This is a genomic window from Paenibacillus sp. YPG26 (assembly GCF_023704175.1).
Classification (GTDB): domain Bacteria; phylum Bacillota; class Bacilli; order Paenibacillales; family Paenibacillaceae; genus Fontibacillus.
Map to the genome: position 1 here is coordinate 1078529 of NZ_CP084530.1, position 115343 is coordinate 1193871.

The 115343-nt window shown below is 48.3% G+C and carries 107 protein-coding genes, 4 tRNA genes, 9 pseudogenes and 2 other annotated features (1 of these 122 cut by a window edge); of the genes and pseudogenes, 95 read left to right on the forward strand and 25 right to left on the reverse strand.

What is annotated here, in order from left to right:
* The first annotated feature begins 663 nt into the window (after nucleotides 1-663).
* From LDO05_RS04955 to LDO05_RS04975, 5 genes are all read left to right on the forward strand, one after another.
* Nucleotides 664-1902 carry a glycosyltransferase family 2 protein gene (locus tag LDO05_RS04955; protein ID WP_251377799.1) on the forward strand — a complete coding sequence of 413 codons (1239 nt, stop codon included), beginning with the start codon at nucleotides 664-666 and terminating at the stop codon, nucleotides 1900-1902.
* Nucleotides 1903-2202: 300 nt separating this feature from the next.
* Nucleotides 2203-2697, forward strand: a complete 495-nt coding sequence (gene infC / locus LDO05_RS04960) for a translation initiation factor IF-3 (protein WP_251378615.1) — start codon at nucleotides 2203-2205, stop codon at nucleotides 2695-2697.
* Between the two features lie 34 nt (nucleotides 2698-2731).
* Nucleotides 2732-2932: a 50S ribosomal protein L35 gene (gene rpmI, locus LDO05_RS04965; RefSeq protein WP_127200583.1), complete on the forward strand. Its 201-nt coding sequence runs from the start codon at nucleotides 2732-2734 to the stop codon at nucleotides 2930-2932.
* A gap of 30 nt (nucleotides 2933-2962) precedes the next feature.
* Nucleotides 2963-3322 (forward strand): 50S ribosomal protein L20, encoded by a 360-nt coding sequence (rplT, locus tag LDO05_RS04970; protein WP_127200584.1) that lies wholly within the window; start codon nucleotides 2963-2965, stop codon nucleotides 3320-3322.
* A 129-nt stretch (nucleotides 3323-3451) separates the two neighbouring features.
* Entirely contained in the window at nucleotides 3452-3784 is a 333-nt protein-coding gene (locus tag LDO05_RS04975; protein ID WP_251377800.1) for a hypothetical protein, read from the forward strand.
* 1 nt (nucleotide 3785) lies between these two features.
* On the opposite strand, the gene LDO05_RS04980 is transcribed toward LDO05_RS04975, so the two are convergent.
* Nucleotides 3786-4250, reverse strand: a complete 465-nt coding sequence (locus LDO05_RS04980; RefSeq protein ID WP_251377801.1) for a GNAT family N-acetyltransferase — start codon at nucleotides 4248-4250, stop codon at nucleotides 3786-3788.
* 555 nt (nucleotides 4251-4805) lie between these two features.
* Here LDO05_RS04980 and ilvB point away from each other — a divergent pair.
* From ilvB to LDO05_RS05055, 15 genes are all read left to right on the forward strand, one after another.
* Nucleotides 4806-6551, forward strand: a complete 1746-nt coding sequence (gene ilvB / locus LDO05_RS04985; RefSeq protein ID WP_251377802.1) for a biosynthetic-type acetolactate synthase large subunit — start codon at nucleotides 4806-4808, stop codon at nucleotides 6549-6551.
* Nucleotides 6551-7036, forward strand: a complete 486-nt coding sequence (gene ilvN / locus LDO05_RS04990; RefSeq protein WP_251378616.1) for an acetolactate synthase small subunit — start codon at nucleotides 6551-6553, stop codon at nucleotides 7034-7036. Before ilvB ends, ilvN begins: the two co-directional genes overlap by 1 nt.
* A 190-nt stretch (nucleotides 7037-7226) precedes the next feature.
* Nucleotides 7227-8219, forward strand: coding sequence for a ketol-acid reductoisomerase (ilvC, locus tag LDO05_RS04995; RefSeq protein WP_251377803.1), 993 nt, complete (start codon nucleotides 7227-7229; stop codon nucleotides 8217-8219).
* Between the two features lie 238 nt (nucleotides 8220-8457).
* Complete coding sequence (leuB, locus tag LDO05_RS05000; protein WP_251377804.1) at nucleotides 8458-9537, forward strand: 3-isopropylmalate dehydrogenase; 1080 nt, start codon at nucleotides 8458-8460, stop codon at nucleotides 9535-9537.
* Between the two features lie 183 nt (nucleotides 9538-9720).
* A complete protein-coding gene (locus LDO05_RS05005; RefSeq protein WP_251377805.1) occupies nucleotides 9721-10266 on the forward strand; it encodes a peroxiredoxin in 546 nt (181 codons plus the stop codon).
* Between the two features lie 209 nt (nucleotides 10267-10475).
* Nucleotides 10476-10901, forward strand: coding sequence for a hypothetical protein (locus LDO05_RS05010; protein WP_251377806.1), 426 nt, complete (start codon nucleotides 10476-10478; stop codon nucleotides 10899-10901).
* Between the two features lie 276 nt (nucleotides 10902-11177).
* The gene (locus tag LDO05_RS05015) at nucleotides 11178-12290 is read left to right on the forward strand and encodes an ATP-binding protein (RefSeq protein ID WP_251377807.1); all 1113 of its coding nucleotides are present in this window, start codon (nucleotides 11178-11180) and stop codon (nucleotides 12288-12290) included.
* A 201-nt stretch (nucleotides 12291-12491) separates the two neighbouring features.
* Complete coding sequence (locus tag LDO05_RS05020) at nucleotides 12492-13454, forward strand: aldolase catalytic domain-containing protein (protein ID WP_251377808.1); 963 nt, start codon at nucleotides 12492-12494, stop codon at nucleotides 13452-13454.
* A 119-nt stretch (nucleotides 13455-13573) separates the two neighbouring features.
* Complete coding sequence (locus tag LDO05_RS05025) at nucleotides 13574-15694, forward strand: putative bifunctional diguanylate cyclase/phosphodiesterase (RefSeq protein WP_251377809.1); 2121 nt, start codon at nucleotides 13574-13576, stop codon at nucleotides 15692-15694.
* A 77-nt stretch (nucleotides 15695-15771) separates the two neighbouring features.
* Nucleotides 15772-15848 (forward strand) — tRNA-Pro (locus tag LDO05_RS05030).
* Nucleotides 15849-15858: 10 nt separating this feature from the next.
* Nucleotides 15859-15932 (forward strand) — tRNA-Gly (locus LDO05_RS05035).
* 287 nt (nucleotides 15933-16219) lie between these two features.
* Nucleotides 16220-17248, forward strand: coding sequence for a BMP family ABC transporter substrate-binding protein (locus LDO05_RS05040; RefSeq protein WP_251377810.1), 1029 nt, complete (start codon nucleotides 16220-16222; stop codon nucleotides 17246-17248).
* Nucleotides 17249-17408: 160 nt separating this feature from the next.
* Nucleotides 17409-18944 (forward strand): ABC transporter ATP-binding protein, encoded by a 1536-nt coding sequence (locus LDO05_RS05045; protein ID WP_251377811.1) that lies wholly within the window; start codon nucleotides 17409-17411, stop codon nucleotides 18942-18944.
* Nucleotides 18937-20013, forward strand: a complete 1077-nt coding sequence (locus tag LDO05_RS05050; protein WP_251377812.1) for an ABC transporter permease — start codon at nucleotides 18937-18939, stop codon at nucleotides 20011-20013. The genes LDO05_RS05045 and LDO05_RS05050 overlap by 8 nt, the downstream gene beginning before the upstream one ends.
* Nucleotides 20014-20973 (forward strand): ABC transporter permease, encoded by a 960-nt coding sequence (locus LDO05_RS05055; protein WP_251377813.1) that lies wholly within the window; start codon nucleotides 20014-20016, stop codon nucleotides 20971-20973. It begins immediately after the preceding gene.
* Nucleotides 20974-21104: 131 nt separating this feature from the next.
* Here the strand turns inward: LDO05_RS05055 and LDO05_RS05060 are convergent, their stop codons facing one another.
* Complete coding sequence (locus LDO05_RS05060) at nucleotides 21105-21299, reverse strand: YwbE family protein (RefSeq protein ID WP_251377814.1); 195 nt, start codon at nucleotides 21297-21299, stop codon at nucleotides 21105-21107.
* Between the two features lie 517 nt (nucleotides 21300-21816).
* Between LDO05_RS05060 and pheS the strand changes: the two genes are divergently transcribed.
* The 3 genes from pheS (at nucleotide 21817) to LDO05_RS05075 (ending at nucleotide 26980) form a co-directional block, all read left to right on the forward strand.
* Entirely contained in the window at nucleotides 21817-22851 is a 1035-nt protein-coding gene (pheS, locus tag LDO05_RS05065; RefSeq protein ID WP_251377815.1) for a phenylalanine--tRNA ligase subunit alpha, read from the forward strand.
* Nucleotides 22852-22875: 24 nt separating this feature from the next.
* Entirely contained in the window at nucleotides 22876-25323 is a 2448-nt protein-coding gene (gene pheT, locus LDO05_RS05070) for a phenylalanine--tRNA ligase subunit beta (protein ID WP_251377816.1), read from the forward strand.
* A gap of 109 nt (nucleotides 25324-25432) precedes the next feature.
* On the forward strand, nucleotides 25433-26980 hold the full coding sequence (locus tag LDO05_RS05075; RefSeq protein ID WP_251377817.1) for a cell division protein ZapA: 1548 nt from the start codon (nucleotides 25433-25435) through the stop codon (nucleotides 26978-26980).
* A 50-nt stretch (nucleotides 26981-27030) separates the two neighbouring features.
* Here the strand turns inward: LDO05_RS05075 and LDO05_RS05080 are convergent, their stop codons facing one another.
* Nucleotides 27031-27405 (reverse strand): cupredoxin domain-containing protein, encoded by a 375-nt coding sequence (locus LDO05_RS05080; protein ID WP_251377818.1) that lies wholly within the window; start codon nucleotides 27403-27405, stop codon nucleotides 27031-27033.
* 628 nt (nucleotides 27406-28033) lie between these two features.
* On the opposite strand from LDO05_RS05080, the gene LDO05_RS05085 reads away from it, so the two are divergent.
* Nucleotides 28034-28738, forward strand: a complete 705-nt coding sequence (locus tag LDO05_RS05085; RefSeq protein WP_251377819.1) for a GGDEF domain-containing protein — start codon at nucleotides 28034-28036, stop codon at nucleotides 28736-28738.
* A gap of 81 nt (nucleotides 28739-28819) precedes the next feature.
* On the opposite strand, the gene LDO05_RS05090 is transcribed toward LDO05_RS05085, so the two are convergent.
* A complete protein-coding gene (locus LDO05_RS05090; protein WP_251377820.1) occupies nucleotides 28820-29167 on the reverse strand; it encodes a phage holin family protein in 348 nt (115 codons plus the stop codon).
* A 179-nt stretch (nucleotides 29168-29346) separates the two neighbouring features.
* On the opposite strand from LDO05_RS05090, the gene LDO05_RS05095 reads away from it, so the two are divergent.
* The 13 genes from LDO05_RS05095 (at nucleotide 29347) to LDO05_RS05155 (ending at nucleotide 39957) form a co-directional block, all read left to right on the forward strand.
* Nucleotides 29347-31713, forward strand: a complete 2367-nt coding sequence (locus LDO05_RS05095) for an endonuclease MutS2 (protein ID WP_251377821.1) — start codon at nucleotides 29347-29349, stop codon at nucleotides 31711-31713.
* Between the two features lie 19 nt (nucleotides 31714-31732).
* Nucleotides 31733-32152, forward strand: coding sequence for a DUF350 domain-containing protein (locus LDO05_RS05100; RefSeq protein ID WP_251377822.1), 420 nt, complete (start codon nucleotides 31733-31735; stop codon nucleotides 32150-32152).
* Nucleotides 32153-32309: 157 nt separating this feature from the next.
* Nucleotides 32310-32840 (forward strand): hypothetical protein, encoded by a 531-nt coding sequence (locus tag LDO05_RS05105; protein ID WP_251377823.1) that lies wholly within the window; start codon nucleotides 32310-32312, stop codon nucleotides 32838-32840.
* Between the two features lie 122 nt (nucleotides 32841-32962).
* Nucleotides 32963-33196 (forward strand): hypothetical protein, encoded by a 234-nt coding sequence (locus LDO05_RS05110; protein WP_251377824.1) that lies wholly within the window; start codon nucleotides 32963-32965, stop codon nucleotides 33194-33196.
* A 17-nt stretch (nucleotides 33197-33213) separates the two neighbouring features.
* Nucleotides 33214-33561, forward strand: coding sequence for a spore coat protein (locus LDO05_RS05115; protein ID WP_251377825.1), 348 nt, complete (start codon nucleotides 33214-33216; stop codon nucleotides 33559-33561).
* A 185-nt stretch (nucleotides 33562-33746) separates the two neighbouring features.
* Nucleotides 33747-34247, forward strand: a complete 501-nt coding sequence (locus LDO05_RS05120; protein ID WP_251377826.1) for an Lrp/AsnC family transcriptional regulator — start codon at nucleotides 33747-33749, stop codon at nucleotides 34245-34247.
* A gap of 13 nt (nucleotides 34248-34260) precedes the next feature.
* On the forward strand, nucleotides 34261-35475 hold the full coding sequence (locus LDO05_RS05125; RefSeq protein ID WP_276575554.1) for an aminotransferase class I/II-fold pyridoxal phosphate-dependent enzyme: 1215 nt from the start codon (nucleotides 34261-34263) through the stop codon (nucleotides 35473-35475).
* A gap of 249 nt (nucleotides 35476-35724) precedes the next feature.
* Nucleotides 35725-35883, forward strand: a complete 159-nt coding sequence (locus LDO05_RS18950) for an aspartyl-phosphate phosphatase Spo0E family protein (protein ID WP_481857045.1) — start codon at nucleotides 35725-35727, stop codon at nucleotides 35881-35883.
* An 85-nt stretch (nucleotides 35884-35968) separates the two neighbouring features.
* Nucleotides 35969-36535, forward strand: coding sequence for a cob(I)yrinic acid a,c-diamide adenosyltransferase (locus tag LDO05_RS05135; protein WP_251377828.1), 567 nt, complete (start codon nucleotides 35969-35971; stop codon nucleotides 36533-36535).
* The gene (locus tag LDO05_RS05140) at nucleotides 36532-37494 is read left to right on the forward strand and encodes an RluA family pseudouridine synthase (protein WP_251377829.1); all 963 of its coding nucleotides are present in this window, start codon (nucleotides 36532-36534) and stop codon (nucleotides 37492-37494) included. Before LDO05_RS05135 ends, LDO05_RS05140 begins: the two co-directional genes overlap by 4 nt.
* Before the next feature lie 13 nt (nucleotides 37495-37507).
* Nucleotides 37508-37873: an arsenate reductase family protein gene (locus LDO05_RS05145; protein ID WP_251377830.1), complete on the forward strand. Its 366-nt coding sequence runs from the start codon at nucleotides 37508-37510 to the stop codon at nucleotides 37871-37873.
* Nucleotides 37874-37941: 68 nt separating this feature from the next.
* Complete coding sequence (locus tag LDO05_RS05150; RefSeq protein WP_481857020.1) at nucleotides 37942-38850, forward strand: 5'-3' exonuclease; 909 nt, start codon at nucleotides 37942-37944, stop codon at nucleotides 38848-38850.
* Nucleotides 38851-39957 (forward strand): phosphodiester glycosidase family protein, encoded by a 1107-nt coding sequence (locus tag LDO05_RS05155; RefSeq protein WP_251377832.1) that lies wholly within the window; start codon nucleotides 38851-38853, stop codon nucleotides 39955-39957.
* A gap of 51 nt (nucleotides 39958-40008) precedes the next feature.
* On the opposite strand, the gene LDO05_RS05160 is transcribed toward LDO05_RS05155, so the two are convergent.
* On the reverse strand, nucleotides 40009-40563 hold the full coding sequence (locus LDO05_RS05160) for a phosphatidylglycerophosphatase A family protein (RefSeq protein WP_251377833.1): 555 nt from the start codon (nucleotides 40561-40563) through the stop codon (nucleotides 40009-40011).
* Between the two features lie 149 nt (nucleotides 40564-40712).
* On the opposite strand from LDO05_RS05160, the gene LDO05_RS05165 reads away from it, so the two are divergent.
* Both LDO05_RS05165 and rph (LDO05_RS05170) read left to right on the forward strand, forming a co-directional pair.
* On the forward strand, nucleotides 40713-41789 hold the full coding sequence (locus LDO05_RS05165; protein ID WP_251377834.1) for a GerMN domain-containing protein: 1077 nt from the start codon (nucleotides 40713-40715) through the stop codon (nucleotides 41787-41789).
* Between the two features lie 133 nt (nucleotides 41790-41922).
* Nucleotides 41923-42642, forward strand: a pseudogene (gene rph / locus LDO05_RS05170) (ribonuclease PH); the annotation flags it as partial.
* On the opposite strand, the pseudogene rph (LDO05_RS05175) reads toward rph (LDO05_RS05170), so the two are convergent.
* From rph (LDO05_RS05175) to LDO05_RS18885, 3 genes and pseudogenes are all read right to left on the reverse strand, one after another.
* A pseudogene (gene rph / locus LDO05_RS05175) lies at nucleotides 42640-43337 on the reverse strand (ribonuclease PH); the annotation flags it as partial. The pseudogenes rph (LDO05_RS05170) and rph (LDO05_RS05175) sit on opposite strands and share 3 nt — an antisense overlap.
* 268 nt (nucleotides 43338-43605) lie before the next feature.
* A complete protein-coding gene (locus LDO05_RS18880) occupies nucleotides 43606-44121 on the reverse strand; it encodes a GerMN domain-containing protein (protein ID WP_346657620.1) in 516 nt (171 codons plus the stop codon).
* Complete coding sequence (locus tag LDO05_RS18885; RefSeq protein ID WP_346657621.1) at nucleotides 44096-44410, reverse strand: hypothetical protein; 315 nt, start codon at nucleotides 44408-44410, stop codon at nucleotides 44096-44098. Before LDO05_RS18885 ends, LDO05_RS18880 begins: the two co-directional genes overlap by 26 nt.
* A gap of 284 nt (nucleotides 44411-44694) precedes the next feature.
* Here LDO05_RS18885 and LDO05_RS05185 point away from each other — a divergent pair.
* Nucleotides 44695-45248, forward strand: a pseudogene (locus LDO05_RS05185) (phosphatidylglycerophosphatase A family protein).
* 85 nt (nucleotides 45249-45333) lie between these two features.
* Here the strand turns inward: LDO05_RS05185 and LDO05_RS05190 are convergent.
* The 11 genes and pseudogenes from LDO05_RS05190 to LDO05_RS05240 all read right to left on the reverse strand — a co-directional run bounded on the left by LDO05_RS05190 (nucleotide 45334) and on the right by LDO05_RS05240 (nucleotide 52303).
* Nucleotides 45334-45801, reverse strand: a complete 468-nt coding sequence (locus tag LDO05_RS05190; protein WP_251377835.1) for a phosphodiester glycosidase family protein — start codon at nucleotides 45799-45801, stop codon at nucleotides 45334-45336.
* On the reverse strand, nucleotides 45773-46408 hold the full coding sequence (locus tag LDO05_RS05195; protein ID WP_251377836.1) for a hypothetical protein: 636 nt from the start codon (nucleotides 46406-46408) through the stop codon (nucleotides 45773-45775). The genes LDO05_RS05190 and LDO05_RS05195 overlap by 29 nt, the downstream gene beginning before the upstream one ends.
* Nucleotides 46409-47317 carry a 5'-3' exonuclease gene (locus LDO05_RS05200; protein WP_481857020.1) on the reverse strand — a complete coding sequence of 303 codons (909 nt, stop codon included), beginning with the start codon at nucleotides 47315-47317 and terminating at the stop codon, nucleotides 46409-46411.
* 68 nt (nucleotides 47318-47385) lie between these two features.
* Nucleotides 47386-47752: pseudogene (locus LDO05_RS05205) on the reverse strand (arsenate reductase family protein).
* A 13-nt stretch (nucleotides 47753-47765) separates the two neighbouring features.
* Nucleotides 47766-48729 (reverse strand): annotated as a pseudogene (locus LDO05_RS05210) (RluA family pseudouridine synthase).
* Nucleotides 48726-49291, reverse strand: a pseudogene (locus LDO05_RS05215) (cob(I)yrinic acid a,c-diamide adenosyltransferase). Before LDO05_RS05215 ends, LDO05_RS05210 begins: the two co-directional pseudogenes overlap by 4 nt.
* 85 nt (nucleotides 49292-49376) lie before the next feature.
* Complete coding sequence (locus LDO05_RS18955) at nucleotides 49377-49535, reverse strand: aspartyl-phosphate phosphatase Spo0E family protein (RefSeq protein WP_481857045.1); 159 nt, start codon at nucleotides 49533-49535, stop codon at nucleotides 49377-49379.
* Between the two features lie 247 nt (nucleotides 49536-49782).
* Nucleotides 49783-50948, reverse strand: a pseudogene (locus LDO05_RS05225) (aminotransferase class I/II-fold pyridoxal phosphate-dependent enzyme).
* A gap of 60 nt (nucleotides 50949-51008) precedes the next feature.
* Nucleotides 51009-51503: pseudogene (locus LDO05_RS05230) on the reverse strand (Lrp/AsnC family transcriptional regulator).
* Between the two features lie 197 nt (nucleotides 51504-51700).
* Nucleotides 51701-52033, reverse strand: a complete 333-nt coding sequence (locus LDO05_RS05235) for a hypothetical protein (RefSeq protein ID WP_251377837.1) — start codon at nucleotides 52031-52033, stop codon at nucleotides 51701-51703.
* Between the two features lie 15 nt (nucleotides 52034-52048).
* Nucleotides 52049-52303, reverse strand: a complete 255-nt coding sequence (locus LDO05_RS05240; RefSeq protein WP_346657622.1) for a hypothetical protein — start codon at nucleotides 52301-52303, stop codon at nucleotides 52049-52051.
* A 271-nt stretch (nucleotides 52304-52574) separates the two neighbouring features.
* Here LDO05_RS05240 and LDO05_RS05245 point away from each other — a divergent pair, with 271 nt between their 5' ends.
* Nucleotides 52575-53204 carry an XTP/dITP diphosphatase gene (locus tag LDO05_RS05245; protein WP_251377838.1) on the forward strand — a complete coding sequence of 210 codons (630 nt, stop codon included), beginning with the start codon at nucleotides 52575-52577 and terminating at the stop codon, nucleotides 53202-53204.
* Between the two features lie 157 nt (nucleotides 53205-53361).
* Here the strand turns inward: LDO05_RS05245 and LDO05_RS05250 are convergent, their stop codons facing one another.
* Nucleotides 53362-54129, reverse strand: coding sequence for a class I SAM-dependent methyltransferase (locus LDO05_RS05250; protein WP_251377839.1), 768 nt, complete (start codon nucleotides 54127-54129; stop codon nucleotides 53362-53364).
* Between the two features lie 131 nt (nucleotides 54130-54260).
* A complete protein-coding gene (gene asnB / locus LDO05_RS05255; protein ID WP_251378618.1) occupies nucleotides 54261-56105 on the reverse strand; it encodes an asparagine synthase (glutamine-hydrolyzing) in 1845 nt (614 codons plus the stop codon).
* A 137-nt stretch (nucleotides 56106-56242) separates the two neighbouring features.
* Here asnB and LDO05_RS05260 point away from each other — a divergent pair, with 137 nt between their 5' ends.
* Both LDO05_RS05260 and LDO05_RS05265 read left to right on the forward strand, forming a co-directional pair.
* Nucleotides 56243-56551, forward strand: coding sequence for a hypothetical protein (locus tag LDO05_RS05260; protein ID WP_251377840.1), 309 nt, complete (start codon nucleotides 56243-56245; stop codon nucleotides 56549-56551).
* A 28-nt stretch (nucleotides 56552-56579) separates the two neighbouring features.
* The gene (locus tag LDO05_RS05265) at nucleotides 56580-56936 is read left to right on the forward strand and encodes a hypothetical protein (RefSeq protein ID WP_251377841.1); all 357 of its coding nucleotides are present in this window, start codon (nucleotides 56580-56582) and stop codon (nucleotides 56934-56936) included.
* Between the two features lie 57 nt (nucleotides 56937-56993).
* Here the strand turns inward: LDO05_RS05265 and LDO05_RS05270 are convergent, their stop codons facing one another.
* Nucleotides 56994-57302, reverse strand: a complete 309-nt coding sequence (locus LDO05_RS05270; RefSeq protein ID WP_251377842.1) for a magnetosome magnetite crystal formation protein family — start codon at nucleotides 57300-57302, stop codon at nucleotides 56994-56996.
* 137 nt (nucleotides 57303-57439) lie between these two features.
* On the opposite strand from LDO05_RS05270, the gene LDO05_RS05275 reads away from it, so the two are divergent.
* The 3 genes from LDO05_RS05275 (at nucleotide 57440) to LDO05_RS05285 (ending at nucleotide 59215) form a co-directional block, all read left to right on the forward strand.
* Nucleotides 57440-57513: transfer RNA gene (locus LDO05_RS05275), tRNA-Arg, on the forward strand.
* Between the two features lie 925 nt (nucleotides 57514-58438).
* Nucleotides 58439-58879 (forward strand): DUF1648 domain-containing protein, encoded by a 441-nt coding sequence (locus LDO05_RS05280; RefSeq protein ID WP_251377844.1) that lies wholly within the window; start codon nucleotides 58439-58441, stop codon nucleotides 58877-58879.
* A gap of 6 nt (nucleotides 58880-58885) precedes the next feature.
* Complete coding sequence (locus LDO05_RS05285; RefSeq protein WP_251377845.1) at nucleotides 58886-59215, forward strand: DUF5808 domain-containing protein; 330 nt, start codon at nucleotides 58886-58888, stop codon at nucleotides 59213-59215.
* 371 nt (nucleotides 59216-59586) lie between these two features.
* Here LDO05_RS05285 and LDO05_RS05290 read toward each other — a convergent pair whose 3' ends face one another.
* A complete protein-coding gene (locus tag LDO05_RS05290) occupies nucleotides 59587-59928 on the reverse strand; it encodes a PilZ domain-containing protein (RefSeq protein ID WP_251377846.1) in 342 nt (113 codons plus the stop codon).
* A gap of 289 nt (nucleotides 59929-60217) precedes the next feature.
* Here LDO05_RS05290 and LDO05_RS05295 point away from each other — a divergent pair, with 289 nt between their 5' ends.
* From LDO05_RS05295 to pstA, 4 genes are all read left to right on the forward strand, one after another.
* Entirely contained in the window at nucleotides 60218-61666 is a 1449-nt protein-coding gene (locus LDO05_RS05295; RefSeq protein ID WP_251377847.1) for a stalk domain-containing protein, read from the forward strand.
* A gap of 26 nt (nucleotides 61667-61692) precedes the next feature.
* Nucleotides 61693-62556 carry a phosphate ABC transporter substrate-binding protein gene (locus tag LDO05_RS05300; RefSeq protein WP_251377848.1) on the forward strand — a complete coding sequence of 288 codons (864 nt, stop codon included), beginning with the start codon at nucleotides 61693-61695 and terminating at the stop codon, nucleotides 62554-62556.
* Nucleotides 62557-62653: 97 nt separating this feature from the next.
* Nucleotides 62654-63613, forward strand: a complete 960-nt coding sequence (gene pstC, locus LDO05_RS05305) for a phosphate ABC transporter permease subunit PstC (protein WP_251377849.1) — start codon at nucleotides 62654-62656, stop codon at nucleotides 63611-63613.
* A 50-nt stretch (nucleotides 63614-63663) separates the two neighbouring features.
* Nucleotides 63664-64533 (forward strand): phosphate ABC transporter permease PstA, encoded by an 870-nt coding sequence (pstA, locus tag LDO05_RS05310; RefSeq protein ID WP_481857046.1) that lies wholly within the window; start codon nucleotides 63664-63666, stop codon nucleotides 64531-64533.
* A gap of 76 nt (nucleotides 64534-64609) precedes the next feature.
* Here pstA and LDO05_RS05315 read toward each other — a convergent pair whose 3' ends face one another.
* Nucleotides 64610-65086, reverse strand: a complete 477-nt coding sequence (locus LDO05_RS05315; RefSeq protein ID WP_251377851.1) for a glutathione peroxidase — start codon at nucleotides 65084-65086, stop codon at nucleotides 64610-64612.
* A gap of 244 nt (nucleotides 65087-65330) precedes the next feature.
* On the opposite strand from LDO05_RS05315, the gene LDO05_RS05320 reads away from it, so the two are divergent.
* From LDO05_RS05320 to LDO05_RS05340, 5 genes and pseudogenes are all read left to right on the forward strand, one after another.
* On the forward strand, nucleotides 65331-66152 hold the full coding sequence (locus tag LDO05_RS05320; RefSeq protein WP_251377852.1) for an amino acid ABC transporter substrate-binding protein: 822 nt from the start codon (nucleotides 65331-65333) through the stop codon (nucleotides 66150-66152).
* A gap of 31 nt (nucleotides 66153-66183) precedes the next feature.
* Entirely contained in the window at nucleotides 66184-66852 is a 669-nt protein-coding gene (locus LDO05_RS05325; protein WP_251377853.1) for an amino acid ABC transporter permease, read from the forward strand.
* Nucleotides 66853-66864: 12 nt separating this feature from the next.
* Nucleotides 66865-67617, forward strand: a complete 753-nt coding sequence (locus LDO05_RS05330) for an amino acid ABC transporter ATP-binding protein (protein WP_251377854.1) — start codon at nucleotides 66865-66867, stop codon at nucleotides 67615-67617.
* 122 nt (nucleotides 67618-67739) lie between these two features.
* On the forward strand, nucleotides 67740-69185 hold the full coding sequence (locus tag LDO05_RS05335) for an IS1182 family transposase (RefSeq protein WP_251378619.1): 1446 nt from the start codon (nucleotides 67740-67742) through the stop codon (nucleotides 69183-69185).
* A gap of 112 nt (nucleotides 69186-69297) precedes the next feature.
* Nucleotides 69298-70635 (forward strand): annotated as a pseudogene (locus LDO05_RS05340) (IS1182 family transposase); the annotation flags it as partial.
* A gap of 446 nt (nucleotides 70636-71081) precedes the next feature.
* Here LDO05_RS05340 and LDO05_RS05345 read toward each other — a convergent pair.
* Nucleotides 71082-71155 (reverse strand) — tRNA-Arg (locus LDO05_RS05345).
* A 158-nt stretch (nucleotides 71156-71313) separates the two neighbouring features.
* On the opposite strand from LDO05_RS05345, the gene LDO05_RS05350 reads away from it, so the two are divergent.
* The 40 genes from LDO05_RS05350 to LDO05_RS05545 all read left to right on the forward strand — a co-directional run.
* The gene (locus LDO05_RS05350) at nucleotides 71314-72219 is read left to right on the forward strand and encodes a hypothetical protein (protein ID WP_251377855.1); all 906 of its coding nucleotides are present in this window, start codon (nucleotides 71314-71316) and stop codon (nucleotides 72217-72219) included.
* Nucleotides 72220-72399: 180 nt separating this feature from the next.
* Entirely contained in the window at nucleotides 72400-73746 is a 1347-nt protein-coding gene (tig, locus tag LDO05_RS05355; protein ID WP_251377856.1) for a trigger factor, read from the forward strand.
* Between the two features lie 275 nt (nucleotides 73747-74021).
* Nucleotides 74022-74612 carry an ATP-dependent Clp endopeptidase proteolytic subunit ClpP gene (gene clpP, locus LDO05_RS05360; RefSeq protein WP_251377857.1) on the forward strand — a complete coding sequence of 197 codons (591 nt, stop codon included), beginning with the start codon at nucleotides 74022-74024 and terminating at the stop codon, nucleotides 74610-74612.
* A 16-nt stretch (nucleotides 74613-74628) separates the two neighbouring features.
* On the forward strand, nucleotides 74629-75885 hold the full coding sequence (clpX, locus tag LDO05_RS05365) for an ATP-dependent protease ATP-binding subunit ClpX (RefSeq protein ID WP_251377858.1): 1257 nt from the start codon (nucleotides 74629-74631) through the stop codon (nucleotides 75883-75885).
* A 113-nt stretch (nucleotides 75886-75998) separates the two neighbouring features.
* A complete protein-coding gene (gene ispG / locus LDO05_RS05370; RefSeq protein ID WP_251377859.1) occupies nucleotides 75999-77111 on the forward strand; it encodes a flavodoxin-dependent (E)-4-hydroxy-3-methylbut-2-enyl-diphosphate synthase in 1113 nt (370 codons plus the stop codon).
* A 159-nt stretch (nucleotides 77112-77270) separates the two neighbouring features.
* Complete coding sequence (gene lonB / locus LDO05_RS05375; protein WP_251377860.1) at nucleotides 77271-78980, forward strand: ATP-dependent protease LonB; 1710 nt, start codon at nucleotides 77271-77273, stop codon at nucleotides 78978-78980.
* A 158-nt stretch (nucleotides 78981-79138) separates the two neighbouring features.
* Nucleotides 79139-81478: an endopeptidase La gene (gene lon, locus LDO05_RS05380; RefSeq protein ID WP_251377861.1), complete on the forward strand. Its 2340-nt coding sequence runs from the start codon at nucleotides 79139-79141 to the stop codon at nucleotides 81476-81478.
* A 15-nt stretch (nucleotides 81479-81493) separates the two neighbouring features.
* Nucleotides 81494-82120 carry a ribosome biogenesis GTP-binding protein YihA/YsxC gene (gene yihA / locus LDO05_RS05385; RefSeq protein ID WP_251377862.1) on the forward strand — a complete coding sequence of 209 codons (627 nt, stop codon included), beginning with the start codon at nucleotides 81494-81496 and terminating at the stop codon, nucleotides 82118-82120.
* Nucleotides 82121-82359: 239 nt separating this feature from the next.
* Complete coding sequence (locus LDO05_RS05390) at nucleotides 82360-82947, forward strand: non-ribosomal peptide synthetase module (RefSeq protein ID WP_251377863.1); 588 nt, start codon at nucleotides 82360-82362, stop codon at nucleotides 82945-82947.
* Nucleotides 82948-83176: 229 nt separating this feature from the next.
* The gene (speD, locus tag LDO05_RS05395) at nucleotides 83177-83578 is read left to right on the forward strand and encodes an adenosylmethionine decarboxylase (protein ID WP_251377864.1); all 402 of its coding nucleotides are present in this window, start codon (nucleotides 83177-83179) and stop codon (nucleotides 83576-83578) included.
* Nucleotides 83579-83831: 253 nt separating this feature from the next.
* Nucleotides 83832-85220 carry a glutamyl-tRNA reductase gene (gene hemA, locus LDO05_RS05400; protein ID WP_251377865.1) on the forward strand — a complete coding sequence of 463 codons (1389 nt, stop codon included), beginning with the start codon at nucleotides 83832-83834 and terminating at the stop codon, nucleotides 85218-85220.
* A gap of 119 nt (nucleotides 85221-85339) precedes the next feature.
* A complete protein-coding gene (gene ccsA, locus LDO05_RS05405) occupies nucleotides 85340-86062 on the forward strand; it encodes a cytochrome c biogenesis protein CcsA (RefSeq protein ID WP_251377866.1) in 723 nt (240 codons plus the stop codon).
* Nucleotides 86063-86091: 29 nt separating this feature from the next.
* Nucleotides 86092-86721 (forward strand): precorrin-2 dehydrogenase/sirohydrochlorin ferrochelatase family protein, encoded by a 630-nt coding sequence (locus LDO05_RS05410; protein WP_251377867.1) that lies wholly within the window; start codon nucleotides 86092-86094, stop codon nucleotides 86719-86721.
* Nucleotides 86722-86742: 21 nt separating this feature from the next.
* Nucleotides 86743-87696 (forward strand): hydroxymethylbilane synthase, encoded by a 954-nt coding sequence (gene hemC / locus LDO05_RS05415; protein WP_251377868.1) that lies wholly within the window; start codon nucleotides 86743-86745, stop codon nucleotides 87694-87696.
* A 7-nt stretch (nucleotides 87697-87703) separates the two neighbouring features.
* On the forward strand, nucleotides 87704-89254 hold the full coding sequence (cobA, locus tag LDO05_RS05420; protein WP_251377869.1) for a uroporphyrinogen-III C-methyltransferase: 1551 nt from the start codon (nucleotides 87704-87706) through the stop codon (nucleotides 89252-89254).
* Nucleotides 89255-89297: 43 nt separating this feature from the next.
* The gene (hemB, locus tag LDO05_RS05425) at nucleotides 89298-90302 is read left to right on the forward strand and encodes a porphobilinogen synthase (protein ID WP_251377870.1); all 1005 of its coding nucleotides are present in this window, start codon (nucleotides 89298-89300) and stop codon (nucleotides 90300-90302) included.
* Nucleotides 90303-90346: 44 nt separating this feature from the next.
* Entirely contained in the window at nucleotides 90347-91648 is a 1302-nt protein-coding gene (gene hemL, locus LDO05_RS05430; RefSeq protein WP_251377871.1) for a glutamate-1-semialdehyde 2,1-aminomutase, read from the forward strand.
* The gene (locus LDO05_RS05435; RefSeq protein WP_251377872.1) at nucleotides 91645-92550 is read left to right on the forward strand and encodes an RluA family pseudouridine synthase; all 906 of its coding nucleotides are present in this window, start codon (nucleotides 91645-91647) and stop codon (nucleotides 92548-92550) included. Before hemL ends, LDO05_RS05435 begins: the two co-directional genes overlap by 4 nt.
* Before the next feature lie 111 nt (nucleotides 92551-92661).
* Nucleotides 92662-93927, forward strand: a complete 1266-nt coding sequence (locus tag LDO05_RS05440) for a LysM peptidoglycan-binding domain-containing protein (RefSeq protein WP_251377873.1) — start codon at nucleotides 92662-92664, stop codon at nucleotides 93925-93927.
* A 113-nt stretch (nucleotides 93928-94040) separates the two neighbouring features.
* Nucleotides 94041-94292 (forward strand) — a binding site (T-box leader).
* 213 nt (nucleotides 94293-94505) lie between these two features.
* Nucleotides 94506-97151: a valine--tRNA ligase gene (locus LDO05_RS05445; RefSeq protein WP_481857047.1), complete on the forward strand. Its 2646-nt coding sequence runs from the start codon at nucleotides 94506-94508 to the stop codon at nucleotides 97149-97151.
* A gap of 362 nt (nucleotides 97152-97513) precedes the next feature.
* Complete coding sequence (locus LDO05_RS05450) at nucleotides 97514-98878, forward strand: bifunctional folylpolyglutamate synthase/dihydrofolate synthase (protein WP_251377875.1); 1365 nt, start codon at nucleotides 97514-97516, stop codon at nucleotides 98876-98878.
* A gap of 59 nt (nucleotides 98879-98937) precedes the next feature.
* Nucleotides 98938-100263 (forward strand): UDP-N-acetylmuramate--L-alanine ligase, encoded by a 1326-nt coding sequence (gene murC / locus LDO05_RS05455; protein ID WP_251378620.1) that lies wholly within the window; start codon nucleotides 98938-98940, stop codon nucleotides 100261-100263.
* Between the two features lie 124 nt (nucleotides 100264-100387).
* The gene (locus LDO05_RS05460; protein ID WP_251377876.1) at nucleotides 100388-101527 is read left to right on the forward strand and encodes an SPOR domain-containing protein; all 1140 of its coding nucleotides are present in this window, start codon (nucleotides 100388-100390) and stop codon (nucleotides 101525-101527) included.
* Nucleotides 101528-101668: 141 nt separating this feature from the next.
* Complete coding sequence (locus LDO05_RS05465; protein ID WP_251377877.1) at nucleotides 101669-102271, forward strand: Maf family protein; 603 nt, start codon at nucleotides 101669-101671, stop codon at nucleotides 102269-102271.
* A 49-nt stretch (nucleotides 102272-102320) separates the two neighbouring features.
* Nucleotides 102321-103010: a RadC family protein gene (gene radC / locus LDO05_RS05470; protein WP_251377878.1), complete on the forward strand. Its 690-nt coding sequence runs from the start codon at nucleotides 102321-102323 to the stop codon at nucleotides 103008-103010.
* Nucleotides 103011-103048: 38 nt separating this feature from the next.
* Nucleotides 103049-104083 (forward strand): rod shape-determining protein, encoded by a 1035-nt coding sequence (locus LDO05_RS05475; protein ID WP_127201008.1) that lies wholly within the window; start codon nucleotides 103049-103051, stop codon nucleotides 104081-104083.
* A gap of 50 nt (nucleotides 104084-104133) precedes the next feature.
* The gene (gene mreC / locus LDO05_RS05480; RefSeq protein ID WP_251377879.1) at nucleotides 104134-105006 is read left to right on the forward strand and encodes a rod shape-determining protein MreC; all 873 of its coding nucleotides are present in this window, start codon (nucleotides 104134-104136) and stop codon (nucleotides 105004-105006) included.
* The gene (gene mreD, locus LDO05_RS05485) at nucleotides 105006-105533 is read left to right on the forward strand and encodes a rod shape-determining protein MreD (protein WP_346657624.1); all 528 of its coding nucleotides are present in this window, start codon (nucleotides 105006-105008) and stop codon (nucleotides 105531-105533) included. The genes mreC and mreD overlap by 1 nt, the downstream gene beginning before the upstream one ends.
* 79 nt (nucleotides 105534-105612) lie before the next feature.
* Entirely contained in the window at nucleotides 105613-106275 is a 663-nt protein-coding gene (gene minC / locus LDO05_RS05490; RefSeq protein ID WP_251377880.1) for a septum site-determining protein MinC, read from the forward strand.
* A 3-nt stretch (nucleotides 106276-106278) separates the two neighbouring features.
* Nucleotides 106279-107073: a septum site-determining protein MinD gene (gene minD, locus LDO05_RS05495; RefSeq protein ID WP_251377881.1), complete on the forward strand. Its 795-nt coding sequence runs from the start codon at nucleotides 106279-106281 to the stop codon at nucleotides 107071-107073.
* Between the two features lie 207 nt (nucleotides 107074-107280).
* The gene (locus tag LDO05_RS05500) at nucleotides 107281-108189 is read left to right on the forward strand and encodes a M23 family metallopeptidase (RefSeq protein WP_251377882.1); all 909 of its coding nucleotides are present in this window, start codon (nucleotides 107281-107283) and stop codon (nucleotides 108187-108189) included.
* Nucleotides 108182-109036 carry a M50 family metallopeptidase gene (locus tag LDO05_RS05505; RefSeq protein ID WP_251377883.1) on the forward strand — a complete coding sequence of 285 codons (855 nt, stop codon included), beginning with the start codon at nucleotides 108182-108184 and terminating at the stop codon, nucleotides 109034-109036. Before LDO05_RS05500 ends, LDO05_RS05505 begins: the two co-directional genes overlap by 8 nt.
* Before the next feature lie 63 nt (nucleotides 109037-109099).
* A complete protein-coding gene (locus LDO05_RS05510) occupies nucleotides 109100-110329 on the forward strand; it encodes an Rne/Rng family ribonuclease (RefSeq protein WP_251377884.1) in 1230 nt (409 codons plus the stop codon).
* Nucleotides 110330-110408: 79 nt separating this feature from the next.
* Nucleotides 110409-110485: a sequence feature (ribosomal protein L21 leader region), on the forward strand.
* 13 nt (nucleotides 110486-110498) lie between these two features.
* Nucleotides 110499-110810, forward strand: a complete 312-nt coding sequence (rplU, locus tag LDO05_RS05515) for a 50S ribosomal protein L21 (RefSeq protein ID WP_127201016.1) — start codon at nucleotides 110499-110501, stop codon at nucleotides 110808-110810.
* 13 nt (nucleotides 110811-110823) lie between these two features.
* Entirely contained in the window at nucleotides 110824-111156 is a 333-nt protein-coding gene (locus LDO05_RS05520) for a ribosomal-processing cysteine protease Prp (RefSeq protein WP_251377885.1), read from the forward strand.
* A gap of 18 nt (nucleotides 111157-111174) precedes the next feature.
* Nucleotides 111175-111486 (forward strand): 50S ribosomal protein L27, encoded by a 312-nt coding sequence (rpmA, locus tag LDO05_RS05525; protein ID WP_251377887.1) that lies wholly within the window; start codon nucleotides 111175-111177, stop codon nucleotides 111484-111486.
* Nucleotides 111487-111615: 129 nt separating this feature from the next.
* Nucleotides 111616-112350 carry a Spo0B domain-containing protein gene (locus LDO05_RS05530; protein WP_251377888.1) on the forward strand — a complete coding sequence of 245 codons (735 nt, stop codon included), beginning with the start codon at nucleotides 111616-111618 and terminating at the stop codon, nucleotides 112348-112350.
* A 21-nt stretch (nucleotides 112351-112371) separates the two neighbouring features.
* A complete protein-coding gene (obgE, locus tag LDO05_RS05535) occupies nucleotides 112372-113685 on the forward strand; it encodes a GTPase ObgE (protein ID WP_251378622.1) in 1314 nt (437 codons plus the stop codon).
* Between the two features lie 142 nt (nucleotides 113686-113827).
* Complete coding sequence (locus LDO05_RS05540; RefSeq protein WP_251377889.1) at nucleotides 113828-114265, forward strand: ACT domain-containing protein; 438 nt, start codon at nucleotides 113828-113830, stop codon at nucleotides 114263-114265.
* Between the two features lie 42 nt (nucleotides 114266-114307).
* Nucleotides 114308-115343, forward strand: partial view of a homoserine dehydrogenase gene (locus tag LDO05_RS05545; RefSeq protein ID WP_251377890.1) — the 5' portion only. Its footprint extends 248 nt past the window's final position; only the first 1036 of its 1284 coding nucleotides appear in the window; the start codon lies at nucleotides 114308-114310; its stop codon lies off the right edge, out of view.

The following is a 115343-nucleotide window of genomic DNA, read 5'->3' on the forward strand; positions in this document are numbered from 1 at the left end:
GGCCGAACCGATTTAGCCGGAATCATCCCTTATTTATGGAGTGTGGTGTGTTATTTATATAACCAGCCTGAACAACCCATAGCGCAGATTGCCGTTATTATCAGGATAGAATAATCATATTTTTATTCTATGGCCATTTCAAGGTCAGTTTGTTTTATTTTCATTTTTGGCGGGTGCCCATTTTTGACTTGTGAAGGGTACACCTACTACAATGATTCAAATGATATCAAAAAAGTTTAAAGAATTATCAGGTTTTCCGTAAACTTTTCCTGATTATTCTCGTTTATTTTAATATAACCTTTACTTTTATTGATTATTTCAGGCAAAGGGAGGTGCTCAGGAAATAAAAAACGGCAAAATGGATGAAAATAAGACCTAACCGCTATGAATGTAAGGACGAGGTACCACTGTACCCTGATATAGACATTCTTTGGGCGTAATTTACACATAGAAGAGAAATTAGCCTTTTGACAAATCGGACGAATTCGTAGAGAATCGTAATGTCTGACTATTTGTACCCAGATAAAGATAAGGGACAGATGGAGTTGCTTGCTTCACTAAATTTAAAAATGGATTACGGGTCATTAGAAACTGCGATTACAGAATTTAGAGAGAAAACGTAGTTTAATTTCATGAGGGTTAAAAGGGGGGTATCAGGGAATCATGTTGGATGCCATTCTATTCGGACTGCAGGTTATCCTTGCAGTCATTGGTGTGTATCAATTCGTGTTCTCTTTGTTTGGCATGTACAAGAAAAAGAAAAAGCAGCAGTTTCCACCAACTAAATCCTTTGCTGTCTTGGTAGCGGCACATAATGAGGAGCAGGTTGTTGGGGCGCTGATGGAGAACCTGAAGCTGCTCAACTATCCTCAGGATCTTTACGATGTATTCGTTATTTGCGATAACTGTACGGACAGCACGGCTGATATTGTGCGCAGTCATCATATGAACGCATGCGTACGTACCAATCCGAATCTCCGAGGCAAAGGATATGCCATCGAGTGGATGCTGAAAGAACTATGGAAGATGCCGCGCCAGTATGATGCGGTTGTGATGTTCGATGCCGATAATCTGGCTCATCCGGACTTCCTGAACGAGATGAATAATGATCTCTGCAGCGGCGCCCGCGTGATTCAAGGTTATATTGACACCAAGAATCCTGAAGATTCCTGGGTCACTGCATCTTACGGGGTGTCTTACTGGTATGTGAACCGTCTGTGGCAGCTGCCTCGTCATAACCTGAAGATGGCTAACTTCCTTGGCGGTACGGGAATGTGCTTTGAGACTGAGCTCCTGAAGGAAATTGGCTGGGGCGCGACCAGTCTGGTAGAAGACCTGGAATTCACTATGCGTTGTGCGAGCAAAGGGATCTACCCAGTCTTCAACTATGACGCCAAAGTATTCGATGAGAAGCCGTTGACCTTTAAAGCCTCCGCACGCCAGCGTCTGCGCTGGATGCAGGGACACTTCACGGTAGCTCGCAGGTACTTCTTCCCAATGCTCTGGAAGAGTATCAAAGAAAGAAGCTTAACCAAGTTCGATCTGGCTCTGTATGCAGTGAATGTCTACATCGTACTTCTGACGTTTTTGCTTACGGCTTTTATCTGGGCAGATCAATCCTTGTTCAACGGTCCGCATATCTCAACCATGTACAGTTACCTTCCGTTCTGGGTATCGCTGCTGGCTGTGGCCGGTAACATATTTATCTTCCTGGCAGCGATGATCCTGGAGAAGATTACGTATAAAAAAGTATATCTGTATCTGATTTTGTTCCCGGTATATCTGTTCTCCTGGTGGCCAATCACGTTCTATGCTTTCTTCACGCAGAACAACAAGCAGTGGAGTCACACCGAGCATACACGGGTGGTACGCCTGGAAGAAGTTCAAAGCAAGCAGGGGTAATACCCCTGCTTTTTTATTTTTTAATTCCGCTTGACCGGAGCAGTGTTGCTATGGTATATTAATCAAGTATTTGCTGTTAGCAAGCTTTTGGATTGCAAGCAGAGGCCCTGGCTTCTCACCTGTCTGACTTTGGTTGGCTGGTTTTGATCCGATGATTTATGAATGTGAATGTTCATGAAGAATTGATGATCAATTATGGGATGCGGGTGGTAACCTGTATCCCTTTTTATTTTGCTTATTTTGGTCACGACAGTATGGCAACAGACCATTTGGAGGTGGAGAATTATCAGTAAGGAACATTTGATCAATGATGAAATACGGGCGAGGGAAGTTCGTTTGGTTGGTGCAGAAGGTGAACAGATCGGGATTAAGCCGATTCGTGAAGCATTGCAGATGGCCATCGATCTGAATCTGGACTTGGTGAATGTAGCGCCGACGGCTAAACCGCCGGTATGCCGGATTATGGATTACGGCAAGTTCCGTTACGAGACACAGAAGAAAGAGAAAGAAGCCCGTAAGAATCAGAAAATCGTCGATATCAAGGAAGTTTGGTTTCGCGCTAATATCGAGGAACATGACTACCAGACGAAACTGCGTAATGTGATCAAATTCTTGAAAGACGGCGACAAAGTGAAATGCTCTGTGCGTTTCCGTGGCCGTGAAATCACTCATGCCGATATCGGTAAGAAGATTTTGGACCGCGTTAAGGAAGAGGTTACTGAAATTTCGACCATTGAGCGTCTGCCAAAATTGGAAGGCCGCAGCATGATTATGATTTTGGCACCGAAAAACTAAGCGATAAGCTTACAACCTATAAGGGGGAAGTACCATGCCTAAAATGAAAACTCACAGCAGCCTTAAAGGCCGCTTCAAAATTACTGGAACTGGTAAAGTGAAACGCTACAAAGCAGGCCGCAACCACTTGCTATCCGGTAAATCCAAAAGCACAAAACGTGTTTTGGCCGGTAATCCGGTTATGTACGCAGGTGACGTTAGACGTTTGAAACAAGGTCTGTCTAATCTTAAGTAGTAGAACACACTTTCTGGGAGGTTTTTTGATATGGCAAGAGTAAAAGGCGGATTCGTCGTTCGTCGTCGTCATAAAAAAGTATTGAAGCTTGCTAAGGGTTATTTCGGTTCCAAACACCGTATTTTCAAAACAGCTAATGAGCAAGTAATGAAATCATTCCTGTATGCATACCGTGACCGTCGTCAAAAGAAACGCGATTTCCGCAGACTGTGGATCGTGCGTATTAACGCGGCAGCTCGTCTGAACGGATTGTCTTACAGCAAATTGATGCACGGCCTTAAGCTGGCTGAAGTGAACATCAACCGCAAGATCCTTGCTGATCTGGCTGTTAATGATCTTACAGCATTCAACTCTTTGGCTGCTGTTGCAAAAGAAAAAATCAACGCTTAATTGCGTTGATTTATATGGACAGGCGCCCCACGCGGGGCGCCTGTTTTTCTTTTGTCCAAGGCGGGGATACAGGCATGCCTTACCTTCGCGGAATATGTTAGGGGGAAGACATCTGGAGGAGGGGAATGCATGAATTCATCCGCAATGAAGAAGGAAGCACAGAAGCTGTTAGGTAAAAACATCGTCGCTTATAAAAAAGACGGCGCTATGGTTACAGGCAAGCTTGTTAAGATAAGCGGCAATCGTCTAATCCTGGCACCGAAAAAGGGCAAAAAAGTACACACAAAAGCGATATTGCCGCTTGCCTTGTTCGATCTGCTTGCTATTGGAACCCTGCCGTACTCATACGGCTATGGTTATGGTCCAGGACCAGGCCATTATGGTGGCGGTTATGGCTATGGCGGGGGTTATGGATATAACTATGGCTATGGCGGGGGCTACGGCGGCCCGTTCATATTCTAGATCAGCAGGAAGGCAGATTGGAGCGCAGAGGTTTATTCATTTCGTAGCATAGAGATGGCGGGATGAACCTGACGGTCTCATATCCCAGATTGCTGTAGAACATCCGGGCTCTCTCATTTCCGATATCGACCATCACCTTGGCCTTGCTGCACCCGCGTGAAGCGGCGAAGCCCTCTGCTTGCAAGAGCAGGGTCTTGCCATGACGCTTGCGCTGCTGCGCGGGTGCAACGGCCATCATATCAATGTATAATAAATCCCCGTGAATCATAAAATGGATAAAGGCACACGGATCTTCTTCATAACCAGCAGACGCAACAAAAGTAACGCCGCGGTTCAGTCTCACGGGAAGCTCTTTCCTCACGGCGGCAAGCTCTACTTTTGACAGATGCGAATAAGGGACAAGCTCGCTTTCAATCAGCCGGTAAATGACCGGGTCATCCTGCTTCGGTCTCCGGTAACGGATCATGGCTATTCTCCTCCTCACCGTACATATTCTGGGCGCTGTATTCTATCATATGGTGAGGGAGGAAAAGGGTTCCTGAAGATTTCGGATGAACCGATTTTTAAAAAGTGTTGACTACGGCATCCAGGAATCATATAATGTTTCTAAACATTTTAACGCGATAACGCGATACGAAATCGGCAATGATGAGGACGAAGTGTTAGGGGCTCTTTTGATCAGAGAGTGGATGGATTTGCTGAAACCACCACCATTATCCCTTAATGACGAGCTCACCTCTGAGCTGTTCTCCTGAAAAGTTCTTCTACCGGTAATAATCATACGGGTGGAGAAGAAGCTATTAGGGAGAATCGTAAGGTCTACGTTACGGACCATGGGTAGGGAGAGATCCTTTACCCGCCAAGGCTCGGTTCTGCGAAGATCCGGGTGAACATGGGTGGTACCACGGAAGCGATAACCTTTCGTCCCTCGAAGCAGAGATCTGTTTTGAGTGGCGGAAGGTTTTTTTGATGTTATAGGCCAAGGCCCAGATGGATGGTAATTTTGAGAGGAGGATGACTGATGAACGCTCGAATTCCAGAGATGCGCTCTACAGAAGAATTACGTGAGAAATGGATGAAGCCGGAAGTGATTACAGGTTCAGATATCTTGCTCAGAAGCCTGGTGCTTGAGGGCGTCGATTGTGTCTTCGGCTATCCCGGTGGAGCCGTATTATATATTTATGATGCACTGTATGGATTCAACGATTTCCATCACTTGTTAACCAGACATGAGCAGGGAGCTATTCACGCTGCTGACGGCTATGCACGTGCGAGTGGTAAAGTTGGGGTCTGTATCGCCACATCAGGACCGGGGGCAACGAATCTGGTAACCGGAATCGCGACCGCGTATATGGATTCGGTACCTCTGGTGGTTATCACCGGGAATGTAGCGACAACCTTGATTGGTACAGATGCTTTCCAGGAAGCGGATATCACCGGGATTACGATGCCTATCACCAAGCACAGCTATCTGGTGCGTGATGTGAATGATCTTCCACGCGTGATTCATGAAGCATTCCATATTGCAAATACTGGACGCAAAGGACCGGTACTGATTGATATCCCGAAAGACGTATCGGCAGCCAAGACTCTGTTCAACCCTAGCGAGTCCCTTAATCTTCGTGGATACAATCCAACGGTTCAGCCTAATCGCCTGCAGCTTGATAAGCTCCAAGCGGCGATTCGTGAAGCTGAACGTCCAGTAATTCTTGCTGGTGGCGGTGTGATCTACTCCGGTGGCCATGAAGCCTTGTATGAATTTGTGACCAGTAGCGGAATTCCAATTACAACCACCTTGCTAGGACTTGGCGCTTTCCCAAGCGGTCACGAGCTCTGGATGGGAATGCCGGGCATGCACGGAACATTTACCGCGAACCACGGGATTCAGGAAGCCGACCTCTTGATTAACATCGGGGCCCGCTTTGACGACCGGGTGACGGGAGCCCTTGGAGGTTTTGCTCCGAAGGCGAAGATTGTTCATATTGATATCGATCCAGCTGAAATTGGCAAAAATGTACCGGCAGATATTCCGATTGTCGGCGATGCGAAGACAGTGCTCGAGCTGCTCAATCAGACTCCTGTCTATGCTGAGAAGGCCGATGCATGGAGACAGACTATTCAGGCGCGGAAGCAGGAGAAGCCGCTGAAATATATCGATTCAGATACGGAATTGAAGCCGCAATGGGTCATCGAACATTTGAATGAGACCACCCATGGTCAAGCTATTGTGACTACAGATGTTGGTCAGCATCAGATGTGGGCAGCTCAGTACTACAAGTTCAACCAACCCCGTTCATGGATTACTTCCGGGGGGCTTGGAACAATGGGATTCGGCTTCCCTTCAGCCATTGGTGCCCAAATGGCTCATCCTGAACGCCTGGTTATCTCCATTAACGGGGACGGCGGGATGCAAATGTGTTCGCAAGAGCTTGCGATCTGTGCCATCAACAAGATTCCTGTCAAGATCGTAGTTATTAACAATCAGGTGCTTGGTATGGTTCGGCAATGGCAGGAGCTGATCTATGAGAACCGCTACAGCCACATCGACCTGGCGGGAAGCCCGGACTTCGTGAAGCTGGCTGAGGCATACGGCGTGAAGGGACTGCGGGCAACGAACAAGGAAGAAGCCAAGAACATATGGCAGGAAGCTCTGGAGACTCCTGGACCAGTACTGGTTGAGTTCGTCGTACGCAAAGGGGAAAATGTATATCCGATGGTTACGCAGGGCTCCACCATTGATCAAATGTTAATGGGGGATAGCGAATGATGACGAAAAGCCATACAATTGCTGTACTAGTAAATGACCAGCCGGGTGTTCTGCAGCGTGTGTCCGGATTGTTCGGACGCAGAGGCTTCAACATCGAGAGTATCACAGTGGGCCAATCCGAGGAGGAAGGCCTCTCGCGTATGGTCATTGTCACACACGGGGATGACAAGACGCTGGAGCAGATTGAGAAGCAGCTGTACAAACTGATCGATGTCATCAAAGTCATCAACCTCAGCTCCAAGCCAATGGTTGCAAGGGAGCTTGCACTGATCAAAGTCAAGTCCGAGCCATCGGACCGCCCTGAGATTATGGGGCTGGTTGAGACTTTCCGGGCGGCAGTCGTTGACATTGGAACACATAGTCTGATGGTTCAAGTTGTTGGTGACACAGAGAAAATTGATGCTATGATTGAACTGCTGACTCCATACGGAATTCGGGAATTGTCCCGGACCGGAGTTACGGCAATGATCCGCGGAAATGCCTAATTACACAAAACCGCGCATATAGAAGTGCCCGCTCATAGTGAGCGGGGGCTTGAGGGGATCCCCAGAAGGTCCTTTGAAGCACCCGTTCATTATGTGGAGGGTTATACAATCGGCGATAGCTGCAAGGAACCAAGAAGCCAAGGGGAACCGGCAGGCATCGACCAATACTATTCTAGGAGGACGAACGAAAATGGCAGTAACATTGTATTATGAACAAGATGCAGAGCTTAGCCTACTGAAAGGAAAAACGATCGCAATTATCGGATACGGAAGCCAAGGACATGCCCATGCGCAGAACTTGCGTGAAAGCGGTCTTAACGTAGTAGTAGGTCTTCGTGAAGGTAAGTCTTTTGATAAAGCTAAAGAAGATGGCTTTGAAGTATTGTCTGTTGCTGAAGCAACTCGCCGTGCGGATGTAGTTCAAATTCTTATGCCGGACGAAACACAAGCTTCTGTGTACAATAGCGAAATTGCTCCTAACCTCAAAAAAGGTGCAGCTCTCCTGTTCGCACACGGATTTAACGTTCATTTCGGTCAAATCGTTCCTTCCAAAGATAACGACGTACTGCTTGTGGCTCCTAAATCCCCGGGTCACATGGTTCGCCGTACTTATACCGAAGGATTTGGAGTTCCGGGTCTTATCGCAGTTCATCAAGATGCAACTGGACAAGCTAAAGCCATCGGACTTGCTTACGCAAAAGGTATTGGCTGTACACGTGCGGGAGTTATCGAGACTTCCTTCCGTGAAGAGACTGAGACTGATCTGTTCGGTGAGCAAGCCGTTCTGTGCGGTGGTGTAAGCGCCCTGATCAAAGCAGGCTTTGAAACGTTGACAGAAGCAGGTTATGCTCCTGAAATGGCTTACTTCGAGTGTCTTCACGAACTGAAGCTGATCGTAGACCTGATCTATGAAGGAGGTCTGGCTACTATGCGTGATTCCATCTCCAACACAGCTGAATATGGAGACTATGTAACAGGACCACGCGTTGTAACTGAAGAGACGAAGAAAGCTATGAAAGCTGTTCTTTCCGATATCCAGCAAGGTAAATTCGCACGTGACTTCATTCTTGAGAATCAGTCCAACCGTGCATTCCTGACAGCTACACGCCGTAATGAAGCCAGCCACCCAATCGAGGTTGTTGGTGCAGAGCTTCGCGGATTGATGCACTGGATCAAGAAGTAATAATTCTTCTTAGCCAATAAGATTCCAATTCTACACATTAATTTGTCTAGATCATAGGAGACTCTTGGCAGCGTTCATCCGCTGTGAGGAGTCTCCTATTGTTTTATAGAATATTATAACTTATAGCCATAACCTATTAATGTGATAGATTCTATATCTTTGTTTTACCTATTCAGATATGTTACAACAGAATGAGTATGAATTGGACTGAGAATTATAATTAAGGGAGTGTACAAATATGTCAGAAGTGAAGAAAATTGCAGTCATCGATGGAGACGGTATTGGACCGGAAGTGGTGGCAGAAGCTAAGAAAGTATTGAAGCGCACGGAAGAGCTTTTCGGCTACCGTTTCGAAACAGAGCATGCTCTATTCGGAGGTATTGCTATTGATGAGAAAGGTACCCCGCTTCCACAAGAGACATTGGACATTTGTAAATCTGCTGACGCTGTACTGCTCGGTGCGGTTGGGGGACCGAAGTGGGATTCCAATCCAAAGGAGCTTCGCCCTGAGACTGGACTTCTCGGTATTCGTAAAGCGCTGGGGTTGTTCTCCAACCTGCGTCCTGCGGTCGTGTTCGATTGCTTGAAGGATGCTTCCACGCTGAAGCCTGAAGTGCTGGAAGGCACAGACCTTATGGTTGTTCGTGAATTAACCGGGGGAATCTACTTCGGAGAGAAATTCCGCCGCGATACGGAAAATGGTCAAGAAGCTGTAGACACTTGTGCCTACAATGTTGTTGAAGTGGAGCGTATTGTTCGTCAAGCTTTTGAAATTGCTCAGAAGCGCCGCAAGAAGCTGGCTTCCGTTGACAAAGCAAATGTGCTTGAGACCTCCCGCCTATGGCGTGAAGTGGTAATCCGTGTTGCTCCAGAGTACCCGGATGTAGAACTTGAGCATGTGCTTGTAGACAACTGCGCCATGCAGCTTCTGAGACGCCCGGCAAGCTTTGACGTAATCGTAACCGAGAACATGTTCGGAGATATTCTAAGTGATGAAGCAGCGATGCTGACCGGGTCGATCGGAATGCTCTCCTCCGCATCCATGGGTGAAGGAAGCTTCGGTCTGTACGAACCGGTACACGGCTCTGCTCCAGATATCGCCGGGCAGAATATCGCTAACCCGATTGCTACCATCTTGTCTTTGGCCCTTATGTACCGCTTGACCTTCGGATATGCCGATGCTGCGGATGCCATTGAAGCGGCTGTCGCTGAAGTGCTCGATGCAGGCCACCGCACGGGTGATATTGCTGTAGATAAGAGCAAAGCGATCAGCACCACTGCAATGGGTGATCTGATTGTCGCAGCGATGAAGAAGTAGAGTCACAATTCGAGCAAGTAACAGAATCTCCTTATTTATAATTATTATAATAAAAGAGTCCTTCTAATCTTGACTTTGCATTTTACGAATGATACGATTTGTATGTGAACAATAATTGCAAAGTTGATAAAGGAAACAGCCCCGGTTGTTTTCTTACATATTTTCAAAGGAGGATTCTGAATAATGGCAGAACGTTTGGTAGGTAGACCCGCTCCAGATTTCGATCTTGAAATTGTAACTGGTGACGGAAAAGACTTTGGACGTGCAAAGTTAACGGATTACCGTGGTAAATGGCTGGTATTCTTCTTCTATCCACTTGACTTTACATTTGTATGCCCAACAGAAATTACAGCACTTAGTGATGCTTATGAGCAGTTCAAAGCTCTGGATACAGAAGTTCTCGGCGCAAGCACAGACTCTGTACACAGCCATAAAGCTTGGATCAATACGCCAAAAGACAGCAATGGTCTTGGACAATTGAACTTCCCGCTTGCTGCTGATATTACTAAGAGCGTAGCTCGTGATTACGGCATCCTGATCGAAGAAGAAGGTATCGCGCTGCGCGGTCTATTCATTATCGATCCAGAAGGAGAGCTTAAATACCAAGTGGTTAACCACAATGATGTTGGACGTAGTGTGGAAGAGACGCTTCGTGTACTTCAAGCTCTACAATCCGGCGGATTGTGTGCAATGAACTGGAGACCAGGCGACAAGAACCTGAACGCCTAATTTACAGCTGGACAAGTATTAAGGCCCCCTCCCCCGGTGTACAGCACCTGGCGAGGGGGCTTTTTATCCCATAGACCAAGGACTATTTCCTTAAATATTCAAATCTAGGGCAATCAGAGAGGAATTTACATTTTACTTAGCGAATAGGTTAAAGGAAATCAGAAATAAAGCGCTTTAATTGTGAACCTATCTAAGGAGGGTGAAGGGGAATGAGTTTTTGCTGTGGGGCGAGTATGGTTGGCACGAAAGGTACTTTGAAGCATTATCGTACGCAAGTCCATAATGTTCCCCTACTTTTCTGTCCGGTCTGTCATCGGGTAGAGGTTCATTACAAGGTTGAGAACGAGTACGAGGTATTGGCTGAATATGCTCATGATGATGGGGCAGACGAGGTTGATTTTCAGGACTTTGTCATGGAAGATGAGGAAACCATCTTTGGAAACTGTGTCAACTACGAGAGCGAGGACCCTCTGGATATTGTTCAGAATCAAATTGACATGTCCCTGGACCTGCTTACTGTAGCCAAACAGATTGAGGATGAGAAATGGGCAAGGGAACTGAAGAAACGGCTTGCGGTTATGAGTCAGAGACGCACCAAGCTGTTGCACAATAAAAGCAAGGGCAGTACAAGGTAGTCTCCTGTCCAGGGGACTATCTTTTTTTTGTATAAATGGGAGGGAATGGAGAAATCCCGCCTTAATTCGACAGTATCTCTGATTGACGGTTCTCAGTATAGTTAATATGATGTTTACATAGGTTTTCTAGGTTTTTCCATTATTGGACGACCCCAGAGAATAGGATAGAAAGAGAGAAGTGTTCACAGCAAGAGAGCGTTTAATCTTTTTTCACAAGATGATGGATATATTGTCGGATAGGCAGGTACATCATTAATCAGAAAAGGGGGGGTCAACTTGTTGAGTGAATTTCAAGAAACATTGCTTCAGTCAGTTCAAGCATTTCAATCGACCCAACTTGTCAAAAATAAGTATGAAAATGTGCTGCAGCATCTCGATAGCGGCATTCTCCTGTTTGATAGTGACGGTGTACTAACCTTTATCAATGTACAAATGGCCAAGCTCCTCGAACTTCCTCGTCAGTCCCTGATTGGCTGTAATCTCCTTCAGCTTCTCCGTCATCCCTATTTAAGCCGCTTCAAGCAGAAGAAGATTGCCAGGATCTACAGGGAGACAATCTTCCACCGCCGCAAATATCATGAATTGATTGATGAGTACGGAAGGCACTGGCTCATTACGGTTACTTATGGAGATCAGATGGACGGGGATTTCCTGCTGAGTGTAAAGGATGTATCGGACTATAAGCAAATTGAACAGACTGCATACCAGAATGATAAGCTGGCGATGCTAGGGAAGATTTCAGCGGCGATCGCCCATGAGATACGTAATCCGCTTACCGCAATTCGCGGCTTTATTCAGCTTCTGCGTCCACACCTTCAGCAGCTCGGTAAGGATGAATATGCACGAATTATATTGATGGAGATTGACCGGGCCAATGATATCATCCATGAATTTCTCAATTCCTCCAAGCCTTCAGCCCCCCAAAAGACGGTTGTAAGCGTACCTTCCTTATTGAAGGATACTCTCCTGCTGAGTGAGAGCGAGGCTCTTATGAAGGGATGCGAAATGAGGCTGCATCAGATTGATGAATCCTTTTTTGTATCCATAGATGTCAAACAAATCAAACAAGTGATCTTGAATATTATCAAGAATGCGATGGAAGCGATTGAGGAAGTTGAAGGTGACCACGCAGGAATGATTGAAATAGGTGCGAAGCAGGAAGGGAACTACGTGAACATTTCGATTAAGGACAATGGAAATGGAATGGACAAGACCTTGCTAACACGCTTGTTCGACCCTTTCTTCACGACGAAGGAGAAGGGAACGGGGCTTGGACTGTCGGTCAGTTATAAGATCATCAAGAATCACGGGGGAACGATTTTGGTAGACAGCATGAAGGGTGAAGGCACCGTATTTATGATATCGCTTCCATTATCAAACCAGGTGTAGTCCAAGTGAGAAGGTAGTAGATCTTGTTCAATTACAGGCGATGTGCGCTAGCTGCGCACAGACGCCTTTTTTGACTTATTATGTCGGGTTAATGAGGAATTGTGCTTAATTGGTCAATTAACTTCGGATATAACCTTTACTTTTGCTTTTAGCTTCAAGTAAGATGAATAGTAAAACAGATGAGAGAAGGTATCTTTGCGGATGAAGACGAATAACAGTAAAATTGTCGATTGCACAATACGGGACGGCGGTCTCGTGAATAACTGGGATTTCAGCGTGGAATTCGTTCAACAACTCTATGCAGGCTTAAATGAAGCAGGCGTTGACTATATGGAAATAGGCTACAAGAATTCTCCAAAACTGCTATCAGGAGCTGATTCGGCAGGTCCTTGGCGTTTCTTGAACGATGAATTTCTTCGTGAAATAATTCCCCAAAAAGGCACAACAAAGCTGTCTGCACTAGTTGACATCGGCCGTGTTGATGAGAATGACATTCTACCCCGCTCGGAGAGCTTGCTGGATCTGATTCGCGTAGCTTGTTACATAAAGGATGTGGATAAGGCGCTTCAGCTTGTTCAGACATTCCACGATAGAGGATACGAGACGACACTCAACATTATGGCGCTGTCCAACGTTATGGAGAACGAATTGCTTGAAGCTTTTGAAATGATTAACGAGAGTGTTGTGGATGTTGTCTACATTGTGGATTCTTACGGAAGCCTTGATTACAAGGATATGGAGTATCTCGTACAGAAGTTCAAGACACATCTTCCTAACAAGCGCCTGGGTGTGCATACCCATAACAACATGCAGCTCGCATTCTCCAATACATTAGTGGCTGCCCAGAACGGCGTAGAGTTCCTGGATGCTTCGGTGTATGGGATGGGCCGCGCGGCGGGCAACTGCCCGACTGAGCTTCTTGTCACGCATCTTAAGAACACCAATTACAAGCTTCGCCCTGTGCTGGAAGTACTGGAGAACCTGTTGATTCCACTACGGGAGAAGGAAGAATGGGGATATCTGATTCCTTACATGATTACAGGAACATTGGATGAACATCCGCGTTCGGCTATGGCACTTCGTGCCTCAGCAGACAAAGATAAAGCTGTAGGTTTTTATGATAAGTTAACGACACCAGAGGTAAGCTTCGAGAAAAAACAATAGCAAATACGAAGATCCGGCAGAGTCCTGCCGGATTTTTTTGCCAAAAAAGAAGGAAAAACGCGAAAGATGTAGAATTACATTCACATACGATGATTTTACATCTGGGGGTCGGAAGGCAAATGCAGATCAGAACAGCAGAGAAGATGACAATGGTTAAAGGAATATGTGGACTTGTCGTCATGATCTGTGTGAGCATGATTTCATCTGCATCCCTTGATGGAGGTCAGTTGAAGGAAGTGCTGCAGGGTCTGCTCCTGTCAGTGGGATTTATAGCTGGAGCAGTTTGCTTTGCGATATTTGCGCAAGGCTCGCTTCTTTTTACGAACAAGCTGTCCCGATACCGTTTATACAGCGCTGTACTATTTGCGGCTGTCGGTCTTCTTGATGTCCTGCACATAACATCGCTAAGTGGTGTTCATCTGTTCGGGCTGGAGCTACAATCCAACACGCTCGTGTGGCTGGTCATGATATCTCATGGCATTGGCGCAGCAGGAGTGCTTTTCATATTTAGCAGTACAGATAAGGAAGTTGGCCGGATCCAGAAAATTACCGTGCTCACCACTTCCTTGTTATTAGTCGTTGTTGGCCTCTATGTAATCGGAGAGTATCAATCCAGTCTTCCGCTTGTGCTCAATCAGAATACCCTGAATCTCTGGCATCTGCTTGGGAGTGCCGGAGTTCTACTCCTCTATGTAAGTGGGTTGGCTGCTGTGCTGTACAAGAATCGCGAACAGCGTTCAACAGCCGTTCTTTCGGTAATTAGTGCTCTGGTCTTCATGATGATGGGACACTGCTTAACATTTATATCCGAGCCCCGGCATCCGGGTATTGCGCACTTGACAGGTGAAATCTTCATGATGATGTCCTATTATTTTATCCTGGATGGTGTGCTTAAGCTTACTATTGAAGAACCCTTGCGTAGACAGCAGCTGGCTGAAGAGAAGATTACCCATTTAGTCTATCATGATGATCTTACCGGACTTCCTAACCGTAGAAGGTTGAAGGAGATGCTGAAGGAGCAGATTGAGAATTCGCGGATCTCCAAGGGCTCGGCTGCAGTAATTATCGTGAATATTAATCGGTTCAAGGCTATTAATGATTCGCTTGGATATAGTGCGGGGGACCGTCTCCTTAAGGATATGGGTGCCCGGTTAACCCGCAGCTGTACTCCAGCTGAACAGGTGTATCGAATGGGTGAAGATGAGTTTGCTGTAATTGTTCCCGGTGTCTCTAAAGTTAGTGCTGTTCATGACAGAATGGACCAGCTTCTTGCTGCCCTGGAATCCACCATAGTCATTGAGAATTCAGAATATCATCTCTCCGTGAGTCTAGGCCTTGCCTTGTTCCCCGAGGATGGAGATACAGCAGACCAGCTTCTGCAGAATGCGGACATGGCCGTCCATAACGCGAAGGAGCAAGGAATTGAATCCAACCGCTACAGACCTTCCATGCAGGTTCAGGTTCAATCCCGGCTTAAGCTGGAGAATGATCTGCGCAAAGGAATTGAGCGGCAGGAGTTCTTTCTTGAGTTTCAACCTCAGATCCATCTGGACACTGGAAAAATTGTGGGTATGGAGGCGCTTGTACGCTGGAATCATCCTCATAGAGGTCTCATCTCCCCGGCGGAATTTATTCCTTTGGCCGAGGAGAGCGGATTGATCGTTCCACTTGGAGATTGGGTACTGCGCACGGCATGCCTTCAGAATAAAAGCTGGCAAATGCAGGGCTTTGAGCCCATTTGTATCTCTGTCAACCTCTCGATGCGGCAATTCCGGCAAGCTCATCTCACAGAATATATCAGGGATCTCTTGACCGAGATTGGGCTTAATCCTAAATATTTGGAGCTTGAGATTACCGAGAGTATGACCTTTGATAAGGAAACGGCATTTGACCAGTTGAGGCGGCTTAAGGAGCTGGGGGTACATATTAGCATCGATGACTTCGGTACCGGATACAGCTCTCTGCACTATTTGAAGAGCTTGCCTATTGACCGGTTGAAAATTGACCGTTCCTTTGTAAAAGAAGTGATGGAGGACAACAACGATGCGGCAATTGTGTCGACCATCACGTCGATGGCTCATCATCTGAAGCTGAAGGTAACGGCAGAAGGAGTAGAGAGCCAGGAGCAGCTTGAATTCCTGAAGCTGCAGCGGTGTCATGAAGGCCAAGGTTATTTATTTAGCAAGCCGCTGGGTGCCCAAGATATTGAAGCCCGCTTTTTGTGCAGAGAAGCTGTGTGATTGTAAAAAAGACTTGCAAAGTGTAAACATTAATGATATATTTATTTTTGTCTTTACGAAATATGAAGACAAGATAACGGGACGTAGCTCAGCTTGGTAGAGCACCTGGTTTGGGACCAGGGGGTCGCATGTTCAAATCGTGTCGTCCCGACCATTATCATTTTGCGGGTGTAGTTCAATGGTAGAACTTTAGCCTTCCAAGCTAATAGCGTGGGTTCGATTCCCATCACCCGCTCCATACAAATATTCGAAGCCCTTCCTTATGAAGGGCTTTTTTTGTTGTCCATTATTCATGAAATTCACATCTTGGGGAATACTGAAAAGACTGGGTAAAATGTGGTTAATAAAGGTAATATACGCATTAAACGAACAAAGCAAGCAAGCCTTTGTGTCTAAAACGCTTGCATGATTTCAAAACCGAAAATTTATTGACCTTTGTTCATTAATGTGTGGATTTTAGTCAGGAGTATATTGTATAATTTGGTCGACAGACACGCTTTGAATTTCTAAGGGGGATATATAACAATGAAGAAGACGTTTAAAATGTCGGTTGTCATGCTGCTTGCGCTTACTGTGATTCTGGCAGGATGCGGCAATAAAAAAAGTGAAACAAACAGCAATGCCGGTACTACTGAAGGCTCATCCAAATCCGCTGTCAAAATCGGCATGGTTACTGACGTTGGTGGTGTGAACGACAAATCGTTCAACCAGTCTGCCTGGGAAGGTCTGCAGCAACTGAAGAAGGATAAAGGCGTTGAAGTTAATTATTTGCAAAGTACAAAATCAGATGAATACAATTCAAACTTGAATAAATTTGTCAAAGATAAATATGCCTTGACTTGGGGAATTGGCATGAGCCTTGGCGATGCAGTCGGTAAGGTAGCCAAACAAAATCCCGATGCCAAGCTTGCGATTATCGATGCAGAGGTTGCTGCTCCCAATGTTAAATCGGTAACATTTGCAGAGCATGAAGGCAGCTTCTTGGTTGGGGTCGTTGCTGGTAAAATGACCAAAACGAACAAAATTGGATTTGTAGGTGGAATTAAGCTCCCAGTTATCGAGCGTTTCGCTGCCGGATTTAAAGCGGGTGTGCTTGCGGTTAATCCAAATGCAGAAGTGAACATTAACTACACTGGATCATTTGACAAGCCTGACCAAGGTAAAACGGCAGCAGCGACACAATACAACAATGGGGCAGACATCATCTTCCAGGCAGCAGGCGGGACAGGCACCGGCGTATTTAACGAAGCTCTTGGCCGTGTGAAAAGTGGTCAGAAAGTATGGGTTATCGGTGTGGATAAAGACCAATCCCTTGAATTCCCTGATGTAACTCTTACTTCCATGGTGAAACGTGTGGATGAAGCTGTTAAGCGTGTCAGTCAAGAAGTCCTTGATGGTACTTTCAAAGGCGGTCATGAAACTTTGACTTTGAAGGATAACGGTGTAGGAATCCCTGATACCTCCAGCAAGTATGTTCCAGCTGACGTGCTGAAGCTTGTAGACGAATACAAAGCAAAAATTATTAGCGGCGAAATCAATGTCCCGGTTAAATAAGCTGTACCTGGGTTGGCTGTAATTTTTAGTTTAACATGAATGTTATATAGGCTATATTTATAGGGCAAGGCTGGTTATCTAACTAGCCTTGTTCCCTTGTTAACAAGGGTTATTTCATGTCCTGCCTTAGACTATCTATCTTTATGAGAAGGGTGATCTCATGTCAGCAGCACCTCCGGTACTGGAGCTTAAGGGAATTACTAAACGGTTTCCCGGCATAGTGGCTAATGACTCCATCAGCTTGAAGCTTGAAAAGGGCGAAATTCATGCACTTCTTGGTGAGAATGGTGCCGGCAAGTCTACTCTGATGAACATTGTGTTCGGGCTGTATCAGCCTGATGAAGGAAGCATCGAAATTAACGGACAACCTGTACTTATTGATAATCCTAACAAGGCGATTGATCTGGGTATCGGCATGGTCCATCAGCATTTCAAACTAGTGGAACCCTTTACAGTGACCGAAAACATCATACTGGGCATGGAGCCGCGTAAGGGAGTTAAGCTCGATTATAAGACAGCAGCAGCCAAGATTATGACTTTGTCTGAGCAATATGGACTCAAAGTGAATCCTCATGCCAAAATCCACGATATTTCCGTAGGTATGCAGCAGCGTGTAGAGATCCTCAAGACGCTGTACCGCGGAGCGGATATTCTCATTTTTGATGAGCCTACAGCGGTTCTGACACCTCAGGAGATTGCGGAATTAATGGAGATTATGCGCAGGCTGGTTGCCGAGGGCAAATCTATTATTCTGATTACACATAAGCTGAAGGAGATCATGCAGATCTCGGATATCGTTACAATCATCCGCCGGGGTAAAGTCATCGACACGGTTAAGACTTCGGAATCCAGCCCGCAAGAGCTGGCGGAGAAGATGGTGGGAAGAAGCGTATCCTTCAAAGTGGACAAGAAGCCGGCTGAACCCAGAGAAGCGGTGCTTCAGGTCGACAATATCTCAACCAAGAGCAAGGACGGAGTATCAGTCCTGAATGGACTCAGTCTTACAGTGCGGGCTGGTGAAATTGTTGGTATAGCGGGAGTAGATGGCAATGGACAAAGTGAACTGATTGAGGCTTTAACAGGACTTCGTAAGATTGATAGTGGATCAATTCAGGTTCTGAATCAGGAAATTTCAAATCATCCGCCGAGAAAGGTTATTGAAAGCGGTGTGTCCCACATTCCTGAAGACCGTCATAAGCATGGACTTGTGCTTGATTTCTCGATGAAAGAGAACATGGTGCTTGAGACATATTACAAGGAGCCATATAACCGTAAAGGCTTCCTGAACTACGCTGCCATTGGCAAGCAGGCGAAACGTCTGATTGAGCATTTCGATGTACGTACTCCAAGTATGGATACTCTAGCAAGATCCCTATCAGGCGGTAACCAGCAGAAGGCAATTATAGCCCGGGAAATAGACAAGAACCCTGATCTCCTGATCGCTGCACAGCCAACCCGTGGTCTGGATGTGGGTGCGATTGAGTTCGTTCAAAGGCAGCTTATCGCACAGAGGGATCAAGGCAAAGCTGTGCTGCTGATTTCGTTCGAGCTGGATGAAATTATGAATGTATCTGACCGGATTCTGGTTATCTATGAAGGCCGTATTGTAGGTGAGGTGTATCCTGAGTCAACCAATGATCAGGAGCTTGGTCTGATGATGGCTGGCAGCACGGCGGGAGGTAAGGCACATGAATAAATTATACAGAATATTTACCGGAAGTATGATTATCCCTCTGGTCGCCATTGTATTCGGTCTGATTGTAGGGGCAATTATCATGTATGCAGGTGGATATGAACCACTGCTTGCGTATCAATCTCTTATCGAGCAGGTATTCGGGAACCTGTATGATTTCGGGGAGACGCTGCGTGAGATTACGCCGCTCATCTTGACGGGCCTTGCCGTTGCTTTTGCCTTTAGAGCGGGTCTGTTTAACATTGGTGGTGAAGGCCAATTCATCATTGGAATGACGGCGGCTACATTTGTCGGCGTCAAGGTGACGGGTCTGCCATCCATCATTCATGCTCCTCTTGCTGTAATTGCAGGTGCCCTATGCGGCGGTCTGTGGGCTGCTATCGCTGGTTACCTCAAAGCTAAAAGAGGCGTGAATGAGGTTATTACCACGATCATGCTGAACTGGACAGCTCTATACCTGGGGAATTATATCGTCAATGCCTTCCTGCTTCCTGAAGGAATGGATCACTCGGAAGAGATTCAACCTACCGCTTCAATTTCAATTGAAAGTCTTGTTACTTTCTTCAACGATGCCCGCATGCACTGGGGAATGCTGCTGGCTGTGCTTGCATCTGTGTTCTTCTATTACTTCTTATGGAAGAGCAAACAGGGTTATGAGCTTCGTGCTGTAGGCCTCAATCCTAATGCCGCAGAGTATGCAGGAATGAACGTGGGGCGTAATGTTGTTAAAGCCATGTTTATCAGTGGCGTGTTCGCGGGCCTGGCCGGCGCGGTTCAAGTGCTCGGAGTATTTCATTACCAATCAATCATGTCCGGAATGCCGGGGATTGGCTTTGATGGGATCGCCGTAGCCTTGATCGGACTGAACCACCCGTTCGGGATTTTGCTGGGAGGATCGTTGTTCGGTATTCTGACCTATGGGTCTGCGGGGATGAGCTTCGGCGCAGGTGTGCCGCCGGAACTGATTCGGATTGTCATCGGCTCCATCATCTTCTTCATTGCCGCACAGGGCATCGTACGCTGGGTACTTAAGCCTTTTTACTCCAAACGCAAGAAAGAGAAGGTGTTGTAAATGGATTGGATAACTACTTTAGGCCAGTTAATAAATACGACGCTTGTATTCTCTACAGCGCTTATTTTTGCGGCCTTGGGCGGCATCTTCTCAGAGCGTTCAGGGGTAACCAATATCGGTATTGAAGGGCTTATGACCTTCGGGGCCTTCTCTGCCGCAGTAGCTACTTACTATGCTGAACAATCGGGCATGGGTGGTGGGGCTCCTTGGGTGGGTCTTATTGCGGCCATAATTACAGGGACACTTGCTTCATTAATCCACGCTCTAGCCTCGATCACCTTCAAGGCAGACCAGATTATAAGCGGGATCGTAATCAACTTCCTGGCTGCAGGCAGTACATTGTATCTCGTTAAGCTGATGTTCAGTGGCAGTGGCGAGACTCCACTTCTGCAGGTGGTTAGTAAATACCCGATTCCGGGACTGTCCGAGATTCCGATTATTGGGGAGGGCTTATTTAACAATTACCCTACCACTTATTTGGCGATAATTCTGGTATTCGCAGCTTATTACATTCTCTACAAAACTCCATTTGGTCTGCGTCTGCGTTCTGTGGGGGAGCATCCAAGTGCAGCGGATACTGTAGGGATCAACGTTCGCCGTATGCGCTACATCGGGGTGATGATTAGTGGTGCTCTCGCGGCTTTGGGCGGTGCGACGATTACCCTTACCACCACGAGCACCTTTGCGCATAATACCATTTCGGGCCAGGGCTTTATCGCAATTGCGGCAATGATCTTCGGGAAATGGAACCCAATTGGTGCGTTCTGGGCAGCGGCATTCTTCGGCTTCTCTCAAGCGATTCGCAGTTATGTTACGCTGTTCTCCTGGTCCAGCCATATCCCAATGGAATTCATCTACATGCTTCCATATGTGCTGACCATCATCGTATTGGTAGCGGCAGTAGGACGTTCATCCGCACCGGCCGCGCTCGGCGTCCCTTACGATCCGGGCAAAAGATAATATAGGCGTGCAGATCACAAAAAGGCAGGGCTTCTACTTGAAGCCCTGCCTTTTCTGCGCCCGGTACTCCGACGTTAGCTGGGGATAAATATTCAGTCGGAATCTGGTTGGTTCAACCAGTGAAGTCAAATTTAAATATGGACGTTCTTGACTCGGCCCACCTGACCATCCTCCAAGCGTACTTTGATTCCATGTGGGTGGCTTGGAGAGTTGGTTAGAATGTCTTTCACAATGCCCCGGGTTAATTGACCGGAGCGCTGATCTTTCTTGAGTACGATGTCCACCGTTCGTCCGGGGAGGATGTTTTTGCGTTCTGTTCCATTCATGTGGTTCGTTGGTCTCCTTTGTGTAGATAACACAAACATATCATATCGGAAGGGGAATCCAAAGCTTTGACAGGATTCGACTTGCCAATGGGTGCATGTTTTGCATATAATATTGAACATAAGTATGCTAGGGATAACCAGATATGAAATGCTATGATGGAGAAGAGTAAGCAGTGCCTCTTTACAGGGAGGAAGCGCCGTTAGATTGAGAGCGCTTCTATAGAACCAGGCTGTCGAAGTTCACTCCGGAGCAGCGCCTTGAACCGATGGTCAGAAGACTATGGCATTAGAGGCTGCCGGCAACGAACCGTTAATTCGATGAGTGAGTGATGTATGTCTAAGGATGCAGCTGTTATGGTGTGCATTCATGAGAACACGGATCTAACAAGGGTGGTACCACGGTCTTTTCGTCCCTTACGGGAGAGAAGGCCTTTTTATGTTGTTCACAGGACTTGAATCATTATGTGGCAGGAAGCAGGATCGTATCATGGGTCTTAAACTTTAAGGAGGTTCATAAATGAAAGAACGGTTGGAATCATTGAAAATTGAGGCGTTAGAGCAGCTGAAGGACGTTGCTGATGCCGGACAGCTTAATGATCTCAGGGTGAAGTACTTGGGTAAGAAAGGCGCCCTCACAGAAATCTTAAGAGGTATGGGTGCTCTAAGTGCAGAGGAGCGCCCGGTAATCGGTCAAGTCGCTAACGAGGTTCGTGCTGCTATCGAAGAAGTGATTGAGCGTCAGCAGCTGGAGTTCCAGAATAAGGAGACCGAACAGAGACTTGCAGCCGAGAAAGTGGATGTAACTCTGCCGGGACGCCCGCTCAGACAGGGCAGTGTTCATCCTCTGAATAAGGTCATTCAGGACATTGAAGAGATCTTTATTGGACTTGGATACCGCATAGCGGAAGGGCCTGAAGTAGAGACCGACTATTATAACTTTGAAGCGCTCAACCTGCCGAAGAATCACCCTGCCCGCGACATGCAGGATTCCTTTTACATTACAGATGACATTCTGATGCGGACACAGACCTCTCCAGTGCAGGTTCGCACGATGGAAGCCATGAAAGGCGAGGTGCCGGTTAAAGTTATTTGCCCAGGTAAGGTCTACCGCCGCGATGATGATGATGCGACCCACTCCTTCCAGTTCAACCAGATTGAAGGTCTTGTGATTGGCAAAGGAATCCGGATGAGCGATCTGAAGGGGACTCTTCTCCAGTTCACCCGCGAGATGTTCGGACCTGAGACACAGATTCGTCTGCGTCCAAGCTTCTTCCCTTTCACAGAGCCAAGTGCAGAGGTTGACGTCACCTGTGTGAAATGTGGCGGTTCAGGCTGCCGGATGTGCAAGCATACGGGCTGGCTTGAAATTCTGGGCTGCGGAATGGTTCACCCGCGTGTGCTTGAGATGGGCGGATATGATCCGGAGGAGTATACGGGCTTTGCCTTCGGGATGGGCGTAGAGCGAATTGCGATTCTCAAATACGGCATTGATGACATCCGTCATTTCTACAGCAATGACTTGCGGTTCCTGCAGCAGTTTGCTCGCAACTAATTATCGAAGGGAAGGGACATATTCATGAAAGTATCAACCGAATGGTTGTCGGATTATATATCGTTGGACAATGTAGTCACGGAGGAATTGGCTGAGCAGATTACACGCTCCGGTATTGAGATTGATTCCGTAGAGAAAAGAAGTCCGGGCGTAAGCCAGGTTGTTGTCGGTTACGTGAAGAGTAAGGAGAAGCATCCCGATGCAGATAAGCTTAATGTATGTATCATTGATGCGGGACTGGGTGAAGATCTTCAGATCGTGTGCGGAGCCAAGAATGTGGATGCCGGTCAAAAGGTACCCGTGGCTCTAGTAGGCGCCAAGCTTCCGGGTGGACTTGAGATCAAGAAGGCCAAGCTGCGGGGTGTGGCCTCCCAAGGGATGATCTGTTCAGCTAAGGAACTCGGTCTGAATGAGAAATTCGTGCCGAAGGAACAGCAGGAAGGAATTCTTGTGCTTCCGGAAAATACGTCGATTGGCGTTCCGATTAACGGCGTGCTCGGACTGGATGATGAAGTGCTTGACTTTGATCTGACTCCGAATCGCTCGGACTGTCTCAGTATGCTTGGGGCAGCATATGAGGTAGGTGCTATCCTAGGGCGGGAAGTGAACATTCCTGAGCCGTCCAAGACACTGATCGAGGTCTCCGAAGCTGCGGGCAATCACATCGCTGTTCATAACACGGCTCCGGAGCTGTGCAACCATTATGCGGTGCGTTACTTCTCCAATGTGAAAGTTGGACCTTCGCCGCAGTGGATGCAGAATCGTCTAGCTGCAGCTGGGGTTCGTCCAATCAATAACATTGTGGATATCACGAACTATGTCATGATGGAGTACGGTCAGCCTTTGCATGCTTTTGATGCGGATCAGATTGCCGGTGGATCCATTGGTGTTCGTCAGGCAGAAGAAGGGGAGACCCTGGTGACTCTGGACGGGCAGGAGCGCAAGCTTGAGGCAGGTACTCTGCTCATCACAGATGGGGAGAATAAGCCAGTCGGTCTTGCCGGTGTTATGGGCGGATTGAATTCTGAGGTAACGGATGGTACCGTTAATCTTATTCTGGAATCGGCGCATTTCGATGGCGGCAGTGTCCGCAAGACCTCCCGTCAGCTTGGCCTTCGGTCAGAGGCTTCCCTGCGTTTCGAGAAGGAAGTCGACCCGAACCGGGTCATTCCTGCACTTAACCGGGCTGCAGCACTGATTGCAGAATATGCCGGAGGTACTGTATATCAGGGGATTGTAGAATCCGTAAATAAGACACCGGAAGAAAAGAAAATTACGCTGTCGCTTGCCAAGCTGAATGGATATTTGGGAACAGATATCTCGATGCTCGAAGTGAAAACGATCTTCACACGCCTAAATTTCGATAGTGCTGAGCGTCAAGGAGAAATTGAAGTGCTTGTTCCATCCCGGCGCGGAGATATTACCCGCGATGTGGACTTGATTGAAGAGATTGCCCGTCTATACGGATATGCCAATATTCCAACTACCGCGATCGAGGGGTCAACCACAGCCGGTTCTTACACAAGGGAGCAGTTCCTTCGCCGCAGCCTTCGTACACTGTTGACTCATGGTGGCTGGCAGGAAGTCATTAGCTACTCATTCACGCACGAATCCTCTGTAGGCTTGTTCCCGACTCTATCCGAGGGGAGCCGCGCAGTGAAGCTGGCTATGCCCATGAGCGAGGACAGAAGCGTGCTTCGTACCAGTACGATCCCGCAGCTTATTGACATTGCAAGCTATAACCGGAATCGCAAGCAGGAGAATCTATCCATATTTGAAATCGGCAGTGTGTTCTGGACAGATGAAGATAAGCTGACCAGACAACCGCGGGAGCTGCCTGTGCTGAGCTTCCTGCTAACAGGTCTTCGTCAGGAGAAGCAGTGGAATATCCAAGCCGAGAAAGTGGACTTCTTCGATCTGAAGGGCGCCATTGAAAGTGTGACTGAATATCTGGGTCTTCGTGACAAGGTGACTTATGAAGCCGACCGTCCGGAAGGCTTCCATCCAGGCCGGTCCGCCTCCATCTATCTGAAGGCAGGGGAAGATAAGATTCGCATCGGGGTACTTGGGCAGATGCATCCGAACCTGCAGCGGGACAAAGACCTGGAGGATACCTATGTAGCGGAGCTTCTTCTGGAGCCTATGTACCAGCATGCAGTAAGCAATATTGAATACAGCGAGCTGCCAAGATTCCCTTCAGTCGAAAGAGACATCGCAGTGGTTGTGGACAATGAGGTTGAAGCTGGAGCCTTGATTCAGGCGATTCAAGGGGCAGCAGGTGAACTGCTCACCTCTATTCAAGTCTTTGATGTGTTCACAGGCAGCAAACTAGGAGATAACAAGAAAAGTGTGGCAATCTCCATGGTATATTTGCATAAGGAACGCACATTGACAGAAGACGATATAACCACCGTGCATGATCGTGTACTTGAAGTTCTTGAACAAACTTTTGCCGCAGAGCTTAGAAAATAGCAGGAAATTATAGAAGTCACATCGAATCCTATAGCAAGCAAGATTCGATGTGGCTTTTGTACAATAACACATCTTGGACCAGACAGAAGAACTGAAGGAGGTACTTGCTTTGACTAAATCCGATCGAACCAGTGTAACCGTAGAAATTTACGGCACTTCTTATAGAATTGTCGGCAGCAGTGCTGAATATATGAAGCAGGTTGCCCGCCAAGTTAATGACCGTATGCACACTATAGCAAAAGCTCATACGCACCTGGATATTCCACGTATTGCGGTTCTTGCCGCGGTTCATATGGCGGAGGAAGTTGTCAAGATGGATGCTTTGGAGCTGGAGCTAGCTTCCGTATCTGAGCAGAAGAGAGTACTTGAAGAGAAGCTTAATACTCAAGGCAATTTGTATAATGAGCAGCAGATTAAGCTTGGTACCCTTCAGGAATCCTTTGCCCGCCTTCAAAGTGACAAGTCTGGACTTGAAGAGTCATTGAAGAAATCGAATGAACTGCTGAAGGAAAAGGAAAAAGAAGCAGCTCAGCAGACTGCGCGGATTCAAGAGCAGGAGAAACAGCTTGGCAATGAGCGTGAAAGCCGCAGCACTCTGCAGGAGAAGCTCAGAACGACAGAGCAGTTATTGAAGAAGGAACAAGAAGAACGGGCCAAATTGAATGAGCAGTACAAGCAGTCTCTTCGTAGAGAAGAAGCCTCAGCTGTAGAATTCAAGAAGCTGAAAGAAAACGCATCTCTGCTGGAAACTCAGCTTAACCAGTCGCTTGAAGCCTCGAAGACTGTTCAGCAGAAGGTTACAAGCCTGCAGCATGCCCTTCAGGAAGCTAAGTCCCGTGAGGAGCAATTACGAGCTGAAGCTGTCAAGACAGCTCAGGATGCCGAAGCCACTCAGAAGCTTGCCGAGAAACGGCACGAACAGATCAATCGCCTTGAAGAGGAGCTTCTTGAGGCTGCTGAGCATAATGAGGCTTTAGAGCAAGGTCTGCGGACTTCACAAGATGAGGTGGAGTCACTGAAAGAGCAGCTTAACAAGGATAAGGTTGCCAGCAAGGAAGTAGAGGAAGAACTGGCTTCGTTACAAGAGCAGTACAACGCTCTCAAGGCTTCCTATGAGAATATACTGCGCCGTGAACAGAAGTCGGAAGAGGCGATTCAGGAACTGAAGTCCGAGGGCGAAGAACTGAACCGCCAGCTTCTTGATCTAAGAGATCAGCTTAAGCGGACTACGGCTCTCGTAGAAGAGAGAACAAGGTCTTTGGAAGATGCCGAGAATCGTGAATTGGAATGGCAGGTTCGCTGTGAGGCCGCCGAAGAGCAGTATAACGCACTTCGTGAAGCAGAGACGGCTCTGCGTCAGCAGTTGGAAGAGTGGCGCCAGCAGTGTGCAGCAGCAGGAGATACCGCAAGTTCACTTGCTGAGGAGAAGTCAAGCTTAGTTCTGGAACGGGATGAGCTGGCTGGGCAGCTGGAAGAGATTGGCGGACAATTCGAATTAATCTCGCATGAATACAGGCTGATGCAGACAGAACGTGAGATGGAACGGGAGCGTGTGCAGGTCATTCAGGAAGAGCATGCGAAGCTCAAGGAAGAGTATGCCAAGCTTCAAATGGAGTACAATGAATGGATCGAGCTGATTGAGCAGGACCAGACCTGATCTTCTGACCATACAGAAAAGGACAGCATTCGAGATGCTGTCCTTTCAGCTTATTCAACAACAATTTTGGCGATCATCCGACTATGGCCGGTACCACAGCTAATCGAGCAGGCCATATCAAATTCTCCTGTCTCGGTTGGAGTAACTACAGCGGATTCATGCTCGCTGTCGAGCTGAAGATTCAGCTTCGGAATTAATACGCCATGATTACCGGCTTCATTCTTGAATACGATCTTGACGGGGACGTCTTTCTTCAGATGATACACCGGTTGATCAAATTCATAATTGGTCGCTTTGATCACGAGTTCAGCTTTTGGGGTTACATTGGACTCAGTGGCAGCGGTATTGCCAGCCTGAGTGCCGCCGCATGCGGATAGAGTCAATAGAAGCATAGTTGAGAGCAGAAGCGCGATTGTCTTTTTCATAGGAATCCCCTTCTTCATTAAATTCGATTAGTGCATCAACAATATAATAACTCAAAAGAACCCGAATGGACGACCCAGGCTATGAATGATTCGTGAACTTCAAAGAATGGGGCTCCGCAGACCCGATGTCGTAAAGTGGCGATTCAAGGAAAGTGTACGCTGGACATTAAAGCAGAATAAGAGATATAATTCTCTCAAAACATACTAAAAGTAGGGGATACTCATCAGTAACGGTCGTAAACATCCAGGATTCAGATTGACATGGAACCGAAGATTGATGAATGGATACTGGGGTTCAGCAATCATATTGCTTGCTGCTCAGTGGATACTATTTGAAAATCATTCAATTTTGTCCCCTGGCATCTACGAGTCGACATTTGACCTAAAATATCTGATTTCGGATTTTATAATTTTACTTACCTTGATTGTAAGCGAAATACTGCTAAGAACCCGGCAGGAGCATGTAGAGAAAATCGTATTAGTCTGCGGGCTTAGTGTTAGTTATTTGGTATTTTATATCCTTTTTCCGTTTCTTAATGGTGCGGAAATTGTACTCATCTTACCGATACTGCTCTCCCTTGTATATTTCAGTTGGAGTGCGTTGTATAGCTCAGGATTGCTCAGCCTTATGTTCTTGTGCCTGAACTATTTATTTGTTCACCCGAATAATCAGGGAGATGACTGGTTTGGATTCCTTATGGCTGCGATCTATATTACTCTGGTCTTACTGATTGGGCGGGCAGTACTGGCACGTTCTCAGGAACTCAGAAACAGCATGGAGTCTTTGGTGAAATCGGAACAGAAGCTGATTGTGGAGAAGGCGATTTCAGACAAGCTTATCAAGATCGATGCGTTGACGGGATTATATAACCATAAGACTTTCCATGAGTACCTGGAGAACCTGATTCTGCATTGTGAAACCAATGGAGTCTCGCTGCATTTGGCATTGATTGATATTGATAATTTCAAGAAAGTCAATGATACCTACGGCCATTGGGTAGGAGATATTGTCCTCAAGGATGCCGCAGCCTGCATTACAGACCTGCTTAATCCGAATAACTTCGCCGCTCGTTATGGAGGAGAAGAATTCGCTATTATATTTACGGATACAACCGCTGAAGAGGCGGCAGAGCAGGCAGAGCAGATCCGCCAGCGGATTGAGAGCATGCCAATATCCCATATGAGGGAGCAGCCAGTTACCGTTAGTATTGGTCTATGTACCTATCAGCCCGGCAATGGCAAAGAATTATTATTCCGTAACACGGATAATGCCCTTTATACAGCCAAGCGAGCCGGGAAGAACCGGGTTGTCTGTCATAAGCCAGCGGAATAACGGAATCTGATCTAATCGGATAAAAGAAGCCCCAGTTCCAGGAACTGGGGCTTCGTCTCGATCATAGAGGATTGCCGGGATCTAACGTGAATGGTTAAATGGAGTAGCCTGTGGAGCGAACAGGTCAATTATTCCGATGACGAGAGCGGCCAGAAGAGCCCCTATGATCGTTACGGATACATCTGAAATAACGAACTGGGCGAACCAGATCACCAAGGCGCTTGTTAGGAAGCCTACGATTCCCCGTCCGAATGGGGTTACCCGCGTACCGATGACCACCTCGATAAGCCAGCCTAACAGAGCAATTACGATGGCTAGTAGAAGCGCGCTGCCAAATCCGCCAACGGTGAAGTGCGGAACCAACCATCCCACAAGCATCAGTACCAAAGCGGACACAATAAAGCGGATAATATGTCCAAAAAATTTCATGGAACAGTGCCTCCTTTCTGAATGTAATCAGCCTGGTCCAAATCTCCGGCATTAGGATATACCCTCAAGATTATCTTTATGTGTGATGAGGATGCTTTCATGTCCTGCCGGTCAAAATAGCGAAAAGCAAATCAGATCGTTTATAATATATGCATACCCGAGAGGAGTTGTGAACGTCCTTGGACGAGAAAATTTTACAGACCTTAGAATATCGGAAGATCATAAATAAATTAGCAGCCTTCGCCCAAACTTCGCTTGGGAAAGAGCGCGCGGAGAAGCTGCAGCCTGTTACCAGCCTCGATGATGTTAAGCGGCTACTTCAGGCCACGGATGAGGCCTTCAAAGTAGATCGCCTAAAAGGAGCACCCCCCTTCGGCGGAATTGTGGACATCACACTGCCGGTCAAGCGGGCTAGAATAGGGGGGACTTTGAATCCCCATGAGTTAATGGGAATATCGACTACCCTGTCAGGCGCACGCCGTCTGCAACGCTATATTCTGAGTATTCATGAAGAGGATGAAGTGACCCTCCTGTATAATCTCTGCAGTGAGCTTAGTGAACAGAAGCCGCTGGAGAATGCTATCAAGCTCTGCATTAATGAGAATGCCGAGGTAGTTGATTCGGCTAGTGCGGAGCTTGCCCAGATCCGCCGCGAGCTTCGCGGAGGCGAGGTGAGAATCAGGGAGAAGCTTGATGCCATGATCCGGTCCTCCTCGGTGTCCAAGATGCTTCAGGACCAACTGATTACCATCCGCGGTGACCGGTTCGTTATTCCGGTGAAGGCGGAATATCGTGCACACTTTGGCGGGATTGTACATGATCAATCCGGCTCGGGTGCGACCTTGTTCATCGAACCCGAGTCCATCGTAGCCATGAACAACAAGCTGCGGGAGACTCGGCTCCGGGAGGAGAGGGAGATCGAGGTTATTCTACAAAAGCTGACAGCACTCGTAGGCGAACAGACAGAGCTGCTTCAATACGATTGCGATGTGCTTAGCCAGCTTGATTTTATATTTGCGAAGGCCCGGCTGGCCCGTGAAGTAAAGGGAACCCTTCCCATTATGAATGACCGCGGCTTCATGAAGCTGAAGAAAGGGCGTCATCCGCTCATTCCGATGGATAAGGTCGTTCCAATCGAGGCGGAGCTTGGCAACCAGTACACTTCAATTATTGTAACCGGCCCCAATACGGGAGGTAAGACGGTTACACTGAAGACGATTGGTCTGTTAAGCCTGATGGCCATGTCCGGTTTGTTCGTACCGGCTGAGGATGGAAGCCAGCTCTGCGTATTTGATGCAATCTATGCGGATATCGGGGATGAGCAGAGCATTGAGCAGAACCTCAGTACATTCTCCAGCCATATGACCAATATTATCTCCATTCTTAGCAAAATGTCTCCGAAGAGCCTTGTCCTTCTGGATGAGGTAGGAGCAGGCACAGATCCGGCGGAGGGCTCGGCACTTGCGGTGGCGATCCTGGAGCATATTCACTCTCTGGGCTGCCGCATGATTGCGACGACCCACTACAGTGAACTGAAGGCCTATGCCTATGAACGCAAAGGTGTTATCAATGCGAGCATGGAATTTGACGTGAATACACTGAGCCCAACTTACCGGTTGCTGATAGGCGTGCCTGGACGAAGCAACGCGTTCGCGATTGCGGAGCGTCTTGGGTTGCCTGGAAGCATACTTGATTTTGCCCGCGGTGAGGTTAAAGAAGAAGATCTGAGGGTGGAGCACATGATCGCTTCCCTTGAGGAGAACAGGCTTGGAGCGGAGCAGGAGCGCGGGAAGGCAGAGCAGCTTCGCAAAGAGCTTGAGAGTCTGCGCAGCCAGCATGAGGCTGAGCTTGAGAAGCTGGAGCAGCAGCGTGACAGACGTCTGGAGAAAGCCGAAGCCGAAGCCCGGAATATTGTCGATAAAGCCAGAAGTGAAGCGGAGAAGATTATCGATGACCTGAGAAGGCTGGCCTTGGAAGAAGGAGCTTCCGTTAAGGAGCATAAGCTGATTGCGGCACGCAAGCAGCTGGACGAGGCAGAGCCTGCTAAGCGGAAGAAGGCGGCTGCTGTGCGCAAGGCTGCCAAGCAAGTAAGATCGATTGAGCCAGGAGATGAGGTTAAGGTATACAGCCTGAATCAGAAAGGACATGTCGTGGAGCTGTCCGGTAAGGAAGCAGTTGTCCAGCTTGGAATCATGAAGATGAAGGTTGCGCTTGACGACCTGGAGCTGATCCAGCAGGCTTCGGCAGGGGCTGCTGTGCCGCAGCGAACGGTAACGAATCTGAAGAGAACCCGGGATGATCAGACCCGGAGCGAGCTGGACCTCAGAGGATCGAATCTGGAAGAAGCACTTATGGAGGTAGACCGGTTCATTGATGAAGCTTTTCTTAGCAACCTGGGTCAAGTGTACATCATTCATGGTAAAGGAACGGGAATACTGCGCACAGGAATTCAGGAGTATCTCCGCAAGCATAAAAATGTGAAGAGCTATCGAATCGGCAATTATGGTGAAGGTGGCACGGGAGTAACGGTTGCGGAACTGAAATAACGATGGGGGAGAATGCCTGTTGAAGGAATCCATTGATCGCCTGCTTGAGTATCCAATGGGCATGAGTCTAGGGTTGTTCTCAGTAGCTATACTGGAACTAATCGTATTTCTATATTGCTTTGAACTCGCGGCCAGGTACAGGTGCTGGGATGAGATCAAGCGTGGAAATATAGCGGCTGCACTGGCTACGGCAGGTAAAATATTTGGAATTTGCAACATCTTTCGTTATTCCGCAGTACTGCATGGAACGATTTACGATTTCATGACCTGGTCCTTCATAGGTACATTTCTGCTGTTCATCTCTTATCTATTATTTGAATTTGTAACTCCTGTTTTTCGTATCGACCGTGAGATTGCTGAGGATAACCGGGCTGTGGGGATTATTGCTCTAGGGATATCGGTCTCGTTATCCTTTGTGATTGGAGCCAGTATTGGATAGCTTGGCCCCTGGCGAATAAATTGCAGAGCGTATTTAGGAGGATACATGATAAAGAATTTGGTCCGGGTGTTGCTGGTGGCTGCAGTGCTCTTTATTATTGCAGGCGTCATATTTCTAGTTCAGTCTTAAATTTGACAAGAGGAAGGAATATTTAATCATGGAAACGACTGTATGCCCTTGGTGTCTGACAGAGATTGTATGGGACGAAGAGATTGGCCCCGAAGAGGAATGTCCTCATTGCCATAACGAGCTGAAAGGCTATCGTACTCTCCAAATTAACCTGGGAGACGAAGATCCTGAGGAAGAGGATGAACAAGAGCCAGAAGAAAGCCAGGATTCACTAGGCTTTTGGGATGCTGATGAGGAAGAAAGCTCTGGGGCGGTACGCCGCGTGAACTCTTTTGCAACTGCAGGGGCAGACTTGCTTGAATATGAATCAGCGGTTGAGCGAGTTCTGGGTATGCAGGATGAGGTGCCTGAATGTCCGCACTGCCGGGAGTACATGCTGCTTGCCGGTCAAGAGCAGGTGAATGCGAATAGCGGGATGCAGCAGCAGAACACTCCTCTTCTAAAAGCCCCATATACACTGAACGTGTATGTGTGCTCTTCCTGCTTCTCGGTTAGCCGCGTTCTGTCTGAGGCGGACAAGCATCAGTTCATTCGGAATATAACGAACAGCAAGAAGTAAAGTACAATACCGTTTATATCCACAGGCCTGCCCAGATTATTCTGGGCAGGCTTTTGTGTGCATTATAAAGAAATGAAGAGGCCATAATATGGGGGTGCACAACTACCGAGGAGGTCAGATCTATGAACCAAAGCCCGCTTCAGCCGCTAACTACCAAAGAGCTCAATTACATTGCTGATTCGATTATGAACGAGGACCTGCTAATTAAGCAGAGTGCTGCCGCTGCGGCCGTGTCCCAAAATTCCAATATACAGCAGGCGCTGTCCAAATATATTCACGCCCACCAGCAGCACTTACAGCTTCTTACCGACGCGCTCAAGGATCATCAATCCATTGCACCATCGCAAGTACAATAACAGAGGGGGATGCATCTGTGAACAACCAGGTTAATTTGGCCGAACAGGATATTCTTAATACGATTCTAGCTGATCTTAGAAGAACCGCCCGGGAATACACCACTGCAACAACGGAATCCTCGTGCCCCTCGGTACGTCAGATGTTCAACCAGCTTACGGACGGCACACTTCGCCTCCAGGGGGAACTGTATCAGCTGATGCAGCAGAACGGTTCCTATCAGTCGCCTGCCAAAGCCCCGCGCCAGGAAGTTGACAAGCTGTACCAGCATGCGTCAGAGGCTCAAGCGAAGAGCCAGCAATTTGCTCAGATGACGTCCACACAAGAAGGTAATACTTCCCAAGGCGCATCTACTCACTTGAGCTGAACCTTGTCATGACGCTTGGGACAGCTTATTTTGCAGATTCCGTCCTTGCCGTGTAACCTGACACGGCAAGGACGGTTTTTGTTTGCAGATGACCCAAAATCATGTAAGATAGATACAACGAACTTCTGATTTCCCAAGCAAAAAAGCCTTGGATCAAGGTGGGGAACAGGCACAGGAGGTATAGTATGAAAGCGATAAGTGAACTGAAACTTAAAGTCCTGGATCTGCTCCGTGAGGATGCAAGGCGGAGTCCTGAACTGCTGGCCACTCTTCTTGGCATCTCTTTGGAAGAAGTCAAGACAGCCATACGCGAGCTTGAGGAAGATCACATTATTGTGAAATATGCGACAGTGGTGAATTCCGGCAAGCTTGATGACGAGAAAGTGACCGCACTGATTGAAGTCCAGATTACTCCTGAGCGCGGGCGTGGATTTGACGCGATTGCGGAGCGTATTTATTTGTTCTCACAAGTTAAGTCCGTCTATTTAATGTCAGGTGCATATGATTTGCTGGTAGAAGTGGAAGGCCGCAATCTGAAAGAAGTAGCAAGCTTCGTATCAGATAAGCTGTCTCCGCTGGAGTCCGTTCTTTCCACCAAAACTCACTTTATTCTCAAAAAATACAAGCAGGACGGCATCATCTTCGAGGATCATGAAGAAGATCACCGTCTTGTGATTTCTCCGTAAAGGAAGTCATGTCATGAATGTAAATCCAGGTCTGAGATCAGAGCAGGAAGCTGGCAAATCGATGAACTCGTACTTGGCACCGCTGGTGCGGGAGATCCAGCCATCGGGTATTCGGAGATTTTTCGATTTAGCAAGCGGCAACAAAGACATTATTACGCTGGGTGTGGGGGAACCGGACTTTATCACCCCGTGGCATGTCCGGGAAGCCACCGTACATTCCCTGGAGAGGGGTTATACCAGCTATACATCGAACTCTGGAACGCCAGAACTCCGTGAGGCGATTGGGCAGTACTTATACGATAGCTTTCAAGTGGCTTATGAGCCCTCGAATCAAATACTGGTAACCGTCGGGGGAAGTGAAGCCATCGACTTGGCTCTCCGGGCATTGATATCGCCCGGCGATGAAGTGCTGGTTCCGGCTCCATGTTATCTTCCCTATTCTCCGCTCACCTCAATTGCAGGAGGGGTTCCAGTAGAGATCGGGACCTACGCCAAAGATAACTTCAAGTTAACCGCGGAGAATCTCTTAGCCAAGATAACACCTAAATCTAAGGTGCTGGTATTGAACTATCCAAGCAATCCGACGGGCGCCATTATGACTTATGAAGATTGGCTGCCGATCGCCAAGGTTGCGGAGGAGCATGATCTTATCGTTATTTCCGATGAGATCTATGCGGAACTTACCTACGATCAGAAGCATGTAAGCTTCGCCTCTATTCCTGGGATGAAGGACCGGACTATACTGGTTAGCGGATTCTCCAAAGCTTTTGCCATGACCGGCTGGCGGATGGGTTATGTATGCGGTCATCCCGATTTGATCTATGCTATGCTCAAGATCCATCAATATACTGTCATGTGTGCTCCGATTATGGGACAGGTGGCTGCGCTTGAAGCCCTTACGAATGGAATTGAGGAAAAGGATCGGATGGTTGATTCTTACAATCAGCGGCGTAGGCTCGTCGTTAAAGGACTGCGCGACATTGGGCTCGACTGTCATGAGCCTCAAGGCGCCTTTTATGCCTTTCCAAGTGTAGAGTCCACAGGTCTGTCATCGGATGAATTCGCGCAGAGACTGCTGGTTGAAGCCAAGGTAGCCGCAGTTCCAGGGAATGTCTTCGGCCTCGGTGGGGAAGGGTTCCTTAGATGCTCTTATGCAACCTCTGTTGCCAATCTAACGGAAGCAATCAGCCGGATGGGTGATTTCGTCAATAAGCTGAAGCAGGGCTGATTTAACAGAAATTTCATTTTTTAATTGATTACTGGTTGATTAAAGTGGTATAATTTCTTTTTGGGAGAACTGTTTAAGTTTCATCCTCATTATGTTAAGAGGAAGCTTAAGAGATTTCTAGTATTCAAGGAGGGATTGCGAATGAGAAGCGGAGATTACAGCCTGTCTAATCAAACGGGTTACTGCGTTGCCGAAGAACACAAATCAGAACAGTGGACATCGAAAGAGAATCCTCTTGCTTCAACATCCATTTCCAAATCCTTGGAAGATGAAATTCTGATTCTTCGTAACCGAATGGAGAGACTCTTCCTACAAGAACAATCATTCACCTCCGATATCGTAGTCGAGATTAGCAGTCTGCTGGATCTTAAGATTAACGAATTTATGAAGAATAACAAGAAATACTAACATAGAGTTTAGTTAAAGGAGATCCTCCAAGGGGGTCTCCTTTTTTGGGAGTATGGCCAAATATTATAGAGGAGGCATAAGGATTATGTCTATTTATACACGTACAGGAGATGAAGGCAAGACGTCCGTCATTGGTGCCAGAGTGATGAAGGATGACGAGCGTATTGAAGCATATGGAACCATCGATGAGTTGAATTCTTTCGTAGGGCAAGCGATTAGCCAGGCGGACCCTGAGAAATTTGCGGACTTGTCTCTGCATCTGCTTCAAATTCAGCATGAGCTGTTCGACTGCGGATCGGATCTGGCCTTTGTGAAGTTAAATGAGTCCCGTTATAAGGTAAGCGCGTCTATGGTGGAGCAATTAGAACAGTGGATAGACACCTATGAACAGGAGAATCCGAAGCTGGAGAAGTTCATCCTGCCTGGAGGCACAGCGCTAGCCTCTACATTGCATATTTGCCGGACGGTCTGCCGCCGTGCCGAGCGCCGGACAGTCTCGCTTGGAGCGAAGCTGGATATTAATCCGGATGTACTTAGATACCTGAACCGTCTGTCCGATTTCTTCTTTGCTGTTGCCAGAACTGCTAATGCGAGAGCGAAGCTGGCCGATATAGAATATGAGCGCAGTGCAAAGGTGTTCCGTAACCGATGACAGCCTATTATGATCCGATTGAATACAAGGTACAAGAGGAAGACAGCGGTATGCTGCTGAAGACGGTCCTCCAGCGGAGGGTGGGTATCTCCCGCAAGCTTCTATCCAAGATCAAGCTGACAGAACAAGGCATTATGCTCAATGGAGAGAGGGTCTACATCAGTGTCAAGGTGAAGCAGGGAGATCAGGTCGCTATCCGGCTGGAGCAGGAAGAGTCGGAGGATATATTGCCGCAGCCCATTCCATTTGAAATCTTGTATGAGGATGATGCCCTGCTGGTCGTAAATAAAGAACCTGGAATTATCGTACACCCGACCCATGGTCATTATACGGGGACACTCGCGAACGGGGTGGTTCATTATTGGAAGGAACGCGGGGAGAGGTTCCGGTTTCGCCCTATACATAGGCTTGATCAGGAGACGAGCGGTGTGCTTGCCATTGCCAAGAACGCCTATGTTCACCAGCATATATCTGAACAGCTGATTGCAGGACAGGTCAACAAACGGTACAAGGCGCTAGTTCACGGAGCCCCTTCTTCAGAAGAAGGAACTATAGACGGGCCAATTGACCGGGACCCGGACGAACCTCATCGCCGTATTGTAACACCTGATGGATATCCCGCTTTGACCTTCTACAGAATCGTAGAGAGATTTGGGGGTGCATCCTTAGTGGACATCCGACTGGGAACAGGGAGAACTCATCAGATTCGTGTCCATATGACCTCTGTGGGCTGTCCGCTCATTGGGGACAAGATGTATACTCATCCCGTCGGATCTGACAGGCCTATAGATCAGAAGGAGCGTGTAGACGAGCTGAATCTCCTGATTAGCCGTCAGGCGCTCCATGCGGCAGAACTGGGGCTTCGTCATCCACTCACGGGGGAGGAGCTGCGCTTTGAAGCTCCTTTTCCTGAAGATATGAATAGACTAAGAGAATACTTGCTAACCGACTATCACTAACTGGAGGCTCACGATGAGTGAACTAATCGTATACCAATATTCGAAATGCGGAACCTGCCGCAATGCGGTCAAATCCCTACAAGCCAAGGGACATCAGCTTGAGTTAAAACCTGTGTTTGAGGCCCCGCCTAGTAAGACCGAGCTTGAGAATTTGATTAATCTTAGCGGAATTGAGCTCAAAAAGTTTTTTAATACAAGTGGTGAGGTCTATAAAGAGATGGGATTGAAGGACAAGCTTGCAGGGATGTCCCGCGAGGAGCAGATCGAGCTGCTTGCTTCTAATGGCCGGCTTATCAAGAGACCCATTGTAACTGACGGGAAGACAGTAACTGTAGGCTTCAAGGAAGAGATGTTCGAGCAAGCATGGGGAAATCATTAGTAATCGAAGGCGTGCTGCTCTTATGATATACTAGAGTATATACAACTGGATGCGGATGTGCTCCAGGAATGAACGAAGGAGAGAGAACGTTGACGACTACAAATAAAGAGACTTTATTGCTGGTAGATGGAATGGCGCTGATGTTCCGGGCCTTTTACGCTTCTGCGGCCAGCGGCTACATCCGGCGAACCAAGGCGGGTCTCCCTACGAATGCGATATATGGCTTTATGCGCTATTTCTGGGATGCGGTTGAGAAATTCTCCCCTTCCCATGTAGCCTGCTGCTGGGATCTGGGAAGCAAGACGTTCCGCACCGAGCAATTCGCAGCCTACAAAGGGAACCGCTCGGAAGCACCCGATGATCTGATTCCCCAGTTCGCGGTGATTCTTGAAGTCATGGACAGTCTGGGTATCCCTAACATTAGCGCGCCAGGTTACGAGGCCGATGATTGCATCGGTACCCTGGCTTCTATTTACTGCCAGGACATGAATGTCCTCGTACTGACCGGAGACCACGATATGCTGCAGCTGGTCAATGATTGCACTAGCGTCATCATTATGAAGAAAGGCCATGGGAACTACATGGTCTATACCCCGGACAGCCTGATGGAAGAGAAGCAGCTGCTCCCGCGCCAGATTATTGATGTGAAGGCGCTTATGGGCGACCCGAGCGATAACTATCCGGGAGTACGCGGAATTGGCGAGAAGACAGCGGTGAAGCTCGTTCAGGAGTACCATGATGTCGAAGGGATTCTTGCCAATCTGGAGGAGCTCTCCAAAGGCGTCCGGACCAAAATCGAAACAGATCTGGACATGCTTCACCTGTCCCGTCAGCTCGCGACTATCAAGTGTGATGTCGAGTTGGCGTGTCAGATTGACGAATGCCGGCTTGAGCTGAATCATGCTCAGATTGCTTCCAAATTTGAGGAGCTTGAAATGAAAAGTATATGCGCATGGATGGGAGTTGCCGTAGTATAGATGAAGAAGGATAACAAGAACTGGACTTATCTGTTAAAAAGAATAATGCTGGCCATTGCAGCGGTGCTGCTGCTGACTTCTGGAACGCTGAATCCACTCACCGCTGAAGCGAAGCCAGGCATCAAGGCCTCTTCAAGCAAGGTGAAAGTTGGAAGCAAGACCTTCACGGTTCAAATGGTCTCCATTCCTAAAGGTACCCCGGTTACGCTCGGACTTGCGAAGCGTCAAGTGGGACAAGTGGAGGCATTCACCTCCATTGTGAAGAATTATCATGCCCAGGCTGCGATCAACGGAGCATTCTTCAACGCCTACGGGGGTCCTACAGATCCCTATGGTACCTTCATTATTGAAGGGCGGTTAGCCCATTTCGGAGGATATGGGACAACGATTGGCTTCTTGAAGGATGGGACTGCCGTGATGGCTCCCCTGCGCAACTCGCTAACAGGTACGGTTACGAGTGACAAGGGCAGCTCCATGGGCTGGTATGCGGTATTTCTGAACCGCACTCCCGCCAATGGGGCCAGCACCATTATCAAGTATACGCCCGATCGCGGGAGCCGGGTCGGATTCAGCGGCGGTACTGCCGTAACCATTGTAAATGGTGTAGTGACGAAGAAAGCAGTCAATGCGAATAGTCTGATTCCCAAAGACGGTTATGTGCTTGTTTTTACCGGGAATGAGAAGAAGAGCTCGGACCGCTTCGTTGTTGGATACAAAGTTCAGGAGAAGCTGGTCTACAAAGACGATAAGGGAAAAGCGATCCCTTGGGAGAATGTGGTCACAGCGGTAGGGGCAGGTCCGCGGCTCGTGCAGGATGGCAAGGTGAAGCTGAACGCCAAGGCAGAAGGGTTCAATGACCCGAAGATTCTGTCGAGCTCTGCAGCCCGCAGCGGGATTGCCATTATGCCCGACGGCTCGATTCTGTTAGCTACGGTATCCGGGGCAACCATGCAGCAGTGGGCAGGTATCATGAAGGCGCTTGGTGCGAAGCAGGCGATGAATCTGGATGGCGGAGCTTCATCAGCCTTGTATGCCAATGGCAAAGTCCTCACGCAGGCAGGGCGCCCGCTTAGCAATGTGCTGGTATTCGGCAGCAATGTGAAATAAATCTTTGCAGTAATCAGAAACCCTCTCCCGGTTGCCGGAAGAGGGTTTGTTTTATTTTGCCTCATTGACAGATTCTTCGCCCTTCTCAAGCTCGCGCTCAGCCTGCTTGCGGTGGGCAATCCGGCTGCTTGCCGATGCGGCTATCGCACCCACAATATCGTCGAGGAAGGTATGAACCGGACCCAGGCTTTTATCATTCAATCGTTCGAGTATACCCGGCTTCAGCTTATCTACGTAACCATAGTTCGTGAATCCAATACTTCCATATACATTGACGATCGAGAAGGCAAGAATCTCATCGACCCCATACAGCCCTTCATCATTCGAGATCATCTCCTGCAGCTCAGGGATAAGAAGCTCCTGCTCAGCGAGAATATCCAGCTGGATTCCGGTTAATACGGCATTCTGAACCTCTCTCTTGGTAAGCACCTGCTCCACATTGTGGATGCACTCCTCCATTGTCAGATCAGGATAGTACTTCTGCTGAAGCAGCATAACAAGCTCGGCAATCTCCGGAATTTTGACTCCGCGCTTATGAAGCCATTCTTTGGTCGCATCGGCTACCTTTTTGCTGTTCAAGCTGTATGGAATTTTCGCTTTGTCCATGACCTTCACCTCAACTCCTAACATATTCATGCTGGTCTTGATATGTGCAGTGTGTCCACTTCCTCGAAATAATAGTTATTTTTTGAAAGAGGGCTCGTATATATAGTAATACAAACCACAGAAAATTGTTAGGGAGGCACAAAGGACCTATGAAATCTTTTTCAAGGGTAAAACCTACAGCAGCAGCCGGCTTACTCGCTATCCCTTTGTTGTTATCAGGGTGTGGAATCTTCGGTTCACAGGATGCAGCTCAGATTGACCCGCCACCGGCGGATATAGAATCTCAAATGCTGCAGACCGCAGATCAAGCGAACCAGACAAGCTCCTCCGGGAAGACAAGCAAGGTGAATACGAATCAGGCTACAGTCTATCTGAAAAATGAGCAGGGACTGCTCGCACCTGTATCCTTGAATCTGCCGCAAGGCAGTAAGGAAGGGAAGCTGAACCAGCTCATGGAGTCCCTCGTACAGGATGGAACCTACGCTTCGGTCATTCCTCAAGGCTTCCAGGGCGTTCTTCCCAAAGGAACACAGGTTACCCATGTATCTGTGGATAAGAAGCAAAAGCTGGCCGTAGTGGAGTTCACCAAGCCTTTCAATAACTACGATGTTAAGGATGAGCGCAAGATCATGGAGGCTGTAACCTGGACTTTAACGGGCAGCTCTGATGTTCAGAACGTTCAATTGTGGGTGGACGGGCAGAAGCTGAATGAAATGCCGGTGGGCCACCTGCCGCTGAGTCAGCCGCTGAATCGGACTGTTGGAATTAATCTGGAGCTTACCCCAGGTGTCAATGTCTCTCAGACAAGTCCGGTTACCGTATATTTTGCCTCGTCCACCCAGAGCGGAGTCCCTTATTTCGTACCTGTGACCCGGTTGGTCCCTGCAGGAGAAGATTCGGTAAAGGCTGCTCTCGCTCAACTGATGGAAGGCCCTGTTCAGGGTCATGGGCTTCAGCAGGTGTTAACTTCAAATACCACACTTGAGCAGGTAGAGACGGCTAAGGACGGTGTGGTTACCGTCTCGCTGAAGGATGACATGTTCGAGCCTGGGGAGAAGGTTCCGGCGCAGCTTCTTCAGTCTCTGGTGCTGACCGTAACCGAGAATACCCCGAGTGACAAAGTGCGCATCTGGATGAATGGAAGTAAAGACGTCGTTGGAGACGACAACCAGAAATACAGTGAGCCCGTATCCCGTCCTGAGGCGCTCAATCCTATTCCTATCTAAATCCCACCGGGGCCGACTGCTGAGCGGCTCCCTTTTCTATGATAAGGGATTTTCTTCCTAAGGTGCTTTTGAAGCATCTCTTTGGTAAAATAGGGGAAGCATAGGCAGGATGAAATGTAGGAGGCACATAATAATGAGAATAAGCGGACGATCTGCAGACGAGCGCAGACCCATGAATTTAACGGTCAATCCCAATAAATATGCAGAGGGTTCTGTATATATTGAAGTCGGTGACACCAAGGTGCTGTGCACCGCAACGGTAGAAGAGAAGGTTCCCCCGTTCATGAAGGGTCAAGGACGCGGGTGGGTAACGGCAGAATATTCGATGCTTCCCCGGGCAACCCAGACAAGAAACCAGCGGGAATCCGCCAGAGGCAAGCTTACAGGCAGAACGATGGAGATTCAGCGGCTGATCGGGCGTGCGCTCAGGTCCGTAGTGAATCTTCAAGCGCTTGGAGAGCGGACGGTAATTGTTGACTGTGATGTAATTCAGGCGGACGGAGGAACGCGTACCACCTCGATCACAGGGGCTTTCATTGCGATGTCCATTGCCGTGAATAAGCTGACTCAGAAGCATAACCTAGCCGTATTTCCGGTCACCGATTACTTGGCTTCGGTCAGTGTAGGGGTAGTAGGAAATGAACTACTGCTTGATTTGAATTATGAGGAAGATTCGAAGGCCAAGGTAGATATGAATGTGGTCATGACAGGTGAAGGCAAATTTGTAGAAATTCAGGGCACCGGTGAGGAAAGCCCTTCTCCCGCGAAGAGATGAACGGGATGATGGAGCTCGCTGAGAAGGGAATCCGTGAGATGATCGCCTCAGCAGCAGGAGGTGCTTGGACCGATTGCGCTGAGCGATCATCTCACGGATTCCCTTCTCAGCGAGCTCCATCATCCCGTTCATCTCTTCGCGGGAGAAGGGGCTTTCCTCACCGGTGCCCTGAATTTCTACAAATTTGCCTTCACCTGTCATGACCACATTCATATCTACCTTGGCCTTCGAATCTTCCTCATAATTCAAATCAAGCAGTAGTTCATTTCCTACTACCCTACACTGACCGAAGCCAAGTTAATCGGTGACCGGAAATACGGCTAGGTTATGCTTCTGAGTCAGCTTATTCACGGCAATGGACATCGCAATGAAAGCCCCCTGTGATCGAGGTGGTACGCGTTCCTCCGTCCGCCTGAATTACATCACAGTCAACAATTTACCGTCCGCTCTCCAAGCGCTTGAAGATCACTACGGACCTGAGCGCACGCCCGATCAGCCGCTGAATCTCCATCGTTCTGCCTGTAAGCTTGCCTCTGGCGGATTCCCGCTGGTTTCTTGTCTGGGTTGCCCGGGGAAGCATCGAATATTCTGCCGTTACCCACCCGCGTCCTTGACCCCTTCATGAACGGGGGAACCTTCTCTTCTACCGTTGCGGTGCACAGCACCTTGGTGTCACCGACTTCAATATATACAGAACCCTCTGCATATTTATTGGGATTGACCGTTAAATTCATGGGTCTGCGCTCGTCTGCAGATCGTCCGCTTATTCTCATTATTATGTGCCTCCTACATTTCATCCTGCCTATGCTTCCCCTATTTTACCAAAGAGATGCTTCAAAAGCACCTTAGGAAGAAAATCCCTTATCATAGAAAAGGGAGCCGCCTCAGCAGTCGGCCCCGGTGGGATTTAGATAGGAATAGGATTGAGCGCCTCAGGACGGGATACGGGCTCACTGTATTTCTGGTGTCGTCTCCAACGACGTCTTTACTTCCATTCATCCAGATGCGCACTTTGTCACTCGGGGTATTCTCCGGTTACGGTCAGCACAGAGACTGAAGAAGCTGCGCCGGAACCTTCTCCCCAGGCTCGAACATGTCATCCTTCAGCGAGACGGTAACCACACCGTCCTTAGCCGTCTCTACCTGCTCAAGTGTGGTATTTGAAGTTAACACCTGCTGAAGCCCATGACCCTGAACAGGGCCTTCCATCAGTTGAGCGAGAGCAGCCTTTACCGAATCTTCTCCTGCAGGGACCAACCGGGTCACAGGTACGAAATAAGGGACTCCGCTCTGGGTGGACGAGGCAAAATATACGGTAACCGGACTTGTCTGAGAGACATTGACACCTGGGGTAAGCTCCAGATTAATTCCAACAGTCCGATTCAGCGGCTGACTCAGCGGCAGGTGGCCCACCGGCATTTCATTCAGCTTCTGCCCGTCCACCCACAATTGAACGTTCTGAACATCAGAGCTGCCCGTTAAAGTCCAGGTTACAGCCTCCATGATCTTGCGCTCATCCTTAACATCGTAGTTATTGAAAGGCTTGGTGAACTCCACTTACGGCCAGCTTTTGCTTCTTATCCACAGATACATGGGTAACCTGTGTTCCTTTGGGAAGAACGCCCTGGAAGCCTTGAGGAATGACCGAAGCGTAGGTTCCATCCTGTACGAGGGACTCCATGAGCTGGTTCAGCTTCCCTTCCTTACTGCCTTGCGGCAGATTCAAGGATACAGGTGCGAGCAGTCCCTGCTCATTTTTCAGATAGACTGTAGCCTGATTCGTATTCACCTTGCTTGTCTTCCCGGAGGAGCTTGTCTGGTTCGCTTGATCTGCGGTCTGCAGCATTTGAGATTCTATATCCGCCGGTGGCGGGTCAATCTGAGCTGCATCCTGTGAACCGAAGATTCCACACCTGATAACAACAAAGGGATAGCGAGTAAGCCGGCTGCTGCTGTAGGTTTTACCCTTGAAAAAGATTTCATAGGTCCTTTGTGCCTCCCTAACAATTTTCTGTGGTTTGTATTACTATATATACGAGCCCTCTTTCAAAAAATAACTATTATTCGAGGAAGTGGACACACTGCACATATCAAGACCAGCATGAATATGTTAGGAGTGAGGTGAAGGTCATGGACAAAGCGAAAATTCCATACAGCTTGAACAGCAAAAAGGTAGCCGATGCGACCAAAGAATGGCTTCATAAGCGCGGAGTCAAAATTCCGGAGATTGCCGAGCTTGTTATGCTGCTTCAGCAGAAGTACTATCCTGATCTGACAATGGAGGAGTGCATCCACAATGTGGAGCAGGTGCTTACCAAGAGAGAGGTTCAGAATGCCGTATTAACCGGAATCCAGCTGGATATTCTCGCTGAGCAGGAGCTTCTTATCCCTGAGCTGCAGGAGATGATCTCGAATGATGAAGGGCTGTATGGGGTCGATGAGATTCTTGCCTTCTCGATCGTCAATGTATATGGAAGTATTGGATTCACGAACTATGGTTACGTAGATAAGCTGAAGCCGGGTATACTCGAACGATTGAATGATAAAAGCCTGGGTCCGGTTCATACCTTCCTCGACGATATTGTGGGTGCGATAGCCGCATCGGCAAGCAGCCGGATTGCCCACGCAAGCAGGCTGAGCGCGAGCTTGAGAAGGGCGAAGAATCTGTCAATGAGGCAAAATAAAACAAACCCTCTTCCGGCAACCGGGAGAGGGTTTCTGATTACTGCAAAGATTTATTTCACATTGCTGCCGAATACCAGCACATTGCTAAGCGGGCGCCCTGCCTGCGTGAGGACTTTGCCATTGGCATACAAGGCTGATTGAAGCTCCGCCATCCAGATTCATCGCCTGCTTCGCACCAAGCGCCTTCATGATACCTGCCCACTGCTGCATGGTTGCCCCGGATACCGTAGCTAACAGAATCGAGCCGTCGGGCATAATGGCAATCCCGCTGCGGGCTGCAGAGCTCGACAGAATCTTCGGGTCATTGAACCCTTCTGCCTTGGCGTTCAGCTTCACCTTGCCATCCTGCACGAGCCGCGGACCTGCCCCTACCGCTGTGACCACATTCTCCCAAGGGATCGCTTTTCCCTTATCGTCTTTGTAGACCAGCTTCTCCTGAACTTTGTATCCAACAACGAAGCGGTCCGAGCTCTTCTTCTCATTCCCGGTAAAAACAAGCACATAACCGTCTTTGGGAATCAGACTATTCGCATTGACTGCTTTCTTCGTCACTACACCATTTACAATGGTTACGGCTAGTACCGCCGCTGAATCCGACCCGGCTCCCGCGATCGGGCGTATACTTGATAATGGTGCTGGCCCCATTGGCGGGAGTGCGGTTCAGAAATACCGCATACCAGCCCATGGAGCTGCCCTTGTCACTCGTAACCGTACCTGTTAGCGAGTTGCGCAGGGGAGCCATCACGGCAGTCCCATCCTTCAAGAAGCCAATCGTTGTCCCATATCCTCCGAAATGGGCTAACCGCCCTTCAATAATGAAGGTACCATAGGGATCTGTAGGACCCCCGTAGGCGTTGAAGAATGCTCCGTTGATCGCAGCCTGGGCATGATAATTCTTCACAATGGAGGTGAATGCCTCCACTTGTCCCACTTGACGCTTCGCAAGTCCGAGCGTAACCGGGGTACCTTTAGGAATGGAGACCATTTGAACCGTGAAGGTCTTGCTTCCAACTTTCACCTTGCTTGAAGAGGCCTTGATGCCTGGCTTCGCTTCAGCGGTGAGTGGATTCAGCGTTCCAGAAGTCAGCAGCAGCACCGCTGCAATGGCCAGCATTATTCTTTTTAACAGATAAGTCCAGTTCTTGTTATCCTTCTTCATCTATACTACGGCAACTCCCATCCATGCGCATATACTTTTCATTTCAAGCTCCTCAAATTTGGAAGCAATCTGAGCATGATTCAGCTCAAGCCGGCATTCGTCAATCTGACACGCCAACTCGACATCACACTTGATAGTCGCGAGCTGACGGGACAGGTGAAGCATGTCCAGATCTGTTTCGATTTTGGTCCGGACGCCTTTGGAGAGCTCCTCCAGATTGGCAAGAATCCCTTCGACATCATGGTACTCCTGAACGAGCTTCACCGCTGTCTTCTCGCCAATTCCGCGTACTCCCGGATAGTTATCGCTCGGGTCGCCCATAAGCGCCTTCACATCAATAATCTGGCGCGGGAGCAGCTGCTTCTCTTCCATCAGGCTGTCCGGGGTATAGACCATGTAGTTCCCATGGCCTTTCTTCATAATGATGACGCTAGTGCAATCATTGACCAGCTGCAGCATATCGTGGTCTCCGGTCAGTACGAGGACATTCATGTCCTGGCAGTAAATAGAAGCCAGGGTACCGATGCAATCATCGGCCTCGTAACCTGGCGCGCTAATGTTAGGGATACCCAGACTGTCCATGACTTCAAGAATCACCGCGAACTGGGGAATCAGATCATCGGGTGCTTCCGAGCGGTTCCCTTTGTAGGCTGCGAATTGCTCGGTGCGGAACGTCTTGCTTCCCAGATCCCAGCAGCAGGCTACATGGGAAGGGGAGAATTTCTCAACCGCATCCCAGAAATAGCGCATAAAGCCATATATCGCATTCGTAGGGAGACCCGCCTTGGTTCGCCGGATGTAGCCGCTGGCCGCAGAAGCGTAAAAGGCCCGGAACATCAGCGCCATTCCATCTACCAGCAATAAAGTCTCTTTATTTGTAGTCGTCAACGTTCTCTCTCCTTCGTTCATTCCTGGAGCACATCCGCATCCAGTTGTATATACTCTAGTATATCATAAGAGCAGCACGCCTTCGATTACTAATGATTTCCCCATGCTTGCTCGAACATCTCTTCCTTGAAGCCTACAGTTACTGTCTTCCCGTCAGTTACAATGGGTCTCTTGATAAGCCGGCCATTAGAAGCAAGCAGCTCGATCTGCTCCTCGCGGGACATCCCTGCAAGCTTGTCCTTCAATCCCATCTCTTTATAGACCTCACCACTTGTATTAAAAAACTTTTTGAGCTCAATTCCGCTAAGATTAATCAAATTCTCAAGCTCGGTCTTACTAGGCGGGGCCTCAAACACAGGTTTTTAACTCAAGCTGATGTCCCTTGGCTTGTAGGGATTTGACCGCATTGCGGCAGGTTCCGCATTTCGAATATTGGTATACGATTAGTTCACTCATCGTGAGCCTCCAGTTAGTGATAGTCGGTTAGCAAGTATTCTCTTAGTCTATTCATATCTTCAGGAAAAGGAGCTTCAAAGCGCAGCTCCTCCCCCGTGAGTGGATGACGAAGCCCCAGTTCTGCCGCATGGAGCGCCTGACGGCTAATCAGGAGATTCAGCTCGTCTACACGCTCCTTCTGATCTATAGGCCTGTCAGATCCGACGGGATGAGTATACATCTTGTCCCCAATGAGCGGACAGCCCACAGAGGTCATATGGACACGAATCTGATGAGTTCTCCCTGTTCCCAGTCGGATGTCCACTAAGGATGCACCCCCAAATCTCTCTACGATTCTGTAGAAGGTCAAAAGCGGGATATCCATCAGGTGTTACAATACGGCGATGAGGTTCGTCCGGGTCCCGGTCAATTGGCCCGTCTATAGTTCCTTCTTCTGAAGAAGGGGCTCCGTGAACTAGCGCCTTGTACCGTTTGTTGACCTGTCCTGCAATCAGCTGTTCAGATATATGCTGGTGAACATAGGCGTTCTTGGCAATGGCAAGCACACCGCTCGTCTCCTGATCAAGCCTATGTATAGGGCGAAACCGGAACCTCTCCCCGCGTTCCTTCCAATAATGAACCACCCCGTTCGCGAGTGTCCCCGTATAATGACCATGGGTCGGGTGTACGATAATTCCAGGTTCTTTATTTACGACCAGCAGGGCATCATCCTCATACAAGATTTCAAATGGAATGGGCTGCGGCAATATATCCTCCGACTCTTCCTGCTCCAGCCGGATAGCGACCTGATCTCCCTGCTTCACCTTGACACTGATGTAGACCCTCTCTCCATTGAGCATAATGCCTTGTTCTGTCAGCTTGATCTTGGATAGAAGCTTGCGGGAGATACCCACCCTCCGCTGGAGGACCGTCTTCAGCAGCATACCGCTGTCTTCCTCTTGTACCTTGTATTCAATCGGATCATAATAGGCTGTCATCGGTTACGGAACACCTTTGCACTGCGCTCATATTCTATATCGGCCAGCTTCGCTCTCGCATTAGCAGTTCTGGCAACAGCAAAGAAGAAATCGGACAGACGGTTCAGGTATCTAAGTACATCCGGATTAATATCCAGCTTCGCTCCAAGCGAGACTGTCCGGCGCTCGGCACGGCGGCAGACCGTCCGGCAAATATGCAATGTAGAGGCTAGCGCTGTGCTCCAGGCAGGATGAACTTCTCCAGCTTCGGATTCTCCTGTTCATAGGTGTCTATCCACTGTTCTAATTGCTCCACCATAGACGCGCTTACCTTATAACGGGACTCATTTAACTTCACAAAGGCCAGATCCGATCCGCAGTCGAACAGCTCATGCTGAATTTGAAGCAGATGCAGAGACAAGTCCGCAAATTTCTCAGGGTCCGCCTGGCTAATCGCTTGCCCTACGAAAGAATTCAACTCATCGATGGTTCCATATGCTTCAATACGCTCGTCATCCTTCATCACTCTGGCACCAATGACGGACGTCTTGCCTTCATCTCCTGTACGTGTATAAATAGACATAATCCTTATGCCTCCTCTATAATATTTGGCCATACTCCCAAAAAAGGAGACCCCCTTGGAGGATCTCCTTTAACTAAACTCTATGTTAGTATTTCTTGTTATTCTTCATAAATTCGTTAATCTTAAGATCCAGCAGACTGCTAATCTCGACTACGATATCGGAGGTGAATGATTGTTCTTGTAGGAAGAGTCTCTCCATTCGGTTACGAAGAATCAGAATTTCATCTTCCAAGGATTTGGAAATGGATGTTGAAGCAAGAGGATTCTCTTTCGATGTCCACTGTTCTGATTTGTGTTCTTCGGCAACGCAGTAACCCGTTTGATTAGACAGGCTGTAATCTCCGCTTCTCATTCGCAATCCCTCCTTGAATACTAGAAATCTCTTAAGCTTCCTCTTAACATAATGAGGATGAAACTTAAACAGTTCTCCCAAAAAGAAATTATACCACTTTAATCAACCAGTAATCAATTAAAAATGAAATTCTGTTAAATCAGCCCTGCTTCAGCTTATTGACGAAATCACCCATCCGGCTGATTGCTTCCGTTAGATTGGCAACAGAGGTTGCATAAGAGCATCTAAGGAACCCTTCCCCCACCGAGGCCGAAGACATTCCCTGGAACTGCGGCTACCTTGGCTTCAACCAGCAGTCTCTGCGCGAATTCATCCGATGACAGACCTGTGGACTCTACACTTGGAAAGGCATAAAAGGCGCCTTGAGGCTCATGACAGTCGAGCCCAATGTCGCGCAGTCCTTTAACGACGAGCCTACGCCGCTGATTGTAAGAATCAACCATCCGATCCTTTTCCTCAATTCCATTCGTAAGGGCTTCAAGCGCAGCCACCTGTCCCATAATCGGAGCACACATGACAGTATATTGATGGATCTTGAGCATAGCATAGATCAAATCGGGATGACCGCATACATAACCCATCCGCCAGCCGGTCATGGCAAAAGCTTTTGGAGAATCCGCTAACAGTATAGCCGGTCATTCATCCCAGGAATAGAGGGCGAAGCTTACATGCTTCTGATCGTAGGTAAGTTCGCATAGATCTCATCGGAAATAACGATAAGATCATGCTCCTCCGCAACCTTGGCGATCGGCAGCAATCTTCATAAGTCATAATGGCGCCCGTCGGATTGCTGGATAGTCAATACCAGCACCTTAGTATTTAGGTGTTATCTGGCTAAGAGATTCTCCGCGGTTAACTTGAAGTTATCTTTGGCGTAGGTCCGATCTCTCCCTGGAACCCCTCCTGCAATTGAGGTGAGCGGAGAATAGGGAAGATAACATGGAGCCGGAACCAGCACTTCATCGCCGGGCGATATCAATGCCCGGAGAGCCAAGTCGATGGCTTCACTTCCCCCGACGGTTACCAGTATTTGATTCGATGGGCTCATAAGCCACTTGAAAGCTATCGTATAAGTACTGCCCAATCGCCTCACGGAGTTCTGGCGTTCCAGAGTCGATGTATAGCTGGTATAACCCCTCTCCAGGGAATGTACGGTGGCTTCCCGGACATGCCACGGGGTGATAAAGTCCGGTTTCCCCCACACCCAGCGTAATAATGTCTTTGTTGCCGCTTGCTAAATCGAAAAATCTCCGAATACCCGATGGCTGGATCTCCCGCACCAGCTGGTGCCAAGTACGAGTTCATCGATTTGCCAGCTTCCTGCTCTGATCTCAGACCTGGATTTACATCATGACATGACTTCCTTTACGGAGAAATCACAGACGGTGATCTTTCTTCATGATCCTCGAAGATGATGCCGTCCTGCTTGTTATTTTTTTGAGAATAAAGTGAGTTTGGTGGAAAGAACGGGACTCCAGCGGAGACAGCTTATCTGATACGAAGCTTGCTACTTCTTTCAGATTGCGGCCTTCCACTTCTACCAGCAAATCATATGCACCTGACATTAAATAGACGGACTTAACTTGTGAGAACAAATAAATACGCTCCGCAATCGCGTCAAATCCACGCCCGCGCTCAGGAGTAATCTGGACTTCAATCAGTGCGGTCACTTTCTCGTCATCAAGCTTGCCGGAATTCACCACTGTCGCATATCTTCACAATAATGTGATCTTCCGCAAGCTCGCGTATGGCTGTCTTGACTTCTTCCAAAGAGATGCCAAGAAGAGTGGCCAGCAGTTCAGGACTCCGCCTTGCATCCTCACGGAGCAGATCCAGGACTTTAAGTTTCAGTTCACTTATCGCTTTCCATACTATACCTCCTGTGCCTGTTCCCCACCTTGATCCAAGGCTTTTTTTGCTTGGGAAATCAGAAGTTCGTTGTATCTATCTTACATGATTTTTGGGTCATCTGCAAACAAAAACCGTCCTTGCCGTGTCAGGTTACACGGCAAGGACGGAATCTGCAAAATAAGCTGTCCCAAGCGTCATGACAAGGTTCAGCTCAAGTGAGTAGATGCGCCTTGGGAAGTATTACCTTCTTGTGTGGACGTCATCTGAGCAAATTGCTGGCTCTTCGCTTGAGCCTCTGACGCATGCTGGTACAGCTTTGTCAACTTCCTGGCGCGGGGCTTTGGCAGGCGACTGATAGGAACCGTTTCTGCTGCATCAGCTGATACAGTTCCCCCTGGAGGCGAAGTGTGCCGTCCGTAAGCTGGTTGAACATCTGACGTACCGAGGGGCACGAGGATTCCGTTGTTGCAGTGGTTGTATTCCCGGGCGGTTCTTCTAAGATCAGCTAGAATCGTATTAAGAATATCCTGTTCGGCCAAATTAACCTGGTTGGTTCACAGATGCATCCCCCTCTGTATTGTACTTGCGATGGTGCAATGGATTGATGATCCTTGAGCGCGTCGGTAAGAAGCTGTAAGTGCTGCTGGTGGGCGTGAATATATTTGGACAGCGCCTGCTTTGTATATTGGAATTTTGGGACACGGCCGCAGCGGCAGCACTTGCTTAATTAGCAGGTCCTCGTTCATAATCGAATCAGCAATGTAATTGAGCTCTTTGGTAGTTAGCGGCTGAAGCGGGCTTTGGTTCATAGATCTGACCTCCTCGGTAGTTGTGCACCCCCATATTATGGCCTCTTCATTTCTTTATAATGCACACAAAAGCCTGCCCAGAATAATCTGGGCAGGCCTGTGGATATAAACGGTATTGTACTTTACTTCTTGCTGTTCGTTATATTCCGAATGAACTGATGCTTGTCCGCCTCAGACAGAACGCGGCTAACCGAGAAGCAGGAAGAGCACACATACACGTTCAGTGTATATGGGGCTTTTAGATTGGATCCGGTCAGGCAGGGCAGAATGTATGAACCCATTTAAGGACACGGTAATTGTTGTCGCCACGAAGAATCAGGGCAAGGTGAAGGAATTCGCGCACGCGCTTGCCGAACTGGGCAGCACGGTGAAGAGCATGTATGATTATCCGGAGCTGCCTGAGGTTGTGGAGGATGGGGATACCTTTGCTGCCAATGCCCGCAAGAAAGCGAAGACGGTGGGCGATGCCTTGGGCAAGCCTGTCCTCGCCGATGATTCCGGTCTTTGTGTAGACAAGCTCGGCGGAGCCCCCGGAGTGTATTCAGCCCGTTATTCAGGCGAGCAGGCCACGGATGCCGAGAATATTGCCAAGCTGCTGGATGAACTTGAGAAGCTGTCCGAAGGGGAGGATACGGAGCAGCCTCTACTTAGTCCTGCCCGTTTCGTATGTCATTTGGCGCTATATGATCCGGGAACCGGGGAGTTTGTAGAGGCTGAGGGCACCGTGGAAGGACTCATATCTGCGGAGCCAGCGGGAAGCGGGGGATTTGGTTATGATCCTGTATTCTATGTTCCTGCCTATCAGAAATCTATGGCCGAGCTAACGCTCCAGGAGAAGCAGGCCATAAGCCATCGCGGGACAGCCCTGCGCATGCTGAAGGATAAGCTTGGTGTGAAATAGTACTGTTTAGCGGGAATACTTGAGGTCAAGTGATAGTACAATCTAAAGGACGGCTGCCTGACAAGGCTGCCGTCCTTAGGTTGTATGCCCAGAAAACTAGACATCTTTATCATTGACAGGGTGGAGGCCCTAGACGGGGCATTTAAGGTGGAAGTCGTCAGTTTTTGACCGCGACAACAGTCAGCCTTTTGTAATCAGCATAGATTGAACCTTCGTGCAGCAGCTTTGGAAGCAGTCTTTCTGTAATCGTGGCGTAGAGGACGGCTTTCTCTTCATCTGAGAACCTGTTCATAAAGTCGCCTCCGAAATTAGCCAGCCAGCCGCTTAAGCCTTGCTTGTTGTCACTCAGCTTCGTGGGCCGGTCATAGTGGCGGGCATATTCCACTTTGAATCCATGCTGCTCAAGAAGTGAGGCGTATTCTCCAATACTTGGGAAGTACCATGGATTCATTGGAGAAGCATCCAGACCATAATCCTCTTCCATAACCTCGTAGATGGCCTGGACGATACTCTCCACGTTGCCCTTGCCGCCGAACTCAGCCACAAATCTTCCTCCAGGCTTCAACACTTGATAGATAGAACGGACGACACCTTGGGCGTCCTTCATCCAGTGAAGCGCCGCATTGGAGAATACCGCATCATAGCGCTCCTCTGCGGTGAAGCTCTCTCCGTTGCTTATTCTAAAATCAAGCTCAGGATATTTCTTCTGAGCCGCCTCGATCATGCTCGCTGAATAATCAATTCCTGTTACCTTCGCGCCGGATTTGGCGATCTGGAAGGACAGATCCCCGGTTCCACAGCCCAAGTCAAGAATCCGCTCGTTCTGCTCAGGTTTCAGCAAGTCAATCAGATTTTTACCGTATTCCGATACAAAGGCAAGCTTGTTATCATAAGATTCCGGGTTCCAAATATTTGTTGAACTCATCTTCAGCAGCTCCTTCGAATTAAGTTAAGTTCATTGTTGCATGAAGCTGCTTATAAATGAAATATATAGTTCATATAACAGTAATAGGTTGTTCCTATTAACCAGGGTTAGAGTATACACGGAAACGCTGCTTACCGGATGACCACCTTATAGGTCTTCAGCCAATGATTAACCTGCGCTAAGTAAGCAAATAATTGAGGACCAGACATGAGCTGACCGAACCAGGGAAGGTGGGACGAGGCCTCGGCGGAAGAAGCAATTTCCCGTATTCTGTCCTGGTTGATCAGAGGAAGAATAGGAGATGCGCTGTCATCCAATATATCTATCACCTGCTGCCTTACTGCATTTAGATAGGCGGGATTATGTGTCTTGGGATAAGGGCTTTTCTTCCGGTACAGAACATCATCCGGGAGAACCCCTTCAAGGGCTTTTCGAAGAATCCCCTTCTCTCTATCACCGGCAGTCTTGATCTCCCAGGGAATATTCCATACATATTGGACAAGTCTGTGATCACAAAAAGGCACACGCACCTCAAGCCCCGCAGCCATACTCATCCTGTCCTTGCGATCCAGCAGTGTCGGCATGAAGCGCGTAATATTCAAATAAGACATGATCCGCATTTGGGCTTCTTTTCCTGTCTCGCCTTTAAGCCTCGGTACTTCATTCACCGCCTCTTGGTAGCGGTCCTGTATATATTCCTGTGGAGAGATCCATTCCCGGATCTCGGGAGAGAGCAGATCGGCGCGAAGTCCAGTGGCTACAGACCACGGGAAGGTCCCCGAGTTGAGCAGCTCGTCACGATGGAACCAGGGATATCCGCCAAAAATTTCATCCGCCGCTTCGCCTGATATCGCAACTGTGGCATCCTTCTTGATCTCCCGGCTGAATAAATACAGAGAAGAGTCCACATCCGCCATACCGGGCAGATCTCTAGCTTCTGTAGAGGCATTCAAAGCGTTCACGAGCTCTGGTGTATCGAAGCGTATCCAGTGATGCTGTGTGCCAAGCTCGGAAATCATCCGCTCAATCCAAGGCGCATCTGCACCTGGCTGGTAACTATGAGCCTTGAAGTATTTGTCGTTATCCACATAATCGACGGAATACGTATGAACCTGTCCCTGTCCGCTTCTTGTGTAATAATCCACAGCCAATGCGGTCAGCGCACTGGAGTCTAGTCCCCCGGACAACAGAGTGCAGACAGGGACGTCTGAGAGCAGCTGCCGTTCAACCGTGTCCTGCAGCAGCTCTCTAAGTCTGGCTGCGGTCCGCGTCTCATCATCTTCATGAGTGTAAGAGTCAAGCTTCCAGTAAGTATAGGTTCTCAGTCCGCTCCGGCTGTAGATCATGGCTTGGCCCGGACGTAACTCCCGTAAATGCGTATAAACCCCGTGACCCGGTGTTCTGGCTGGGCCGAGGATAAATATTTCCGCAAGTCCTTCAGCCCCTACGACAGGCTCAACCTTCGGATGTTCTAAGATGGCTTTGGGCTCTGAGCCAAAAATCAGCGTACCCTCCAGGTCACTGTAGAACAAGGGCTTGACTCCAAGCCGGTCCCTTGCAAAAAATACATGCTGCCGCACACTGTCCCAGATCGCAAAGGCAAAAATACCGTTAAGCTTATGAACAGAGTCCGGTCCCCACTCGATATATGCCTGAAGCAGCACTTCCGTATCACACTCTGTCCGGAAATCGTAACCTCTTTGCTTTAATTCTTCTCTCAGTTCAGGCGCATTATATATCTCCCCGTTGTATACAACGGTAAATACGTTGTCGTCTTTATGGATAACCATGGGCTGGGCTCCATTGGCCGGGTCCATGACACTAAGTCTCCGGTGCCCGAAGGCGCAGGGGCCATAGATCCAGGTTCCACGAGCATCAGGTCCTCTTTTGCCAAGAGTTTCTGTCATTGTCAGCAGTAAGGCGGCGTCCCCAGTCAGGTCTCGGTTCCACTCGATAAACCCGGTAATTCCGCACATATATGGACTCATCCTCTCTCTTCGTTACTCTAAATATGCGGTTTGTTCCGCGGTGATACAAATTATGCCGAACCTAGGCATAAAATGTCTGTCCTCTATGGAAAACTATGCTGTGGAGGAATGAAAGGAGGATGGTCATGAAGAAGACCTTTTATGTATCGGTCCAGGGCCGTTCTGTGCTTGAAGATCCCGGAGCCGCAGCTTACGAATGGGTTATCCGGGCCACATCCGAGGAGGCTGACGAGCTTAGACGTTGGCTCTCTTCAAGTGTGGAAGCTGACGAAGATGAATTCATGGGTTACGTATTTCCTTGGCCAGATACTCCGGAAGAGGGCCGCAGCGCAGCATATTCAGAACGGATTAGCCAGGTATACCAGGAGATTTACCGGCTTGGAACAACGGATACCCGAAGTCAGATGGCAAATGCAAACTTAATTCATGCATAATCTTGAATTCAAAAAAGGAGCGTTCAGCATGTATCCAATTAAAGACGCGAAGCTAACAAGGACTACGGACTATAACGGCACCGCTTGTGTTGAAATTGAAGTAACTCCGGCGGCCTCTGAAGAACCAGGGCTGCTGGTCTATGTGGCCAGGGCAGGGAATGGAGAGGATTTCGAGATTGTCCGAATGATTCGGAATGAATCGGATCTCGCCATAGACTGGTACAATAACAATCTGCATAATGCATATGAGGAAATTGCCGAGGAAAATTTCGGTGATGAAGGAGAGCTGGATGCACCTCAGGAGAGAGAGCAATTCCGGCAAAGTCTATTGGCTTCAGGAAGTATCTCGGCCCAGCTGGAGCAGATGCTGCCTAAAGGCAGCTAAGGCAGTAAGGCGCAGCTATGGAACAGGCTCTCCCGCTCATGGGAGAGCCTGTAGTCTTTAGTATTGTTGAGGCCATTTCGCGTTAGAGAGAATGCGAATCCCTTGAATAACGTTATATAGAAAGGCGCAAAAATAAATGAGGGCAAAGACGGCAACATACATAAAAATGGAGGCTAAATACTGAGCAGAGAACATAAAGTAAAGAAGCGGAAGTGCGGCGAGAACCGGAAATATGTGTGAGAGAAGAGCTCTGCCAGCATGCTTCCGGACCACCGCATCATTGGATATGAACCATACGATTACAGGCAGTAGGAAAGGGGCAAAGAAGATGCTAAAGTAGCACAGCGAAGAAAGGATTGTTCGCATACCTTGTTCACGCTCCTTGGGTCATTTTTTATATATTACCCTAAATTAATAATTTTCTTTGACTTTAGCAAAAGATAGGTTATAATAAATAACGCGTCCTTTTTTCTTCCGGGATCTGCACACAGGCTTACATACTTGTCTCAGTAGCTCAGCTGGATAGAGCAACGGCCTTCTAAGCCGTCGGTCGGGGGTTCGAATCCCTCCTGGGACGTCAATAAAAATCTCTCCTTCGGGAGAGATTTTTTGCGTTCCAGGTTGAGGGGTATGAACCCCAGATGGGGTTCGTCGAAGTGAAGCCCCCCGATGCCGAATGGCTGGGGGATGAACGGAGTCTCGAGCTGAGCGAGAGTATCCCTCCTGGGACGTCAACAAAAATCTCTCCTTCGGGAGAGATTTTTTGCGTTCCAAGTTGAGGGATTTGAACCCCAGATGGGGTTCGTCGAAGTGAAGCCCTCCGATGCCGAATGGCTGGGGGATGAACGGAGTCTCGAACGGCGCGAGAGTATCCCTCCTGGGACGTGAAGACGAGAAAATGCAATGTTCTATGAACTGCTCCTTTAAGTCAGGCTCTATTAAGCATGGACGCAGTTGTGAGATGAGTAGCTCCTCGTGCTTATAAAATATGTATTTAATGTTAATTTTAACCTTATAATTACTAAAATCGATTATAATGAAATTTATGTTCAAGCCGATTACCTATCCTAAGTTAATAGGACAATCATACGCAATAAGGCATGTGCTGAATCGACTATGCTACAAGGGTTATAAATTTTTCGAATACACATGTATACATAAGAGGAGGCGAATGATATGACGATAACATCTGTTATAGTAATGATCTTTGTATTTGTACCTGCCATTGTACTCATGGTAAGCATGCCTTATATTTTACGAGAGAGACGATTAGTTTTGGGGTCACTGTCAGCGCTGTACAATTTCATAGTGAGCCTCTGCGCCAGATACGGAAGTCATATGTTAGGATTAGTGCTACCTTACATACCATCCTGTTCATTGTTTGTATCATCTGCCTAATATACGGCGATGAACATTCCAAGCAACTAAGTTGGATCATTGTCACTTATTCACTCGCCATGGTTGTAATCTCCCTAGCCATGAACATTAGCTATCATTTCAGAATGAAAAGTTTGCTACCTAATCTGCCTATTGCTATGGAACCATCGATCATGGCAGTGGATACTGGATTTCGGGAAAGAAATATTGGCTTGTCTAGTTATTGGTTCCTCATTCATGGTTTAACTATTGTTATTAGTATTCTAGCTGTGCTACTCAACTACGATCAGATTCCTGATCAGATTTCGATCCATTACAACAGTAATTGGAACGTAGACCGCTATGCAGCTAAATCTTATAGTTTTGTGTTTATACCTACAATAATCCAAGTGTTCATAACACTTTTGTTCATATTTGAGAATCGGAGTATTCGCAGAGTGAAGCAGCAGGCTCAATCCATTGATCCTAACCGTTCCATCAGACAAGACGTAAATTTCCGCCTTACTTGGTCAAGTTATATGATTACAGCAAGCTTCTTAGTAGTTATCCTGTTTTCTGTCGTGTAACTAAACATGATATTTCTGCTTAGCATCAATTTTGCCATCCCCATTATCCTAATCATAATAGCCTTAATCACTCTATACGCCTTCGTCTTATCGTTCTGGGCTGGTCAGGGCGGAAGCCGCTTGGAGCCATCTGACGATTACTCCAATGTCAGACCTGTCCATGATGATGATAAATGGCTATTAGGTATGATTTATTTCAATCGCAAGGATAAAAACCTAATCGTCGAGAAAAGGTTCGGAGTCGGCTGGGGATTAAATTTCGGTCACCCAGCAAGCTGGCTGATTTTGCTCGGAATTATTGTAGTGTTAGTTGTGGTAACGAGGCTTGAAGGTTAGTACTCTTCGGAGTATTCTAGCTTTCAACAAATAAATGCGGAATTAAGCTTTTCCTGATTGTCTTTTTTAAGTAATAACTGATGATGTTCATCAGCTTTTCATTGCATCAGCTGCTGGATTGTTTGGAATTGTATATGTATGTGCTTTGAAGTGCACCCCATAAAATAGTCATTTGGAAAACCCTTGGGTTTGCCGGTGAATTTTAAGGGGTGCTTTTTCATGGCGATCAAAGGACAAAAGTTTGAGCATTATTCAAAAAATCTGAAGTTAGAAGTGATTTGGCCTCATGTGGAGCAGAAGTGGACCTAATCCATAAAGTGCACCGAAAAAATAAAGACTGCCGAACTGAATCGGCAGTCTTTGTTTAATCTCTATATCACTTTAATTTTTTTATTACCGGCTAGTGTTCTCAGATCGGCATTGATCTTTTCTTTCTCTTCGGCTTCGAGCTGTAGAGACAGACCATAATGATAGTAAGGGGGCTCAATTTGGCGCTGCCAGCAGATCTTGGCATTGAAGTCATGTTCTTCTTCAGTTAATTTGAGACGCAGAACACCTTTGATAGCATTAGAAGCAGCATGGAGATCAAGGACAGTGCGGATCTTGCAGCCCCCCTTGCTGATATCGATTAAATCTACTTCAGCCAGCTTGCTTGTGATCATCGTACCATTAATCTCGGAAATCCGAATCCAGCAGCTCATAGGTTCTTCCATAGAGTAGCGAAAAGGTTCTTTTCTGTTATTAGTGCTCATAGCCCCTCCAGAACTTCGGTGTATACCGTAATTATACCTAATATTTGGATTTTATTAAACTTTATAATTTTATATATGTCTACCTATATCATGTTTTAAATATATTTCTATGGTCTCAGGCATATTTTCCTATTTTTCTTTATGTATTTTTCAGTAATTTAACAATTCGTTACAAATACCCAGAATTCCTTTAACATTCTTATACGAAAATGACATCATAGCACTTATGTATTAGGAAAAGGGTGAGCTGATGAGTAAGGGTAAAGTATTCAGTATGTTAGTTGCTTCAGCACTGGTAACCTCAGCTGTAACAGCGGGGGCTGCGGGTGCCGCAGCGGCAAAAACAAAACCATCGGGTCCAGCAAAAACGGCTGCATCCAAACAAACAACAGCCAAATTCAAGGTCATCCAGTCAGGACTCCAGGTAGATGGTGACACGATCACCTTAAAATCAATTGAAGTGAATGGAACCAAGCTTTACTCGATCCGGGATCTGGCTGGTGCACTGAATGCAGGGCTCAAGCTTGAGAATGGAAGTGTGGTTCTGAATGATTCTTATGGATACCATACGGTATCAATCAAACCTAATAGTAAAAGCCTGCAGGTGGATGGCGCTGCTCAAGGCTTCAAGGTAGCTCCCAAGCTTCAGGATGGCAACATTTATGTCGAGCTGGATACCATAGTGAACGCACTCGGTGCTGAACTTGCAGGCAGCGGTAGCGTCTACAAAATAAAGCGTCTGGAAGGTAGTTTCTCTACACTGTCTTTTGATGAGAAGGGGAACGTGATTGCGACGAAAGAAGATGGAGAAGCTCTGCAGGTATTCAAATTGAATCCCTCACTGGGTACTCCAAATGAAGTGTTCTCCTCGAACGAAGGGGCCGCCTCTGCGGTGTTCTCACCTGATTACAAATGGGGAGCGTTCACCAACGACGATGGGCAGCTGTTTGTCTATGATCTCAGCACTGGCTTGACAAGACAAATCGGGTCAGACAGCTCAGTCAAGACAGATCTTGTCTGGTCTGCAGACGGCAAGAAAGTGTACTTTATCCAAGGCGACAAGCAGGAGAAGATTTCCTACATAACGATAGACACCGGCATACTTACTGAAGTCCTTGCAGATAAAGTGGAGAATAAGTCCGATCTTCAAGTATCGGGAGACGAGAAGAAGATTGCTTACCTGGTTAACACAACAGGCGTTGCGAAGAATGATGCTGACAGTACGGAAGATTCATTAACCATTGATTACTCGGGTGCCGGTGCCCAGGTCTACTCCCTGGATACTGCAACCAAAGGTGCGAAGCCTGTACAGTTGACCAAAACTATGGACAACAAGCTGCTGCCTTCTATCCTTGCGGATGGAAGCATTGTCTATGTAAGTGCAGATCCGGATGGGAAAGACGTGAACAGTGTATTGAAGAGCATTTCCGCGGATGGAGCTAAAATTACTGATCTTGTATCTGACATTGATGTGACCATGGATGTCGTAACCAGAGGTGGCAAATTGCTGGTGGCTGGTCTGAAAGCGGATGGTTCAACGCAGCTGTTCGAGGTGACTGGTGGAGCCAAGAAAGAAATTTACAGCACACCGGATGGAATTACTGAAGTTGCTGTATCAAAGGATGGCAAGATTGCCTTGATTAGCGATGGCAAGATTGTTCTGGTAGAAGGCGGCAAAGGCATTTTGCTAACTAAATAACTTAATTTGAGAGGGGTAATTTAATCATGAAATTGTTCAAAAAAGTATCTTTGGTGGCGGTAGCCGCAGCAGTTATTCTATCTTCTGCAGGTGTAGGATCTTCCGTTCAGGCTGCAGGCTCGGTATCGGGTAAAATTACGATTAATGGTTCCACTGCACTTCTTCCTTTATCTCTGCAGGCGGCAAAGGAATTCCAAAGATTGAACCCTAAGGTGAAAATTGCTGCCTCCGGTAAAGGTTCTGTAACAGGTCCTCAAGCAGTTAAAAAAGGCATCGCTCAAATCGGAGCTTGTGACTGGGATGCAAGCACGGATGTTCCAGGATTCAAAGCGTTCGCAGGGCAAGTGGCTAACAAAGTAGCAGTAATTCCTTTTGCAACAGTAGTTAACAAAAATGTGGATGTCGCTAACCTGACTACAGACCAGCTTAAAGGTATCTATAGTGGCAAAATCACGAACTGGAAAGAGGTTGGTGGCAGCAATGCGGATATCGTTGTAATCACACGTGCCTTCGGTTCCGGTACCCGTGTTAACTATCAGGCCAAAGCCCTTGGTGGTGGAGATATTGTAAAGAAAGCTAAGAACTACAAAGAAGTTGGATCCAGCGGCGATATGAAGACGGCCGTGGCTACAACTCCGAATGCTATCGGATATATTGACCTTGTATACGTTACTGGCGGCGATCTCAAAGCGATTAAACACAACGGTGTGGCTGCAACTGTTGATAATGTGATCAAAGGCTCGTACAAAGTCTGGTCTTATGGTTACTACATGACAAAAGGCCAGCCAACTGGCGCTACGAAAGCTTTCATCGATTACGTGCAAAGCAAGAAGTTCCAGGAAGGATCACTTAAGAAGCTGAAATTCATTCCGATTTCTGCAATGAAGTAAGAATTTAGCTGGCCGCAGTCAGCAGGCTTCAACATGTAACGTTAACCAGCCAGCCCCTGCCCGGGGCTGGCTGCTGTATGGGAGGAAGTAGAACGAAATGAGCACACCAGTTCATGATTTGCCTGCACATAAGGGTAGTGTAATGCAGACACCGGTTCCGGCATCCAGATGGAAGCGGGGCCGTGGGTCGAGAGTGCGGTTCACGAATGGATTATTCAAATATTATTTCTTATTAAGCATACTGGCACTCTGTCTGGTGCTGGCTTTGGTTGTTTTCTTCATTGGCAAAACGGCCATTTTGACCTTCAAAGACATTTCGCTTGCCGATTTCTTTCTGTCCTTTGATTGGACGCCGGAAGAGGACAAATTCGGAGCGGCTTCCATTATCATCAATACGATATCTTTAACCGCTCTTACCTTGGTATTTGCAGTTCCAATTTCAGTCGGAATGGCTATCCTGATTGCTGAGATTGCTCCCAAATGGCTGAAGTCATTTATACGTCCGATTCTTGACCTTCTGGTTGGTATTCCATCCATAGTCTACGGGTACCTGGGTCTCACTGTGCTGATCCCGCTAATTCGGGAATGGAGTGGAGAGAACCTGGGAGACGGTCTGCTTGCAGCTTCACTGGTACTCACCATTATGATTCTGCCAACGGTCAGCCGGATCAGTGATGATGCCATATCCGCTGTACCCAAGAAATATCGCGAGGCGGCCTATGCTCTGGGATCTACCCGTCTGCAGGTAATTATGAAGGTGGTGCTGCCGGCTGCTTCAAGAGGAATAGCGGCTGCTATTATACTCGGAATGACACGCGCTATCGGTGAGACGATGGCTGTGGTCATGGTCATCGGGAATACCGCGCAGCTGGCGACTTCACTCTTCTCTCCGACATCCGTGCTTACCAGTAATATAGTAATGCAGATTTCCAACGTGGAATTTGAATCCACCTGGAACTATGCGCTGCATATGATGGCTTTCCTTCTGCTGATCATCTCTTTTGGATTGATTATGATTATACGTCTAATTAGCAGAAAGAGAGGAGATGCCGCATGAGCAGCGTTACATCTAATAACCATCAGGGCAGTCCTGACCCAAGCAGCTTTATGCCAACAAGGAAGAATAGACGGGCACTGATCTGGGACAAGGCCGCTACGGGTTCCTTTTATGCTCTGGGAGCTGCTGTCCTGCTGTTCATCTTCTGGCTGTTGTACACCATACTTAGCAAAGGTCTGCCGGGAATCAGTCTGGAATTCCTGACCAAGCTGCCGGAAGAGATTGATGTAGGAGGAGGAATAGGACCTGTCCTGTTCAACTCCTTCTACATTCTAATTCTCTCCCTGATCATATCTATACCGATAGGTGTAGGCGCCGGTATCTATATGGCGGAATATGCGCCGAGGAACAAATTTACTGAAGGGCTGCGAATCTGCGTGGAGACTCTGTCTTCCGTACCTTCCATCGTATTCGGAATGCTGGGTCTTGCTATTTTTGCCGAATATTTCGATATCGGGCTTACGATTCTGGGCGGGGCGGTTAGCTTGGCGTTCCTGAATCTTCCAACCTTGGCACGCGTCACGGAGGAAGCCGTGAGGGATGTGCCTGTTGAGCTTCGAAATGCCTCTTACGCGCTTGGGACAACCAAATTCCAGACAATCCGTACCATAATTCTGCCTGTATCCCTGCATGCGATTATTACTGGAATCTGCCTGGTGGCGGGCCGGGCTTTTGGGGAGTCGGCGGTTATTATTTTGACAGCGGGGCTTAGTACGTCTGGTGAAATGTGGGACTTCAGCTTGTTCTCACCAGGTGAGACCCTTGCTGTTCATCTCTGGTATGTCCAATCCGAAGCCATTGTCGAGGATGCGAAGCAGATTGCTGATAAATCAGCAGCGGTCCTGGTATTCGTGGTGTTATTCCTTAATCTGCTGTTCCGTGTTCCGCTTTGGTTCAACAGCAGAAAGCTTAAGAAATAGGCGTAGCTAGTCGGTGACAAAAGAACAGAGCAGCGATCCTTCCATTCAAGGGAGGATTGCTGCTCTGTTGGCGTTTTTACAGAAGTTCCTTAATATCGGCTTCAATAGCTTCCGGCTCCGTCCGTGAGCTGTATTGCTTGATCACATTCCCAGCCCGGTCTACCAGAAACTTGGCAAAATTCCACTCGATCTCTCCCGTATGGTAAGGGGCAGGTGTATGGTTGACCAAATGTACGAATAAGGGGTGAGCGTTCTCGCCTTTCACATCTATTTTGGAGAATAGAGGGAAGGTGACCTGGTAGTTGAGCTCGCAGAATTGCTTGATCTCTTCCTCTGTCCCAGGCTCTTGTCCGGCAAATTGATTGGAAGGGAACCCTAACACAACAAGCCCTTGATCCTTATAGGCGTCATACAAAGACTGAAGTCCCTTATAATGGGGAGTTAGGCCGCAGGCACTCGCAGTGTTGACAATAAGCAGAACCTTACCTTCATACGGCTGAAGTGTCGTTTCGGTGCCTTCAATTGTTTTTATTTTATAATTGTAAATGGACATTGCTTCTCCTCCTGTTGCAAAATTATTTTGGTTATATTGTATCTCTTTCTGACTGGATAACTCAAATTACAAGAATGATTTCGAGGCGGACAGTAAATGATAAATTCTATAGTCCGGAATTAATCATATAAATTTAATAGGAATTGTAGGAAAAATGTATTGATTATTTCTATAAGTCGGTGTACCATCAAGTAACCAGATAATTTTGGGTAGAGAAAATTTATTGGACAAGGGGTCATGTTGTATGAAAAAGATAAGTTTGCTTGTTATGGTATTGTTAGTTTCGATGGTAGCATCAGCATGCGGGAATTCCAAGGATAACAACGCAGGTACCACAAATTCCACGTCAGGCTCCAAGGCTCAGACAGCTCTGGAGGCCATTAAGGCAAGCGGGAAGCTGCGGATCGGAACCGAAGGTACTTATGCTCCATTCACCTACCATGACAAAGATGGCAAATTGACAGGTTTTGACGTAGAAATTGCACAGGAAGTTAGCAAGCGCATTGGCGTAGAGCCTGAATTTGTGGAGACACAATGGGACAGCCTGATTGCAGGACTGGATGCCAAACGTTTTGATACGGTATTTAACGAAGTATCGATTACTGACGAGCGTAAGGAAAAGTATGACTTTTCCGACCCATACATTGTATCCAAAGCGGTGCTGATCGTACCGGAGGATAATACGGATATTAAGACATTCGCCGATCTGAAAGGGAAGAAGGCAGGACAGTCCCTTACGAGCAACCTGACTCAAATTGCAAAAGATAACGGCGCAGAAATCGTGTCTACAGAAGGCTTCAATCAGGCGATTGATCTATTGACCGCCAAACGGATCGATGCTACGGTTAATGATGGCTTGTCTTACCTGGATTTGAAGAAGCAGAAGCCGGATGCACCTATTAAAGTTGTGGATACATCCACAGATGCTTCAAACAGTGCGGCTTTGTTCAATAAAGGGGCAGACGATCTTGTTGCCGCGGTTAACAAAGCGCTGGCAGACATGAAGAGTGACGGAACTTACCTGAAGATTTCCGAGAAATATTTTGGAGAAGATGTATCTAAATAAGTTAATCTCAAGGTAAAAGGATGCTTGCCAAATGGATGATCGCAAACTACAGATTTTTATGGATTCCTTGCTACCGCTGCTAAAAGCCGCGGTAGCTTTTACCGTTCCACTGACCCTGATCTCTTTCACAATCGGTCTCATTCTTGCTGTAATAACCGCCCTGGCTAGACTTTCGAGCTGGAGAATTCCTAGGCTGATTGCAAGATTCTATGTGTGGATCATTCGGGGGACTCCCTTGCTCCTGCAGTTATTTATAATATTTTTCGGCCTGCCTTCGGTAGGTATAACTCTGGATCCATTCATTGCTGCTGTGATCGGATTCTCGCTGAGTGTGGGAGCCTATGGCTCGGAGATTGTCCGGGCTTCCATTCTGTCGATTCAGGAAGGACAGTGGGAGGCTGCCTATTCGCTGGGAATGACACGGATGCAGGCGCTTAGAAGAGTTATCTTGCCCCAGGCTGCGCGTGTCTCGGTCCCGCCTTTGGCGAACTCCTTCATCAGTCTGGTGAAGGATACTTCTCTAGCGGCAAGTATCACTTACGTTGAAATGCTTCGCACGGCCCAGCAAATTGTAGCTACCACTTTCGAGCCGTTGCTATTATACACAGAAGCTGGATTGTTCTACTTATTACTCAGCACAGTGCTATCAAGTCTGCAGAATTACCTGGAGAAGCGGCTGGACCGTTTCTCGACAAGATAAGGAGGATGAACGATGATCGAAGTTCATAATTTGCACAAATCGTTCGGCTCTCTTGAAGTGCTTAAAGGTGTTGATCTGACCTTGGATAAAGGAAAGGTGCTCGTTATTATCGGCCCTTCCGGATCCGGGAAGACAACGCTGCTGCGTTGTTTCAATCTGCTTGAGCAACCCGATCAAGGCACACTTCGGGTAGGTGAGGTATCGCTGGAATTTGGAGACGGCATTAAGCCGAAGAAGGATCAAATTCTTAAATTGCGCAAGCAGAGCGGGATGGTATTTCAGTCTTATAACCTCTTTCCACATATGACTGCACTTGAGAATGTGATGGAAGCGCAGGTTACCGTGCAGAAGAAGAGCAAGGATGAGGCACGCAGTCATGCGCTTGAACTGCTGGACAAGGTTGGACTTAGGGATAAGGCGGATTCATACCCGCATAAGCTGTCGGGAGGGCAACAGCAGCGGGTAGGTATTGCCAGGGCGATGGCGGTTGATCCTGAGGTTCTGTTATTCGATGAGCCAACCTCGGCACTGGACCCGGAATTGGTGGGCGAAGTTCTTAGAGTTATGAAAGGCTTGGCTGCTGAAGGGATGACCATGGTCGTAGTAACACATGAGATGAAATTTGCGGCCGAGGTAGCCGATCAGATTATTCTGGTGGATGGTGGCCGGATTATAGAAAAGGGTACCCCGCAAGAAGTGTTGCAGCAGCCCAAAAGTCCGCGTGCAGCACAGTTCCTGAATATACTGACAGAAAATAAGCTCTAGAACGCAAAAAATCTCTCCCAAAAGGAGAGATTTCAGTCTGTAGACAAAGTTCCGAAAGGAGCAGGTCTACAGACTTTTTTTGTAGAATAAGTCAAGGAAAAGGTTGATTCGAGGTGTAAATGATGATTAGTAAAAATAATTATGAAGGTCGCTTTCAGATTTCTGTGAATGCGCTAGACGACCTTGTGCCTAAGGATCATTTGGTTCGCAAGTTAGAAAATGCGATCGATTTTAGTTTTATATACGAGCTGGTTCAAGATAAATACAGTGCGGTTACGGGGCGTCCGAGTGTCGATCCCGTAGTTCTGATTAAAATCGTGCTTATCCAGTATCTATTTGGCATTCGCTCCATGCGCCAAACCATTCGGGAAATTGAAACTAACGTAGCTTACCGCTGGTTCATCGGCTATGACTTCACCCAGCCCATTCCCCACTTCACCACTTTTGGTAAAAACTATGTTCGCAGGTTTAAGGACACGGATATTTTTGAATCCATTTTTGCACGTATTCTGGAAGAAGCTTTAGGGCATGGCTTTGTAGAGCCAGACGTGCTTTTCATGGATGCAACGCATGTGAAGGCAAACGCCAACAAAAATAAATATGAAAAAACGATGGTACAGGAGCAAAGCAAAAAGTACCAAGAGCAGCTTGATAAAGAGATTAATGAAGACCGGATCCAGCATGGGAAGAAGCCTTTCGGAAAAAAGCCTAAGTCCGCTCTGAAAGAAACAAAAACAAGCATCTCCGACCCTGAGAGCGGACTATTTGTAAAGGGCGAAAAAGAACGTGTATTTGCCTACAGTTTTCATACGGCCTGCGACCGCAACGGCTTTGTTCTGGGTGCGAAAGTAACTCCAGGAAATGTACATGACAGCCAGGTGTTTGAGGATGTGCTTGAGCTCGTAAAGAAGTCTCTGGGCAAGCCCACAGCTGTAGCAGTTGACGCTGGATACAAGACTCCCTACATTAGTAAATTGCTGATCGATGACGGGATACGGCCTGTTATGCCATACACAAGACCTCGTACAAAGGATGGCTTTTTCAAGAAATATGATTACGTATACGATGAGCACTACGATGCCTATATCTGTCCGAACCATGAGTTTCTAACCTATGAATTGACGAACCGGGAAGGGTACAAGATGTATCGTTCCGATCCCACAATATGCAAAGACTGCCCCTTCTTGAGTCAGTGTACCGAAAGCAAGGACTTCACTAAGCGAATTAGCCGCCATATTTGGGCTGACTATCTGGAAGAAGCAGACCACCTTCGGCATACCGATGAAAACAAACAAATTTACTCACAGCGCAAGGAAACGATTGAGCGCGTATTTGCAGATCTAAAGGAAAAGCATGGCATGCGCTGGACGACTTTACGAGGACTTCGTAAAGTTTCCATGCAGGCGATGCTCGTTTTTGCTTGCATGAACCTCAAAAAGTTAGCCACCTGGCTCTGGAAGTCCGGTGGCTCAAAGCGATATTTGGCTTTATTTATGATCTCTTACAGAAAAAAACAAAGACAAACTCCTGTGTTCCTAACGGGAACAAGAAGTTTGTCTGCAATCTGAATCTCTCCCAAAAGGGAGAGATTTAGTCTGAAGACAAAGTTCCGAAAGGAGCAGGTCTACAGACTTTTTTTGTAGAATAAGTCAAGGAAAAGGTTGATTCGAGGTGTAAATGATGATTAGTAAAAATAATTATGAAGGTCGCTTTCAGATTTCTGTGAATGCGCTAGACGACCTTGTGCCTAAGGATCATTTGGTTCGCAAGTTAGAAAATGCGATCGATTTTAGTTTTATATACGAGCTGGTTCAAGATAAATACAGTGCGGTTACAGGGCGTCCGAGTGTCGATCCCGTAGTTCTGATTAAAATCGTGCTTATCCAGTATCTATTTGGCATTCGCTCCATGCGCCAAACCATTCGGGAAATTGAAACGAACGTAGCTTACCGCTGGTTCATCGGCTATGACTTTACCCAGCCCATTCCCCACTTCACCACTTTTGGTAAAAACTATGTTCGCAGGTTTAAGGACACGGATATTTTTGAATCCATTTTTGCACGTATTCTGGAAGAAGCTTTAGGGCATGGCTTTGTAGAGCCTGACGTGCTTTTCATGGATGCAACGCATGTGAAGGCAAACGCCAACAAAAATAAATATGAAAAAACGATGGTACAGGAGCAAAGCAAAAAGTACCAAGAGCAGCTTGATAAAGAGATTAATGAAGACCGGATCCAGCATGGGAAGAAGCCTTTCGGAAAAAAGCCTAAGTCCGCTCTGAAAGAAACAAAAACAAGCATCTCCGACCCTGAGAGCGGACTATTTGTAAAGGGCGAAAAAGAACGTGTATTTGCCTACAGTTTTCATACGGCCTGCGACCGCAACGGCTTTGTTCTGGGTGCGAAAGTAACTCCAGGAAATGTACATGACAGCCAGGTGTTTGAGGATGTGCTTGAGCTCGTAAAGAAGTCTCTGGGCAAGCCCACAGCTGTAGCAGTTGACGCTGGATATAAGACTCCCTACATTAGTAAATTGCTGATCGATGACGGGATACGGCCTGTTATGCCATACACAAGACCTCGTACGAAGGATGGCTTTTTCAAGAAGTATGATTACGTATACGATGAGCACTACGATGCCTATATCTGTCCGAACCATGAGTTTCTAACCTATGAATTGACGAACCGGGAAGGGTACAAGATGTATCGTTCCGATCCCACAATATGCAAAGACTGCCCCTTCTTGAGTCAGTGTACCGAAAGCAAGGACTTCACTAAGCGAATTAGCCGCCATATTTGGGCTGACTATCTGGAAGAAGCAGACCACCTTCGGCATACCGATGAAAACAAACAAATTTACTCACAGCGCAAGGAAACGATTGAGCGCGTATTTGCAGATCTAAAGGAAAAGCATGGCATGCGATGGACGACTTTACGAGGACTTCGTAAAGTTTCCATGCAGGCGATGCTCGTTTTTGCTTGCATGAACCTCAAAAAGTTAGCCACCTGGCTCTGGAAGTCCGGTGGCTCAAAGCGATATTTCGCTTTATTTATGATCTCTTACAGAAAAAAAACAAAGACAAACTCCTGTGTTCCTAACGGGAACAAGGAGTTTGTCTGCAATCTGAATCTCTCCCAAAAGGGAGAGATTTTTGTTGATGACGTCCCAGTCGGGGTGGTCTCGCTCAGCTCGAGACTCCGCTCATCCCCGAGCCATTCGGCATCGGTGGCTTTGCTTCGACGAACCCCTTGTGGGGTTCTCATCCCCTAGGACGCAAAAAATCTCTCCCAAAAAAGAGAGATTTTTGTTGATGACGTCCCAGAAGGGATGCTTTCGCTCAGCTCGAGACTCCGCTCATCCCCGAGCCATTCGGCATCGGCGGCTTTGCTTCGACGAACCCCTTGTGGGGTTCTCATCCCCGGGACGCAAGAAAATCTCTCCCAAAGGGAGAGATTTTCTGATGACGTCCCAGAAGGGATTCGAACCCCCGACCGACGGCTTAGAAGGCCGTTGCTCTATCCAGCTGAGCTACTGAGACATATGAAAATTTCAAGCAAAGAAAATTTTATCACAAACTGGCTTGCTAAGCAACTGGAAAAATAAATAGTTTTAGCCGCTTTTTTTAAATTTGGTATGCACTATGCTATAATCTACGAAATAAATTGAAACCGGAGGAAAGGAGGGACATTTATTCATATGCATGGACCCGAGGGAAGGGATAACATTGTATTGTTTCCCAAGACACTCGATTATTATCAGATGGAGCTAACCCGGATGCTGGAGACCGAGCGCTATGGCGAGGCCGGAGAGCTGTTGGAGTTCCTGCTTCAGTGTCAGGGGCAGGAGCCCAGACAGTATGAAGAATGGAAGGCGCTGCTTGACTGGCTTAGAGACGCTTTTCCCGGAGTATCAGGGGGAGGAATCGAGACTGGCATATATGAAGAGGACGAAGAGTCGCTGGCCCGCATGCATATTGAAGCCAAGCTCGCCCTGGACAAGGACTATGGGAACAAGCTGCTTAAGGCAGCTATGGAGAGCCCGTTATCCGAGCATTCACTACTTGCGCTTGAGCAGCTGTCGTATTTGGATATGCCGGAGATTGATGAGGCTCTGCACGGTTGGCTGGACAGGGAGAACATACATCCCCTGATTCAATTCCATATCCTGCAGACCTTGCGCCGTAGAGGTGCCCAAGGTATCGTTAGTTTTGTCCGGGGTCAGGAGCCAGTGGAAGTTGAACTCGAGACCGTTCCGCTAAAGTCAGCCGATTTCCCGCCGCAGGTCCAAAAAATATTGGAGCGTGTAGGCGACCAGACCCAGGTTCATAACCCGACCCTGTTCTATTTCGCTCAGGAATTTTGGTTCCAATTCGTTATGGGGGTGTATGGCACAAGGGATTATGCGTCTATTCTGACCGAGGATGACAGCACAATGGACATTTGGGCTGCGGCGCTGCATCAGACGATTTCAGAGAGCCTTCCTGATGGCAGAAGTGATAGTGATATAAGGCTGGTATATGGGATTACGGACGCTCTTCGCCTCCGCTATGAGCAGGTCTACAGATCTATGAAACAGTTTGTTTATTCGGGACAGGGCAGATAAATGGAGGCGGACTGTTTTTCCTGCTTCGCCCAGCCGTGGAACACTTGTAAAAAGCTGTGTTGTTGTTTATAATGTAGTGGTTGTTCTTGTTCTGTACGTGAGTGAGGAATAATGAAATTGAAGCCGGATACATATCAGGATTCAATATATGTGAACTTATTTTGGAGGGGAAAGCATAAAATGAAAGCAACTTGGGAAAAAATAGAGAAGAACCTCGGCGTTCTCGAGGTCGAAGTGGATGCGGATCGTGTATCTGCAGCGCTGGATAAAGCTTTTAACAAAGTAGTCAAGAAAGCCACTGTACCTGGATTCCGTAAAGGCAAAGTGCCTCGGCCAATTTTCGAAGCGCGTTACGGGGTTGAAAGCCTCTACCAAGACGCCATTGATATTTTGCTCCCTGAAGTATACAGCGAAGCTGTTGAGCAGACTGACATCTTCCCGGTAGACCGTCCTGAAGTAGACGTTGAGCAATTTGGCAAAGGACAAGCTTTCAAATTCAAAGCTAAAGTTACTGTTAAGCCAGAAGTGAAGCTTGGCGAATACAAAGGTATCGAAGTTGCAGCTGAGAACGTGGAAGTAACTGAAGAAGAAGTGGCTCAAGAGCTTGAGCGTCTTCAGCAGCGTCACGCTGAGCTTGTTGTTATCGACGAAGAAACTGCACAGAACGGCGACACTGTCGTAATCGACTTTGACGGTTCCGTTGATGGCGTTCCTTTCGAAGGCGGTAAGTCTGAGCGTTATTCCCTTGAGCTGGGCAGCAACACATTCATCCCTGGTTTCGAGGAGCAAGTAGTTGGCCTCGCTACAGGTGACTTCAAGGATGTTACAGTTACTTTCCCTGAAGCTTACCATGCAGAAGAATTGGCAGGTAAGGAAGCTGTATTTAAAGTGAAAGTTCATGAGATCAAGCGCAAGCAGCTTCCAGAACTTGATGATGAGTTCGCCAAAGATGTTAGTGAATTTGATACTCTTGAAGAATATAAAGAAGATTTGAAGAAGCAGCTTGCTGACCGCAAATCGAAAGAGAACGAAGCAGCCCGCGAATCCTACCTGGTTGATCAGGTTGGAGAGAAAGCGGAAGTTGAAATTCCAAGTGCTATGGTGCAAGGTGAAGTACAGAACATGGTTCGCGATTTCGACAACCGTCTTCGTACTCAAGGTATGAACCTTGAAATGTTCCTTAGCTTCTCTGGACAGACTCTTACCGAACTTCAAGAACAAATGGAAGGCGATGCTCAGAAGCGCGTTCGCAACAACCTTGTTCTTGAACAAATCGCTAAAGAAGAGAACATTGAAGTTACTGAGGACGAGCTCAATGCTGAGCTGAACACAATGGCTGAGGCTTACAAGCGCACGCCTGAAGAAATCCGCAATATCCTTGCGGCTAACGGTTCTCTTGGAAGCATGCGTGAAGAAGTATTGCTTCGCAAAACGATTCAATTCCTTCTTGAGAATGCAAAAGAGGTTCCAGCTGACCAGTTGAAGCCATCTGCTGATGCTAAGGAAGAAGCAGCTGAAGAGAAGTAATTTTTGCTTAAATCAATAAGCTGATTCAGCATATATATAGTTACACTGTAAGGGATAACCTTAAGGCACGTATTTCAAATGCGTGCCTTATTTTTCACTAAGAAAGAATACATTTTCTTCCATCGCGTTCTGCTAACTCTGTAATTACCTGTGTGAAAAATGACAGAGGTCTGTGAACATGATAAAATAGGAAATGTGATATACAGGATGACCTTAGTGTATGCTTATTGGGGCTCTGTATAGATAATACGAATAGAGAAAAGAGGCTTGGGACTATGAGTATCGTACCTATGGTTATAGAACAAACGAGTCGGGGAGAACGATCTTACGATATTTATTCCAGACTTCTTAAGGATCGTATTATCTTTCTCAGTAATGCAATTGACGATGAAGTAGCAAATATCGTAATTGCCCAACTCTTGTTCTTGGCAGCCGAAGATCCTGAGAAAGACATCCATTTATACATCAATTCGCCTGGTGGTTCTATTACAGCAGGTATGGGTATATATGATACAATGCAGTTTATACAACCGGATGTTTCTACCATCTGTGTTGGTATGGCAGCGAGCATGGGCTCATTGCTGCTTACTGCGGGAGCACCAGGCAAGCGTTTTGCCCTGCCAAACAGTGAAGTGATGATCCACCAGCCTCTAGGTGGAGTGCAAGGTCAAGCCTCAGATATCAAGATTCATGCAGAATGGATCATTAGGACAAAACAAAAGGTCAACCAAATATATTTGGAACGTACCGGTCAAACTCTGGATAAGATTGAACGGGATACAGACCGCGATTACTTCATGAGTGCGGAAGAAGCACAGGCCTATGGAATTATAGACCAGGTCATTAACAAACCCATTAAATCTTAAAGGGGTGTAACCATACATGTTCAAATTTAACGAAGAAAAAGGACAACTGAAATGTTCTTTCTGTGGTAAGTCACAGGAACAAGTACGCAAACTTGTAGCCGGACCAGGCGTTTATATATGTGATGAATGTATCGAGCTATGCACGGAGATCGTGGAAGAGGAGCTCGGTCATGAGGAAGAGTTTGATTTGAAGGAAATTCCAAAACCTCGTGAAATTCGTGACATTCTTGACCAATATGTAATTGGGCAGGATCAGGCTAAGAAGTCTCTGTCGGTAGCGGTATACAACCACTACAAACGGGTGAATACACAGAGCAAGATTGAAGATGTGGAGCTTCAAAAGAGTAACATCCTGCTCCTTGGACCTACGGGTTCCGGTAAGACTCTGCTTGCCCAGACTATGGCCAAAATTCTTAATGTTCCTTTCGCTATTGCCGATGCAACCTCGCTTACTGAAGCAGGTTATGTGGGTGAAGATGTAGAGAACATTCTGCTGAAGTTAATCCAGGCTGCCGATTACGATGTGGAGAAAGCAGAACGCGGGATTATCTATATCGATGAGATTGATAAAGTTGCCCGCAAGTCCGAGAATCCATCGATCACCCGTGATGTATCAGGTGAAGGTGTGCAGCAAGCGTTGCTTAAGATTCTTGAAGGGACTGTAGCTTCTGTACCTCCGCAAGGTGGACGCAAGCACCCTCATCAAGAATTTATTCAAATCGATACTACGAATATCCTGTTCATTTGCGGCGGTGCCTTTGATGGACTGGAACAAATGATCAAGCGCCGTGTAGGTAAGAAAGTTATCGGATTCAATGCGGCTGCTGACGGTCAGAAGGATCTTAAGCCAGGTGAATACCTGGGAATGGTTCTTCCGGAAGACCTTCTCAAATTCGGACTTATTCCTGAATTTGTGGGTCGTCTGCCGGTCATCTCCACATTGGAGCCGCTGGATGAGACTACGCTGGTTCGTATTCTATCCGAGCCGAAGAACGCTTTGGTGAAGCAGTACCAGAAGCTTCTTGAACTCGACAATGTGAAGCTTCAATTTGAGCCAAAGGCCTTGGAGGCTATTGCTCGCGAAGCGATCAAACGGAACACAGGGGCGCGCGGTCTTCGTGCAATTATTGAGGGAATCATGTTAGATGTGATGTATGAAGTTCCTTCACGCGATGATATCACGGACTGTGTAATTACCGAGAAGGTTGTTGAAGAGAAAGTGGTTCCTGAGCTCCAGGTTCAGAAGAAGAACAAACAAGAAGAGAGCGCCTAAGCCTAAGGCTGATTAGCAAAGTGCTTGATTAAATAATATGCTGAATCTCCACCCTAATGGTCCTTCGGGGCCAGCGATAGGGTGGAGTTTGGCGTTATGGGAGAGACCTGAACATGACATTCTTGAGACAAGATACCCGGCCTGTCAAGGTGGGGAATCTGACCATTGGCGGCAGTAACGAAGTGCTTATTCAGAGTATGTGTACAACAAAGACAGCAGATGTGGAAGCTACTGTAGCCGAAATTTTACGTCTGGAAGAAGCAGGTTGTCAGCTGGTACGTGTAACCGTGAATAACGAGGAAGCTGCTGCGGCGATTAAGGAAATCAAGAAGAGAATTCATATCCCTCTAGTTGCAGATATCCACTTCAATCACAAGCTTGCGCTTCAAGCCATCGAGAACGGCATAGATAAGGTCCGGATTAATCCGGGGAATATCGGCCGCAGGGAGAAGGTAGAAGCTGTAGTGAAGGCTTGCAAGGAAAAGGGAATCCCTATCCGTATCGGGGTAAATGCGGGCTCACTGGAGAATCATCTCCTTGAGAAATATGGATATCCAACTCCGGAAGCTATGGTAGAGAGTGCGCTTTACCATATAGGGATTCTGGAGGAACTGGATTTTCACGATATTATTGTCTCCTTGAAGGCATCAGATGTGCCTATGGCCATTGCTGCATATTCCAAAGCTGCAGAAGTTATACCTTATCCGCTCCACCTGGGTATTACCGAAGCAGGGACTCTATTCTCAGGTACAGTGAAGAGCGCCGCAGGTATTGGCGCATTGTTATCCATGGGAATAGGATCGACTGTACGGATCTCGCTTAGTGCCGATCCGGTTGAGGAGGTTAAGGTTGCCCGGGAGCTGCTGAAGACATTCGGCCTGATCTCGAATGCTGCTACGCTCGTATCTTGCCCGACCTGCGGACGTCTGGATATTGATCTTTTCTCGATTGCCAACGAGGTTGAGGAGTATATTTCCAAGATTAAGGTTCCGATCAAAGTATCTGTACTTGGCTGTGCCGTTAACGGTCCGGGGGAAGCCCGTGAAGCCGATATCGGGATTGCTGGCGCACGCGGGGAAGGTATGCTCTTCCGGTACGGAGAGATGATCCGTAAAGTGCCGGAAGCGGAGCTTCTGTCGGAGCTTAAGAAAGAGATTGACCATATCGTGGAAGTATATGAGGCAACGGGGGAAATACCTGGCCGCAAGGAACATAGTGTGCGATAAAGAGGATAGCCGTGAACGGTTCTGAACCGTTTGCGGCTTTTTTACTTGCTAATATTGTTAATCATTCCTGTCCAAAAAACCTCATCCTTGGCGTTTACCCTTATCCAAAAAGGCTATACTACCAAGTAACAGGTGTTGAAAATGGGAGGTTGGTTAAACATGGATTTGAGTATGATCATTATGGCGGTACAACTGTTCTTTGCAGTAGTTATCGGGATATATTTCTGGAACCTGCTCCGCAGTCAGAAGGGCAACCGGAGTGCGGTAGACAGGGAGTCCCGCAAGGAGATGGATAAGCTCAGAAAGCTGAGAGCCGTCTCGCTCACAAAGCCATTGGCAGAGCGTGCCCGTCCTGCGGCGATGAGCGATATTGTCGGCCAGAAGGATGGCCTTAAGGCTCTGAAGGCTGCCTTGTGCAGTGCGAACCCTCAACATGTCATCATATATGGACCTCCCGGAGTGGGTAAGACAGCAGCTGCAAGAGTTGTCATGGAAGAGGCGAAGAAGAATCCCCATTCTCCATTTCGGTCAGATGCTAAATTTACTGAGATTGATGCCACCACAGCAAGATTTGATGAGCGGGGGATTGCTGATCCATTGATTGGATCGGTCCATGACCCGATATACCAGGGTGCAGGCGCAATGGGCGTGGCTGGTATCCCCCAGCCGAAGCCAGGCGCCGTGACCAAAGCTCATGGAGGAATTCTGTTCATCGATGAGATTGGTGAACTGCATCCGGTGCAAATTAACAAGCTGCTCAAGGTGCTTGAGGACAGGAAAGTATTCCTCGAAAGCGCATATTATAACTCGGAGGACAACGGAACCCCGGCTTATATCCATGATATATTCCAGAACGGGCTTCCTGCTGACTTTCGCCTGGTGGGAGCTACAACACGCTCGCCACAAGAGCTGCCGCCTGCGTTAAGATCCCGCTGTATGGAGGTATTCTTCCGTCCCCTTCTTCCAGATGAGATCGCCCAAATTGCGGAGGACGCGGTGAAGCGGATTGGACTTGAGCCTTGCGGTGAAGCCGTGGATGTCATTAAGAAATTCGCCACGAATGGCCGGGAAGCCGTCAATATGGTACAGCTTGCTGCAGGACTTGCTCTGACGGAGAAGCGAAACCACCTGCTGGCATCGGATCTGGAGTGGGTCGCTACAAGCAGCCAGCTTGTGCCCAGACCTGAGCGTAAGATTTATGAACATCCTCAGGTAGGTGTGGTGAACGGGTTGGCTGTATATGGGCCCAATATGGGTGCCCTGCTGGAAATAGAAGCTACAGCTGTTCCAGCCGAGAGGGGCATGGGGAGCTGTAACATTACAGGAGTTGTAGACGAGGAGGAGATTGGAGGGGGCAATCGCACCCTTCGCCGGAAGAGTATGGCCAAGGGCTCTGTAGAGAACGTTTTGACTGTACTTAAGAGCATTGGACTGGATCCCTCACATTATGATCTACACATTAATTTCCCAGGCGGAACGCCGATTGACGGACCTTCTGCCGGTCTCGCCATTGCCACGGCAATTACTTCGGCGATACGGAATATAACGGTCGATAACCGCATAGCCATGACCGGAGAGCTTGGCATCCACGGTAAGGTCAAGCCGATCGGCGGCGTGGTGGCGAAGGTGGAAGCAGCTTTTCAGGCTGGTGCAACAACGGTATTGGTTCCGAGAGAGAATTGGCAGAGCCTGTTCGAGGATTTGAACGGGGTTAAGGTGATACCGGTAGAATCGGTAAAAGAAGCGTTCCAGCATGTGTTCGGTCCCGAAGCCGGGCGCAGCTTTGGATTAACGACTGCGGGTGAGATATTTACTCCGCCTGCGCCTGCTTTTTTCCAAGTTGAATCCCCCCATACGGAATCACTATAAGAGTCGAGCGGCTGTCTGGCAGCCGCTCTTCGTTGGTGTTTTAAAGGAACATTTGCTAAAATAGGAATAATATCTCCTGAGAAACCTGAGTTTTTAGGGGGGAACCATCAGGCAGACGCAACATATAAAAGCTGAGAACCATTGGAGGTGCGATAGCGATGGGAACCCACAAATTAGGTAAAGGTCGTCGTTTTCCTTTGCTGCCACTACGGGGATTGCTAGTATACCCTAGTATGGTCCTGCATTTGGATGTAGGACGAGAGAAGTCCGTTAAGGCATTGGAAAAGGCGATGGTTGATGATAATTTAATACTCCTGTGTTCTCAATCCGAAGTGAACATCGAAGAGCCTACCCAGGAGGATATATTCCGAATTGGTACGGTGGCTAAGGTCCGTCAGATGCTGAAGCTTCCTAACGGAACGATCCGCGTTCTTGTTGAAGGGATGGAGCGGGCCGAGATTATTCATTATCTGGATACAGAAGAGTACTATGAGGTTATGGCAAAAGAACTGCCTGAGGAGGAATCGGCCGACCCTGAGGTGGATGCCTTAATGCGTACGGTTCTTACCCAGTTTGAACATTATATTAATTTGTCCAAGAAAGTAACTCCCGAGACGCTTGCCGCTGTCTCGGATATCGAGGAGCCGGGGCGCCTGGCCGACGTGATTACAAGTCACCTGTCCCTGAAGATCAAAGACAAGCAGGAGATTCTGGAGACAATTGATGTTCAGAAGCGGCTGGAGAAGCTGCTTGATATCCTGAATAATGAACGTGAAGTGCTGGAACTCGAGCGCAAGATCAGCCAGCGGGTCAAGAAGCAGATGGAGAAGACGCAGAAGGAGTATTACCTGCGCGAGCAGATGAAGGCGATCCAGAAGGAGCTTGGTGAGAAGGAAGGCCGGGCAGGCGAAGTGGAAGAGCTCCGAGGTCAAATGGAGGAGAAACAGCTCCCTGAGAAGGTTCGCGAGAAGGTTGAGAAGGAGATTGACAGGCTTGAGAAAATGCCGGCCAGTTCAGCAGAAGGCGGAGTAATTCGCAACTATGTAGATTGGCTGCTCAGCCTGCCATGGTCGAACCAGACGGAGGACGATCTTGACCTTGCGAAAGCAGAACAGATCCTGAATGATGACCATTATGGTCTCGACAAGCCCAAGGAACGTGTGCTTGAATACTTGGCTGTACAGAAATTGGTCAAGAAGCTGAAAGGACCTATTCTATGCCTTGTAGGGCCTCCAGGAGTCGGTAAAACTTCCTTGGCGCGCTCCATCGCACGTTCGCTGGGCAGAGAATTTGTACGAATCTCTCTTGGCGGGGTCCGGGATGAAGCGGAAATCCGCGGTCACCGGAGAACTTACGTAGGCGCTATGCCTGGACGTGTTATTCAGGGCATGAAGACGGCAGGTACTCTTAATCCGGTCTTCCTGCTTGACGAAATTGACAAGATGGCATCGGATTTCCGGGGAGACCCTTCTGCGGCGCTTCTTGAGGTGCTTGATCCGGAACAGAACAATACATTTAGCGACCACTTCATCGAAGTTCCATTTGATCTGTCCAACGTGATGTTTGTAACGACAGCGAATGCGGTTCATAACATTCCGCGTCCGCTTCTCGACCGGATGGAGATGCTCTATATTCCGGGGTATACAGAACTTGAGAAGCTTCAGATTGCCTCGCGCTATCTCCTGCCTAAGCAGAAGAGGGAGCATGGATTGAGTTCAGAGCAGCTCATAATTGGCGAAGAAGCTCTGCTGAAGACTATTCGGGAGTACACGCGGGAGTCGGGTGTCCGTAATCTGGAGCAGCAGGTTGCCGCACTTGCCCGCAAGGCGGCCAAGCGGATCGTCTCTGAGGAGATTGAATCGGTGGAGATCCTTCCTGATAATATAAAAGATTACTTGGGTGTGCCTAAATTCCGGTATGGCGTTGCCGAGCTCGAGGATCAGATTGGTACGGTAACCGGGCTCGCCTGGACAGAGGTTGGCGGTGAGACACTGATTATCGAAGTTACAGTTGTACCTGGAACCGGTAAGCTGACGCTGACCGGGAAGCTTGGGGATGTGATGAAGGAATCCGCCCAGGCCGCATTCAGTTATACGCGCTCCAAGGCGAATGAACTTGGAATTCCGGCCGATTTTCATGAAAAGAACGACATTCATATTCATATCCCCGAAGGCGCTATTCCCAAAGATGGCCCTTCGGCAGGTATTACGATTGCTACTGCCCTGATATCGGCACTGACGAACAAGCAGGTCTCCAAGGATGTAGCCATGACCGGGGAGATTACACTCCGCGGCCGCGTGCTTCCAATTGGCGGGCTGAAAGAGAAGTCGCTTGCAGCTCACCGGGCAGGCTACAAGAAAATTCTGCTGCCTAAAGATAACGAACGTGATCTGAGTGACATTCCGGAGAGTGTGCGAAATGATATGACCTTCGTACCGGTCTCACATATGGATCAAGTATTGAAACATGCGCTTACTGAACAAGTTGAAGTGCACTAGAGAGGAAACACTAGGATGAAAGTAACAAGTTCTGAATTTATTATCAGTGCTGTAAGGCCTGAACAATACCCTGAGGACGGCTTGCCAGAGATTGCTCTGGCTGGCCGTTCCAATGTAGGTAAGTCCTCATTGATCAACCGTATGATTAACCGCAAAAATCTGGCCCGGACCAGTTCTACGCCGGGTAAGACCCAGCATCTCAATTACTACCGTATCAATGATGCGCTATATTTTGTAGACTTTCCCGGATATGGCTACGCCAAGGTGTCCAAGGTACAGCGCCAGGTATGGGGGAAGATGATTGAAGAGTTCCTGACGATTCGTGAACCACTGAAGCTGGTGCTTCTCATTATTGACCTAAGGCATCCGCCATCCAAGGACGATGAGTTAATGTATGACTGGCTCAAGCACTATGATCTGCCCGTGTGTGTAGTGGCGACTAAGGCGGACAAGATTCCTAAGAGCCGTTGGCAGAAGCATATCAAAATCATTCGGGATGCGCTTGTGATGCGTGCAGGCGATGAACTTATCATGTTTTCCTCAGAAGCAGGTATTGGTAGAGATCAGCTTTGGAGTTTAATTAGCAGACACATTGAAGATCAAGACTCGGAGGTTCCGGAGGCAAGCCCTTCTTCGGACTGAATAAGAAGTGATGATATGGAATGAGCAGAAGCTCAATCCATGTATTTCGCGAAATTAAGAGGGAATGGGAGAAGTTCCAGCAGGAAAGTGAGCAAGTTAAGGGATTTCTGCTTCTTAGCTGACCAAATTCCGTTTTTTTCTAAAATTCGCTGAAAAATCATGATTTAATTACCGAGCAATTGCTTTAATGAGTAGTGTATAATTAACTACAAAGGATCAAAAGAATTGAGGAGATTTTTATGGCTCAGCGGTTAGCCACAGAGTACATTAAAGCCAGTTTGCGATTGACGGAAGTTCAAATGGCCGAATTTATTCACAGAATAGGCGATCCCCACGTGAGACAGCGGGTCAAGGTGCTGGACGGGGGAGGACAGGAAGTAGTTCTGGAAGATGACCAGGGTGAGGAACTGCATCTGCCTTTTGATCGTAAGGACGGTTATTACATCTGTGAAGCATCTTTCCGCTTAATAAATCCTCCTATTACTAATGTTATGCGCCAGTTGTTCGCAGCCTATAAAGGTTCCGGTTTAGTGAACCGGGTTTATAATGGATTTATGGTCACTTATTATTATGAAGATGGCCAGGTACGCAAGATTATGGAATACAATGGGGACTCCTGCAAGCTTATATTTGAGTATAAGAACACAGTTGAAGAACTGCAGCGTTTATTCCGTTCAAGGGAAGTAGAGCTGGAGATTGGCCGGATTCATCGTACGATTAATAATCTGCTGGATCAGCGCATTACATCGAAGGATGAGCAGCTGACTATCCAAATTGACGAAGAGCTTCGCAGAAATACACGCCGATTGTTCGTACTTGAGGCATAAGATCGTCCGCCCTGAATAATGGGCGGTCTTTTTTTTGATTAAAGTTCTAAAAGGTATTGCATTTGTCCTGAATAGATGTTATTTTTAATCTCGTTGAAAAGAATTTAGGAACCAGGATTCACTCAGGACATTATGTTACGAGAGATTTTTCCCTCGGGAAGTGAATGACGTAGGTCCTAGCGGATGAAATTTTTCAAACATTTTATTCCTAGGAAGGGGGAACCGGAAGATGGAATATTCAACTTTCGGAAGACACGTTGCTGTTGATACTTGGGGAGTCGATTTTGAGGTGCTGAATAATGCGGAGCTGTTACAAGCTCATATGGTGGAAGCCGCCGAAGCATGTGGCGCCACAGTATTATCAGTGCAAGCCAAGCAGTTCGAACCACAAGGGGCTACGGTCCTTGTAATGCTGTCAGAGAGCCATCTCTCGATTCATACTTACCCTGAGAGAGGTTTTGCAGCTGTTGATTGTTACACATGTGGAGATACAGTTGACCCACAGCTCGCCATTGATTACCTGGTATCCATTTTGAAGCCGGAGAAGACTTACGCGAAGAAGTTGATTCGTGGACTTGGAGAACTTCAAGTTGAGACTCCTGCTATGCAGCAGCAAGCTGAGCTCGTCTAACCGGAGTATGATTGACTAACTACGATAACATTTGTATGTACTTCACACGGGATATAGTGTGGGACAATGAAGTAACCATGGAGCTATCCATGGTTATTTGTTTTAATATCTGTCTATTCTGTTATTATTCTCTACATGAGAACTTCATAAACAATTCATAATAAACGCCGGGGAATACGGTGCAAATGTGATATAATTAACAACGTGAGACATACTAATTTTACTGAACTATCTTAAGGCAGGAGGACTTGCAATGCACATTGTCGTAGTCGGATTGAACTATCGAACGGCGCCTGTGGAAGTTAGGGAACGCTTTACATTCGCAGACAAAGATATGCCGGCAGCGCTGTCGGAGTTGAAACGTACCAAAAGTGTATTGGAAGGCGTTATTATAGCCACCTGCAACCGCACGGAGATCTATGTAGTCGTTGACCGGCTTCATATGTGCGGGTACTTCATCCGCAGCTTTATTGAACAATGGTTTGGGGTGTCGCGTCAGGAATTCACCCAACATTTATATATGTATGAAGATGATCAAGCGATTCGGCATTTGTTCCGTGTAGCCTGTGGACTCGATTCCATGGTGCTTGGAGAGACGCAGATTCTGGGTCAGGTGAAGACGAGTTTTTTACAGGCCCAGAGTGAGAAGGCTACGGGAACTTGGTTCAATATGCTGTTCAAGCAAGTCATCACGCTGAGCAAGCGCGCCCATTCAGAGACGGCAATTGGAGAAAGTGCAGTCTCTGTGAGTTATGCGGCAGTCGAGCTTGGCAAACGGATATTCGGTGACTTCTCCGGAAAGAGTGTCCTTATTCTCGGCGCGGGCAAGATGAGCGAGCTTACCGTCAAGCACCTTTATGCGAGTGGAGCTGAGCAGGTGCTTGTGGCCAACCGCACTTTTGCACGGGCGCAGGAATTAGCTGGTAAGTTCAATGGAACTGCATGCACCATGCAGGAGGCCATGGCACAGTTGAAGAACGTGGATATCATCATCAGCTCGACAGGAGCAGAGGGGTATGTCCTAACCTCGTCAGAGGTGGCCCAAAGTATGAAGAAGCGCCCTTCACGTCCGCTCTTCATGATCGATATTGCCGTACCGCGGGACATTGATCCTTCCATCTCGGAGCTGCCAAATGTATTCTTGTATGATATTGATGATCTTGAAGGAATTGTGGAGAGCAACCTGGAGATGAGACGGGCAGAGGCGATGAAGATTGAGAGTATGATTGACCACGAGATGGCGGTGTTCGCGAACTGGCTTCAGACGCTGGGAGTTAAGCCTGTGATTCGTGCCCTTCAGGAGAAGTCCTCTACGATCTACGAGGAGACGATGGAGAGCATGTTCAACAAGCTTCCTGAACTGAATGATCATCAACGAACAGTTATCCGCCGTCTTACGAAGAGTATCGTGAATCAGATGATGCACGACCCGATTAACCGGATCAAGGAAATGGCCGGGGAGAAGCAAGGGGAACAGGCGCTCGAGATGTTCACCCAGATTTTTGCCTTGGAGCAGCAGATTGAATCGGCAAAGGCTGTAGAAGAGAGTAACAATCCGCCAGCGGATACAATGAAAGTGTCAACCGCCTCTAAGGCGTCCAATCAAGACAAAGCGCTAAAAATAGCGCAGGTGTCTATATAAGGCGGTGATCAGCCTTGACGCTGCTAAGTGAAATTTATGATGCTATAATCTATATATATGCCCTGAGCCTGCTGTTTTATTTCTCGGATTGTATTCGCCGCAATGGGAGTGCAAAGCGAATGGGCGCAGGGCTTCTTGCTTGTGTGTTCGCCTTGCAGGTTACCAGTTTCAGTATGTGGCTTTGGCAGGACGGTACGAATGCGCTGCTCTCCAATTACAACTATGTGTTTCTTGTCTGTCTGAGTCTGGTTACCGCGGCCTTTGTTCTTACTTTTCGTCAAAAAACAGAGTTCACGGTGCTTCTTATCAGCTTGGTGGGTTTTGTGTTAACGGTATTAAATAGACTGAGCTACAGATCGGTGGATTATTCTTTCCATCACTACCAGTCTTTTAGAGGCTTGATCACGCTTCACGTTACGCTTGCGGGTATTAGCTACGCGGCCTTGACGTTGTCAGCTGTGTTTGCCTTCATGTATCTGTTTCTCCACCGGAAACTCAAACGAAAGACCTGGAACGATACGGTAAGAAGGCTGCCGAGCCTCGAAGCGTTGGAGAATTATATTAATATTTCCATGCGCTGGGGCACTTCACTGCTGGCTGTATCCTTGATTGTCGGAGTATCCACAGTGGCTGCCGAGAGCCGATGGGACCTGTTGGTGGACAAAAAAATGTTTTTCACTTTCATTGCTTTGGTGGTCTACACCTTCTATTTTGCAGGCCGAAAAATGAAAATATACAGCGGCCGGGTTATGGCTAAATGGGCAATTGCCGGTTACATCGTGACCATAGCCAATTACTTGCTGAACTCCTGGTCAGCATTCCATCATTGGGCGGGAAAGTAGGTTCTCAAATGGAGAAATATATACCGATTATGATAAAAGCTGAGGGTCTGCGCTGTGTAGTGATCGGCGGAGGATCAGTGGCTGAACGTAAAACAATGCAACTGCTTAAATCCGGTGCGGATGTTAAGCTCATAAGTCCGTCTGTAACCGGACCGCTTCATCAAGCTGCCCATGAAGGCAGCTTGATTTGGTATAACCGCTGCTTTATGGAAGGTGATTTGGAGGGTGCATCTTTGGTGTATTCAGCCACGGACCAAGCTTCGGTGAATGAGCAGGTAGCGCATGAAGCAGGCCGGCTAGGAGTTCCTGTGAACCTATCAGGCCCTGGCCTTGGAGGAACGTTCATATCTCCAAGCGTCGTCAGACGGGGAGACCTGGTTATTGCAGTCAGCACATCTGGAGCCGGTCCTGCTGCAGCGGCAAGGATTAGCCGTGAAATTGATCAAAGCTACGGTGATGAATACGAGACGTATATTGACTTTTTGAGCAGCATTAGAAGTATGGTTAAATCAACGGTTCCAGATGGGGGAAGAAGACGCGGGCTGCTTAAGGCGGCAGCCGAGATGGATATACTGAGTGATATTCGCAGCGGCGTGTTCCAGCCATGGAGTGAGCAGCAGATTAAGGCCTGGATCAAGGGTAATATATCTTATAATTAATACATAAAGGAGCTTGAGAAGATGCGCAAGATTATAGTTGGGACAAGACAAAGTCAGCTGGCATTAACTCAGACCGGACAGGTGATTGAGGCTTTGAAGGAACTGTGCAAGCTTCATTCCCTGCCTTTTGAATTCGATATCAAGAAAATCGTAACCAAGGGTGATCGTATCCTTGATGTCACGTTGTCTAAAGTTGGCGGGAAAGGGCTCTTTGTGAAAGAGATCGAGCAGGCGATGCTCGATGGGGAGATTGACCTTGCTGTTCATAGCATGAAGGATATGCCTTCCGAGCTGCCTGATGGCCTGATGAACGGGGCAGTCCCTAAGCGCGTAGACTACAGGGATGCGCTGATCTCCAAGGGAGGCTTGACACTTGACGAGCTCCCGCAGGGGGCCAAAGTGGGTACCAGCAGCCTGCGCCGAGCCAGTCAGCTTAAGGCTTATCGTCCTGATCTGAACATTGAGGCCATTCGCGGCAATATTGACTCCCGTCTGAAGAAGCTGGAGACCGAAGGCTTTGATGCGATTATTCTGGCCGCGGCGGGTCTGTTCCGCATGGGCTGGGAGGACCGTATTACTTCCTACCTTCCTGTAGATATTTGTCTGCCAGCGGTAGGACAAGGGGCGCTGGGTATCGAATGCCGCGAAAATGACCAGGAAGTCCGGCATCTGCTATCGCTGTATAATGATCCTGAGACTGCATTTACCGTGGCTGCTGAGCGGAGTTTCCTTGGAGCTCTAAATGGAGGCTGCCAAATCCCGATTGGGGCTTTTGCGTCTTTGGTTCATCCAGAGACTCAGGAATCCGGCAGTGAAAGCCAGCTTGAACTTACCGGGTTAGTTGGCTCGCCGGACGGAACTGTCATTCTTAAAGAAAGCTCAACGGGTAACGACCCGGAATTGCTGGGAAGAGAAGTGGCTTCCGCCCTCCGATCCAAGGGTGCGGAGGAAATATTGTCTGAAGTTAGGGGATGAGATAATCATGGCGGGGAGAGTATATCTTGTTGGAGCAGGACCTGGTGATGCCAGACTTATTACGTTGAAGGGTCTTCATTGTATTCAGAGGGCAGATGTTGTAGTGTACGACAGGTTGGCCAGCCCCAGACTTCTGAAGCATATGAAGCGTGGAGCGGAGAAAATCTATGTCGGCAAACGAACTGACCGTCACACGATGAGGCAGGAGGACATCAATCAGCTTCTGGTGGATCTGGCTCTTGAGGGAAAGATTGTTACCCGCCTTAAAGGCGGAGATCCCACGATTTTTGGCAGGGTTGGAGAAGAAGCGGATCTGCTTCGCCAGAACGGAATTGAATACGAGATTGTTCCCGGGATTACCTCCGCTATCTCCGTTCCTGCATATGCCGGAATTCCGGTTACACACAGGGATTATGCATCCTCACTCTCTATAATTACCGGACACGAAAGTCCGGATAAGCTGGAGCATTCGATCCAATGGGATAAAGTGACTCAAGCTACTGGAACGCTGATTTTTATGATGGGCGTATCAAATATCGGTTATATCAGCCGGCAATTAATCAAGCACGGACGACCTTCTGACACGCCGGTTGCGCTGGTCAGATGGGGGACAAGAGCTGAACAGGCAACCCTTATAGGGACACTGGCGGATATCGAGCAAAAGGTATTAGAGGCGAATTTTCAACCCCCTGCAGTTATTGTCGTTGGTGATGTAGTTCTGCAGCGCGATAAGCTGAAATGGGCGGAATCACTGCCCTTATTCGGCAAGCGGATCTTGGTCACACGCTCGCGGTCTCAGGCCAGTGAACTGGTCGAGAGAATTGAGGACCTTGGCGGAGAGCCTTATGAATTCCCTGTAATTGAGACGCGGCTTCCAGAAAGTGAAGAGAGCAAGCAAGCGGTTGCGGATGCTATGACGAAGCTGGATTCATATAACTGGGTTTTCTTTACCAGTGTGAATGGGGTTAAATACTTCTTCGAGCATCTGTACCATCAGGGTAAGGATATCCGCTCCCTTAATGGCGCGCGTATTGTCGCTGTAGGTCCGGCAACCAAGGATGAGCTGCAGCGCAGAGGGATTACGGCTGAGGCTCTGCCGGAACGGTTCCAGGCAGAAGGACTTGCAGAGGCTTATGGAGAGCAGCTTGAGGCCGGTCAGACCGTTCTCCTGCCAAGGGGGAACCTGGCTAGAGCCTGGCTGCCGGAATTCATGCGTGAGAAGGGACTATCGGTGACGGAAGCTGTAATGTATGAGACTGTGGCCGTAAGCGAAGAAGATGATGAACTGCTGAAATTGATCGAAAAGGATCGAATTCATGCGATTACATTTACCAGCTCTTCAACGGTTCGGAATCTGGTTGAGGCGCTTGTGCGTCTGGGACTTAAGGATCCGGTGCTAGCGTTAAGCAATGCGGTCGTTGCATGTATAGGTCCGGTGACCGCAGCAACTGCTGAAGAGTACGGATTTAAGGTTGCGATGGTGGCTGAGGAAGCGACACTGGATGGCCTTATTCATTCATTATGCAATTGGAACATGGGCACCTTATCAGAACAATAGGCGTTATCATATACTTTGATATCATTAAGGAGGCAACACTACAGTGGCATTTCCAATTGTTAGACACCGCAGATTGCGTCAAAATGCTGCCATTCGGGGACTTGTGCGTGAGACAGTGCTCACGGTTGATGATTTCATACAGCCTATCTTTATCACCTATGGCAGTGGAGTGAAGAACGAGATCAGCTCCATGCCGGGAGTGTTCCATTTCTCTCTGGACACGCTGGAAGAGGAGCTGAAGGAGATTGTAGAACTCGGTATTTCTGCAGTTCTTCTGTTCGGGATTCCATCTGAGAAGGACAGCGTAGGCTCTTCGGGCTTTGATGAGAACGGAATTGTCCAGGAAGCTACCAGAGTCATCAAGTCCTTGTATCCAGACCTGCTGGTTGTGGCTGATACTTGTCTTTGTGAATTCACGGACCATGGACACTGCGGGATGGTACATACCTTTGAACGCGATGGCCTTGTGCATGGTGATGTCCTGAATGACGAGTCTTTGGAACTGCTGGCACGAACGGCAGTATCTCAAGCCCGGGCGGGAGCCGATATTATAGCTCCTTCGAATATGATGGATGGATTCGTGTACGCTATTCGCAAGGGACTTGACGAAGCTGGATTCTCGCATGTTCCTATCATGTCTTACTCGGTAAAATATGCTTCAGCCTTCTACGGCCCATTTCGTGAAGCCGCAGACTCCGCTCCCCAGTTCGGAGACAGGAAGACCTACCAGATGGACCCTGCGAACATCCGCGAAGCGCTTCGCGAGGCTGAATCTGACGTGCAGGAAGGCGCCGATATGCTGATGGTGAAGCCTGCGCTTGCTTTTATGGATGTAATTCGCGTACTTCGTGACCAATTCGACCTTCCGCTTGTAGCTTATAATGTCAGCGGAGAGTACTCCATGGTGAAGGCGGCTGCTCAGCAGGGCTGGATTAATGAGAGGGCGATTGTGACGGAAATGCTGCTCGGTATGAAGCGGGCGGGTGCGGATATCATTATTACGTACTTCGCTAAAGATATGGCCCGCTGGCTGCGGGAGCGTAATTAGACTGGCTTGGCAAATCAATCATTGAGGTAAGGAGTGTCTCTGGCATGAGCAACAATTCCGCAGGCCGCCGTGATGAACAGTCACGCCAGGCTTTTGATCAGGCGAAGAAATATATCCCCGGGGGTGTCAACAGCCCGGTTCGCGCTTTTAAATCCGTAGGACTAACGCCAATATACATCGAACGGGGCGAAGGCCCACGTGTCTTTGATATTGATGGCAATTCTTTCATTGATTATGTAGGCTCGTGGGGGCCTCTCATTATGGGACATGCCCATCCGGAGGTAGTTAAGAACGTGCAGGAGGCGGCCGCTAAAGGGACAAGCTTCGGCGCGCCCACCCTGCTTGAGACGGAGATGGCCAAGCTCGTAACAGAACGTGTTCCATCGATAGATATTGTGCGCATGGTTAGTTCAGGAACTGAGGCTACGATGAGCGCGATCCGCCTCGCCAGAGGATATACGGGCCGCAGCAAGATTATGAAATTCGAAGGCTCTTATCATGGTCATGCAGACAGCCTGTTGATCAAGGCCGGCTCAGGTGTTGCGACACTTGGCCTGCCTGACAGCCCGGGCGTACCGGAAGGTGTGGCCGCTAACACGATTGCTGTGCCTTACAATGATTTGGAATCGGTTAAGCTTGCTTTTGAAAAATTCGGGGAAGAGCTTGCAGCTATCATTGTAGAGCCTGTAGCCGGAAATATGGGCGTTGTGCCTCCGCTTCCAGGATTCCTGGAAGGGCTTCGGGAGATCACGAACCAATATGGAAGTCTGCTGATCTTTGATGAGGTCATGACAGGATTCCGTGTTCATTTGAACTGTGCGCAAGGCCGCTATGGTGTGACCCCCGATCTTACCTGTCTGGGTAAAGTGATTGGAGGCGGTCTTCCAGTTGGCGCATATGGCGGCCGCCGGGAGATCATGGAGCAGATTGCACCGTCGGGCCCTATTTACCAGGCGGGTACTCTTAGCGGGAACCCTCTGGCTATGACTGCGGGCTTCACCACCTTGTCGCTGCTCACACCAGAGGTGTACGAACGGCTTGAGGTTCTCTCCGCAAGGCTGGAAGCAGGTCTTGCTGCCAATGCGAAGGAGAAGGGAATCCCCCTGTCCATTAACCGTGTCGGTTCTATGGTATGCCCATTCTTCACAGATGAGAAGGTCATTAACTATGAGACAGCGAAGACAAGTGATCTTAAGCTGTTCAATCGATACTTTGCGGCATTGGTGGACGAGGGAATCAGCGTTCCTCCATCCCAATTCGAGGGTATGTTCGTCTCGGGCGTTCATACGGAAAAAGACATTGATGCGACGATTGAAGCGAACCGTCGTGCTCTCCAGAAGATATGAGTTATAGAGGAAGTGCGGTCAGACGCGGAGAGTGGCTGGAAGTGATGCCAGGCAAGCTTCCTCAGCATCCGGACAGTCCACGGTCCGCTGTACGCCAGTGGCTGATCGATACGCTGGGAATGCCTCCTAAGATGCTCAGCAGATTGGAACACGAGGACGGAATCAAGCTGGCAGGGGACCGTATTCGGATACGGCTCTTCCCGCCTCGTGACTATGGTTTTGAGCCTTGTTGGACTGGAATTGATGTGCTGTATGAGGACGATTATTGTCTTGTAGTGCATAAGCCGGCAGGTATGAAGGTTCACCCGACAGGAGATGAACGGCAGCCGACACTCGCCCATGTGGTAGCGGCCCATTATATGGGCCAGGGCGAGCAGGCTGCCGTTCGCCATATCCACAGGCTCGATGAGTTCACTTCCGGGCCGGTTCTATATGCCAAGAATGAATTTGCGCAGCTTATTCTTGATGAGGCGATGAGTACGAAGAAGATTGAGCGTGTCTATGTTGCTGTGGTTCAAGGAATTGTACAAAGTCCGGCCTTCCGGGTGGAAGCGCCAATTGGACGGGACCGCCATCACGCGAAGCGCCAGCGGGTCTCGGATACAGGCAAGCCCGCAGCAACCCTGGTGACTCTTCTGGACACCCTGAGAGACGCCAGTCTGGTGCGCTTGACACTAGAGACGGGAAGAACCCACCAGATCCGTGTGCATATGAGTCATATAGGCCATCCCCTTATAGGAGATGCGTTGTATGGGGGGAGTACCCGATACTTCAATTACCAGGCCCTGCATGGAGAATCCTTAATTTTTCCGCATCCTTTAACTGGAGAGATACTGAACATCAAGGATCCTTGGCCCGAAGAATTTATAGAGCTGCATCGCAGGCTGTTACCGGAATCCTAGAGAGAAACTTGCGATACTGTCAAAAAAGAGTGGCATGCTCTCCTTTTTGAAGCATATAGATTAAACGAGTGAGAAACCTTGTTTGGATATGCGTATAAGGAGGTTATACCCTTGGCAGATCAATCCTATGGGTTAAGGTTCGATATCTATGAACGTGTTCATCTATCGGAAGAAGTCATTGGCATTCAGGAACTGGTTGAGCTGGAGCTGCTACCAAGAATTCAGGTCGTTCCAGGTGATGAATATGCATCGCTGCGGGGGCATTTGCATGTGTCGGGTCTATATCGCGGGGATGGGGGAACACAGGAGCTGACCCATCTCATTCCTGTTGAAATTACAGTTCCGCTGAGCCGGGTCAATCGGCTTGAGGATATCACTGTCGAGATTGAGAATTTCGATGTTGATGTACTGAGTCCGCACAGCTTGAACATTACGGGTGTTCTGTCTTTGCGTGGAATTGAGACGATTGCTTATGTTCCGGGAACCGGGGAATGGAGCGATGAGGAATATTCGGTATCCCATGAGACCCAGCGTGAGGAACAGGAGGAAGGTCTGGAGGCTCTTGTAGATCAGGAGGACAGATTAGATGTCCGGGAAGAGGCCTCTGCTCCTTCCGCGGTTCAATTCGATCCGCCAAGCTCAGAGCCTATCTGGTCGCTTCCAGAGCTTGTGCAGCAGAATGATTCCTCTCCCCCGTCGAAAGAGAGAGAGACTGCACTGGAATCAGCCCCCGCATCCTCGCTCTCGCCGTTATGGGCGGACAAGGAATCATTTGCGGATACGGGTTCAAAGGTGGATACGGATGAAGAGCCTCGGACATTATCGCAAGAACAACAGCCTGTGAAGACTGAGTTACAAGAGGCTTCGAACCTGTGGCATACCGGGCAGCCTGCACAGGAGCAGATCGTGCTTGATGAAGGCGACAGAGTCTACACGGCTGAGGAGTATCTCGAGAATGTCCAGGAGCTTGAGGCTGCTGAACCCGTAATTGAACCTCACGTGGAAGACCGGCCTGAAATGAAAATTGCGCTTGGCAGCAAAAAGCTGACGGACCAGGCCTCAGTTGACCATGTTCCTCTTAGTACGCTTCTTCAGTCGGGACGTCCGCCCAAAGAACCGGAAGTGTTGGAGACCTCGGTGCAGGACACCCAGGAACTCCTCACCGAGGATAAGGAGGATGTACGCTGGAAGAGCTTGTTCATCTCGGGCGTACAGGAACAGACACCCTTCCGGCAGGTAAAGCTTGTGATCGTACAGCGGGAAGAGACCATTGATGTAATTGCGGACCGCTATCAGATTAATCCGCGGGAGCTGCTACTGTACAACCGGTTGTCCGAGCAGAGCTTGGAGGAAGGCCAGGTTCTTTATATTCCCTAATACCTTGAAGAGCCTGTGGTGTGTGCACAGGCTCTTTGCCATGTATAGGAGGGATCTAAATGCCTATTATTGACTATCGCTGCCATCCAAGTTATTATTATAGGGATAAATAAGCAAAGACATCGAACGGGAATAGTAGGCAGTGTGCCCTTCAGAGAGCGGAATTGCAGGCGCTGTGAGGTTTCGCAGGATGCAGCTGACCGAAGTCGCCCGGGAGTCGTCCATTTGAGCAGGATTAGTTCTGTCAGAATGGGCCGGTTACAGCCGTTATCTGTCTGAGTGTCGCGAATAAGAGCTGAAGATAGGCTAAGGTCTGTTCGCGAAACAAAGGTGGTACCACGAAAGATAAGCCTTTCGTCCTTTGAGACGAAGGGCTTTTTTTGTTTTTTTTACTTATTCCGCTTTTAATATGGATTGAACAAAAGACTGCGTGTCGGTTACCTGCCGCAATAAGTGGTTGCCAGGTTCCAGACGTTCATCTTTGATTCATTCCATTTAATATGGGAATAATTGCAGGAAAATGGGATCTAAACAGAACAAACTCCCCTAAAATATCGGAGGTATGTGTTATGTCAGAAATGAACCAAGAGACGTCTACGGCAAATATGCCTACGACGTATGACCCGAAATCTGCGGAAGAGAAATGGTACCGCTACTGGAAGGAAGGCAACTTTTTTGAAGCGGGGAGCCGTAAGGATGCCGAGACCTATACCATCGTAATTCCACCACCGAATGTAACAGGCATGCTGCATATCGGTCATGCGCTGGACTTCACACTTCAGGACATTATGGTAAGAGCCAAACGGATGCAGGGCTATGACGCTCTATGGCTTCCGGGTACCGACCATGCGGGGATTGCAACCCAGACCAAAGTAGAGCAAAAGCTTCGTGAACAAGGACAGACCCGGTATGATCTGGGACGAGAGAAATTCCTGGAGAAGGTATGGGAATGGAAGGATCAGTATGCAGAGACTATCCACGAGCAATGGTCCAAAATGGGCTTCTCTCTCGATTACTCCCGTGAACGGTTCACGCTGGATGAAGGACTGTCCAAGGCCGTACGCGAGGTATTCGTTAAGCTGTATAACAAAGGCCTAATCTACCGGGGCAAACGTATTATTAACTGGGATCCGGCAGCGCGTACCGCACTGTCTGATATCGAGGTGGAGTATAAAGAGGTTAACGGTCACTTATATCACTTGCAGTATCCGCTGGAGAACGGAAACGGCCATATTACGGTGGCTACCACACGTCCCGAAACTATGCTTGGGGATACGGCAGTGGCCGTGCATCCTAAGGATGAGCGTTATGCTCATTTGATTGGACAATCGCTGGTGCTGCCGATTGTGGGCCGCGCTATTCCGATCATTGCGGATGAGTATGTTGATAAGGAATTCGGAAGCGGCGCGGTTAAGATTACTCCCGCACACGATCCGAATGACTTTGAAGTAGGTCTGAGACATAATCTGCCGCAAATTACAGTGATGGATGAGACCGGTACGATGAATGCGGATGCAGCCAAGTATCAGGGACTGGACCGCAGCGAATGCCGCAAACAAATCGTCCAAGACCTGCAGGAGCTCGGGGTGCTTATCCGGATTGAGGATCATGTTCACCAGGTGGGTCACAGTGAAAGATCGGGAGCTGTGGTAGAGCCGTATCTGTCAACCCAATGGTTCGTGAAGATGGGCCCTCTTGCTGAAAAGGCGATTGAAGCGCAAAAGTCTGGCGCCGGAGTTAACTTTGTACCGGACCGTTTTGAGAAAATATATCTGCACTGGATTGAAAATGTGCGTGACTGGTGTATTTCCCGGCAGCTGTGGTGGGGACACCGGATTCCGGCTTGGTATCACGAGACTACAGGTGAGATCTTTGTGGGTACAGAAGCACCGGAAGGGGAAGAATGGCGCCAGGATGAGGATGTGCTGGATACCTGGTTCAGCTCCGGACTGTGGCCCTTCTCGACCTTGGGGTGGCCGGATGTGGAGCATGAGGATTTCAAGCGGTTCTATCCAACCGATGTGCTGGTAACCGGCTACGATATTATCTATTTCTGGGTAGCCCGGATGATCTTCACCGCCCTTGAATTTACAGGCCAAATTCCGTTTAAGGATGTGCTCATTCACGGTCTTGTGCGCGACAGCGAAGGGCGCAAGATGTCCAAGTCGCTTGGCAACGGGGTTGATCCGCTTGAAGTCATTGAGAAGTATGGCGCGGACGCAATGAGATATATGATCTCAACCAGCAGCACACCTGGACAGGACCTTCGGTTCCGCTGGGAGAAGGTGGAGCAGGCACGCAATTTTGCCAACAAGATCTGGAATGCTTCCCGCTTCGCGCTGATGAATCTGGAAGGCGTCAAATATGAAGATATCGATATTACCGGCAATCTGAGTACCGCAGACCGCTGGATTCTGCATCGCTTCAACGAGACAGCACGGGATATTACCCGTCTAATCGACGCTTATGAGTTCGGGGAAACGGGACGACTGCTGTACAACTTCATCTGGGATGATCTCTGTGACTGGTATATCGAGTTCGCGAAGCTTACCTTATATGGGGAGGATGCGGCTGCGAAGAGCAAGACGCAATCCGTACTCGCTTACGTGCTTGACCGTACACAGAGACTGATTCACCCGTTCATGCCGTTTATATCCGAAGAGATTTGGCAGCACCTTCCTCATAGTGGAGAGACAATTACACTGGCCGAGTGGCCTAAATACGATACCGCCCTTGAAGCTCCGGATGCGGTCGAAGAGATGAATCTCCTGATTGACGTTATCCGCGCAGTCAGAAACGTTCGCGCTGAGGTTAACGTTCCAATGAGCAAGAAGGTGGAACTGATCGTGAAGCCGGGTTCCGAGAAGGCATACAGCATCATCAGCCGCAACGAGAACTATGTGCGTAGATTCTGTAACACCTCCGATTTCTCCGTAGCTGTTGATGCCGAGGCACCGGACAAAGCGATGAGTGCGATCGTAACCGGAGCGGAGCTCTATTTCCCTCTGGCAGGGTTAATAGATATTGGACAAGAAATTGCCCGCCTGCAAAAAGAGTTCGACAACCTTACCAAAGAGGTTGAACGGGTTGAGAAAAAGCTGGGCAACGAAGGCTTCGTGGCCAAAGCTCCAGCCAAAGTAATTGAGGAAGAAAAGGCGAAGATGCAGGACTACTCCGAGAAGCGTGCCAAAGTCTTGGCCCGCATTGAGGAGCTCAAAGGGTAACCTGACGCGTCAGCCCCACACCGCCGTGCGCCGAAAGAGCAGCGAATCCCGCAGGGAGAGCGCTCCTTGCAAGAAAGTAACAACAATGCTCCATCCAAGGAGCGCCCAACCCAAAGCGTACCCCCGAACGGGGGTGACAAGCGGCTTGCAGCACGCAAGTTCCAAGTACGGGCAGGAGCACTGGCGTCAAGCGTACCCCCGAACGGGGGTGGCAAGCGTTCCAGGCGCCTCAGCCGATCAGGTGCTCATCACCCCCGCCTCCCGCCGAAATATTCGGGTGTCCAGAGGGAAGTCCCTCTGGGGCCCTTCCTGGAAGTTAGGGTTTGGGAGGGTATATCCCACTATAAGGAGCAGGTTCTCTCATGCAAGACAAAACAACAGCCCCGCTGCAGACCTATGCAGAGGCAGTCGATTGGATTAACGGCTTGATTCCTTTCGGGATCCGGCCGGGTCTTGAACGGATTGAAGCACTCATGGAGCGATTCGATAATCCGCACCGGAGGTTGAAGTTTATACATGTAGCTGGAACGAATGGTAAGGGCTCATCCTGCGCTTTTTTGACCAAGACACTGGTCGTCAGCGGGTATACGGTGGGAACCTTTACTTCCCCCTATATCACGAAGTTCACAGATCGATTCCAATACAACGGGGAGAATATTCCCGAGAGTACACTGATTGAACTGTCGAACCGTCTTTATCCGCATGTACAGGAAATGGCCCTGTCGGAGTTAGGCTCTCCCACGATGTTTGAGGTGAGCACCGCGCTGGCCATCTTGTACTTTGCCGAAGTCTGTTATCCGGACGTTGTAGTATGGGAGACAGGTCTGGGTGGAAGAATGGATGTAACTAATATAGTCACGCCGATTGTCTCCCTGATCACGAATATTGGCATGGACCATACCGATATTCTGGGAGATACCCTCGAAGCGATTGCCCGTGAGAAGGCTGGAATTATCAAGCCGGGTGTCCCTGTAGTCAGCTGTGTCCAACAGCCGGAGGCAGTCGCCATTCTGAAAGAAACGGCCGCTGTCCGGAAGAGCACGCTTTATCTGCTTGGTGATCAATTTGATTACAGGCGTCACGAAATCACATCGACTGAGCAGCACTTGACTTTTAGCGGACCATTCCGCAATGTGGAGTTCAGTATTTCTCTACTTGGAGAGCATCAATGCAGGAATGCTGCCGGAGTTATGATGGTACTGGAAGTACTCAGGCAGTACATGGCTTTTGTGCTTGAGGATGAGGATGTGACTGCCGGATTCAGGGATACATTCTGGGCAGGAAGAATGGAACGGGTGTCGGATGAACCGCTGATTGTGATTGATGGAGCACATAACCCCGAAGGGGCGGAGTCGCTCGCGAGAAGCATCAAGGAGAATTTTCAGTACAAAAAACTTAATTTGATGATGGGGATGCTTAGTAATAAGCATCATCACGCCTACTTGAAGCATATATTACCAATAGTGGATACGCTTATCCTTACCGAGCCTGATTTTCGCAGAGCCATGGAAGCGCAGAAGTTGTATGAGCTGGTGCAGCAGCTGCGGGATACGGCAGCGAAGCCGGGCTTGGAAGTTATAGTAGAACGTGACTGGAAGGCAGCGCTTAAGCTGCTGGAGTCGCGGACGGAACGGGAAGATCTTGGGGTGGTTTCAGGCACGCTTTATTTGATTTCCGACGTGCGCGCAGCCCTTTTGCATCAAACCGATTCTGAAAAAGGCTGGTGAACATTTTGTCCAATACAACATTAGAACACGTACACTTTATCGGCATCGGCGGCTATGGAATGAGCGCGATCGCCCGCGTCATGCTGGAGATGGGCTATACAGTTACCGGATCCGACGTGGCCTCCCAGGAGCTGACTGAGAAGCTTGCCGCCAAGGGGGCGAAAATATATATCGGACATACCGCATCACAGGTCGAAGGAGCTGATCTGGTTGTCTATTCCACCGCTTTGCCTAAGGATAATGTAGAACGGGTAGAAGCGGAGAAGCGGGGGATTCCGGTTATTCACCGGGCTCAAATGCTGGCTCGCCTGCTGAATGAGGGTAAGGGAGTCGCGGTTGCAGGCGCCCACGGCAAGACGACTACTTCTTCTATGATCGCATTGGTCATGGAGGAATGCGGAACAGACCCGACCTTTATTATCGGCGGAGAGATCATGAATGTGGGTACCAATGCCAAAGCTGGGCAAGGCGAATACGTGGTTGCGGAGGCAGACGAAAGTGATGGATCGTTCCTGCAATACCACCCCGCTCTTGGGGTTGTGACCAATATTGAAGCCGACCACCTTGAGAATTATGACAGCAGCTTTGACCGGTTGAAGGAGGCTTATGTTCAGTTCCTGAACCAGATCAAACCAGACGGTAAGGCAATTGTATGCGGAGATGACGAGAACATCCGTGAACTGCTGCCTAACCTATCGGGCCAGGTGATCACCTATGGTATTCATCAGCAGTGTGATTATATGGCTTCAGACATCGTACTTGGGGACCGCAAGGTGACCTTTACACTGAACACGCAAGGGGAAGCTCTTGGACAAGTTGAGCTGTCGGTTCCGGGTCAGCATAATGTCTATAATGCGATGGCGACCATCATCGTATGCCTGGAAGCGGGTATTCCTTTTGCCGAGATCGTTAGAGCCATCGTATTGTTCTCTGGAGCCAAACGGCGCTTTCAGGTTCTTAGCGAAGCTCGGGATATTCTGGTCATTGATGACTATGCGCATCATCCGACTGAAATTGAGGCAACCATTAATGCTGCCAAAGCTACGGGTAAAAGAATCGTCGCGGTATTCCAGCCGCAGCGCTACACGCGGACATTCTTTCTGCTGGACGCCTTCAGCCGGGCTTTCACGGAAGCTGATGAGGTCATCATTACCGACATCTATTCCCCGGCCGGTGAGAAGGAGATCGAGGGTGTTCATTCTTCCAAGCTGGTAGAGCTCATTAAGCAGAACAGCAATCCAAGTGCCCGTTATATTCCTACCAAACAAGAGGTCATCACAGATCTCGAGGGACGGATTAGACCAGGTGATCTGGTGCTGACCATGGGCGCGGGAGATATTTATAAAGTGGGTTATGCCCTGGCTGATCAACTGAAATCCGAATAAGAACCGTATACACCGTCAGGGCTCCCTGGCGGTTTTTTTATTTGCAGCTGGCGAGATTTGGTATAACTCCTGAAGCTCTGACATATAGCTTATCTATATAGTTGGGACAAGGAGAGTGTGTCAGGTGAATAAGGCAAGGATGACATTTCGATTCGATAAGCCGGAGGAGCAGCGAAATGAGGCGGTGCCGCTAAATAACATACAATCAGTCCCGGAGTATACAGAAGAACCTGAACGGGCTGTCCAGGAGAAGAATCCAGGATCTGTTCCTCTGGTCATGGATCCTCTGGAGAGCTGGGGTGAGCCTTTCCTGACGCATAGTCATTCGGGGGCGCGTGTAATTCCTGAAATGAAGGAGATGGATACCCATCTGCTGGAGGATAGCGCACCACATGATGATGTATATTATATTTCTCCCAAAAAGCCTTCCAAATGGAAGCTGGCCGGCTCCATTTCTGCAGCTCTGGTGACAGGCACATTATTCGGTTTTGTCCTGTTATCCCTGTTCAACAAAGATATCTCCTTTCCTATTCCGGGAATATCGTCACTCAGACCAGACAGCACTGTGAGTTCTCCTTCGGTATCTGTTCTAGGCCCGACTGATGAGCCGAATACTCCAAATGGCGATATTCCAATGGTAAAAGCAGTGCTGCCTGACCAGGCCTATTACTTCCTTCAATACGGCGTCTTTAGCACGTCCCAAGGGGTGAAGCAGGCTCAGGAGGAGCTTCAGCAATCGGGCGTAGCAGCGGCCAGGGATACACTTGATCATACACGCGTGTATGCAGGTGTATCCCCCGAGAGGGAACAGGCCAAGCTGCTGAGCAGCCAGTTGAAGTCAAGCGGCGTGAATCTGATTGTCCATGAGATACGTTACCCTGCCGAGGCACAGCTTAAGTACGGCGGTGACATCGGAGTGCTCGATCAGTATCTGGAGGAAAGTGCGGATCTGATCAAGCTGCTTAGTGTCACTTCAGCCTCTCTGCTTGAGACCAAGGAGGTCCAGAAGCAAAGTCAGGCTGAAGTAGCTAACTTGAAAGAAAAACACCGCCAATGGACTGAGAATGCTTCAGCTGTCAAGGGCGGGCTGCCAAGTGACGTGAAGCCGACCGCGGACACTATGGAAAAGGCAATGAATACAGCAGTAGAGGCCTTGAGCCGCTATAACTCCAATGGCTCCAAGACTCACCTGTGGGAGGTTCAAACGGCCATGATGGAATATATATTGCTTCAAAAGGAACTTCTGGGAATCAAGCAACAGTAATCGGCTGCAAATCCGGCAGGGAAATGGAAATACTTCCCCATGCCGGATTTGTGTTTGTATTGCTATGAAATTAACCTTATAATAATAAAGTGTCAAAAAATGGCGAGGAATCCGAATCTACTAAGGGAGGATTCATTTTTTTTGGAAAATAATCAATCACGTCTAATAATTCTAGCCTCTTCGTCCCCAAGAAGAAGGGAATTGATTGCAGGCTTACATATTCCATTTGAGATTATTCCGAGTCATGCGGATGAAACAACGCCAGAGGACTGGGCACCGGAGCGGATTGTGTCTGAACTTGCGCTTCGCAAGGCCGCCGCAGTTCACCGTTCCCTGATCCCCGCAAGAGATGACGCTGTTATTGTAGGTAGTGACACGATTGTTGTGCTGAACGGACGAGTGCTCGGGAAGCCTTCTTCCAGGGAAGAGGCTGCTTCCATGCTGCGGTCCCTGCAAGGCCAAAGCCATCAGGTATTCACGGGCGTCTCCTGTATAGATGGGGCGACAGGACAGACTTTAACAGACTACCGCGTTACGACAGTTACAATGAGGTCGCTGTCCGAGACCGAAGTTTTGGCTTACGCAGAGAGCGGGGAAGGACTGGACAAGGCTGGGGCTTACGCCATCCAAGGACTTGGAGCGACACTTGTCACTGAAATTCGAGGCTGCTATTTCAACGTAGTGGGTCTTCCTCTTTCCCTTCTAAGTGAAATGCTTAAGCAGTTTGATATCTATGTATTATAAGCAGGGCATTAGGTTAGTGCCCGCGATATAGGGAAAGAGAGGGAATTAGATGGAACCAGCTGCTTATACGCTGCGTGACATCCCCCATGATGAACGACCACGAGAACGCATGATGCAATATGGGGCTGACGCGCTCAGCCATGCCGAACTGCTTGCCATACTTCTGAGGACCGGAACACGTCAGGAGTCGGCGGTGCATGTGGCACAGAGAATATTGAACCGGGCCGGGGACCTTCGGAATTTGATGGATCTCAGTGTGGAAGAATTAATGCAGACCAAAGGAATCGGAATGGCCAAAGCGATTCAGCTTAAGGCTGGCTTTGAGCTTGGAATCCGGGTGTCAACAGCGAGAAGACCGGGACCGGTTGCCATTCGAAGCCCGCGCGATGCGGCGGATTTATTAATGGAACAGCTGCGTTATTTGAAGAAGGAACATTTTGTCTGTTTATTTCTGAATACAAAAAATCATATCATTGCTCAAGAGACACTCTCCATAGGCAGTCTGAATGCGTCAATTGTTCACCCACGTGAAGTTTTTCGGGCGGCCATCAAATGCAGCAGTGCTTCAGTTGTTTGCGCTCATAATCACCCGAGCGGTGATCCTGCGCCGAGCCCGGAGGATATTCAGATTACGCAGAGGCTGTGCGAAGCAGGTCAGATTGTGGGGATCGATGTTCTGGATCACCTCGTTATCGGAGATGGAACTTTCGTCAGTTTGAAGGAGCAAGGTCTCATGTAATATAATAGCTTAGACACATAAGGAAAGGGAGTTACAACATGTTAGGTGGTTTTACGAAAGACTTGGGAATTGACTTGGGAACAGCGAACACACTCGTTTATATTCGTGGAAAAGGAATTATTGTCAGGGAGCCGTCCGTTGTAGCTCTTAATACTGATACAAAAGCCATTGTGGCTGTTGGCGAATCCGCTAAGAAAATGATCGGAAGAACACCTGGGAACATCCGCGCAATCCGTCCTATGAAAGACGGGGTCATTGCTGATTTTGATACAACAGCAACGATGATTAAATATTTCATCCGTCAGGCTCAGAAGCAGCGTTCTCTATTCCAGCGCCATCCGAATGTAATGGTATGCGTACCTTCAGGGATTACTGCCGTTGAACAGCGTGCGGTTGAAGATGCGACCAAGCAGGCGGGTGCACGTGAAGCTTATACGATCGAAGAGCCTTTTGCCGCAGCAATCGGAGCCGATCTTCCAGTCTGGGAGCCTACAGGCAGTATGGTTGTAGACATCGGCGGTGGAACGACTGAAGTTGCAGTCATTTCACTTGGCGGTATTGTAACCAGCCGTTCTGTCCGGGTTGCAGGAGATGAAGCGGATGAGTCTATCATTCAATATATCAAGCGCCAGTATAATCTGATGATCGGTGAGAGAACAGCAGAGCAGCTGAAGATGGATGTAGGCTCAGCCATGCCGCTGGATCAAGTTGAGACTATGGAGATTCGCGGACGGGACCTGGTAACAGGACTGCCCAAGACAATCACCATTACTTCGGATGAGATTTCAGAAGCCTTGGGCGATACGGTCAATGCGATTGTGGATGCGGTTAAGGTGACGCTAGAGAAGTGTCCTCCAGAGCTTGCTGCCGACATTATGGACCGGGGAATTGTTCTTACAGGCGGCGGGGCGCTGCTTCGCAATCTGGACAAGCTGCTGGCGAATGAGACCGGAATGCCAGTCATTGTGGCAGAGAACCCGCTGGATTGTGTAGCCATCGGAACAGGTCGTGCACTCGATAATATTCATTTGTTCAAATCAAGAAGCAGTTCAGCCATCAAATCTAGAAGATAGTATGCGAAGAAGACAGCCCTTGTATTGGGAGAGAAAAAGTAAGATAGAGGGTGTTGGAACTGTTTAAGCTGCTAGGTAACAAGAGACTGTTCATATTATTGATTGGACTTATCCTGTTTGTTGCTGTGATGGGATTTACACTCGGACCACGGGCAGGCTTGTCCTGGCCCGAGAAGTTCATCAAGGATACGGTAGGATTCGTCCAATCGGTATTCTACAAGCCCGCTCGCGCTGTAGCGGGCTTCTTTGAAGATATCAGCAATCTGCATTCCCTTCAGGAAGAGAATAGAGAGCTTAAGATTATGATGGCTCACTATTCCCGTGAAATGCCTAAGATTATTGCGCTGCAAACTCAGGTAGAGAGCCTTCAGAATGATCTGAAGTTCACAGAGGCCCAGAAGAACAGTAACAAATTCGATCTGGCTATCGTCGATGTAGTTAGTGTTAATAACGATCCTGCCAACCGGACTTTGGTTATCAACAGAGGCAGCAATGATAAGATCAGAAAAGGCCTGAGTGTAATTTCAGATAAAGGCATGGTAGGCATTGTTAGTGAAGTCAGTAACTTCACCTCTACCGTTAAGCTGCTAACCTCCATGGATTCCAGAGATATCACCTCGCCTGGTATGGCGGCTACCGCCGTTGGCAAGGAGAATACCTCCTTTGGGATAATCGAGGATTTTGACCAGCAGACAGGTACATTTCTGATGACTAAGATTAATCAGAACGATCCGCTTGCCAAAGGAGACCAAATCGTAACCTCAGGAGCGGGTGGGGCTTTTCCTAAGAACCTGCCTATCGGTACTGTGGTTAGCCGTCAGGCTGGTAACGGATTGACAGCTACTGCAAGCATCAAGCCTGCAGCCAGTTTTGAGAACTGGAAGAGCCTCTTTGTCGTTATCACATGGGAGGTGCCGAAATAATGGCGCGTCGTTATGTGATGACACTGCTGTTATTTCTGCTATTCATTGTGGAGACCACAATTGTCCCGCTGCTAATTCCAGGGGCTTGGCAGACCCGGATCATTCCGCATCTGGTTTTTGTAGTGATTCTGTTTGCTGCGATCTATGACCACCGTTATGTTGCTCTGATGCTTGGACTGACTTTTGGCATACTTCATGATGTGGTGTTCTACGGAATTATGATTGGCACTTATTCGTTCTCCATGGGATTATCAGGTTATTTAATGGGGCTTGTATTCCGGTCGCGCCGAGCCTCTCTCCTGGTTATGATGATCGTGGTTGTGATCGGAAGCCTGCTCATGGATTCAATCATATTCGGCATTTATACGGTATTTAAGATTTATAAATTGCCTTACACCTATGCGCTTGTTGACCACATTATTCCAACCGTGATTGTACAGCTGATCTTTGCTCTGGCCATTTATGTGCCCTTGCGCCGTCAAATCGACAAGCTCGTCAGACGGCGTCCCCAAGAGGAGACTGCCTGACTTTCAGACGTCATTTTCAGTGACTAAGGAGGAAATGGAAGGCTCACTCACGAATTGATGTAAGGGGAGGGACAGGCTTATGACAGTGAAATCGAACCATGTAACTATAAAAGGCACCAAAGATGGCCTGATATTCCTGCTTGACGATCAGTGTGAATTCTCGGAGCTTCTTGAAGATCTTAGATATAAACTGGAACACAGCCATCAGAATATTTTGACAGGACCTATCATTCATGTGGATATCAAGGTGGGTCTAAGAGAGATTACAGAGGATCAGAAGAATGAAATTCTGGACACGCTTAAGCAAAAGGGCAATCTGCTTATCCGTTCAATTGATACACCGGCTCTGGATACCGAAGCTGCTGTTAAGAACCCATTGACGATTCATACCGGAATGGTCCGCTCAGGCCAGGTGCTTCATCATGATGGAGATATCCTGTTCTTGGGAGACGTGAATCCGGGCGGTACGTTAGAGTGTACGGGTGATATTTTCATTATAGGTGCCCTGCGGGGAATGGCGCATGCCGGGGTTAACGGGAACGAAGCAGCGGTCATTGCGGCTTCGTACCTGGCACCAACCCAGCTCAGAATTGCGGAAGTCATCAGCAGACCTCCGGATGAATGGGAGAACAGGGAGACAAGCATGGAGTTCGCTTATTTGAAGGACGGAGCCATGCAGATAGACAAGATTACGAATATAGTCCGAGTACGGCCGGATTTAAGCTCACTAAAAGGGGTGTAGATTATGGGAGAGGCTATTGTCGTCACTTCGGGAAAAGGCGGTGTAGGCAAGACTACGACGTCAGCCAATATAGGCACAGCGCTTGCTTTGCTTGGCAAAAAGGTTTGTCTAGTCGATACGGACATCGGCCTACGCAATCTCGATGTCGTAATGGGGCTTGAGAACCGGATTATTTATGACTTGTGTGACGTTGCAGAAGGACGCTGCCGGTTGAATCAAGCGCTTGTGAAGGACAAGCGTTTCGATGAACTATATATGCTTCCCGCAGCCCAGACCAAGGATAAGAATGCCGTATCCCCGGAACAGGTACGGGATATCATTCTGGAACTGAAGAAAGAGTATGAATATGTGATTATCGATTGTCCTGCAGGGATTGAGCAGGGCTTCAAGAATGCAATAGCCGGTGCGGACCAGGCCATTGTGGTTACGACTCCGGAGCATGCAGCCGTCAGGGATGCGGACCGGATTATTGGACTTTTGGAGAGCTCGCACATCAAATCACCCAAGCTGGTGGTCAACCGGATTCGGGTGAATATGGTTAAATCGGGAGATATGCTGGATATTGAGGGGATTCTTCAAGTTCTGAATATTGATCTGATCGGGATTGTGCCTGATGATGAGCTTGTTATTAAAGCGGCGAATACTGGAGAACCTACGGTTATGAATCCGGATTCCAAAGCAGCGATTGCTTACCGCAATATCGCCCGGCGTATACTGGGTGACACAGTTCCCCTCATGCAGCTGGACCAGAAAAAAGGCGCATTTACGCGTTTTAAGAAGTTTTTTGGCATGGGCTAACCCCAGCTTGGCTTGTAAGCCTAATATCTATCTCAACATACCGGAGTATGAAGTGGTCTGCAGACTTTGTGCAGCTTCCTTCGTACCCGGTTTTTTGCTGTTCAAGGCTGGTCTGTTCATATTTAGCGGGCTCTTCTCATATGATGGAACAAGCTATATATTATACAAGCCGCAAAGGGGAGTAGCGCTATGGACTTGAAGTCAGGTGTGAAAAAGCGCAGAGAAGAGCGGATCGGACAACTCTTAGCCGCTCCAATGGATCATTCCATGCTTGGTAAGCCGCTATGGGAGGCATCTGAACATCCCTCCTCCTATGAGATACAGGAACCTGTTATCGAAACCAACCGTACCCATGTCCCCGAATATCAGGAGCCTGACCCTGAAAGGGTATGGAAACAGAATAGTGCCAGGTGGGCCTATGACATAGAGACCAATTCAAGAGATTCAAGAGATCCAAAAGATTCAGGCAGGGGCAATCCTCCTGGAACAGTCTCCTTTTGGAAAATGCTCTTTCTGCGTGCTTTGATTAGTAGCATGATATTTGGAGCGTTATGGGGCATTTATCGTTATGAGCCTGAATGGTCGCTTCCTATCCGTCAATTTGTTGACAAGACGTTTACCGAGGAAATTGACTTTGGGGCCGCGCAGGTCTGGTATAACGAACATTTCGGGGGGGCGCCTTCCTTTATTCCTATCTTCGGTCAAAATAAGGACAAGGGCCAGAAAGTGCAGAGCCAGCAGATCTTCTTCTCTCCGATGGAGGGAACGGTCATTCTGCCGTTTGCTTTGAATTTGGAAGGAATTGAGGTTCTTCCCCCTGCGGCAAAGCTTAAATCCGGTGAGTCACAGGTGAGCAGCGTTGAAACCGGCCGTGTCACGGAGGTTACCCAAGACGTGAACACCGGACTGACTGTACATATACAGCATCCAGGTGGGTATTATTCAATATACGGACATCTGAGCAGTGCCAATGTCCAGCAGGGGGACTGGGTTGAAGGGGGAGAAGCAGTAGGCAGCCTAAGAAGCCCGGAGGCAGGAACTCCGAAAGCTTTGTATTTTGCTTTGAAGAAAGACGGCCAGTATATCGACCCGTCTGACGTGGTGCCTTTTGATTAGATTCGCGGGTATCCAGTTCTCCGTACACCCCTTATTTGTAATTATTATGCTGGCCTCCGTCCTGACTGGCCGATTTCTTGAGCTGATCGCCCTCTTCGGCATCGTCTTTGTACATGAACTAGGTCATGTCGCCGCAGCAAGATGGTTCGGAATTCCCGTAGTATCGGTAACCCTGCTTCCCTTTGGCGGTAATGCCGTTATGGAGGACAACGGGAATGTTACAGCAGGCAAGGAGATTATCATCGCACTGGCAGGACCTTTTCAAAACCTGGTCTTAATTGGAATCACCCTACTTCTGCACCAGAGCGCAGTTTGGGAAGGAGCATTCCCGGTTTATTTTATAGAGTGTAATATCCTGATAGCCTTGTTTAATTTGCTGCCAATTCTGCCCCTAGATGGGGGGAAGATCAGCCAAGCCCTATGCAGCCTGTCATTGTCCTATCATTCCACCATCCTGTGGTGCACCCGGGTGAGTGTACTGTTCAGCGTGCTTGTAATTATATATGCGGTAGGTCCGTGGCTTGTGGGGGGGGCTCTCCAGCTTAACCTGCTGCTGATCGGCAGCTTTCTGTTGTATTCCAATCTGACCGATTACCGGAATGTCCATTACAGGTTTCTCCGTTTCTTAATGAACCGGGATCAATCATTCTCACAGCATTTGATTCAAGGCAGTCTCGTACAGCCTATAATTGCAGAACCATCGAAACCTTTGGACCGGATACTGCGTCTATTAAGACGAGAGAAGTATCATTTCATCTATGTGATGAACCATAAGGGCGAGATTATGGCGGTTGTGCCGGAACAGAAGGTTATTGCCTCTTATTTGACGGGGAGACTGGACCACTGAGCCTGATTTCCATGATATAATTTGATGACAACAGTTCGGCAGAGCGTAAGCAGGGGTGAGTACATGAAGCAGATGATTGTTCGCTGCGAGCCGGGCTCTACACAGATGGCACTGCTGGAGCATGGCAGACTTGTGGAGTTCGCGGTTGAGCGTTCTGAAGAAAGCGGTGTTGTAGGCAGCCTGTTCAAAGGGCGCGTAATTAATGTGATCCCGGGTATGCAGGCGGCTTTTGTCGATATAGGACAGAAGAAGAATGCATTCCTTTATATTGACGACGTACTGCATCCTCATTTAGAGAAGCAGCCCAAGGTCAAGCCTTCCATTACAGAGCTGCTTAAGGTTGGACAAGAGCTTATTGTTCAGGTTGTAAAAGATGCGCTGGGAACGAAAGGTGCCCGGGTAACTACGCATTATTCACTGCCGGGAAGATGGATCGTCTATATGCCCATTTCCGGGTATGTTGCTGTATCCAAGCGGATTGAGAGAGAAAGTGAGAGGAACCGCCTCAGACAGCTTGGAGAAGAGCTTCGCCAGGAAGAAGAGGGGCTGATCATACGGACCGTAGCGGAGAATGAACAGGCTGAAGCGATTGAGGAAGATTTGGAATTTCTGCGCACGCAGTGGACAGCTGTTCTGGACAGGGCAGGGAAAGTTCAAGTCCCGGCTCTCCTTCATCAGGATTTGAGCATGGTTCAGCGGTTAATGAGAGATGTATATATTCCCCAGTCCGGGGAGCTGATTCTCGATAACAAGCAGCAGGCGGAAGAAGCGGTCTCCTTCCTGGAAGGAATGCTGCAGGGGGAACTTCCCAAGGTACATGAATACAAGGATGACAAGCCGATCTTCGAGGCTTACGGCATTCAGCATCAGCTTAACAAGGACTTCCAGCGCAAGACCTGGCTGCCTGGCGGCGGATATCTGATATGGGACCGGACCGAGGCCTTGACTGTAATTGATGTGAATACGGGTAAATTCACAGGGACGGACAATCTTGAGGATACCGTATTTCAGACTAATCTGGAGGCTGCGGCTGAAATTGCAAGACTGCTTCGTCTGCGCGATACCGGCGGTATTGTTATTATTGACTTCATTGACATGGAGATTGAAGAGCACCGCAGCCGTGTGCTTCATATGCTTGAGGATAAGATGAGACCTGATCGGACCCAGCACCATATTCTCGGCTGGACGAAGCTTGGTCTGCTTGAACTGACCCGGAAGAAAATGCGCGAAGGCAGCGGGGCCCATTGGGATGTATGCTCAGTATGTCAGGGGACGGGCAGAGTGAAACGATAGAATAATGGGAAGAAAGTATTGATCTTCGAGGATGTCCATGCTATTATAATTTAGTATGTGTCTTAAGTGAACTCTTCTGCACATGCTGTAACCGCTCCGATCAGGTCTGGAAGTATGCTTCGGCATCACCTGAATCAGGCGAGTCTGAGAAATGAGGAGGTGCAGACAAATGTACGCAATTATTGAAACAGGTGGCAAGCAATACCGTGTTCAAGAAGGAGATGTTCTTTACATCGAGAAATTGAATGCTGGTGACGGCGAGAGTGTTACTTTCGATCGTGTTTTGGCAGTTTCTAAAGGTGACGGCTTGGTAGCAGGAGCTCCACTCGTATCCGGTGCAAGTGTAACAGCGAAAGTTGAGAAACACGGCAAAGGCGAGAAAGTGGTTGTATTCAAATACAAAGCTAAGAAGAACTACCGTAAGAAACAAGGTCATCGTCAACCTTACACGAAAGTGACCATCGAGAAAATCCAAGCGTAAGAAGGTGCGGTAGTTGATTATCGTCTCCATATTGCGCCGTAACGGCAGCTCTATTCAAGGATTTAAAGTGGAAGGCCATGCGAATTATGCCAAGGCCGGTGAAGATATTGTATGTGCGGGCGTCTCTGCCGTCACAGTAGGTACAGTCAACTCAATTGAGGAGCTTACCGGTATCGTTATGGAGTCAGAGATGAAGAACGGCTTCTTGAGCGCGGTTCTCCCGGATTCCAGCCAGTCTCCCGCATTGGAGCAGGCTCAGCTTTTGTTATCATCCCTGGTGGTTATGCTGAAGAGTATCGAACAGTCATACGACAAGTATATTAAGATAAAGCAGGTTAATATTTGAAGAAGGAGGTAGACAACAATGTTGAAATTGGATCTCCAGTTATTTGCATCCAAGAAGGGTGTAGGTTCCACAAAGAACGGACGCGATAGTGAATCGAAACGTCTTGGCGTTAAACGTGCTGATGGCCAAACGGTTACAGGTGGTAGCATCCTCGTTCGCCAACGCGGTACGAAGATTCACCCGGGTAACAACGTAGGAATCGGTAAAGACGACACCCTCTTCGCAAAAGTTGATGGTGTAGTGAAATTCGAACGTTGGGGTCGCGATCGCAAAAAAGTGAGCGTCTACCCTGCCCAAGTCGCTCCGGTAGCGGCTGCAGTTGAAGCGTAAGAATTTGATTAAGCCCCTGGCAGTCATGCCGGGGGCTTTTTTGTAGTTAACCTCTGACTAGCACGCGGCGGCAAATCTTTTGTGATATACTGGTTAAAGATGTCACCTCCGAAAAAGGAATGGAGAATTATGAAATATCGTAAATCGCCCTCTATTGTTGCCTTCATGTTAGCTTTAGTCCCTATGATCGCGGTATATTTTGCGCATTCTCTCATTCTGCATCTTGCAGCATGCGTTTGGGGTGGGCTTGTAGGTCTGACCTATTTTCAATTTATGAAGCGCCAGAAGGAGAATGAGACTAAGCGGCTGCTTGATTCCCTTCAGCAGACGGCTAATGCTGCACTGGGGCATCATCGTCATGACTGGATGAATGACCTGCAAATTTTATATGGTTATATTCAGCTTGGAAAGCATGATAAACTCGTCCACTGTGTGGAAAGAATAAAGGAACGGATGAACATAGAGAGCAGTATTTCCAAATTAGGCATCCCATCTTTGGTGTTCTATCTGCAGTCGTTCCGTGAAGTTAACAGGTCTATTCATCTGGATGTTGAAATTGAGGAAGGACTGCAGCTCAGCGGCCTGCTTGATGCTGGGCAAGCGGAAGAGCTGACCGAAGCCATTATGGACACGGTGCGTGCCTTCCAATTTGCCGGACGCTCATCATGGGGTGAAGTGTTAGAGCTCAAAATGTCCATTTTTACAGAGAATCAGGAAATTGTTGTTATGTTCGAGCAAGATGGTGACCATGGCAACGCTGAAATACTAAGACAGAGAATCGAAGAGACGGTTCAGGGCAAGCGGGTTAGAGCAGAACAGACTGAGCCGCTGCAAGCCTCATTTGAGCTGCGGATACCATGTTGAACTTTATAATGAGGTGAAATGATGTTTGTAGATAAAGCGAAGATATATGTAAAAGGTGGAGACGGAGGAGACGGAATCGTCTCGTTCCGGCGTGAGAAGTATGTACCGAATGGTGGTCCTGCAGGTGGAGACGGAGGTCGAGGCGGTGACGTGATCTTCCGGGTTGACGAAGGCTTGCGCACCCTAATGGATTTCCGTTATCAACGGCATTTCAAAGCGCAGCGTGGAGAGAAGGGCCGTAACAAGAGCCAGCACGGCGCTGGTGCTGATGATATGATCGTTCGTATACCACCAGGTACGGTGATTATAGATGAAGACACTCAGGAAGTATTAGCAGATTTAACCCGGGATGGCCAGCAGGTCGTAGTAGCTCGTGGGGGCCGGGGAGGCCGCGGGAATATCCGCTTCGCAACTCCGACCAATCCTGCTCCAGAACTTGCTGAGAACGGTGAAGAAGGCCAGGAAAGATATATTGTGCTTGAACTTAAAGTGATGGCGGATGTGGGTCTGGTAGGCTTCCCTAGTGTCGGCAAATCAACTTTGCTGTCCGTGGTCTCTGCGGCCAAACCGAAGATAGGCGCCTATCACTTTACAACGATAACGCCTAATCTGGGTATGGTGGACGTAGGCGAGGGCAGAAGCTTTGTCATGGCCGATCTACCCGGTCTGATTGAGGGTGCACACGAGGGCGTAGGTCTTGGACATGAATTTCTGCGGCACATTGAACGTACACGTGTCATTATTCATGTAGTGGATATGGCCGGTTCTGAAGGGCGTGACCCATTTGAGGATTGGCAGAAAATCAATGAAGAGCTGAAGCTGTACAATGCGGATCTGGAGAACCGTCCCCAAATTGTGGCGGCCAACAAGATGGACATGCCTGAGGCCGCAGAGCATCTTGAAGCATTTAGAACCAAGATTGCCGAAGTGCGTCCGGATCTTGAGATTCTGCCCATCTCCTCTTTGACAAGAGAAGGGATTCAAGAGCTGCTGTACCGGGCCGCTGATCTTCTGGACTCCATTCCAGAGGCACCGGCGATTGAAGAAGTAACTGAACTGAATGAACGCAAGATCTACAAGCTGGATAAGAAGGAAGATGAAAGCTTTGTAATCAAGCGTGAGAACGAGGCTTTTGTTGTGGAAAGCCCAGCTATTGAACGAATGATGAAACGAATGCAGCTGAACAGCCATGAAGCTATTCTCAAGCTGGCAAGGACTATGCGTCATATGGGAATCGATGATGAACTTCGTAAGAGGGGTGCCGAAGACGGGACCATTGTCCGAATTGGAGATTTCGAATTCGAGTTCGTTGAAGGCAGCAGTTACTATTATTAATAATTTGCCGTCTGCGGTCTTTAATTTAAGGACTACAGACGGCTCTTTTATTAAAGAGAGACTGAAATCTATTGCCCGGAGAGGTCGTTTCCTATATAATGTCCACTATAGGAGTACAACAGTCTTTTTGAGGAGGACGTTTGTGAAAGAACGTTATTTCTTGGTCCGGGAAGATATTCTTCCAGAAGCCGTGGTCAAGACACTGCAGGCGAAGCAGCTGTTGGCAGGCGGTGAAGTGAAGACCGTGCATGAGGCTGTGGAGCAGGTGGGAATCAGCCGTAGTGCTTTTTACAAATATAAAGATGGGATCCATGTGCTTAATCATTTGGAGAGGGATCGGATTGCAACGATTTCTTTTGATTTGGAACATCGTTCTGGCAGATTGTCAGAAGTGCTTGCCCTGATTGCGGGTTTTGGCGGGAATGTACTCACGATTAATCAGAGTATTCCTCTGCAAGGAAGAGCTAACGTGGTTATATCAGTTGAAATCTCACACCTGACTGAGGAGCTTGATGCATTGACGGTTATTCTCCAGGGGACTCCCGGGGTTCAGCGTGTTCATGTCATCGGTCAAGGTTAGATTGAGCAAATATTCAGTGTTAAGAATTAGGAGGAGATGCGGGTGAAACCTGTTAAAGTTGGATTGTTGGGGTTGGGCACTGTAGGAACAGGTGTGGTACGTATTGTGGAAGGACATCAGGAGGATTTGAGCAGTCAAGTGGGTTCTCCAATTGTGATCGAGAAGATAGCGGTCAAAAGTATGGACAAGGCTAGAAATATCGCAATTGATTCCAGCAAACTGACGGTAGACCCGCTGGATGTTATACGGGATCCTGAGATTGATGTCATTGTTGAGGTAATGGGCGGGATTGACGGAACGAAGGAGTACATTCTGGAAGCTCTTGAGCGCGGGAAGCACATCGTAACGGCTAATAAAGATCTTATGGCACTGCACGGTTCTGAAATTCTGGCCAAAGCCCAGGAGAAACAGTGTGATGTGTTCTACGAAGCCAGTGTGGCGGGCGGGATTCCAATTATCCGTACTCTTATTGAGGGCTTCTCGTCAGACCGTATCATGAAGATCATGGGGATTGTGAACGGAACAACGAACTATATCTTGACGAAAATGAGCCAGGAAGGTGCTTCTTATGAGGATGTTCTGAAGGAAGCGCAGGAGCTTGGTTATGCTGAATCCGACCCTACATCCGATGTGGAAGGTCTTGATGCTGCCCGCAAGATGGCTATTCTGGGCACACTCGGCTTCCGGACTAACGTTGAATTAAGCGACGTAAGTGTCCGCGGAATTTCGAGTGTCTCGAAGGAAGATATCCTGTATGCCAAACAGCTCGGATACGAGATGAAGCTGCTCGGTATTGCCGATAGACAAGACGATCAGTTCAGTATTAGCGTACAGCCTACCATGGTGAAGAAGTCACATCCGATTGCTTCGGTTAACGGCGTATTCAATGCGGTCTACGTATATGGTGAGGCCGTGGGGGAGACGATGTTCTATGGTGCAGGCGCTGGTGAGATGCCTACAGCCACATCGGTTGTTGCCGACCTGGTAGCTATAGTGAAGAACTTGAAGCTGGGTGTAAATGGCCTGAAAGCAATTGTTCCTTACAAACCGAAGAAGCTGAAGAGTGACGAGGAAATCT

What these genes read in the sequence shown, in the direction of transcription:
- rplT (WP_127200584.1), top strand. Translation starts at nt 2,963, where the DNA reads ATGGCAAGAGTAAAAGGCGGATTCGTCGTTCGTCGTCGTCATAAAAAA.
- LDO05_RS05020 (WP_251377808.1), top strand. Translation starts at nt 12,492, where the DNA reads ATGAAGACGAATAACAGTAAAATTGTCGATTGCACAATACGGGACGGC.
- asnB (WP_251378618.1), bottom strand. Translation starts at nt 56,105, where the DNA reads ATGTGCGGAATTACCGGGTTTATCGAGTGGAACCGAGACCTGACTGGG.
- radC (WP_251377878.1), top strand. Translation starts at nt 102,321, where the DNA reads ATGGAACCAGCTGCTTATACGCTGCGTGACATCCCCCATGATGAACGA.
- LDO05_RS05120 (WP_251377826.1), top strand. Translation starts at nt 33,747, where the DNA reads ATGAAAGCGATAAGTGAACTGAAACTTAAAGTCCTGGATCTGCTCCGT.
- lon (WP_251377861.1), top strand. Translation starts at nt 79,139, where the DNA reads ATGGGAACCCACAAATTAGGTAAAGGTCGTCGTTTTCCTTTGCTGCCA.
- LDO05_RS05135 (WP_251377828.1), top strand. Translation starts at nt 35,969, where the DNA reads ATGTCTATTTATACACGTACAGGAGATGAAGGCAAGACGTCCGTCATT.
- murC (WP_251378620.1), top strand. Translation starts at nt 98,938, where the DNA reads ATGAGCGCGATCGCCCGCGTCATGCTGGAGATGGGCTATACAGTTACC.
- LDO05_RS04955 (WP_251377799.1), top strand. Translation starts at nt 664, where the DNA reads ATGTTGGATGCCATTCTATTCGGACTGCAGGTTATCCTTGCAGTCATT.
- LDO05_RS05240 (WP_346657622.1), bottom strand. Translation starts at nt 52,303, where the DNA reads ATGAACCAAAGCCCGCTTCAGCCGCTAACTACCAAAGAGCTCAATTAC.
- cobA (WP_251377869.1), top strand. Translation starts at nt 87,704, where the DNA reads ATGGCGGGGAGAGTATATCTTGTTGGAGCAGGACCTGGTGATGCCAGA.
- LDO05_RS05335 (WP_251378619.1), top strand. Translation starts at nt 67,740, where the DNA reads ATGATTAGTAAAAATAATTATGAAGGTCGCTTTCAGATTTCTGTGAAT.
- clpX (WP_251377858.1), top strand. Translation starts at nt 74,629, where the DNA reads ATGTTCAAATTTAACGAAGAAAAAGGACAACTGAAATGTTCTTTCTGT.
- LDO05_RS05330 (WP_251377854.1), top strand. Translation starts at nt 66,865, where the DNA reads ATGATCGAAGTTCATAATTTGCACAAATCGTTCGGCTCTCTTGAAGTG.
- minC (WP_251377880.1), top strand. Translation starts at nt 105,613, where the DNA reads ATGACAGTGAAATCGAACCATGTAACTATAAAAGGCACCAAAGATGGC.
- LDO05_RS05200 (WP_481857020.1), bottom strand. Translation starts at nt 47,317, where the DNA reads ATGAACGAAGGAGAGAGAACGTTGACGACTACAAATAAAGAGACTTTA.
- ilvB (WP_251377802.1), top strand. Translation starts at nt 4,806, where the DNA reads ATGAACGCTCGAATTCCAGAGATGCGCTCTACAGAAGAATTACGTGAG.
- LDO05_RS05530 (WP_251377888.1), top strand. Translation starts at nt 111,616, where the DNA reads ATGAAATATCGTAAATCGCCCTCTATTGTTGCCTTCATGTTAGCTTTA.
- LDO05_RS05320 (WP_251377852.1), top strand. Translation starts at nt 65,331, where the DNA reads ATGAAAAAGATAAGTTTGCTTGTTATGGTATTGTTAGTTTCGATGGTA.
- pheS (WP_251377815.1), top strand. Translation starts at nt 21,817, where the DNA reads ATGAAAGAACGGTTGGAATCATTGAAAATTGAGGCGTTAGAGCAGCTG.
- LDO05_RS05475 (WP_127201008.1), top strand. Translation starts at nt 103,049, where the DNA reads ATGTTAGGTGGTTTTACGAAAGACTTGGGAATTGACTTGGGAACAGCG.
- LDO05_RS05085 (WP_251377819.1), top strand. Translation starts at nt 28,034, where the DNA reads ATGTTCTTGTGCCTGAACTATTTATTTGTTCACCCGAATAATCAGGGA.
- LDO05_RS05090 (WP_251377820.1), bottom strand. Translation starts at nt 29,167, where the DNA reads ATGAAATTTTTTGGACATATTATCCGCTTTATTGTGTCCGCTTTGGTA.
- hemC (WP_251377868.1), top strand. Translation starts at nt 86,743, where the DNA reads ATGCGCAAGATTATAGTTGGGACAAGACAAAGTCAGCTGGCATTAACT.
- LDO05_RS05125 (WP_276575554.1), top strand. Translation starts at nt 34,261, where the DNA reads ATGAATGTAAATCCAGGTCTGAGATCAGAGCAGGAAGCTGGCAAATCG.
- LDO05_RS05165 (WP_251377834.1), top strand. Translation starts at nt 40,713, where the DNA reads ATGAAATCTTTTTCAAGGGTAAAACCTACAGCAGCAGCCGGCTTACTC.
- LDO05_RS05040 (WP_251377810.1), top strand. Translation starts at nt 16,220, where the DNA reads ATGAAGAAGACGTTTAAAATGTCGGTTGTCATGCTGCTTGCGCTTACT.
- LDO05_RS05150 (WP_481857020.1), top strand. Translation starts at nt 37,942, where the DNA reads ATGAACGAAGGAGAGAGAACGTTGACGACTACAAATAAAGAGACTTTA.
- LDO05_RS05080 (WP_251377818.1), bottom strand. Translation starts at nt 27,405, where the DNA reads ATGAAAAAGACAATCGCGCTTCTGCTCTCAACTATGCTTCTATTGACT.
- LDO05_RS05060 (WP_251377814.1), bottom strand. Translation starts at nt 21,299, where the DNA reads ATGAATGGAACAGAACGCAAAAACATCCTCCCCGGACGAACGGTGGAC.
- LDO05_RS05260 (WP_251377840.1), top strand. Translation starts at nt 56,243, where the DNA reads ATGAAGAAGACCTTTTATGTATCGGTCCAGGGCCGTTCTGTGCTTGAA.
- LDO05_RS05045 (WP_251377811.1), top strand. Translation starts at nt 17,409, where the DNA reads ATGTCAGCAGCACCTCCGGTACTGGAGCTTAAGGGAATTACTAAACGG.
- pstC (WP_251377849.1), top strand. Translation starts at nt 62,654, where the DNA reads ATGAGCACACCAGTTCATGATTTGCCTGCACATAAGGGTAGTGTAATG.
- LDO05_RS05410 (WP_251377867.1), top strand. Translation starts at nt 86,092, where the DNA reads ATGATAAAAGCTGAGGGTCTGCGCTGTGTAGTGATCGGCGGAGGATCA.
- LDO05_RS04980 (WP_251377801.1), bottom strand. Translation starts at nt 4,250, where the DNA reads ATGATCCGTTACCGGAGACCGAAGCAGGATGACCCGGTCATTTACCGG.
- LDO05_RS05050 (WP_251377812.1), top strand. Translation starts at nt 18,937, where the DNA reads ATGAATAAATTATACAGAATATTTACCGGAAGTATGATTATCCCTCTG.
- yihA (WP_251377862.1), top strand. Translation starts at nt 81,494, where the DNA reads ATGAAAGTAACAAGTTCTGAATTTATTATCAGTGCTGTAAGGCCTGAA.
- pstA (WP_481857046.1), top strand. Translation starts at nt 63,664, where the DNA reads ATGCCAACAAGGAAGAATAGACGGGCACTGATCTGGGACAAGGCCGCT.
- LDO05_RS05160 (WP_251377833.1), bottom strand. Translation starts at nt 40,563, where the DNA reads ATGGACAAAGCGAAAATTCCATACAGCTTGAACAGCAAAAAGGTAGCC.
- LDO05_RS05245 (WP_251377838.1), top strand. Translation starts at nt 52,575, where the DNA reads ATGAACCCATTTAAGGACACGGTAATTGTTGTCGCCACGAAGAATCAG.
- ilvC (WP_251377803.1), top strand. Translation starts at nt 7,227, where the DNA reads ATGGCAGTAACATTGTATTATGAACAAGATGCAGAGCTTAGCCTACTG.
- LDO05_RS05325 (WP_251377853.1), top strand. Translation starts at nt 66,184, where the DNA reads ATGGATGATCGCAAACTACAGATTTTTATGGATTCCTTGCTACCGCTG.
- rpmI (WP_127200583.1), top strand. Translation starts at nt 2,732, where the DNA reads ATGCCTAAAATGAAAACTCACAGCAGCCTTAAAGGCCGCTTCAAAATT.
- rpmA (WP_251377887.1), top strand. Translation starts at nt 111,175, where the DNA reads ATGTTGAAATTGGATCTCCAGTTATTTGCATCCAAGAAGGGTGTAGGT.
- clpP (WP_251377857.1), top strand. Translation starts at nt 74,022, where the DNA reads ATGAGTATCGTACCTATGGTTATAGAACAAACGAGTCGGGGAGAACGA.
- pheT (WP_251377816.1), top strand. Translation starts at nt 22,876, where the DNA reads ATGAAAGTATCAACCGAATGGTTGTCGGATTATATATCGTTGGACAAT.
- LDO05_RS05140 (WP_251377829.1), top strand. Translation starts at nt 36,532, where the DNA reads ATGACAGCCTATTATGATCCGATTGAATACAAGGTACAAGAGGAAGAC.
- LDO05_RS05155 (WP_251377832.1), top strand. Translation starts at nt 38,851, where the DNA reads ATGAAGAAGGATAACAAGAACTGGACTTATCTGTTAAAAAGAATAATG.
- LDO05_RS05435 (WP_251377872.1), top strand. Translation starts at nt 91,645, where the DNA reads ATGAGTTATAGAGGAAGTGCGGTCAGACGCGGAGAGTGGCTGGAAGTG.
- tig (WP_251377856.1), top strand. Translation starts at nt 72,400, where the DNA reads ATGAAAGCAACTTGGGAAAAAATAGAGAAGAACCTCGGCGTTCTCGAG.
- LDO05_RS05270 (WP_251377842.1), bottom strand. Translation starts at nt 57,302, where the DNA reads ATGCGAACAATCCTTTCTTCGCTGTGCTACTTTAGCATCTTCTTTGCC.
- hemA (WP_251377865.1), top strand. Translation starts at nt 83,832, where the DNA reads ATGCACATTGTCGTAGTCGGATTGAACTATCGAACGGCGCCTGTGGAA.
- LDO05_RS05445 (WP_481857047.1), top strand. Translation starts at nt 94,506, where the DNA reads ATGAACCAAGAGACGTCTACGGCAAATATGCCTACGACGTATGACCCG.
- speD (WP_251377864.1), top strand. Translation starts at nt 83,177, where the DNA reads ATGGAATATTCAACTTTCGGAAGACACGTTGCTGTTGATACTTGGGGA.
- LDO05_RS05025 (WP_251377809.1), top strand. Translation starts at nt 13,574, where the DNA reads ATGCAGATCAGAACAGCAGAGAAGATGACAATGGTTAAAGGAATATGT.
- LDO05_RS05250 (WP_251377839.1), bottom strand. Translation starts at nt 54,129, where the DNA reads ATGAGTTCAACAAATATTTGGAACCCGGAATCTTATGATAACAAGCTT.
- lonB (WP_251377860.1), top strand. Translation starts at nt 77,271, where the DNA reads ATGGATTTGAGTATGATCATTATGGCGGTACAACTGTTCTTTGCAGTA.
- LDO05_RS05295 (WP_251377847.1), top strand. Translation starts at nt 60,218, where the DNA reads ATGAGTAAGGGTAAAGTATTCAGTATGTTAGTTGCTTCAGCACTGGTA.
- LDO05_RS05300 (WP_251377848.1), top strand. Translation starts at nt 61,693, where the DNA reads ATGAAATTGTTCAAAAAAGTATCTTTGGTGGCGGTAGCCGCAGCAGTT.
- LDO05_RS05285 (WP_251377845.1), top strand. Translation starts at nt 58,886, where the DNA reads ATGATATTTCTGCTTAGCATCAATTTTGCCATCCCCATTATCCTAATC.
- LDO05_RS18885 (WP_346657621.1), bottom strand. Translation starts at nt 44,410, where the DNA reads ATGCTGCAGACCGCAGATCAAGCGAACCAGACAAGCTCCTCCGGGAAG.
- LDO05_RS05290 (WP_251377846.1), bottom strand. Translation starts at nt 59,928, where the DNA reads ATGGAAGAACCTATGAGCTGCTGGATTCGGATTTCCGAGATTAATGGT.
- LDO05_RS04975 (WP_251377800.1), top strand. Translation starts at nt 3,452, where the DNA reads ATGAATTCATCCGCAATGAAGAAGGAAGCACAGAAGCTGTTAGGTAAA.
- LDO05_RS05350 (WP_251377855.1), top strand. Translation starts at nt 71,314, where the DNA reads ATGCATGGACCCGAGGGAAGGGATAACATTGTATTGTTTCCCAAGACA.
- ispG (WP_251377859.1), top strand. Translation starts at nt 75,999, where the DNA reads ATGACATTCTTGAGACAAGATACCCGGCCTGTCAAGGTGGGGAATCTG.
- LDO05_RS05005 (WP_251377805.1), top strand. Translation starts at nt 9,721, where the DNA reads ATGGCAGAACGTTTGGTAGGTAGACCCGCTCCAGATTTCGATCTTGAA.
- LDO05_RS05390 (WP_251377863.1), top strand. Translation starts at nt 82,360, where the DNA reads ATGGCTCAGCGGTTAGCCACAGAGTACATTAAAGCCAGTTTGCGATTG.
- LDO05_RS05280 (WP_251377844.1), top strand. Translation starts at nt 58,439, where the DNA reads ATGAAAAGTTTGCTACCTAATCTGCCTATTGCTATGGAACCATCGATC.
- LDO05_RS05450 (WP_251377875.1), top strand. Translation starts at nt 97,514, where the DNA reads ATGCAAGACAAAACAACAGCCCCGCTGCAGACCTATGCAGAGGCAGTC.
- ilvN (WP_251378616.1), top strand. Translation starts at nt 6,551, where the DNA reads ATGACGAAAAGCCATACAATTGCTGTACTAGTAAATGACCAGCCGGGT.
- hemL (WP_251377871.1), top strand. Translation starts at nt 90,347, where the DNA reads ATGAGCAACAATTCCGCAGGCCGCCGTGATGAACAGTCACGCCAGGCT.
- LDO05_RS05105 (WP_251377823.1), top strand. Translation starts at nt 32,310, where the DNA reads ATGGAAACGACTGTATGCCCTTGGTGTCTGACAGAGATTGTATGGGAC.
- LDO05_RS05195 (WP_251377836.1), bottom strand. Translation starts at nt 46,408, where the DNA reads ATGAAGAAGGATAACAAGAACTGGACTTATCTGTTAAAAAGAATAATG.
- LDO05_RS05265 (WP_251377841.1), top strand. Translation starts at nt 56,580, where the DNA reads ATGTATCCAATTAAAGACGCGAAGCTAACAAGGACTACGGACTATAAC.
- LDO05_RS05315 (WP_251377851.1), bottom strand. Translation starts at nt 65,086, where the DNA reads ATGTCCATTTACAATTATAAAATAAAAACAATTGAAGGCACCGAAACG.
- LDO05_RS05010 (WP_251377806.1), top strand. Translation starts at nt 10,476, where the DNA reads ATGAGTTTTTGCTGTGGGGCGAGTATGGTTGGCACGAAAGGTACTTTG.
- leuB (WP_251377804.1), top strand. Translation starts at nt 8,458, where the DNA reads ATGTCAGAAGTGAAGAAAATTGCAGTCATCGATGGAGACGGTATTGGA.
- rplU (WP_127201016.1), top strand. Translation starts at nt 110,499, where the DNA reads ATGTACGCAATTATTGAAACAGGTGGCAAGCAATACCGTGTTCAAGAA.
- LDO05_RS05510 (WP_251377884.1), top strand. Translation starts at nt 109,100, where the DNA reads ATGAAGCAGATGATTGTTCGCTGCGAGCCGGGCTCTACACAGATGGCA.
- LDO05_RS05110 (WP_251377824.1), top strand. Translation starts at nt 32,963, where the DNA reads ATGAACCAAAGCCCGCTTCAGCCGCTAACTACCAAAGAGCTCAATTAC.
- LDO05_RS05055 (WP_251377813.1), top strand. Translation starts at nt 20,014, where the DNA reads ATGGATTGGATAACTACTTTAGGCCAGTTAATAAATACGACGCTTGTA.
- minD (WP_251377881.1), top strand. Translation starts at nt 106,279, where the DNA reads ATGGGAGAGGCTATTGTCGTCACTTCGGGAAAAGGCGGTGTAGGCAAG.
- obgE (WP_251378622.1), top strand. Translation starts at nt 112,372, where the DNA reads ATGTTTGTAGATAAAGCGAAGATATATGTAAAAGGTGGAGACGGAGGA.
- LDO05_RS05145 (WP_251377830.1), top strand. Translation starts at nt 37,508, where the DNA reads ATGAGTGAACTAATCGTATACCAATATTCGAAATGCGGAACCTGCCGC.
- ccsA (WP_251377866.1), top strand. Translation starts at nt 85,340, where the DNA reads ATGGGCGCAGGGCTTCTTGCTTGTGTGTTCGCCTTGCAGGTTACCAGT.
- mreD (WP_346657624.1), top strand. Translation starts at nt 105,006, where the DNA reads ATGGCGCGTCGTTATGTGATGACACTGCTGTTATTTCTGCTATTCATT.